At 39.0% G+C, this 115343-nt stretch carries 110 protein-coding genes and 1 pseudogene (1 of these 111 running past the window's edge); 71 read left to right on the plus strand and 40 right to left on the minus strand.

Annotated features, from left to right (window positions below; genetic code table 11):
* The first annotated feature begins 154 nt into the window (after nucleotides 1–154).
* Together F886_RS17410 and F886_RS17415 are read left to right on the plus strand one after the other, a co-directional pair.
* Nucleotides 155–787, plus strand: coding sequence for a hypothetical protein (locus F886_RS17410; RefSeq protein WP_005308880.1), 633 nt, complete (start codon nucleotides 155–157; stop codon nucleotides 785–787).
* A 27-nt stretch (nucleotides 788–814) separates the two neighbouring features.
* Complete coding sequence (locus F886_RS17415; RefSeq protein WP_005308883.1) at nucleotides 815–1126, plus strand: ankyrin repeat domain-containing protein; 312 nt, start codon at nucleotides 815–817, stop codon at nucleotides 1124–1126.
* 42 nt (nucleotides 1127–1168) lie between these two features.
* Here the strand turns inward: F886_RS17415 and F886_RS17420 are convergent, their stop codons facing one another.
* The 5 genes from F886_RS17420 to ribF form a co-directional block, all read right to left on the minus strand.
* Entirely contained in the window at nucleotides 1169–1711 is a 543-nt protein-coding gene (locus F886_RS17420) for an NADPH-dependent FMN reductase (RefSeq protein ID WP_005308885.1), read from the minus strand.
* Between the two features lie 136 nt (nucleotides 1712–1847).
* The gene (locus tag F886_RS17425; protein WP_004640310.1) at nucleotides 1848–2330 is read right to left on the minus strand and encodes an FKBP-type peptidyl-prolyl cis-trans isomerase; all 483 of its coding nucleotides are present in this window, start codon (nucleotides 2328–2330) and stop codon (nucleotides 1848–1850) included.
* Nucleotide 2331: 1 nt separating this feature from the next.
* A complete protein-coding gene (lspA, locus tag F886_RS17430) occupies nucleotides 2332–2862 on the minus strand; it encodes a signal peptidase II (protein WP_003655819.1) in 531 nt (176 codons plus the stop codon).
* On the minus strand, nucleotides 2855–5692 hold the full coding sequence (gene ileS / locus F886_RS17435; RefSeq protein ID WP_005308888.1) for an isoleucine--tRNA ligase: 2838 nt from the start codon (nucleotides 5690–5692) through the stop codon (nucleotides 2855–2857). Before ileS ends, lspA begins: the two co-directional genes overlap by 8 nt.
* Nucleotides 5693–5753: 61 nt before the next feature.
* The gene (gene ribF / locus F886_RS17440) at nucleotides 5754–6755 is read right to left on the minus strand and encodes a bifunctional riboflavin kinase/FAD synthetase (protein WP_005308893.1); all 1002 of its coding nucleotides are present in this window, start codon (nucleotides 6753–6755) and stop codon (nucleotides 5754–5756) included.
* Nucleotides 6756–6962: 207 nt separating this feature from the next.
* On the opposite strand from ribF, the gene F886_RS17445 reads away from it, so the two are divergent.
* Together F886_RS17445 and F886_RS17450 are read left to right on the plus strand one after the other, a co-directional pair.
* The gene (locus F886_RS17445) at nucleotides 6963–8096 is read left to right on the plus strand and encodes a TDT family transporter (protein WP_005308896.1); all 1134 of its coding nucleotides are present in this window, start codon (nucleotides 6963–6965) and stop codon (nucleotides 8094–8096) included.
* Nucleotides 8097–8176: 80 nt separating this feature from the next.
* On the plus strand, nucleotides 8177–8743 hold the full coding sequence (locus F886_RS17450) for a 5'-methylthioadenosine/S-adenosylhomocysteine nucleosidase family protein (RefSeq protein WP_005308899.1): 567 nt from the start codon (nucleotides 8177–8179) through the stop codon (nucleotides 8741–8743).
* A 36-nt stretch (nucleotides 8744–8779) separates the two neighbouring features.
* On the opposite strand, the gene F886_RS17455 is transcribed toward F886_RS17450, so the two are convergent.
* From F886_RS17455 to ubiG, 12 genes are all read right to left on the minus strand, one after another.
* A complete protein-coding gene (locus F886_RS17455; protein ID WP_013199284.1) occupies nucleotides 8780–9400 on the minus strand; it encodes a TetR family transcriptional regulator C-terminal domain-containing protein in 621 nt (206 codons plus the stop codon).
* Between the two features lie 259 nt (nucleotides 9401–9659).
* Nucleotides 9660–10460 (minus strand): ABC transporter ATP-binding protein, encoded by an 801-nt coding sequence (locus tag F886_RS17460; protein ID WP_005308903.1) that lies wholly within the window; start codon nucleotides 10458–10460, stop codon nucleotides 9660–9662.
* 13 nt (nucleotides 10461–10473) lie between these two features.
* The gene (ssuC, locus tag F886_RS17465) at nucleotides 10474–11271 is read right to left on the minus strand and encodes an aliphatic sulfonate ABC transporter permease SsuC (RefSeq protein WP_005308906.1); all 798 of its coding nucleotides are present in this window, start codon (nucleotides 11269–11271) and stop codon (nucleotides 10474–10476) included.
* Nucleotides 11268–12443 carry an FMNH2-dependent alkanesulfonate monooxygenase gene (gene ssuD / locus F886_RS17470; protein WP_005308909.1) on the minus strand — a complete coding sequence of 392 codons (1176 nt, stop codon included), beginning with the start codon at nucleotides 12441–12443 and terminating at the stop codon, nucleotides 11268–11270. The genes ssuC and ssuD overlap by 4 nt, the downstream gene beginning before the upstream one ends.
* Nucleotides 12444–12469: 26 nt before the next feature.
* Nucleotides 12470–13453, minus strand: a complete 984-nt coding sequence (locus F886_RS17475) for a sulfonate ABC transporter substrate-binding protein (protein ID WP_005308912.1) — start codon at nucleotides 13451–13453, stop codon at nucleotides 12470–12472.
* Between the two features lie 72 nt (nucleotides 13454–13525).
* The gene (locus tag F886_RS17480) at nucleotides 13526–14494 is read right to left on the minus strand and encodes a sulfonate ABC transporter substrate-binding protein (RefSeq protein WP_005308915.1); all 969 of its coding nucleotides are present in this window, start codon (nucleotides 14492–14494) and stop codon (nucleotides 13526–13528) included.
* A gap of 334 nt (nucleotides 14495–14828) precedes the next feature.
* Nucleotides 14829–16184: an amino-acid N-acetyltransferase gene (argA, locus tag F886_RS17485; protein ID WP_005308918.1), complete on the minus strand. Its 1356-nt coding sequence runs from the start codon at nucleotides 16182–16184 to the stop codon at nucleotides 14829–14831.
* Nucleotides 16185–16305: 121 nt separating this feature from the next.
* Nucleotides 16306–16635 carry an RcnB family protein gene (locus F886_RS17490; protein ID WP_004640333.1) on the minus strand — a complete coding sequence of 110 codons (330 nt, stop codon included), beginning with the start codon at nucleotides 16633–16635 and terminating at the stop codon, nucleotides 16306–16308.
* A gap of 240 nt (nucleotides 16636–16875) precedes the next feature.
* Nucleotides 16876–17289: an RcnB family protein gene (locus F886_RS17495; RefSeq protein WP_004795500.1), complete on the minus strand. Its 414-nt coding sequence runs from the start codon at nucleotides 17287–17289 to the stop codon at nucleotides 16876–16878.
* A gap of 216 nt (nucleotides 17290–17505) precedes the next feature.
* On the minus strand, nucleotides 17506–18252 hold the full coding sequence (locus tag F886_RS17500; protein ID WP_004795498.1) for a YciK family oxidoreductase: 747 nt from the start codon (nucleotides 18250–18252) through the stop codon (nucleotides 17506–17508).
* 68 nt (nucleotides 18253–18320) lie between these two features.
* Nucleotides 18321–19022: an HAD family hydrolase gene (locus F886_RS17505; protein WP_081402308.1), complete on the minus strand. Its 702-nt coding sequence runs from the start codon at nucleotides 19020–19022 to the stop codon at nucleotides 18321–18323.
* Nucleotides 19019–19732 (minus strand): bifunctional 2-polyprenyl-6-hydroxyphenol methylase/3-demethylubiquinol 3-O-methyltransferase UbiG, encoded by a 714-nt coding sequence (gene ubiG, locus F886_RS17510; RefSeq protein WP_003655787.1) that lies wholly within the window; start codon nucleotides 19730–19732, stop codon nucleotides 19019–19021. The genes F886_RS17505 and ubiG overlap by 4 nt, the downstream gene beginning before the upstream one ends.
* Nucleotides 19733–19912: 180 nt before the next feature.
* On the opposite strand from ubiG, the gene F886_RS17515 reads away from it, so the two are divergent.
* A complete protein-coding gene (locus F886_RS17515; RefSeq protein WP_005308926.1) occupies nucleotides 19913–20530 on the plus strand; it encodes a thiol:disulfide interchange protein DsbA/DsbL in 618 nt (205 codons plus the stop codon).
* A gap of 80 nt (nucleotides 20531–20610) precedes the next feature.
* On the opposite strand, the gene F886_RS17520 is transcribed toward F886_RS17515, so the two are convergent.
* Together F886_RS17520 and F886_RS17525 are read right to left on the minus strand one after the other, a co-directional pair.
* On the minus strand, nucleotides 20611–21258 hold the full coding sequence (locus F886_RS17520; protein WP_005308928.1) for a TetR/AcrR family transcriptional regulator: 648 nt from the start codon (nucleotides 21256–21258) through the stop codon (nucleotides 20611–20613).
* Nucleotides 21259–21395: 137 nt separating this feature from the next.
* The gene (locus F886_RS17525) at nucleotides 21396–22034 is read right to left on the minus strand and encodes a TetR family transcriptional regulator (RefSeq protein ID WP_005308931.1); all 639 of its coding nucleotides are present in this window, start codon (nucleotides 22032–22034) and stop codon (nucleotides 21396–21398) included.
* A 173-nt stretch (nucleotides 22035–22207) separates the two neighbouring features.
* On the opposite strand from F886_RS17525, the gene F886_RS17530 reads away from it, so the two are divergent.
* The 6 genes from F886_RS17530 (at nucleotide 22208) to F886_RS20090 (ending at nucleotide 28076) form a co-directional block, all read left to right on the plus strand.
* Nucleotides 22208–23233: a ferredoxin reductase gene (locus F886_RS17530; protein ID WP_005308935.1), complete on the plus strand. Its 1026-nt coding sequence runs from the start codon at nucleotides 22208–22210 to the stop codon at nucleotides 23231–23233.
* Nucleotides 23234–23266: 33 nt separating this feature from the next.
* On the plus strand, nucleotides 23267–24430 hold the full coding sequence (locus F886_RS17535) for a fatty acid desaturase family protein (RefSeq protein WP_005308938.1): 1164 nt from the start codon (nucleotides 23267–23269) through the stop codon (nucleotides 24428–24430).
* 125 nt (nucleotides 24431–24555) lie between these two features.
* Entirely contained in the window at nucleotides 24556–25272 is a 717-nt protein-coding gene (gene rph / locus F886_RS17540; protein ID WP_004795487.1) for a ribonuclease PH, read from the plus strand.
* Between the two features lie 133 nt (nucleotides 25273–25405).
* Nucleotides 25406–25540, plus strand: coding sequence for a hypothetical protein (locus tag F886_RS20665; RefSeq protein WP_255787789.1), 135 nt, complete (start codon nucleotides 25406–25408; stop codon nucleotides 25538–25540).
* A gap of 21 nt (nucleotides 25541–25561) precedes the next feature.
* A complete protein-coding gene (locus tag F886_RS17550; protein WP_005308941.1) occupies nucleotides 25562–27730 on the plus strand; it encodes a phosphocholine-specific phospholipase C in 2169 nt (722 codons plus the stop codon).
* Nucleotides 27731–27908: 178 nt separating this feature from the next.
* Complete coding sequence (locus F886_RS20090; RefSeq protein WP_005049256.1) at nucleotides 27909–28076, plus strand: ABZJ_00068 family colistin stress protein; 168 nt, start codon at nucleotides 27909–27911, stop codon at nucleotides 28074–28076.
* Here the strand turns inward: F886_RS20090 and nadC are convergent.
* Complete coding sequence (gene nadC / locus F886_RS17555) at nucleotides 28073–28918, minus strand: carboxylating nicotinate-nucleotide diphosphorylase (RefSeq protein WP_005308944.1); 846 nt, start codon at nucleotides 28916–28918, stop codon at nucleotides 28073–28075. The two genes, F886_RS20090 and nadC, sit on opposite strands and share 4 nt — an antisense overlap.
* Before the next feature lie 171 nt (nucleotides 28919–29089).
* On the opposite strand from nadC, the gene ampD reads away from it, so the two are divergent.
* Together ampD and murJ are read left to right on the plus strand one after the other, a co-directional pair.
* Nucleotides 29090–29659 carry a 1,6-anhydro-N-acetylmuramyl-L-alanine amidase AmpD gene (gene ampD, locus F886_RS17560; protein WP_005308946.1) on the plus strand — a complete coding sequence of 190 codons (570 nt, stop codon included), beginning with the start codon at nucleotides 29090–29092 and terminating at the stop codon, nucleotides 29657–29659.
* Nucleotides 29660–29731: 72 nt separating this feature from the next.
* Nucleotides 29732–31282: a murein biosynthesis integral membrane protein MurJ gene (gene murJ / locus F886_RS17565; RefSeq protein WP_171067783.1), complete on the plus strand. Its 1551-nt coding sequence runs from the start codon at nucleotides 29732–29734 to the stop codon at nucleotides 31280–31282.
* A 47-nt stretch (nucleotides 31283–31329) separates the two neighbouring features.
* Here the strand turns inward: murJ and F886_RS17570 are convergent, their stop codons facing one another.
* The 5 genes from F886_RS17570 to F886_RS17595 all read right to left on the minus strand — a co-directional run bounded on the left by F886_RS17570 (nucleotide 31330) and on the right by F886_RS17595 (nucleotide 36729).
* Nucleotides 31330–32025: a BamJ family beta-barrel-assembly machinery protein gene (locus tag F886_RS17570; protein ID WP_005308951.1), complete on the minus strand. Its 696-nt coding sequence runs from the start codon at nucleotides 32023–32025 to the stop codon at nucleotides 31330–31332.
* A 50-nt stretch (nucleotides 32026–32075) separates the two neighbouring features.
* A complete protein-coding gene (locus tag F886_RS17575) occupies nucleotides 32076–32801 on the minus strand; it encodes a BamJ family beta-barrel-assembly machinery protein (RefSeq protein WP_005308954.1) in 726 nt (241 codons plus the stop codon).
* Between the two features lie 192 nt (nucleotides 32802–32993).
* Nucleotides 32994–35177 carry a polysaccharide biosynthesis tyrosine autokinase gene (locus tag F886_RS17585; RefSeq protein ID WP_005308957.1) on the minus strand — a complete coding sequence of 728 codons (2184 nt, stop codon included), beginning with the start codon at nucleotides 35175–35177 and terminating at the stop codon, nucleotides 32994–32996.
* Between the two features lie 18 nt (nucleotides 35178–35195).
* Nucleotides 35196–35624 (minus strand): low molecular weight protein-tyrosine-phosphatase, encoded by a 429-nt coding sequence (locus F886_RS17590; protein WP_005308960.1) that lies wholly within the window; start codon nucleotides 35622–35624, stop codon nucleotides 35196–35198.
* A 4-nt stretch (nucleotides 35625–35628) separates the two neighbouring features.
* Nucleotides 35629–36729 carry a polysaccharide biosynthesis/export family protein gene (locus F886_RS17595; RefSeq protein WP_005308963.1) on the minus strand — a complete coding sequence of 367 codons (1101 nt, stop codon included), beginning with the start codon at nucleotides 36727–36729 and terminating at the stop codon, nucleotides 35629–35631.
* A gap of 351 nt (nucleotides 36730–37080) precedes the next feature.
* Here F886_RS17595 and tviB point away from each other — a divergent pair, with 351 nt between their 5' ends.
* From tviB to galE, 13 genes are all read left to right on the plus strand, one after another.
* Complete coding sequence (tviB, locus tag F886_RS17600) at nucleotides 37081–38355, plus strand: Vi polysaccharide biosynthesis UDP-N-acetylglucosamine C-6 dehydrogenase TviB (protein WP_005308966.1); 1275 nt, start codon at nucleotides 37081–37083, stop codon at nucleotides 38353–38355.
* A 4-nt stretch (nucleotides 38356–38359) separates the two neighbouring features.
* A complete protein-coding gene (locus F886_RS17605) occupies nucleotides 38360–39646 on the plus strand; it encodes an oligosaccharide flippase family protein (RefSeq protein WP_034591546.1) in 1287 nt (428 codons plus the stop codon).
* Nucleotides 39643–40608 (plus strand): glycosyltransferase family 2 protein, encoded by a 966-nt coding sequence (locus tag F886_RS17610; RefSeq protein WP_005308973.1) that lies wholly within the window; start codon nucleotides 39643–39645, stop codon nucleotides 40606–40608. Before F886_RS17605 ends, F886_RS17610 begins: the two co-directional genes overlap by 4 nt.
* A gap of 4 nt (nucleotides 40609–40612) precedes the next feature.
* Entirely contained in the window at nucleotides 40613–41686 is a 1074-nt protein-coding gene (locus F886_RS17615) for a glycosyltransferase family 4 protein (RefSeq protein ID WP_005308976.1), read from the plus strand.
* A complete protein-coding gene (locus F886_RS17620) occupies nucleotides 41687–42682 on the plus strand; it encodes an EpsG family protein (protein ID WP_005308979.1) in 996 nt (331 codons plus the stop codon). It abuts the gene before it with no gap.
* Nucleotides 42679–43767, plus strand: a complete 1089-nt coding sequence (locus tag F886_RS17625) for a glycosyltransferase (RefSeq protein ID WP_005308983.1) — start codon at nucleotides 42679–42681, stop codon at nucleotides 43765–43767. Before F886_RS17620 ends, F886_RS17625 begins: the two co-directional genes overlap by 4 nt.
* Before the next feature lie 28 nt (nucleotides 43768–43795).
* Nucleotides 43796–44824, plus strand: a complete 1029-nt coding sequence (locus F886_RS17630; protein ID WP_005308986.1) for an NAD-dependent epimerase/dehydratase family protein — start codon at nucleotides 43796–43798, stop codon at nucleotides 44822–44824.
* Between the two features lie 3 nt (nucleotides 44825–44827).
* Entirely contained in the window at nucleotides 44828–45970 is a 1143-nt protein-coding gene (locus tag F886_RS17635) for a glycosyltransferase family 4 protein (RefSeq protein WP_005308989.1), read from the plus strand.
* A 188-nt stretch (nucleotides 45971–46158) separates the two neighbouring features.
* Complete coding sequence (locus F886_RS17640; protein WP_005308993.1) at nucleotides 46159–46773, plus strand: sugar transferase; 615 nt, start codon at nucleotides 46159–46161, stop codon at nucleotides 46771–46773.
* A 23-nt stretch (nucleotides 46774–46796) separates the two neighbouring features.
* Nucleotides 46797–47672 carry a UTP--glucose-1-phosphate uridylyltransferase GalU gene (galU, locus tag F886_RS17645; RefSeq protein ID WP_005308996.1) on the plus strand — a complete coding sequence of 292 codons (876 nt, stop codon included), beginning with the start codon at nucleotides 46797–46799 and terminating at the stop codon, nucleotides 47670–47672.
* A 117-nt stretch (nucleotides 47673–47789) separates the two neighbouring features.
* Nucleotides 47790–49052 carry a nucleotide sugar dehydrogenase gene (locus tag F886_RS17650; protein ID WP_005308999.1) on the plus strand — a complete coding sequence of 421 codons (1263 nt, stop codon included), beginning with the start codon at nucleotides 47790–47792 and terminating at the stop codon, nucleotides 49050–49052.
* Nucleotides 49049–50719 (plus strand): glucose-6-phosphate isomerase, encoded by a 1671-nt coding sequence (gene pgi / locus F886_RS17655; RefSeq protein ID WP_005309002.1) that lies wholly within the window; start codon nucleotides 49049–49051, stop codon nucleotides 50717–50719. The genes F886_RS17650 and pgi overlap by 4 nt, the downstream gene beginning before the upstream one ends.
* The gene (gene galE, locus F886_RS17660) at nucleotides 50712–51728 is read left to right on the plus strand and encodes a UDP-glucose 4-epimerase GalE (protein WP_005309005.1); all 1017 of its coding nucleotides are present in this window, start codon (nucleotides 50712–50714) and stop codon (nucleotides 51726–51728) included. The genes pgi and galE overlap by 8 nt, the downstream gene beginning before the upstream one ends.
* Nucleotides 51729–51771: 43 nt before the next feature.
* Here galE and F886_RS17665 read toward each other — a convergent pair whose 3' ends face one another.
* Nucleotides 51772–53142: a phosphohexomutase domain-containing protein gene (locus F886_RS17665; protein ID WP_005309008.1), complete on the minus strand. Its 1371-nt coding sequence runs from the start codon at nucleotides 53140–53142 to the stop codon at nucleotides 51772–51774.
* Nucleotides 53143–53515: 373 nt separating this feature from the next.
* Here F886_RS17665 and lldP point away from each other — a divergent pair, with 373 nt between their 5' ends.
* The 4 genes from lldP to dld all read left to right on the plus strand — a co-directional run bounded on the left by lldP (nucleotide 53516) and on the right by dld (nucleotide 59096).
* Complete coding sequence (lldP, locus tag F886_RS17670) at nucleotides 53516–55183, plus strand: L-lactate permease (RefSeq protein WP_171067784.1); 1668 nt, start codon at nucleotides 53516–53518, stop codon at nucleotides 55181–55183.
* Between the two features lie 19 nt (nucleotides 55184–55202).
* The gene (gene lldR, locus F886_RS17675; RefSeq protein ID WP_005309013.1) at nucleotides 55203–55955 is read left to right on the plus strand and encodes a transcriptional regulator LldR; all 753 of its coding nucleotides are present in this window, start codon (nucleotides 55203–55205) and stop codon (nucleotides 55953–55955) included.
* On the plus strand, nucleotides 55952–57097 hold the full coding sequence (lldD, locus tag F886_RS17680; RefSeq protein ID WP_005309015.1) for an FMN-dependent L-lactate dehydrogenase LldD: 1146 nt from the start codon (nucleotides 55952–55954) through the stop codon (nucleotides 57095–57097). The genes lldR and lldD overlap by 4 nt, the downstream gene beginning before the upstream one ends.
* 292 nt (nucleotides 57098–57389) lie before the next feature.
* Nucleotides 57390–59096, plus strand: a complete 1707-nt coding sequence (gene dld, locus F886_RS17685; protein ID WP_005309020.1) for a D-lactate dehydrogenase — start codon at nucleotides 57390–57392, stop codon at nucleotides 59094–59096.
* A gap of 47 nt (nucleotides 59097–59143) precedes the next feature.
* Here dld and F886_RS17690 read toward each other — a convergent pair whose 3' ends face one another.
* Together F886_RS17690 and F886_RS20095 are read right to left on the minus strand one after the other, a co-directional pair.
* Nucleotides 59144–60358 (minus strand): amino acid aminotransferase, encoded by a 1215-nt coding sequence (locus F886_RS17690; protein ID WP_005309021.1) that lies wholly within the window; start codon nucleotides 60356–60358, stop codon nucleotides 59144–59146.
* 335 nt (nucleotides 60359–60693) lie between these two features.
* Nucleotides 60694–60828 carry a hypothetical protein gene (locus F886_RS20095; RefSeq protein ID WP_081402311.1) on the minus strand — a complete coding sequence of 45 codons (135 nt, stop codon included), beginning with the start codon at nucleotides 60826–60828 and terminating at the stop codon, nucleotides 60694–60696.
* A 45-nt stretch (nucleotides 60829–60873) separates the two neighbouring features.
* Here F886_RS20095 and F886_RS17695 point away from each other — a divergent pair, with 45 nt between their 5' ends.
* The 4 genes from F886_RS17695 to acnD all read left to right on the plus strand — a co-directional run bounded on the left by F886_RS17695 (nucleotide 60874) and on the right by acnD (nucleotide 66291).
* A complete protein-coding gene (locus F886_RS17695; RefSeq protein WP_001153627.1) occupies nucleotides 60874–61584 on the plus strand; it encodes a GntR family transcriptional regulator in 711 nt (236 codons plus the stop codon).
* On the plus strand, nucleotides 61577–62461 hold the full coding sequence (prpB, locus tag F886_RS17700) for a methylisocitrate lyase (protein ID WP_004706036.1): 885 nt from the start codon (nucleotides 61577–61579) through the stop codon (nucleotides 62459–62461). Before F886_RS17695 ends, prpB begins: the two co-directional genes overlap by 8 nt.
* Nucleotides 62462–62527: 66 nt before the next feature.
* Nucleotides 62528–63685, plus strand: coding sequence for a bifunctional 2-methylcitrate synthase/citrate synthase (prpC, locus tag F886_RS17705; RefSeq protein ID WP_004795430.1), 1158 nt, complete (start codon nucleotides 62528–62530; stop codon nucleotides 63683–63685).
* The gene (gene acnD, locus F886_RS17710; RefSeq protein ID WP_005309024.1) at nucleotides 63685–66291 is read left to right on the plus strand and encodes a Fe/S-dependent 2-methylisocitrate dehydratase AcnD; all 2607 of its coding nucleotides are present in this window, start codon (nucleotides 63685–63687) and stop codon (nucleotides 66289–66291) included. Before prpC ends, acnD begins: the two co-directional genes overlap by 1 nt.
* Nucleotides 66292–66347: 56 nt before the next feature.
* Here acnD and F886_RS17715 read toward each other — a convergent pair whose 3' ends face one another.
* Genes F886_RS17715 through F886_RS17725 form a run of 3 tightly spaced genes read right to left on the minus strand, consistent with a single transcriptional unit; the run spans nucleotide 66348 to nucleotide 68224 of the window.
* Complete coding sequence (locus tag F886_RS17715; RefSeq protein WP_034591552.1) at nucleotides 66348–66941, minus strand: PIN domain-containing protein; 594 nt, start codon at nucleotides 66939–66941, stop codon at nucleotides 66348–66350.
* Nucleotides 66934–67248, minus strand: coding sequence for an STAS-like domain-containing protein (locus tag F886_RS17720; RefSeq protein ID WP_005309029.1), 315 nt, complete (start codon nucleotides 67246–67248; stop codon nucleotides 66934–66936). The genes F886_RS17715 and F886_RS17720 overlap by 8 nt, the downstream gene beginning before the upstream one ends.
* Before the next feature lie 16 nt (nucleotides 67249–67264).
* Nucleotides 67265–68224, minus strand: a complete 960-nt coding sequence (locus F886_RS17725) for a hypothetical protein (protein WP_005309033.1) — start codon at nucleotides 68222–68224, stop codon at nucleotides 67265–67267.
* Nucleotides 68225–68712: 488 nt separating this feature from the next.
* Here F886_RS17725 and F886_RS20465 point away from each other — a divergent pair, with 488 nt between their 5' ends.
* From F886_RS20465 to F886_RS17735, 3 genes are all read left to right on the plus strand, one after another.
* Nucleotides 68713–68847, plus strand: a complete 135-nt coding sequence (locus tag F886_RS20465; RefSeq protein WP_004640417.1) for a zinc ribbon-containing protein — start codon at nucleotides 68713–68715, stop codon at nucleotides 68845–68847.
* A 122-nt stretch (nucleotides 68848–68969) separates the two neighbouring features.
* Entirely contained in the window at nucleotides 68970–69545 is a 576-nt protein-coding gene (locus F886_RS17730; protein WP_005309035.1) for a DUF4126 domain-containing protein, read from the plus strand.
* Nucleotides 69546–69811: 266 nt separating this feature from the next.
* Nucleotides 69812–70312, plus strand: coding sequence for an NUDIX hydrolase (locus tag F886_RS17735; protein ID WP_005309036.1), 501 nt, complete (start codon nucleotides 69812–69814; stop codon nucleotides 70310–70312).
* Nucleotides 70313–70542: 230 nt separating this feature from the next.
* On the opposite strand, the gene F886_RS17740 is transcribed toward F886_RS17735, so the two are convergent.
* Nucleotides 70543–70887 (minus strand): hypothetical protein, encoded by a 345-nt coding sequence (locus tag F886_RS17740; RefSeq protein WP_005309037.1) that lies wholly within the window; start codon nucleotides 70885–70887, stop codon nucleotides 70543–70545.
* 115 nt (nucleotides 70888–71002) lie between these two features.
* Here F886_RS17740 and F886_RS17745 point away from each other — a divergent pair, with 115 nt between their 5' ends.
* Nucleotides 71003–71422, plus strand: coding sequence for an NUDIX hydrolase (locus F886_RS17745; protein WP_005309039.1), 420 nt, complete (start codon nucleotides 71003–71005; stop codon nucleotides 71420–71422).
* Nucleotides 71423–71526: 104 nt separating this feature from the next.
* Here F886_RS17745 and F886_RS20700 read toward each other — a convergent pair.
* A pseudogene (locus F886_RS20700) lies at nucleotides 71527–71619 on the minus strand (hypothetical protein); the annotation flags it as partial.
* A gap of 737 nt (nucleotides 71620–72356) precedes the next feature.
* On the opposite strand from F886_RS20700, the gene F886_RS17750 reads away from it, so the two are divergent.
* The gene (locus F886_RS17750) at nucleotides 72357–72830 is read left to right on the plus strand and encodes a DUF4844 domain-containing protein (protein ID WP_005309040.1); all 474 of its coding nucleotides are present in this window, start codon (nucleotides 72357–72359) and stop codon (nucleotides 72828–72830) included.
* An 11-nt stretch (nucleotides 72831–72841) separates the two neighbouring features.
* On the opposite strand, the gene F886_RS17755 is transcribed toward F886_RS17750, so the two are convergent.
* Nucleotides 72842–73534, minus strand: a complete 693-nt coding sequence (locus F886_RS17755; RefSeq protein ID WP_005309041.1) for a tetratricopeptide repeat protein — start codon at nucleotides 73532–73534, stop codon at nucleotides 72842–72844.
* A 261-nt stretch (nucleotides 73535–73795) separates the two neighbouring features.
* Here F886_RS17755 and F886_RS17760 point away from each other — a divergent pair, with 261 nt between their 5' ends.
* Genes F886_RS17760 through F886_RS17790 form a run of 7 tightly spaced genes read left to right on the plus strand, consistent with a single transcriptional unit; the run spans nucleotide 73796 to nucleotide 79859 of the window.
* The gene (locus F886_RS17760; RefSeq protein ID WP_005309043.1) at nucleotides 73796–76588 is read left to right on the plus strand and encodes a type VI secretion system Vgr family protein; all 2793 of its coding nucleotides are present in this window, start codon (nucleotides 73796–73798) and stop codon (nucleotides 76586–76588) included.
* The gene (locus F886_RS17765) at nucleotides 76585–77703 is read left to right on the plus strand and encodes a hypothetical protein (protein ID WP_005309046.1); all 1119 of its coding nucleotides are present in this window, start codon (nucleotides 76585–76587) and stop codon (nucleotides 77701–77703) included. The genes F886_RS17760 and F886_RS17765 overlap by 4 nt, the downstream gene beginning before the upstream one ends.
* A gap of 14 nt (nucleotides 77704–77717) precedes the next feature.
* Nucleotides 77718–78233, plus strand: coding sequence for a hypothetical protein (locus F886_RS17770; protein ID WP_005309048.1), 516 nt, complete (start codon nucleotides 77718–77720; stop codon nucleotides 78231–78233).
* Nucleotides 78234–78285: 52 nt separating this feature from the next.
* The gene (locus tag F886_RS17775; RefSeq protein ID WP_005309050.1) at nucleotides 78286–78642 is read left to right on the plus strand and encodes a hypothetical protein; all 357 of its coding nucleotides are present in this window, start codon (nucleotides 78286–78288) and stop codon (nucleotides 78640–78642) included.
* Between the two features lie 6 nt (nucleotides 78643–78648).
* A complete protein-coding gene (locus F886_RS17780) occupies nucleotides 78649–78990 on the plus strand; it encodes a hypothetical protein (RefSeq protein ID WP_005309052.1) in 342 nt (113 codons plus the stop codon).
* Between the two features lie 5 nt (nucleotides 78991–78995).
* Complete coding sequence (locus F886_RS17785; protein WP_005309054.1) at nucleotides 78996–79352, plus strand: hypothetical protein; 357 nt, start codon at nucleotides 78996–78998, stop codon at nucleotides 79350–79352.
* A 45-nt stretch (nucleotides 79353–79397) separates the two neighbouring features.
* Nucleotides 79398–79859, plus strand: a complete 462-nt coding sequence (locus tag F886_RS17790) for a hypothetical protein (protein WP_005309056.1) — start codon at nucleotides 79398–79400, stop codon at nucleotides 79857–79859.
* Nucleotides 79860–79927: 68 nt separating this feature from the next.
* On the opposite strand, the gene F886_RS17795 is transcribed toward F886_RS17790, so the two are convergent.
* A complete protein-coding gene (locus tag F886_RS17795; protein WP_005309058.1) occupies nucleotides 79928–80629 on the minus strand; it encodes an SDR family NAD(P)-dependent oxidoreductase in 702 nt (233 codons plus the stop codon).
* A 302-nt stretch (nucleotides 80630–80931) separates the two neighbouring features.
* On the opposite strand from F886_RS17795, the gene F886_RS17800 reads away from it, so the two are divergent.
* From F886_RS17800 to F886_RS17830, 7 genes are all read left to right on the plus strand, one after another.
* Nucleotides 80932–81516 (plus strand): TetR/AcrR family transcriptional regulator, encoded by a 585-nt coding sequence (locus tag F886_RS17800; protein ID WP_005309060.1) that lies wholly within the window; start codon nucleotides 80932–80934, stop codon nucleotides 81514–81516.
* Nucleotides 81517–81713: 197 nt separating this feature from the next.
* Nucleotides 81714–82913, plus strand: coding sequence for an MFS transporter (locus F886_RS17805; protein ID WP_005309063.1), 1200 nt, complete (start codon nucleotides 81714–81716; stop codon nucleotides 82911–82913).
* A 487-nt stretch (nucleotides 82914–83400) separates the two neighbouring features.
* A complete protein-coding gene (locus F886_RS17810) occupies nucleotides 83401–83904 on the plus strand; it encodes a DUF2867 domain-containing protein (protein WP_005309065.1) in 504 nt (167 codons plus the stop codon).
* Nucleotides 83905–83984: 80 nt separating this feature from the next.
* Nucleotides 83985–84686 (plus strand): DUF1003 domain-containing protein, encoded by a 702-nt coding sequence (locus F886_RS17815; RefSeq protein WP_005309067.1) that lies wholly within the window; start codon nucleotides 83985–83987, stop codon nucleotides 84684–84686.
* 112 nt (nucleotides 84687–84798) lie between these two features.
* Entirely contained in the window at nucleotides 84799–85464 is a 666-nt protein-coding gene (locus F886_RS17820; protein ID WP_005309069.1) for an RluA family pseudouridine synthase, read from the plus strand.
* Between the two features lie 128 nt (nucleotides 85465–85592).
* Nucleotides 85593–85973 carry a ribonuclease E inhibitor RraB gene (locus tag F886_RS17825; protein ID WP_004795383.1) on the plus strand — a complete coding sequence of 127 codons (381 nt, stop codon included), beginning with the start codon at nucleotides 85593–85595 and terminating at the stop codon, nucleotides 85971–85973.
* A gap of 28 nt (nucleotides 85974–86001) precedes the next feature.
* On the plus strand, nucleotides 86002–86379 hold the full coding sequence (locus F886_RS17830) for a nuclear transport factor 2 family protein (RefSeq protein ID WP_005309071.1): 378 nt from the start codon (nucleotides 86002–86004) through the stop codon (nucleotides 86377–86379).
* Nucleotides 86380–86423: 44 nt separating this feature from the next.
* Here the strand turns inward: F886_RS17830 and F886_RS17835 are convergent, their stop codons facing one another.
* Nucleotides 86424–88514: a TonB-dependent receptor gene (locus tag F886_RS17835; protein ID WP_005309073.1), complete on the minus strand. Its 2091-nt coding sequence runs from the start codon at nucleotides 88512–88514 to the stop codon at nucleotides 86424–86426.
* 74 nt (nucleotides 88515–88588) lie between these two features.
* On the opposite strand from F886_RS17835, the gene F886_RS17840 reads away from it, so the two are divergent.
* Nucleotides 88589–89734 (plus strand): acetyltransferase domain-containing protein, encoded by a 1146-nt coding sequence (locus F886_RS17840; RefSeq protein ID WP_005309075.1) that lies wholly within the window; start codon nucleotides 88589–88591, stop codon nucleotides 89732–89734.
* A 40-nt stretch (nucleotides 89735–89774) separates the two neighbouring features.
* On the opposite strand, the gene F886_RS17845 is transcribed toward F886_RS17840, so the two are convergent.
* Nucleotides 89775–90242, minus strand: a complete 468-nt coding sequence (locus tag F886_RS17845) for an Lrp/AsnC ligand binding domain-containing protein (protein ID WP_001247568.1) — start codon at nucleotides 90240–90242, stop codon at nucleotides 89775–89777.
* Between the two features lie 136 nt (nucleotides 90243–90378).
* Here F886_RS17845 and F886_RS17850 point away from each other — a divergent pair, with 136 nt between their 5' ends.
* The 5 genes from F886_RS17850 to F886_RS17870 all read left to right on the plus strand — a co-directional run bounded on the left by F886_RS17850 (nucleotide 90379) and on the right by F886_RS17870 (nucleotide 96544).
* Nucleotides 90379–91644, plus strand: coding sequence for a D-amino acid dehydrogenase (locus tag F886_RS17850; RefSeq protein ID WP_005309077.1), 1266 nt, complete (start codon nucleotides 90379–90381; stop codon nucleotides 91642–91644).
* Between the two features lie 20 nt (nucleotides 91645–91664).
* Nucleotides 91665–92768 (plus strand): alanine racemase, encoded by a 1104-nt coding sequence (alr, locus tag F886_RS17855; protein WP_005309079.1) that lies wholly within the window; start codon nucleotides 91665–91667, stop codon nucleotides 92766–92768.
* Nucleotides 92769–92778: 10 nt separating this feature from the next.
* Nucleotides 92779–93138, plus strand: coding sequence for a RidA family protein (locus F886_RS17860; RefSeq protein WP_000071347.1), 360 nt, complete (start codon nucleotides 92779–92781; stop codon nucleotides 93136–93138).
* A gap of 161 nt (nucleotides 93139–93299) precedes the next feature.
* Nucleotides 93300–94739, plus strand: coding sequence for an amino acid permease (locus tag F886_RS17865; protein ID WP_005309081.1), 1440 nt, complete (start codon nucleotides 93300–93302; stop codon nucleotides 94737–94739).
* A 377-nt stretch (nucleotides 94740–95116) separates the two neighbouring features.
* Complete coding sequence (locus tag F886_RS17870) at nucleotides 95117–96544, plus strand: amino acid permease (RefSeq protein WP_081402316.1); 1428 nt, start codon at nucleotides 95117–95119, stop codon at nucleotides 96542–96544.
* 57 nt (nucleotides 96545–96601) lie between these two features.
* Here the strand turns inward: F886_RS17870 and F886_RS17875 are convergent, their stop codons facing one another.
* On the minus strand, nucleotides 96602–97483 hold the full coding sequence (locus F886_RS17875; protein ID WP_004640467.1) for a LysR family transcriptional regulator: 882 nt from the start codon (nucleotides 97481–97483) through the stop codon (nucleotides 96602–96604).
* A 166-nt stretch (nucleotides 97484–97649) separates the two neighbouring features.
* Here F886_RS17875 and F886_RS17880 point away from each other — a divergent pair, with 166 nt between their 5' ends.
* The 7 genes from F886_RS17880 (at nucleotide 97650) to F886_RS17910 (ending at nucleotide 106250) form a co-directional block, all read left to right on the plus strand.
* Nucleotides 97650–99167, plus strand: coding sequence for a CoA-acylating methylmalonate-semialdehyde dehydrogenase (locus tag F886_RS17880; RefSeq protein ID WP_005309086.1), 1518 nt, complete (start codon nucleotides 97650–97652; stop codon nucleotides 99165–99167).
* Nucleotides 99168–99178: 11 nt separating this feature from the next.
* Nucleotides 99179–100069, plus strand: a complete 891-nt coding sequence (mmsB, locus tag F886_RS17885; protein ID WP_005309088.1) for a 3-hydroxyisobutyrate dehydrogenase — start codon at nucleotides 99179–99181, stop codon at nucleotides 100067–100069.
* A gap of 77 nt (nucleotides 100070–100146) precedes the next feature.
* On the plus strand, nucleotides 100147–101796 hold the full coding sequence (locus F886_RS17890) for an AMP-binding protein (protein ID WP_005309090.1): 1650 nt from the start codon (nucleotides 100147–100149) through the stop codon (nucleotides 101794–101796).
* Between the two features lie 11 nt (nucleotides 101797–101807).
* The gene (locus tag F886_RS17895) at nucleotides 101808–102935 is read left to right on the plus strand and encodes an acyl-CoA dehydrogenase family protein (RefSeq protein WP_005309092.1); all 1128 of its coding nucleotides are present in this window, start codon (nucleotides 101808–101810) and stop codon (nucleotides 102933–102935) included.
* Nucleotides 102936–102956: 21 nt separating this feature from the next.
* Nucleotides 102957–103730: an enoyl-CoA hydratase gene (locus F886_RS17900; RefSeq protein ID WP_005309095.1), complete on the plus strand. Its 774-nt coding sequence runs from the start codon at nucleotides 102957–102959 to the stop codon at nucleotides 103728–103730.
* A 12-nt stretch (nucleotides 103731–103742) separates the two neighbouring features.
* Entirely contained in the window at nucleotides 103743–104768 is a 1026-nt protein-coding gene (locus F886_RS17905; protein WP_005309097.1) for an enoyl-CoA hydratase/isomerase family protein, read from the plus strand.
* 120 nt (nucleotides 104769–104888) lie between these two features.
* Nucleotides 104889–106250 (plus strand): MFS transporter, encoded by a 1362-nt coding sequence (locus tag F886_RS17910; protein ID WP_034591564.1) that lies wholly within the window; start codon nucleotides 104889–104891, stop codon nucleotides 106248–106250.
* A 130-nt stretch (nucleotides 106251–106380) separates the two neighbouring features.
* Here the strand turns inward: F886_RS17910 and abaI are convergent, their stop codons facing one another.
* Entirely contained in the window at nucleotides 106381–106947 is a 567-nt protein-coding gene (abaI, locus tag F886_RS17915; RefSeq protein ID WP_080632436.1) for an acyl-homoserine-lactone synthase AbaI, read from the minus strand.
* Nucleotides 106948–107010: 63 nt separating this feature from the next.
* Nucleotides 107011–107427 carry a DUF4902 domain-containing protein gene (locus F886_RS17920; RefSeq protein WP_005309101.1) on the minus strand — a complete coding sequence of 139 codons (417 nt, stop codon included), beginning with the start codon at nucleotides 107425–107427 and terminating at the stop codon, nucleotides 107011–107013.
* A 635-nt stretch (nucleotides 107428–108062) separates the two neighbouring features.
* Between F886_RS17920 and abaR the strand changes: the two genes are divergently transcribed.
* The 5 genes from abaR to F886_RS17945 all read left to right on the plus strand — a co-directional run.
* The gene (gene abaR / locus F886_RS17925) at nucleotides 108063–108779 is read left to right on the plus strand and encodes a LuxR family transcriptional regulator AbaR (protein WP_005309103.1); all 717 of its coding nucleotides are present in this window, start codon (nucleotides 108063–108065) and stop codon (nucleotides 108777–108779) included.
* An 854-nt stretch (nucleotides 108780–109633) separates the two neighbouring features.
* Nucleotides 109634–111523 carry a fatty acyl-AMP ligase gene (locus F886_RS17930; protein WP_005309105.1) on the plus strand — a complete coding sequence of 630 codons (1890 nt, stop codon included), beginning with the start codon at nucleotides 109634–109636 and terminating at the stop codon, nucleotides 111521–111523.
* A 50-nt stretch (nucleotides 111524–111573) separates the two neighbouring features.
* Complete coding sequence (locus tag F886_RS17935) at nucleotides 111574–113349, plus strand: acyl-CoA dehydrogenase family protein (RefSeq protein ID WP_081402317.1); 1776 nt, start codon at nucleotides 111574–111576, stop codon at nucleotides 113347–113349.
* Complete coding sequence (locus F886_RS17940; RefSeq protein ID WP_004795344.1) at nucleotides 113346–113606, plus strand: acyl carrier protein; 261 nt, start codon at nucleotides 113346–113348, stop codon at nucleotides 113604–113606. Before F886_RS17935 ends, F886_RS17940 begins: the two co-directional genes overlap by 4 nt.
* Nucleotides 113603–115343 carry the beginning of a non-ribosomal peptide synthetase gene (locus F886_RS17945; protein ID WP_005309109.1) on the plus strand. It continues 2219 nt past the right edge of the window, so the window shows 1741 of its 3960 coding nt (coding positions 1–1741); its start codon is at nucleotides 113603–113605; its stop codon lies beyond the right edge, outside the window. Before F886_RS17940 ends, F886_RS17945 begins: the two co-directional genes overlap by 4 nt.

The following is a 115343-nucleotide window of genomic DNA, read 5'->3' on the forward strand; positions in this document are numbered from 1 at the left end:
TTAGCGCTGATGGTAGTGTGGGGTTTCCCATGTGAGAGTAAGTCATCGCCAGCTCATTATTCTAACACCCCGGTCTCGAAAGAAACCGGGGTGTTTCTTTATATGCGTGATAATTAGACTTATTGTATTATTTTAATTTTATATAGATTTAAAAATGAAAGATTTACAAAAAATTTATGCAGATAAGGTGAATGAGGCATTATTTCGATTAAATAAATGTGAAGTTCTTATAAACTCTTACTTTGAAATCAGAGATGTATTAGATTTAGAATCTTCAATATTACATATGCGTAAAGCTTTAGAAATATTGGCTTTGGCTTCCATAGCGCCAAATAAAATTAAATATCAAGAATATCGTGCTCAAGCCAATAAAAATCCTGACTATACAAAAGATTATAAAGCTAGTTCAATTTTAAAAGCATTAAGTGAGATAAATTCTGATTTTTATCCAATACCTTTATTACCTGCTAAAAAATTACCAGATGGAAGTTGGCATTTTGATAGAAAAAGAGAGAATTTTTTTGATATGAATCAATTTATTAAGTTATATGATCGATTAGGTAAATATTTACATGCTGATAATCCTTGGGCAAATAATAAAGAATGGGAAAACTTTGCTTCAGTAGTGAAGAAAAGTATAAGCTCTATTCGTGAACTTCTTAAGTTGTATTTTACTGTTATACGTACACCAGAGTTTACAGGTGTATGGGTTTTAGAAACTCGTGATAATATTGTGCAATTTCTTATTGGTGAATCTAAAGGAGAATTTCTCGTTGAAGACTATTAACTCAAAAAAAATTTTAAAGAGAAAACTATGAAATTCAACTCATTCTCTCAATTACCTGAAGATAATGAAGAACTTTCTCTTCCAGAGTTGATCTATTGGGCATCTTTAGGTGATCTAGAACAAGTAAAACAATTATTAATAGATGGAGAAGATCCTAATCAGACAGACGATGAAGGCTATAGTGCTTTGCAAGCAGCTGCTGAAAATGATCATTTAGAGATAGTTAAACTCTTGGTAGGAAAAGGTGCTCAAGTCGCTTATAAAAGCGAATATACAGCGCTACAGCTTGCAGAAATGGCTGGTAATATAGACGTAGTAAATTATTTAAAAAGCTTATAAAAATAAAAGGCCCCTATTTTGTTTATAGAGGCCTTTTTAAATTTAAGATAAGTGATATTTCTGTAGTTTCTCAACAATAGATTGAAGCCCTTTTACTTCAAACTCATTAGCTTCGAATTTTTCATCTTTATTGCGTTTAAATATATCTCGTATCTCTATTACAGCATTGGGATCAATGATACTTAAACTTGAGGTGACTTGACGTATTTGGCTAATAGATCGAGAACCATTCGTTGAACCATAACCAATAAATGCAGCTGGTTTACCACTCCATTCTTTTCCTACATAGTCCAGAGCATTTTTTAGAGCTGGACTGTAACCATGGTTGTATTCTGGGCTAATAAAGATAAAAGCATCTGCTTGAGCAATTTTGTCTGCCCATTCTTGTTGTTTAGGTTGATCATAAATTCCGGTAGCGGGTGGATGAGATCCTGAAAATAGAGGTAAATCCCATTCTTTTAAATCGACTACTTCAGTTTGGAAATCGTTTAGACTCAATGTTGGAATTGTTGATTCTACCCAATTGGCAATTTTAATTGCTGTACGTCCTTCACGAACACTTCCCACGACAATATAGACCAGCATGTATTTTTCCCAAGGATTTTTATACTTATAACTTAATTCATTAAATGGGTAGCTGAGAATATAGAATTTGTAAGGATTCTTATGTTATGAAAAAAATTGGATAATAAAAAAGCCCTCATTGAGAGGGCTTTTTTATTTACATGAGTTTAATGCCTTGTTGGCCTTCAGGAGTAACCTTGAATATTTCTACTTCAAAGGTAATGTTTTTTCCAGCTAACGGGTGATTAAAATCAATTTCTGTAATGTCATCATTAACTGACTTCACTACACCGAATAAAGTTGTTTTTGCTTTATCTTCGAACTCAATCATATGACCAGGAATAGGGCGTTGTTCAAACTTAACTGTATCGAAAGTTTGAATATTTTCCGGATTCCATGGACCAAATGCATCTTCTGGTGGAAGATGTACTGTACGGCGGTCACCAGCACGTAAACCAAATAATGCTTTTTCAAAGCCAGGTAAAAGATTTCCGTCACCAATAGTCAAGGTAACAGGTTCTTCACGGTTACGTGTATTATCGATTTCTACACCATTTTCAATAGCGACAGAAAAGTGTAGATCGACTTTAGAGCCGTCTGTAATACGAATTTCTTCGTTAGGTTGGATAATTTCGGTCATATTATGCATCCGAATTTTGGTTGCGTTGCTTCTCAAGGAAGAATGTATCGATGAGTAGCAAGATGGTGCCTAAGGTAATGGCACTGTCCGCAATATTAAAAGCTGGAAAGTGATGATTTTGGTAATAAACATGAATGAAATCGACTACATAACCTAGGGTAATACGGTCAATTAAATTGCCTAAAGCTCCACCTAAAATTAAAGCGATGGCTACAGGTAGCACCACCATTTTTTTAGGCATACGAAGCAACCAAAATACAAAAAGGATTGAAACTAAGCCTGCTAAAGATGTGAAGAAATAGCGCTGCCATCCTCCTGCATCAGATAAAAAGCTAAAGGCTGCACCATAGTTATGTAATAGTGTCCAGTTTAAAAATGGAAGCACAGGCACTGGATCTGCGTAGTTCAGGTGTGTACTTGCAATCCATTTTGTCCATTGATCCAACACAATGGCAAGGACAGAAAGTCCAAGCCAAATGAGATTGTGTGGATAAAACTGGAATAAGCCTTTTTTAGCTTGTGAATTAGGCATATTTTCTCACTTCGCCACGACCAGTGACGTTCACAATACAACGACCACATAAACCAGGATGATCAGCATGTGTATTTACATCTGGAAGAACATGCCAGCAACGTGCACATTTTTCACCTTCAGCTGCAGATATTTGTACACGTAAGCCTTCCATTTCAGTTGCTTCACCTTGTTCAGCAAAAGGATGTACTACTACTTGAGAAGTAATAAGAACAAAACGGAGTTCATCAGCCAGTTGGTTTAAAACTGTTTGTAATGATTCATTTGCCCAAAGTTCAACTTTGGCTGAAAGATTACTGCCGACAAGTTTAGCGTTACGAGCTGCTTCAATCTGTTTATTTACTGCAGATTTTACGCTAATCAATGTTTGCCAATCTTCTTCAGAAAGCAAGTTTGCTTTTGATGAAACAGGCAAGTCATACCATTCTGAAGTAAATACATACTTTTCAGTTTGTTCTGGAATCAGTGGCCAAGCTTCTTGAGCGGTAAAGCTTAAGATTGGGCTCATCCAACGGATAAATGCTTGGACAATATGATAAAGCGCTGTTTGTGCAGAGCGACGTGCTTGTGAGTCAGCTTTAGTGGTGTATTGACGGTCTTTGATAATGTCTAGGTAGAAACCACCTAAGTCATTAATACAGAAGCTTGTTAACGCGCTACACACGACATGGAAGTTCATTTCTTCGTAAGCAGTGATAATGGTTTGTTGTACTTCATTCGCGCGTTGCAAGATGTATTGATCAAGAGCGATGAGGTCATCTACTGCTAAAGCATCTGTACTTGGTTTGAAACCATTTAGGTTTGCAAGCAAGAAACGTAGGGTATTACGAATACGGCGGTAGCTATCACTTACACGGTTAAAGATTTCTTTAGACGCTGCAATTTCATAGCGATAGTCGCTAGAAGCTACATATAGACGTAAACCATCAGCACCAAGCTGTTTGATGATTTCTTCAAGCGGAATGTAGTTGCCTAAAGATTTTGACAACTTACGACCGTTTTCATCCACTGTAAAACCATGTGTTAACAAGGCTTTATATGGTGCACGATTATGAATTGCCATAGACGTTAATAAAGAAGATTGGAACCAACCACGGTGTTGGTCTGAACCCTCTAAATATAAATCAGCAGGGCTTTCTAATTCTTCACGTTGCTCAAGTACAGCGTAATGTGTTGTACCAGAGTCGAACCATACATCAAGCGTATCGCGAACGGCGTTGTATTGTTCAGCATCTTCACCTATGAAGTCTTTTGCTTCACGTTTGAACCATGCTTCGATACCTTCTTGTTCGATCAGTTGAGCAACTTCTTCGATGAGTTCAGGTGTACGAGGATGTAATTCGTTCGTATCTTTATGAACGAAGAAAGGAATTGGAACACCCCAAGTACGTTGACGTGAGATACACCAGTCCGGACGACCTTCGATCATTGATTCAATACGGTTTTTACCCCAGTTCGGTACAAACTCGATATCGTTTTCAATCGCGTTAAGCGCGCCTTCACGTAAGCCTTTTTGATCCATGCTAATGAACCATTGTGGTGTAGCACGGAAAATAATAGGAGTCTTATGGCGCCAGCAGTGTGGGTAACTGTGTTTAATTGGTTGATGAGCCCATAAACGGCCTACAGCACCTAAAGCTTCAATAATCTTTGGATTGGCTTTATAGATATGTTCACCAGCATAGATTGGAGCAGTTGGTAAATAAACACCGTTACCACCGACTGGATTGTCTACTTTAAGGTTGTATTGAAGACCTACTTTATAGTCGTCTGCACCATGACCAGGCGCTGTATGTACTGCACCTGTACCGCTTGTTGCAATAACGTGTTCGCCCAAAATCACTGGAACTTGACGATCAGTAAGTAAAGGGTGTTGTAAAGTAAGGTTTTCAAGAGCTGAACCTGTAAAGTCAGCTAAAACAACTGGGTTTTCAAGCTTATAACGCTCAATTGCTGAAGCAACTAAGTCTTTAGCAAGAATGAAGTTTTGCTTACCGCGCTCAGTAGTTACTTGTACCAATTGATATTCAATTTCGGCATGCAATGCAACTGCTTGGTTAGCTGGTAATGTCCACGGCGTAGTCGTCCAGATCACAATATCAGTTGGATCTTGAACTTCTACGTTTAAACGAGCACTTAAATCTTTAAGATCTACAACGCCAAAACCAACGTCGATCGCGTCAGATTTTTTATCTTCATATTCAACTTCAGCTTCAGCAAGTGCTGAACCACAGTCCATACACCAGTTCACTGGCTTTAAGCCCGGCTGGATGTGACCATTTTTCTGGATTAAGCCTAAAGTACGAACAATATCGGCTTCTTGTTTATAGTTCATGGTGAGATAAGGATTATCCCAGTCACCTAAAATACCAAGACGTTTAAAGTCAGTACGCTGTAAATCAATTTGTTTTAGAGCATATTCACGGCAGAGATTACGGAAAGTCGCTGCGTCAACTTTTTCGCCAACTTTACCTACTTTTTCTTCAACTTTTAGCTCAATTGGCAAGCCATGACAGTCCCACCCCGGAACATAAGGTGCGTCGAAACCTGCCAAAGTACGGCTTTTTACAATCACGTCTTTGAGTACTTTATTGACTGCGTGACCTAAGTGAATTGTACCGTTCGCATATGGAGGGCCATCGTGCAAAATATATTTTTTCTTGCCAATACGCGATGCACGAATCTGCTGATAAATGTTGTCGGTATACCACTCTTCTAACCATTTCACTTCACGTACTGCCAAATTTGCTTTCATTGCAAATTGAGTATCCGGCAGGTTTAGCGTGGCTTTGTAGTCCACTGCATTCTCAGGAGTTTGCTTATCGCTCATGCAAGTTTTCATCCAGTTTAATCAGCTAGGGAGCCGACATGTTTTACAATCAAAATTCGAATTAAAAAGGAAATTGTGTCGTGTCGTTACGGTATTGTCGTAACTGCTGCACGTCATTATCAATTCCTGCCTTAAGTGCCTCAAGCGAAGGGTAGTTCAATTCACCATGAAGATAGTGAAGGAAAGTCACCCGCATAAATAAGCCATACAGATTAGCAGAAACATCAGGGAAATGTACTTCTAATCTCCACTCTGGATGTTCTTGCTGAATGGCTGGACGTGTACCGACATGTCCTGCGCCATAGAGGCTGTTATCATGATATCCGGCAATTCCTGGTTTTTCGGGTGTATCTTGACGCACTTTTTGAGTAAGTGAGGTTGTTTCACAAATGACTTCAACACCATAAATCCCATTTAAACATGGCTTATGGCGGTTGAGGCGAACATTAATCGTTGGAAAATCGAGAGTTCGGCCAATCTGGTCGCCATATTGAACTCGTCCAGTAATACTGTAAGGACGACCTAATAATTTAGCAGCTAAGGCAAGATTTCCTACCTGAAGCACTTGGCGAATACGAGTTGAACTTACGCGTTCACCTTCAAGTTCAATCGTATGTAAATTTGTGACCCCAAATCCGTAATCTTTTAAAAATTCGCTGTTGCCTTGACGGTCCTTACCGAAATGAAAGTCATCTCCTAAAACTAAAGACTGCGCGTTTAATTTATCTTTTAATAAGTCTGCAAAGGCAGACGCGCTCATACTACGGAAATGCTGATCAAATTTAGCAACTGCAATGTAATCAACCCCAAGCTCAGTTAGGTATTCAACTTTTTCTCGTAGTGAATTAATACGAGGAGGGGCATCGTAGCCTTTAAAGAATTCAAGAGGTTGTGGCTCAAAAATCATAACCAATGTTTTTAAGCCTTGTGCTGCAGCAATTTTTTTGAGTTGAGCAATCATCGCTTGGTGACCTAAATGGACACCATCAAAATTACCAATAGTTACCGCTGTTTGAGGTAACTGAAAATTGGGCGATAACGCATTAAGACGAAGCAGTTTCATGAACTTAAAATATGGCTATTTTTGCAAGGGCTATATATTGCCATAATCTCACAGATTCGTCTTGTTGTTGTGTTTTTACTCAGTTATTTTTCAACATGAATATTTGTATATCTAAAATATTGATGAATTAAATAAAAATAAATCAATTTTTCTTATTAATGGTTTGCTCTACTATATCTTTATCCACTCTTTGATTAGAGAACTAAAATGAAAAAACCCTTTTACCAATTAAATCATAGCAAAGATGTTATACGACATTTTACTCCAAATTGGTTTACAGCGACTATGGGTACTGGCGTGGTAAGTATGATTTTAATTCAGCTTCCATTTGCTCAATCATTTTTATTCACGTTAGCAACTTTGTTATGGCAATTTAATATTGTTTTATTCAGCGTTTTTTCAGTTCTTTATTTATTGCGGTGGTTTCTTTTCCCTCATGAAGCGAAGCAAATATTTAACCATCCCAATATGAGCTTGTTTTTAGGCGCTATTCCAATGGGGCTCGCTACAATACTAAATGGCTTTTTAAGCTTTGGTATAGGACTTTACGGTGAAATTGCCATACATATTGCTCAAGCTTTATGGTACATCGATGTCTTTTTAGCACTAGCAATTGCGTGGATCGTACCGTTTTGTATGTTTAGCCGTCAGAACCATCAGCTACATACCATGACTGCAATCTGGCTTTTACCTGTGGTTGCATGTGAAGTAGCAGCAAGTTCTGCGGGCATGTTAGTAGCTCATTTACCAGCAGATTTGCATAGCTTTCATTTATTAATGGCGGGCTACGTACTTTGGGGGATTTCTGTTTTACCCGCATTCGCTATTTTGACAATTTTAATGCTGCGTATGGCTTTACATCAGTTACCGGAAAAAGAAGTCGCAATTTCTAGCTGGTTGTCTTTAGGACCGATTGGTACAGGTGCTTTAGGTCTCTTGTTGTTAGGAGAGCAGGCCCAAAGAGTGGCGCCAAACGTAGGATTTGAACAATTTGCGAATGTCTTTCAAGCTTTAGGAATTGTAGGTAGTCTCGTGCTTTTAGGCTTCGGATTATGGTGGCTGGGTCTTGCAATTTTAACAACGCTTCGTCACGCAAAGACAGGTATCCCATTCAATTTGGGTTGGTGGGGCTTAACCTTTCCATTAGGCGTATTTATTCTTGCACTGTTTAATTTAGGGTATCAGGTTGAAATTGTATTTTTACAATACGTTGCTGTGGCATTGAGTCTTTTATTATTGACAATGTGGGGCGTGGTAATGAAGAAAACGCTAGCAGGCGCATATAGCGGCCAACTGTTCTTTTCTCCGTGTTTAATCGCCTTACAACAAAAAATGCAGTAATGATGAAAAGGTGCAAAAAGCTTTTGCACCTGATTTATACTTATTTTCTAATTTATTTAATTTTGATTTGAGCTTTTTGAATGAACACTGATATTGCTTTAATTATGGCACTTCCTAATGAATCTAAAGGTTTGTTTGAGCAGGCAGGTGTTGAAGTCCATTACAGTGGTATTGGTAAGATTAATGCTGCCTTTAAAGCATTTGAGGTTATTCAAAAAACTGGCTGTAAAACTTTAATTAATCTAGGTACAGCTGGAAGCTCTGCATTTAATCGACATGATTTGGTCGAGGTGAAGACTTTTGTACAACGTGATATGGATGTTTCACCGTTAGGGTTTGAAGTAGGTGTAACGCCGTTAGATGATCACTTGCCAGCTGAAATTCACCTTCAACCACATTTTGCTGATTTGCCAAAGGGGATTTGTGGTACTGGCGATTCATTTGAAACAGGCCAGCCAAAGGTAGTTTGTGATGTGGTGGATATGGAAGGGTATGCCTTAGCCAAAGTCTGCCATAAGTTAGGAGTTCGCTTGATTTCGGTGAAGTATATTACTGATGGGGCAGATAACACTGCACATGTGGATTGGGAAGAAAATTTATTATTAGGTGCCCAAAAACTTTTGGCCCTTTATCAAAATCACTTCTAAAAAAAGATCGGCAAATTTGCCGATCTTTTTTTGGTTTTAACGAGGCAATACGCCGTAGAGCATCAGGTGGACTGTATGCTCAATTGAGCGTTGGAACATGCTTCGGTTACGTAGTGTTTTTCCGGTCACCATTTCCATTTGGGTTGCAAAATCTGCATAGTTTTGCGTAAGGCCCCAAATATTTAAGATTAATAATTCCGGGTCGATATCTGGTGAAATCTTTCCCTCTTCTTGCCACGTCTGAATGACTTTGGCTTTGCGCTTAAATAGTTTTTTTAATGGTCCTTTGAGTATAGGTAAAATATGCGGAGCGCCTTGAATGATTTCTAATGCAAACAATCTAGATGCTTTCGGTTGGCTACGAGACAGTTCGATTTTTTGTATTAAATAGTGAGATAAGGCTTCGGCTGGTTCTAATTCAGCTTCTAAAGTTTGTAAGGGAGCCAACCATTTTTGTAAAACGGTTGTGAGCACTTCTACGTATAAAGACTCTTTATTTTCGTAGTAATAGAAAATATTCGACTTATGCATGTCGGCGAGTTGGGCAATTTCATCCAGACTTGCGCCAGTGAACCCATAGACTGAAAATACGTCAAGGGCGGCAGCAAGAAGCTGATTGCGCTTTTGGGTACTCTTTTTTTGTTCCATCTGCTGCATAATTAAAAAAATAATACTCCCATTGTAAGGGAAATTGTTTGATTTGTGCACAGGTGTCTTGCTTTTTTAATCAAAAAACGGCTAGTTATTTGCGTAATAGATATACTATTGTGCAAAAAATAGAGAGATTCACTAGTTTATTGTTATTCTTAAAAATATTTTTTAAATTTCGCCCTAAAAAAGAGCAATAAAACAGCAGTTTTATTGCTCGTAAATTGGGCATTTTTTGGCTGAGCATTTCTGATTACTCATCGTAATCTTAAGTTGCCAAAACTGCATCGAGTACTTGTTGTTCAAGTTGGGCAAAAGTAATGCTCTTTTTACGCGGGCGAGGAAGATTAACTTGGAAACTTTGAGCAATCTGGCCCTTATCTAATAAGATAATACGGTCAGCTAATTGCACTGCTTCACTTACATCGTGTGTGACTAAAATGGCAGTAAAACCTTGTTCTTTCCACAAGCGCTCAATCAAGCTTTGCATCTCAAGCCGAGTTAGAGCATCTAATGCACCTAAAGGCTCATCAAGCAATAAAATGCGTGGTGTATGCGATAGTGCACGTGCTAAGGCTGTACGCTGACGTTGGCCACCAGAGAGTTGTGAAGGCCATTGCCCTGATTTTTCTTTTAAACCCACTTTTTCCAGTAATTCTTCTGCTAAAGCATGTTGGGCTTTAGGTAAACCCAGTTGAACATTTTGAAGGATATTCCTCCAAGGAAGTAGGCGTGGGTCTTGGAACATTACTCGAATATCATCGTTAGTAATGCCTTCACGCAAATGTCGAGCAGATTTGAATTTGATTTCTCCAAAACTGGCTTTTTCAAGTTGAGCAATTAAACGTAGTAACGTACTTTTGCCACAGCCACTTCGACCAACAATTGCTAAAAACTCACCAGGCTGGATGTGTAGGTCAAGATCTTCAAGGACCTTTACCTCGCCATAGAATTTATAAAGTTGCTCAATCAGAATCTCTGCACCTAATACAGGTTCTTGAGATTCTGTTGGTTCTTCCGGAATGAGCTGTACTTCATTCTGATTAATATTTAAATTCAGATTTGTCATGTTCTAAGCTCCCTTATTTCTGATATCCAGAGTGCCAACGTAGTAAATAGCGTTCTAAAAGCTGGGCTAAAACATCGGCTAGTTTGCCTAGTAAGGCGTAAAGAAGAATACCGACCAGAACTACATCTGTTTGTAAAAACTCACGTGCATTCATGGTCATATAACCAATACCTGCTTGAGCTGAAATGGTTTCAGCAACAATGAGCAATACCCAAACCAAACCTAAAGCAAAGCGTAGACCTACTAAAATAGAAGGCATTGCACCTGGCAGAATAATTTCTTTGTAAAGCTGCCAGCGAGAAAGGCCGTAACTTTTACCCATTTCGATCAATTGAGGGTCAACTGACCGAATACCGTGATAGGTATTAATATAAATCGGGAAGAAAACGCCTACTGCAACCAAGAATAATTTCGCTGTTTCATCAATACCGAACCACAAGATTACGAGTGGAATAAGTGCTAATGCTGGGATGTTACGAATCATTTGCAGAGTCGTATCGAGCAGGGTAGAGGCGAAGCGTGAAGAGCCATTAAGTAAACCTAAGAGCAGACCTAAGCCACCACCAACCAAAAGACCAATCAAAGCGCGACCAGCACTTACCTTAACGTGATGCCATAATTCGCCGCTAACGAGTAGGTGCCAAAAAGCGGAGACTACAGCAGTCGGTGCAGGCAAAATTCGGTTCTCTAAAAGACCCGAACTTGAGGCAATTTGCCAAACAACCAATAGAACAATAGGGAAAATCCAAGGCAGCAAACGCTGCCCGATTTGTTTTGTTCCACGTGAAACAATACTTTCGTCTTTGCTCATGCAGGCTCCTTGACGGAACTATTTTGTTTCTTCTCGTCTGGAACATAGTTATTGGCAATGATCTCACCGAATGGACCGGTTAAATTTGGCTGAGCAAGTTTAGCGCGAGTTTCGATTGGTAATAACGGGAAGACCAACTCTGCAAAACGGATTGACTCTTCAAGATGTGGATAGCCCGAGAAAATAAAAGTATCGATACCTAAATCTGCATATTCCTGAATGCGGGCAGCAACTGTTTCTGGATCACCTACAAGTGCTGTACCAGCACCGCCACGGACTAAACCAATACCTGCCCAAAGGTTTGGAGATACTTCAAGTTTGTCCCGGTTACCGCCGTGTAGCGCAGCCATACGTTGTTGGCCTACAGAGTCCATTTGTGCAAATTTTTTCTGTGCTGCAGCAATAGTTGCATCATCAAGATATTGGATAAGCTCGTTCGCTGCTGCCCAAGCTTGTTCATTGGTTTCGCGAACAATCACATGCAAGCGAATGCCATAAGTTAATTTACGACCTTTAGCCTCAGCTTTGGCACGAACATGTTCGACTTTTTGTTTAACTGCTTCTGGTGGTTCACCCCATGTAAGGTAAGTATCGACTTGCTCAGCTGCAAGATCGACAGCGACGTCTGAAGAGCCACCGAACCAAAGTGGTGGATAAGGCTTTTGCACAGGTGGGTAAAGTAGTTTTGCATCATCTACTTGTAGGCGTTCACCGTGGAATGTAAAAGCTTCACCCGTATGTGAACGCGTCAAAATTTCACGCCAGATTTTTACATATTCATTGGCAGTTTGATAACGCGTTGAGTGATCTTCATATAAACCATCGCCGCGGAGTTCAGCCTCATCACCACCAGTCACTAGGTTGAGTAACACTCGACCATTCGACAAGCGGTCAAATGTTGCAGCCATGCGAGCTGCCAAGGCTGGTGTTGTTACCCCTGGACGTAACGCAACTAAAAATTTAAGGTGTTGAGTTGCATCAATCAGGCTAGCTGCCGTAATCCAAGGATCTTCACATGAACGACCTGTTGGAATAAGTACACCTTCATAACCCAAATTATCTACCGCTACAGCAATTTGCTTCATATAGGCATGGTCAACCTGACGAGCGCCTTTACTTGTACCTAAATAGCGACTATCACCGTGGGTAGGAATAAACCAGAAAATTTTCATGTGCATTACCTATATGTCTATTGAAATTACTTGGCAATCCAAACAGCTTGTTTGATGCTGATTGGTTTTGGAATGATGCCTTGTTGAGTAAAGATGTCTGCGAGTTGCTGCTGCTCAGCAATCACTTTGCTGTTCAGCGGAGCGGCTGATGAAGGACGAGGACGGCGTTTAATAAATAAGTCACTGGTCGCAGGCTTCAGTCCTGTGCTTTGGCCAATGGCTGTTGCCGTTTCTGCTTGATGGCTTTGAACCCATTTATCAGCTTGATTAATTTGTTTGATGAGTCCAGAAACAGCTTTCGGATGTTGTTTAACAAAATCTGGAGCTGCTAAATAAAATGTATAGTTCGGGCTTAAGCCTTTACCTGATGCAAGAACACGAGCTTGATCTTCTAGTTGTGCTGAAGCGAAGTAAGGGTCCCAAATGGCCCATGCATCAACAGCACCTTTTTGAAATGCTGCGCGAGCATCGGCAGGTGTAAGCCAAATCGGAGTAATGTCACTCCAGTTTAGGCCTGCTTTACGTATAGCTTGTACAAGTAAGTAATGTGAGCTCGAACCTTTTTGCAGCGCAATACGTTTGCCTTTAAGGTCTTTAAGTTGTTTTAGCTGCGAGCTCTTAGAAACTAAGATTGCTGATGCTAGTGGTTTAGCTGCTTCATAGGCAATGTAATATAAAGGCTTTCCAGCTGCTTGTGCGTAGACTGGAGGAGTGTCCCCAGTAACTCCGACATCAAGGGAACCGACAGCCAAAGCTTCTAAAATTTGTGGTCCAGCAGGGAATTCATTCCAAGTCACTTTGGCATTTGGAAATTCTTGTTCAAATAGTTTTTGCTGTTTGGCAATCGCAAAGTTAATTGAACTTTTTTGGAAACCAATACGAAGTTCTTTTACAGTTGGATCAATTGCCCACGCTGGTGCTGCGATTGTTAAACCTAATACAGTGACTGCACTGATGCGTTTAGCTAATTGTGCCCACTGACTCTTATTAAATAATGACTGATGTTGCATATCGATATCCTTGTTCCCCTTGAGGTTAGGCACAGCATTTATATGATTATTTAAGCTGTGCCCAAGCTGGGTTTATTTCAGTTTTAAAATGGCGTCTTGAATGGTGAGCTTGTTAGGAATGAGCTTTTGCGCATAAAAGGCATCAGCTACTTGTTGTTGTTCTTGTGCCACTTTGTCAGAGATTGGCTGAACTCCAAAACCCATACGTGAAATGGAAGTTTTGAGTACATCAAACTCAAGTGCTGTAGGTTTTTCGAGTAGCTTGGCAGCTTCATCCTGATGTGAACTCACCCATTCAGTTGTTTGGTTAAGGGTTTGCACAACTGTATTGAGAACTTTTGGATTATTTTCTGCAAATTTACGGTCAGCTAGATAGAACTGATGATTACTTACTAAATTTTCACCTGTTGCCAAAACTCGAGCTTGAATTTGATGTTCAGCTGCTGCAAAGAACGGATCCCAAATGACCCATGCATCTACTGCACCTTTTTCAAAGGCAGCACGAGCGTCTGATGGCGGTAAATAAACTGGTTGAATATCACTTAAGCTTAAGTTGTTGGCCTCTAGAACTTTTAATAATAGGTAATGAACATTCGAACCTTTATTAAGAGCAACACGTTTGCCTTTTAAATCTTTAATAGAGTGGATTGGAGAGTCTTTTTGTACCAATAATGCTTCGGCTTTCGGCGCAGCAGGTTGGTTTGCGACATAGACTAAATTTGGATTGGCAGCTTGAGCAAAAATAGGTGGTGCTTCACCTGCTTCACCGAGTGAAACACTCCCTACATTTAAGCCTTCAAGCAATTGAGGGCCAGCAGGAAACTCGACCCATTTTACTTGCACGCCTTGTTCTTTTAGTACTTTTTCTAGGTCACCACGAGCTTTTAAAATAGGAAGAATGCCATATTTTTGATAGCCAATATTTAAAGTTGTGGTGGCCTGTTCCTCTTTTTTGGCACAACCACTTAACATCATCACTCCTGCAAGGCTGGCTGCGATGACTGAATATTTTGCCCATGAAGTGGTGTTGAAAAGTGCCATGAGATTTCGTGCTCCCCGAAAGAGAAAAAGAAAAAATAATTGGATGAGCAGATACCCTAAAGGGATTTTTATTTCAGAAAAAATAAGTATTCAGTCTTTATTTATGCAAAAAAAAGCTAAAAACAATAGGCTATAAACTTATGCAAAAAAGTGATTTATTTAATAGAAATATATTTAATAAATTAGGAGTAAGTTGATGTAAATAAAATAAAAAAATATTAAAACATTAAAAATAGAGATTTAAAAAAAGTACAACCATAAATTAATAGCGTTTATGGTTGTACTTTTTTAACTAAGCTTATCTGAAATAAGAATATCTTAAAAAGAGCAAAGGCTAGGGAAGCAGTTTCTTAAAGACTAAAGAATTCCTTTGATAGTTATAGAGCGCCTGACGGGCATTAGGTAACTCATCAACGTTGACCTGATGAAAACCATGTTCCAAAAACCAGTGGGCGGTACGCGTTGTTAAAACGAATAACTGACGAATACCTTGTTCTTTGGCTTTTTCTTCAAGAAATTGCAGAATTTGGCTACCACGGTTTGATTTACGATAACTTGGATGCACTGCAACACAGGCAATTTCTGCAGAACGAGTTTCGTTAAATTCGGTTGGAATTGGATAAAGCGCAGCACACGCTAGAATCATACCGTCGCGTTCAATAACAGCGAACTGGCTGATTTCTTGCTCCAGACGTTCACGTGAACGATAAACCAAGATGCCTTCTTCTTCCAAGGGACGCAATAAATTCATTAAACCACCCACATCTTTAATATGGGCTGTACGAACTTCTTCATAATGCGCATCGGTAATCATGGTGCCTATACCATCTCGAGTAAATAACTCTTCGAGAAGTGCACCATCATAGGCATAGGAAATGAGATGAACGCGGTGTACACCTGATAAAGACGCTTTTTTTGCTTGTTGTAAATGCAGGGTTAGTGTTGGACTAATGGTTTGATATTGTTGAATATAGTAGTCTAGTTGATGTGGGCTTAATTCACGTAATATTTGTTCATCTTCATTCAGAAGACCTTGTTGCTCCCCAAGAAAAATCAGTTTATCTGCTTTTAAATAAGTTGCAGTTTTGGTCGCAACTTCTTCTGCCCGCAAGTTAAAGACTTCGCCTGTAGTGGAATAACCTGTTGGTCCCAGTAGCACAATATTATGATTATCGAGGTGTCGTTCAATTGCATCGGTGTCTATTGAACGAACTTCACCTGTAAGCTGGAAATCCATACCATCACGAATGCCATAGGGTTTAGCAGTCACAAAATTACCTGATACCACATCTATTCGAGCGCCGTACATCGGTGAGTTTGCTAAGCCCATAGAAAGCAATGCTTCAATTTCTAGGCGAATAGAGCCTACTGCACTCATGACACAGCTTAAAGATTCGCGTGTGGTAATACGGCTGTTGTCATAAAAAGGAGTTTCAATTCCTTTCTCTTTAAGATTTTGATTAATTTGCGGACGTGCGCCGTGCACAAGAATTAAGCGAATACCAAGAGAATGAAGTAACGCAATATCATGAATGATATGTTCGAAATTAGGATGACGAACTGCTTCACCACCGAACATCAATACGAATGTTTTATCGCGGTGAGCATTAATGTAGGGTGCTGAATGTCGAAACCAGTGTACATAATGCTGGGGGTTATTATGCGACTTTTCTAAAGACTTGCTTGACATACCGATCTCGAATCAACAGCAAAAAGATATAAAGATGATTCTAAACAAAAAAGATTAAAGCCGCATGTTTTAGATAAAAAAACACCCAAATCTAAGTTTGGGTGTTTAAATTTTTTTTAAATTAGTGAACTACTCTAATGATTTTATGGCTTTGTTCATTTACCAGCACGTAATTTCCGTTCACTTTGTACCATTTTTGGTAGCGACCCGGTTTCGTTAATTTTTGATGCTGACGGTAGTCAATCACATAGCGTGAGTGTTGATATTCACGGGGTACAACTTGACCTGCTCGCCAAACATTACGATGGTCGTCTTTTTTAATTACTTTAACGGTTTTTACTTCATGGTTTTGGTAGTTGCCATGATGATTATGATCGTTTGGTGCTGCCATTGCTGTTGTTGCAACTAAACCACTAAGTGAAAGAACAATCGCTGTTGTTAATTTTTTCATTGTAAACCTCGAGTGATGAATTAAATTTCAATAACTGAAGATTAGTGAACAATTACAGATAAATCGTGGAGGCTACGAAGAATAAATGTGAAAACTAACGATGAAATAAGAAGAAATTAAGAAAATACGAAATATTAGAATATAAAAATCTATTTATTTTTTAAATATATAAGTAATAAAAAAAGGATAAAACCACAAGGCTTTATCCTTTTTGCTCAGCGATAGCGAGGTTCTATCACTTTAAAAACCGCGAATACTCACAATACTATTAGAATCAGTATCGACTAAAATATAGTCATTGTTGATTTTGTACCATTGCTGATTACGGTCTGGTTTTGGCAAGTTACTATCTTTATAGTCGACTTTATAGCCATTGCCACGATAGTGCTGTGGCATAACATAACCAGGCTGCCAGCGATGCTGTTTAAGCCGTTCAAAACCACGTTCTTCGCGCATACGGCGCTCGTCACGGACACGATCTTCATCATGATCACGTCCAAATCCTGGCCCACGATCATTCCATTCACCGCGTGGTCCTCCACCTTTAGGACCTTTGGGGCCATGGCCTCGGTCAAAAGGAGGATCAGCAAAGCTCGCCATACTTGTGGTGAGTACAGCTATGGAAAGGGTTAAGATTGTGAACAACTTTTTCATGATGCATCCTCGTTTACATCTGATGTCTCTCATGTTGAATACTCTACGCGCAAAATGCAGAGAAACTGTGAAGATCATTTAATGGTTCAATTAAAATTACGGATAGATCAAGAGTTTTTATCAATAATAAAAAAGGCTTGAATATATCTTTTCAGGTATAGGCAAGCCAGATTTGATGATCGGCTGTAATTTTCTTTAGCTTTTCATCTTTAACTTTTAATCCTGTGCATCAATACTTTGACCATTGAGCGCCAAGCTATCTTCACCCATTAAATAGAGATAAGCAGGCAAGATCGACTCTGGTGTAGGTAGTGTTTTCGGATCTTCTTGTGGATAGGCTTTAGCACGCATTGCAGTACGTGTTGCACCTGGATTAATGCAGTTAAAACGGATATTAGGATAAGTATGTTCTGCTGCAAAAATTTTGCTCACCGCTTCAATTGCAATTTTTGAGACAGAATATGCGCCCCATAAAGCACGTGCTTCACGGCCTACACCTGAACTGGTAAATACAACAGAGGCATTTTCTGATTTTTGCAAAAGTGGTAATAATGCTTGAGTTAAAGCAAAAGGCGCGCGTAGGTTAACCGCCATGACATCATCCCAAGTTTCGGTTGGATAATGTGCGAGCTCTACGCGTTCACCTAAAATACCTGCATTATGCAAAATACCGTCTAGACGCCCAAACTGCTTTTCGAGCGTATCGACTAAAAAATCATAGTCACGGTCAGAAGCACTCGAAAGTTGTAATGGCAAAATTGCTGGTTGCGGTGCACCCAGACTTTCAATTTCATCATAAATAACTTCAAGTTTATTTAAGGTTCTACCATGCAGTACAACGGTTGCACCATGTAGGGCATAAGTCAGAGCGGCAGCTCGCCCAATTCCATCGCCAGCACCGGTGATTAAAATAATTCGATCTTTGAGTAGATCCGGACGAGGTTGGTATTCTGAATATTTCATTGGTAAACCTCCTTCTTTTTATATTGATAAAACAAACAACTGTTAAAAAAGCCTATAAAACTCTTATGTTAACTTATCATACGCTGATTTTCCTGTAGAGCAGGAAGCTTTTGACGTAACATATGGTGTAATTCTGTCACCGTATTTACAATCGAATCGGCCTGCCACGCAGCGAGATCATCACGATGTTCGATTGGTAAATAGCCATATGCAGCCAAAATAGTATACATATTGGCATTGCGACCAGCATCAATATCACGTGGATGGTCACCCACATAAATAATTTCATTTGCTGGGATATTTAACTGTTTAGCCGCCAAATACATTGGTTCTGGATCTGGCTTAGTTTTACTGACATCTTCAGGACACACCAAAACCGCACAGCGTTCGGTCAGATTTAACTTTTCTAAAAGAGATTCACTTAATCCGCGTGGTTTATTGGTCACAATACCCCACGGAATTTGCTGAGCTTCTAACTCTTCTAAAAGTGGATACATACCTTCAAACAGGTCTGTATCAACCACAATATTATTGCCGTAAATATCTAAAAAGTTTTGACGATGTGCCAAGAAAATTGGATTGGCCACATCCAGCTCTGGATAGACCAATTTAACCATCGCACGTGCACCTTCAGAAACCTGAGTGCGAATGAGGTCGGCATCAACAATTGGGCGTCTTTCATCACGGCACATTTGCTGAATAATACGAATGAAGTCGGCAGCCGTATCGATAAGAGTACCGTCTAAATCAAATAAAACAGCTTTCATCATGCACCTGTATTTATCGTGTGAACCATATAATTAACGTCAACATTTGGCGCTAACCAGTAATGCTTGGTCAGTGGGTTGTAGTGCAGTCCTGTCATTTCTTTTAGAGTAAGACCTGCATTACGAATGTCATGTGCCATTTCAGATGGTCGAATAAATTTATGATAATCATGTGTACCTTTTGGCAACATGCGTAGTACGTATTCTGCGCCAATAATGGCAAATAAATAAGATTTTGGGTTACGGTTAATGGTTGAGAAGAACACATGGCCACCCGGTTTAACCAAAGCCTGACAAGCTCTTACAATAGATGCTGGATCTGGAACGTGTTCCATCATTTCCATGCAAGTGACCACATCGTATTGACCGGCTTGTTCTTGTGCTAATTCTTCTACAGGAATTTGGCGATATTCAATATTTTGAACATTGTCTTGCTGAGCATGCAAACGGCCAACAGCTAGCGGTGCCTCACCCATATCAATACCAAGTACATCTGCTCCACGACGTGCCATGCTCTCTGCCAAAATACCGCCACCACAACCGACATCAAGTACTTTTTTACCAGCAAGGCCGCCTACACGTTCATCAATCCAGTTTAAACGTAGTGGATTAATTTGATGAAGTGGGCGAAATTCAGAATGTTGATCCCACCATTTGGCAGCAAGTGCTTCAAACTTTGCGATTTCTTGTAAATCAACATTCAATTGCGACATGGTGCTACCTCTAAACTTGGGTTATCTTTTTGGATATAGTTCGCCGTTAGTGTAGCGATTATTGGGAAAAAAGCGATAAACCCAATAAAAAACTTCACAGAAGCAAAACGAATTTAGCATATTTGTTTTATATTTAGAGCATAAGCTAATGCATAACAACTTAGAGGAAAAGCTGTAGCAATGAAAAAATTGGTTTTGGGTGGTTTAAGCGCAGCAATTATGGCCGTATCGGGTAGTGTAATGGCAGCAGATTTTGTTGCTGGTAAAGACTACACCGTGATTGCCAATCCAGGCAAAGTGGAAGTTCCGGGGAAAATCGAAGTTCGAGAGTTCTTTTGGTATGGATGTCCACACTGTTTTAAACTTGAACCGCATATGCAAACGTGGTTAAAACAGATTCCTAACGATGTACGTTTTGTACGTACACCAGCTGCTATGAACAAAGTATGGGAACAAGGCGCACGTACTTATTATACATCTGAGGCATTAGGTGTACGTAAACGCACGCATTTACCACTTTTCCATGCGATTCAGGTGAATGGCCAGCAAATTTTTGATCAGGCTTCTGCGGCGAAGTTCTTTACTCGTTATGGCGTGCCTGAACAGAAGTTTAATAGCACTTACAACTCATTTGCCGTGACTGCAAAAGTTGCCGAGTCAAATAAACTTGCTCAACAGTACCAATTAACAGGTGTTCCTGCGGTTGTCGTTAATGGTAAATATGTTGTACAGGGTGAAGATGGTAAAGTTACTCAAGTTCTTAATTATTTAATTGAGAAAGAACGTAAAGCAAAATAAGTTGTTTAGGCTTTACTTCAAAAATGGGCTTCATATGAAGCCCATTTTTATATTTAGTTAATTATCACGAAATATTTCAATTAATTTTGCTTATTTTCATCTTCAATTTGAAAATTTAAAACATCAAAATTAACAGTTTGAGTTGGCAGCGATAATGCCTGATTAATATATAAATTAATTAATTTTTGGCGAGAACCAATAGAGCGCTGATAATACGTAGAATTTAAAAGCAGTGATGCGCCGTAAGTCAGTGACCAGATATAAGACAAATAATCACGAATTGACATGTCGTAATTTAATGATTTTAAATAATTTTCTGTAATATCTTTAATTGCTAAAATACGCTGTTGGCGGATTTCATAAAGCTCTTCGAAAAGATGCTTCAACTTAGACTCTGTCATTGTCAGATTTTCTTCAAGTTGATGCAATAAAATGGTTTTTCCTGGCGTAAGCAAATGGTGAAGCATGTAATGAGGGGCGTATTCTTTGAAATCTGTATTATATTTTTTAGAAATTTCTAAAATTTGCTTTTCATTTTGAATAATGAGCTCAAGTAGAAGCTCATTTTTGCTTCTAAAATGCTTATAAAGTGTGCCTTTAGCAATATCTAGCTCGGCCACTAACTCATCTAGAGTAATTTCCTGATTGTTTTCTAGTAACAACTTTTCTGCCACGCTCAGAATTTTTTCTTTGCGCATCAAAAACTGTGTATGACGATCAAGATTCATAGGTATTCCCACACCAGTTTGGCCTAACTAATAATTTACTTCCTGTAAAAAGAAAAAGACTTTTCTCGAAATTTTTAGCCTTTTTCTTTCTCTCTTTACGTATTACCACATAACCTGTTTTTTGTCATTTGCCGCTTCTACCGTTCCCAGTTTGCAATCCCTCTAAACAGTAAGCGAACTTGTGTAGAAGCATTTTCAATAAAGGCAGTTTGTTGCAGCTTGAGCTGTTCACCTTGATATTGTTTTGATAGGTTGAGCCACGTCATTGCCCATGTAAATGACATGTTGGTCAAAATAGTGGATAGGACATTTAAGTCTTGAGGCTGTTGAATATGTTTAAAATTTTCGAGTTTAGTCAGATCAGTTGTTAGATCTTCAATTAGAAATTCGATTTCTCTAGCAATGGCTGCACGGACCGTTTCTGAACCGCCCCAACGCTCGGAAATCATAAATTGCCACTGCTTAGGGCTATGATTTACCGCCTGAACAAATAGCTCAATGCTGGTCTGTGTTTTGGTCGATTTATGTTGTAAATAACTTTGACCCAATTGATGTAAAACACTTTTTAAATGTAGGGCAACTTGGTCAACCAATTCCTTACCGAGTTCATCCATGTCTTGAAAATGACGATAGAACGCTGTCGGTACTAAACCAACTTCACGTGCAACTTCACGCAAACTGATACTACTGAACGAACGCCCAGACGTGCTCAGATGCAAGGCTGCATCTAGAAGTGCCTGACGACTTTGCTGTTTTCGTTCATCCCGTATCGACATTAAAAGAACCTATTTAAACCGTGAGCCAGAGTCTAACAAAAAAGAGCAAACTTTCATAAAAAAAATAGTGAACAAGTGTTGACTGAGTGAACAGTTATAAATATAGTGTACATATGTTCACTATACGAACATGTGTTCACTCAAATAAATAGCCAGATACAAAAGAGGAACGTATGAACGCAACACTTAGTTATCAGCCACATTTGGTTCGAGAAGATTTCGTTGATTTTGTTTTGCAGAAAATTAACGTGACTTGGGCTTGGAAACGCGTACTTGCAGAAGTTATCGCAGTTCAGTCTCTACATACCGATATGGTGCTTATTAAGCTTAAACCGAATCGAAATTTTAAGTTCGATCAGGTACGCGCTGGGCAAAGCATTCTATTAACGCTACTTATAGATGGAGTTTACCAACAGCGTAGTTATTCAATTATTGAAGTAACTTCTCAAGGTGAAATCTCTTTAGGTATTAAAGTACAAGGCTTGGTATCTAGTGCGGCTCAACGATTACATGTTGGAGAGTGCATTGAGATTTCACAGCCTCAAGGTGATTTTACTTTGCACCAAGGCCAACAGCCTGCAATTTTAATTGCGTCAGGTAGTGGTATTACTGCAATTTATTCACTTTTGCAGCAAGCTTTGAAACAGCAGCTTGAACAGATTCATGTCATTTATTTTAATCGTGCAGAAATTTTTCATGCTGAATTAAAAGCTTTGGCAGAAAAGCATCCAGAGCTTCACTATCATTTTTTTAATACAGCCGAGCAAAAGCAGCATTTAACTGAAGACCTATTGCAAAAGTTGGTTCCTGATTACGCACAGACCGCAACGTATGTGTGTGGACACCACGGCATGATGCAACAGGCAAATGAAATTTATGCGCAGCAAAGTGCCCAGTCGCAACTTCATCAAGAGTTTTTCATGCCTGTTCAAATCGAACAGTCTAATGAAGCACAACCCATCGTATTTCGTCGTTCGCAACAAAACTTTATTGCGACGACAACATTATTAAGCAGTGCAGAGCAAGCTGGCTTACGTCCACAGCATGGTTGCCGTATGGGTGTATGCAACCAATGTACGTGTACCAAAGTCAGTGGTGTCACCCAGAATATATTAACAGGCGAAATTGACGATCAACCAAATCGTGCAATTAAGTTATGTGTGAACCAGGCATTAAGCCCAGTCACTATTGATCTATAAAAACAAGCATAAAAGAGATTTGAGGATACCATTATGAATATGGCAGTAGAAATTAAAGCAACATCAAAATCGGCACATTTAACCCCAGAGCAAACAGAAGCTTTTGGTCGCCGTATTGAAGAAATTCGTCTTGAAGTGATGAAAGATCTCGGGGAAAAAGATTCAAAATATATTTACAAAGTACGTAATTTTGTACGCTACACCGAAATTGCATCACGTGGCATGTTGATGTTTGGTGGTTGGATTCCACCAGTATGGTTGTTAGGTACGGCTATGCTGGGCGTATCTAAAATCGTTGAAAACATGGAACTTGGTCATAATGTGATGCATGGTCAGTTTGACTGGTTAAATGACCCAACACTTAACGGTGCAACCTATGACTGGGATACGGTGTGTACAGGTGAAGACTGGAAATATACCCATAACTATAAGCATCATACCTATACCAATGTGTTTGGTATGGATCATGATATTAGCGGTTATGGTGTGATGCGCATGAGCCGTGAGCAAAAGTGGGAAACCCGTTTTTTATTCAACGTGCCAATGGGTTTTGTATTGTCAACGGGTTTTGAATGGCTACTAGCTTTGCAACGTCTAGAGATGGAAAAAGTGTTGTTTGATGGCACCAAAACTTGGAAAGAAGTATATGTAGAATCTAAAAATCTACGTAAAAAAATGGTCCGTCAGTTTGGTAAAGATTATGTGCTGTTCCCACTCATTGCAGGACCAATGTTCCTGCCAGTATTGGCTGGTAACTTTTTTGCTAACTTGATCCGTAACTACTGGGCATCGACCGTGATTTATTGTGGTCATTTCACAGAAGATTCTGAAATTATCACTGACAATATTGATAATGAAACTAAAGCAGAGTGGTACTTACGTCAGATTCGTGGTTCAGCAAACTTTACTGGCGGTAAAATCATGCATTTCTTGAGTGGTAACTTGAGTCATCAAATCGAACATCATTTGTTTCCCGATGTACCTGCCAACCGCTATCAAGAGATGGCACCTAAAGTACGTGAAGTTTGTGCAGAGTTCGGTCAACAATACAATACCGCGCCCTTTGGATCTCAAATTGTGAGTGTTTATAAACGTCTGGCTGTTCACTCTTTGCCTGATAATGTGGTTGATCGTTTGGTAGAGACTAAGCGGACCTTTGTTGAAGCGGTGAAAGGCATGTTTGGCAAAGCTGCTTAATAAAGATAGAGCATTGTTTGAGTCATCAAGCGATGCTCTTTACCAATAAGTAAAAGGGAAAGTACGTGTAATTGAGATATACTACGGTGCAATTATATTTGTGCCATTGTTTTTAAGGAATCATTATGCGTATTGACCAAAGAGCATTAGACCAGTTACGTGAAGTGAAAATTACACGTAACTATACCCGTTACGCAGAAGGTTCAGTTCTGGTTGAATTTGGTCATACTAAAGTATTGTGTACTGCAAGTATCGATAATTCGGTTCCACGGTTTTTAAAAGGAAAAGGACAGGGCTGGGTCACTGCTGAATATGGCATGTTACCGCGTTCAACACATTCACGTTGTGACCGTGAAGCAGCGCGTGGTAAACAGTCAGGCCGGACACAGGAAATCCAGCGCCTAATTGGACGTAGCTTACGTGCTATGGTCGATTTGAAAAAGCTTGGTGAAAACACAATTACCATCGACTGTGATGTGATCCAAGCTGATGGTGGTACGCGTACCGCTTCAATCACTGGCGCTGCTGTAGCGTTAGTTGATGCGATGAATGTTTTGTTATCTCAAAAGAAAATTAAGCATGATCCGCTTAAAGGGTTAGTTGCTGCAATTTCTGTAGGTATGTATCAAGACGAAGTATTGCTTGATCTTTGCTATGAAGAAGATTCGAACTGTCAAACTGACTTAAACGTAGTAATGACACAAGCAGGCGAATTTATTGAAATTCAAGGCACAGCTGAAGATAAACCATTTACTCGTGCACAAAGCAATGACATGTTAGAAATGGCTGAAAAGGGAATTGCCGAGCTCATTAAAAAGCAACAAGAAGCTTTAGGTTGGTAATTTTACGCTTTCTAAAAAACGCATCTTCGGATGCGTTTTTTTATGTCTTCATCAAATCGACATAAAAACATCACGTGCCTGTCACTTTTTCACTTTATTAGTAGTTCGCATTTAAACCGTTTGGAAAAAACCAATGCGAAAACTTTCACTTCTATTAATTACGTCTTTAGCACTCATGCTCAGTGCTTGTAACGATGATAACGACTCAGATAATTCATCGCCAACAACACCGCCAACCAGTAATTGCAAAATGCACTGTGCACCATAATAAGAACTTAGGATAGAACTAATGAATCGTCGCGAATTTCTTTTAAATTCTACAAAAACCATGTTTGGAACAGCTGCTTTAGCGAGTTTCCCATTGAGTATTCAAAAAGCGCTGGCTATTGATGCCAAAGTTGAAAGTGGAACTATTCAAGATGTTAAGCACATCGTGATTTTGACTCAGGAAAACCGCTCATTCGATAATTATTTCGGAACACTAAAAGGCGTGCGTGGTTTCGGTGACCGCTTTACTATTCCAATGACAGAAAGTCGAAAGGTTTGGGAGCAATACGATGCCAAGAAAAATAAAGTACTGCCGTACCATCTCGACAGTCTTTTAGGAAATGCTCAGCGTGTTTCAGGAACTCCTCACTCATGGTCTGATGGCCAAGCAGCTTGGGACAATGGTCGCATGAGTGATTGGGTGGCTTATAAAAAACCGCAGTCGATGGGCTACTACAAAAAACAGGAAGTCGAATATCAGTTTGCTTTAGCCAATGCTTTTACGATTTGTGATGCTTACCACTGCGCGATGCATGCGGGAACTAACCCGAACCGTAAATTTATCTGGACGGGAACCAATGGCCCGACAGGCGCAGGTGTTGCAAGTGTGGTAAATGAATTTGATGGGATTGGACCATCAACAGAAGGTTATGAATGGACGACTTATCCTGAGCGCTTACAGCAGGCTGGGGTGACATGGAAAGTTTATCAAAACATGCCGGATAACTTTACAGATAACCCGCTTGCAGGCTTTAAACAATATCGCCGTGCAAATGAACAATCGGGTCAACCTGTCAGTAACGACACGCCAACATGCCCTGCATACGATGAAAAAATCGATGCGACTCAACCACTTTATAAAGGTATTGCCAATACCATGCCAGACGGTGGTTTTTTAGGAACTTTTAAAGCTGATATTGCGCAAGGTAAATTGCCGCAAGTGAGTTGGTTAGTCGCTCCTGCAACTTACAGTGAACATCCTGGACCATCTAGTCCTGTGCAGGGGGCTTGGTATATTCAGGAAGTATTAAATGCATTAACTGAAAATCCTGAGTTGTGGAGCCAAACCGTTTTATTGGTGAATTTCGATGAAAATGATGGTTTCTTCGACCATGTTCCTTCACCAAGTGCACCGTCTAAAGACGTAAACGGTGTCGTATATGGAAAAACTACATTAAGTGATCAGCAAGTATCTTATGAGTATTTTAACCATCCAGCAGTAGCGACTTCAAAATCTCAACCCGCTACAGACGGACGGGTGTATGGGCCGGGGGTACGCGTTCCTATGTATGTGATTTCACCGTGGAGCCGTGGAGGATGGGTGAATTCACAAGTTTTTGACCATACCTCTATTTTACAATTCTTAGAAAAACGTTTTGGTGTGCAAGAGCCAAATATTAGTCCATATCGCCGTGCTGTGTGTGGTGATTTAACGACAGCTTTCGATTTCAAAACACCGAATACTTTGCCTGTCGCTGAACTAGAAGGGAAGAAAACAAAAGCTGAAGCCGATGCGATTCGTGTTGCTCAAGCCTTATTGCCACAAGTTCCTGTTCCGAGTCAGCAACAATTTCCTCATCAGGAAATGGGAATTCGACCATCGCGTGCTTTACCTTATATTTTGCACACCAGTGCCAAAGTCGATGCAGCACAAAAGACTATAAAGCTGATGTTCTCAAATACGGGCAAGCAGGCAGCTGTTTTTCATGTGTATAACCGATTAGATCTTACAGTAGCTCCTCGTCGTTATATGGTTGAGGCGGGTAAACAGCTTGATGACGTATGGACTACTATAAATGGACAGTACGATTTATGGGTACTCGGTCCAAATGGTTTCCACCGCGCGTTTAAAGGTAATCTGATCCAAGCCAATCAAACTCAAGCATTACCAGAAATTAGAGTCTGTGTGGAAGAGTGTGATGCAAATTTGTATTTAAAAGTACGTCACGATGGTAATAAGTCAGTCAAGCTCACAGTCAAAGCAAATGCTTATCTTCCAAATAAGACGTGGACTATAGAAACGAATAGTTCTGAAAAAGAACTGGTTTGGGATATGTCTGAATTTGGAGGTTGGTACGACTTCACTGTTACTTTAGCTGATGATGCTACTTTCAGCCGCCGTTTTGCAGGACGTATAGAAACTCAAGAAGACTCAATTTCTGATCCGTATATGGGTTATATAGAGTCTTAGGTTCTATAAAAGTATGTGCAAGAAAAACTCTTTCTTGCACATTTTAAAAATTATTAAAAATCATAGAGATCAACAAAAAAATGAATATGACTACGTTCTGTAACAGAATCTCCTAAGCCTCGTCATATTTATCTTTTACCTTGGAACCCTGATTTTTTTAAAGTAATGGGGAAAATTTATGCTACAAGGTTTTATTGTATTACTAGCAGTAGTTACATTTGTTTTAATGGCTGCTGACCCACGTGATAGTGGGGCACAAGCGACTCAGTCAGCATGGCAAAAAACACAAGCAGCAGACATGACCAAGTCGCAAAAAAATACGAATAACGATGTGGACTTTATTTAAGCATTAAAACGCATTGATAAATCAACAGCTCTAACGTCTTTGGTCAGTACACCCATAGAAATGTAGTCAACACCAGTAGTGGCAACTTCGCGCAAGTTTTCAATGGTGATATTGCCTGATGCTTCGAGTTTACAACGGCCTGCAACATGTTTTACAGCATCAATCATTTGCTGTTGACTGAAGTTGTCGAGCATAACAATGTCTGCACCAGCTTCAAGCGCTTGATTTAGCTCATCCCAAGTTTCAACTTCAACTTCAACAGGTTTACCCAGTGCAATTTGATGTGCTTTTGCAATTGCTTGAGCAATTCCGCCCGCTGCCATAATATGATTTTCTTTAATTAAGAATGCATCAAATAAACCAAGACGATGGTTCTGTCCGCCACCAATAGCCACAGCATATTTCTGTGCAATACGTAAGCCTGGTAAGGTTTTACGCGTATCGAGAAGTTTTGTATTTAAACCTTCAAGATGTTGAACATATTCAGCAGTTTTTGTTGCAACAGCAGATAAAGTTTGAATAAAGTTTAAAGCAGGGCGCTCTACAGTAAGTAAGCTACGTGCAGAGCCTGCAAGTTTTAAAAAGGCTTCATTTGCGGCAACACGGTCACCTTCTTGTTTTAACCAAGTTACCTGTACAGTATTGTCATAAGCTGAGATGAGTGCATTTACCCAAGGCTGGCCAGCTAAAACCATATCTTCACGGCTAATAATGGTCGCGGTTGCCTGCTCATCTTCAGGTGTGAGCATCGCGGTAATGTCACCGTCCCCAATATCTTCTTGTAATGCTTGTTGAATATTGATTTGAATTGATTGTTCAAGCAAAGACTGAGGTATGCTCATACGGTTTCCATTTTGTAGATGACCCTAAAACTTGCGATATATTAGCACCGTCGACTTTAAAAATAAGCTGTTTTATGAGATTAATCGCGATAAACAATCGCATTTACTGCTTTGAAAAGTAGATAACTGCTTTAAACTAAAATAATTGGCAAGCAATTTATTGGCATCTCAATGAAGCAAATCACACCGTATGAAGTTATAGATGGACAATTAAAAGGGGCGAGACAAATCCCTTCTCCAAATTTTAACCAGCGGCCGACTGGTACCGAAATTCAAATGATCGTCGTTCATAATATTAGCTTACCACCGTCTCAATTCGGAGGTGGATATATTGAGCAGTTTTTTCAAAATAAATTAGATTGGTCAGTGCATCCTTATTTTCAGACCATTGAAGGCATGCAAGTTTCTACACATCTGTTAATTTTACGAACAGGTGAAGTCCTACAGTTTGTTAATTTTAATGATCGGGCATGGCATGCAGGACGTTCGAGCTATTTAGCCAAAGTAGAATGCAATGAGTATTCAATTGGGATAGAGCTTGAAGGAAGTGATGATTTACCTTTTGACGAAGTACAATACGAAGTATTAACCGATGTGGTTAACGCTATTCGTCAGGCTTATCCCGAAATTAAAAACCATATAGCAGGGCATTCAGACATTGCACCCGGCCGAAAAACTGATCCGGGACCTTATTTTAAATGGCAGCACTTTAGACAACTGTTAGTTCAGAAAAAAAGTTGAGTTCATTCATCATTTCACAACGAAAAGATTTTCTAGTTTCATTACAATAGCGTCTTTCGAATATAGCTGTAGGTGAGTACGATGGCATTGTGGCGATCGACTTTTATTGTCAGTGCAATGACGATGTTGTCACGAGTGTTAGGGCTCGTGCGTGATGTTGTATTGCTCAACGTGTTTGGTGCGGGTAAAGATTTTGATACCTTCGTCGTCGCTTTTCGTATTCCCAACTTCTTTCGACGATTGTTTGCCGAAGGTGCCTTTTCCCAAGCCTTTATTCCAGTATTAACTGAATATAAAACAGGTCGAGCACACGCTGAAGTACAGATCTTGATTAGTCGAGTATTTGGTTGCTTGCTAACAGTGATGACTTTACTGACTTTTGTGGCTATGGTTTTAGCACCTGCGATCATTTATATGTACGCACCGGGTTTCCATAGCGATCCTGAAAAGTTCGATTTAGCAGTCAGCATGTTCCGCCTGACCATCCCTTATTTATTATTTATGTCACTAACTGCTTTTGCTAGCAGTATTTTAAATAGTTATGGTTCGTTTGCTTCACCAGCTTTTTCACCCGTTTTACTAAATGTCACGATGATCGCAGGTGCATGGTGGCTTACGCCGTATATGGCTGAACCCATCAAAGCCTTAGGTTGGTCAGTGGTCGTGGCAGGGATATTACAGTTAGCTATACAAATTCCTGAATTGTGGCGTAAAAACCTACTGATTCCACCTAAAGTTGATTTTAAACATGAAGGTGTAGAACGTATTTTAAAATTAATGCTTCCAGCATTGTTTGGAGTATCTGTTACCCAGATTAACCTGTTATTAAATACGATTTGGGCCTCTTTCATGCAAGATGGTTCAGTGTCTTGGCTCTATAGTGCAGAGCGTATGACTGAGTTGCCGTTAGGTTTAATTGGTGTTGCGATTGGTACAGTGATTTTACCTTCACTTTCTGCCCGTCATGCAGAACAAGATCAAGCAAAGTTCCGCGGTATGATCGACTGGGCTGCAAAAATTATTGTATTAGTTGGCTTACCAGCAAGTATTGCTTTATTTATGCTTTCTACACCGATTATTCAGGCATTATTCCAGCGTGGCGAGTTTGACCTGCGTGATACACAAATGACAGCTCTGGCACTGCAATGTATGAGTGCAGGCGTGATTGCGTTTATGCTGATTAAAGTCTTTGCACCTGGTTTTTATGCACAGCAAGATACCAAAACACCAGTACGTGTCGGTTTAATGTCGGTCGCAGCCAATGCTATTTTAAACGTTGTATTTATTGGTTTCTTTAAGCTAATTGATTGGCATGCAGAGCATATGGCACTTGCCTTGGCATCTTCAGGTTCGGCGTTGGTAAATGCGGGTCTACTCTACTTCTATTTACATAAACGTAATATTTTCCGATTTGATTCGCATTGGAAAAAATTAGGGCTTCAATATGGTTTGGCGAACCTTGCCATGATTGCAGCACTTTGGTTTGCATTAAATTGGTATAACGGCGAGCTTTCACAGTGGTTGCGTATTGCCGAAGTAGTGGGATTGTGTGTCGTCGGCGTAGTTGCTTATCTGGTCGTTTTAATCATTACTGGTTTTCGTCCTAGAGACTTAAAACACTAAAATAAAAAAGCGATCTTAAATGATCGCTTTTTTTATATCTAATGAATTTATTTTGGTAAAACTTGTAGTAATTCAATATCAAAAATTAAAGTACTATTTGGACCAATCGTGTCACCAGCACCGACTTCACCATAAGCAAGATTGGCAGGAATAAAGAAACGGGTTTTTCCGCCTTCTTTCATGGTTTGTAGACCTTCTGTCCAACCTGCAATGACTTGGCTGAGCTGAAACTCAACTGGATGATTACGAGCAATAGAACTATCAAATACGGTTCCATCTAGTAAACGACCTTCATAATTCACTTTAACGCGAGAGGTAGCTTTCGGTTTTTGTCCATTACCTTCTTTTAATACTTGGTATTGGAGACCAGATTTAGTCGTTATCACACCAGATTTTTTTGCATTGTCAGCAAGAAATGCCGCGCCTGCTTGAGCGTTTAGTTGACCTGTTTTTTGAAATTCGACGAGTTGTTTGGCTTCTAATGTTTTCTTATAGTCATTAATCGCTTTCGCCATTTCTTCATCAGTTAAGCGTGCTGTTTTACTTTGAGCGCCTTCTTGGAGACCTTGGTAAAAAATATCAAGATTCAGATCTGTTAGCGCATCCGTATTATTACGACCCATTAAATAGCCATAACTATAACTAAATTGTTCTTTTGCTGGACTTTTATTCGTTATAGGAGTTGCAGCAAAAACAGATAAACTCATTGTTGATGCTGCAATCATTAAACCAATTTTTTTCATGCCGTTTTCCAAAAAAAAAGGAGAGTAGTGTTCTACTCTCCTGAATGTTTTTATTTCACTGAAATAAGTTCTACATCAAAAATCAGTGTACTGTTTGCTGGAATGCCAGGAACTTCCTGAGGACCATAGGCAAGATTTGATGGAATGAAGAAAGTCGCTTTACCGCCTTCTTTCATTAATTGAAGTCCCTCAGTCCAGCCTGGAATAACTTGATTAAGAGGGAACTCAACTGGCTCACCGCGTTTATAAGAACTATCAAAAACCTGACCGTTAATTAAACGACCTTCATAATGTACTTTAACAACTGACTGAGCTGTTGGCTGTTTGCCAGTACCTTCTTTAGTAATGATATATTGCAAGCCAGAAGCTGTTGTTTTTACGCCAGCTTTTGATTTATTTTCTGCAAGGAATTGCACATCTGCAGATTCAGGAGTAGCACCAGCAGCTTGCTCCGGTTTATTTTGCTGTTGCATTTTTTGCTGTAATTCTTTTTCATAAGCTGTTACAGCAGCTTTTAACTCTTCTTGAGTATAAGCGCTTGGTTGCTTGCTACGAGCATCATGAATCCCTTTCACAAATGCTTTTGTATCTAGCTCAGGTGGAGTTTGCTGAGCAACTTCATATCCAAGAACATAACTGATTTTTTCAATTGGAGAGGCATTTTTATTTGCCTTGCTTCCGACTTCTGTGGTCGGATGTTGGCTTGCATAATATACTGGTACAAGTGCAGCACCGCCTAAAACTACAGCGACAGCAATGGGTAAGGCTTTACTCATAAAAGGTTCCAAAAATAATCATTTGAGTCTAAAAGGCTGCTTTTGATCTTAGCATGCTTAAGCATAGAATGTTTAAGAAAAAAAACGAGTGGTTTTTTATATATTTTAGTTAGTTTTAGTAGGGATATACTTAAAAAAATCTTAAATAAAAAAAACCGGATCATTTGATCCGGTTCTCTTATCACTTTACGATTAATCTTCTTTTTGTGCTTTATAAGCATAGGCATAGTTATAACCATAACCGTAGCCTGCGCTAGCACGTTGAATGTCATTGAGAATAAAGCCATTGACTTTAACACCCGCTTGTTCAAAGCGATTAAGTGTTAATTCAAGTTCTTTCATTTGTGATTTAGCATAACGGGCAACAATTAAGTTCACACCAGTATATTGCGAAATAATAATACCATCAGTTACTGCCAACACTGGCGGAGTATCAATAATGATATGGTCATATTGGCTTTGTAGCTGTTCAAGTAATTCTTTAAATTGGTTTGAGCTTAAAATCTCTGAAGGATTAGTTGGGCTCTTACCACGCGTAATCACATCAAGATTAGCAACTTGAGTTTTGTGCAATACTTTTTGTAGATCAGCTTGTCCACTCAATAATTCAGAAAGACCTGGCTTCACATCGACATCAAAGTATTTATGCATATAACCACGACGCATATCGGCATCAATCAGTAATACACGTTTATCTCCTTGCGCAAAAATGGTTGCAAGGTTAGTCGAAATAAATGATTTACCTACTTCTGGTGAGGGACCTGCGATCATAATGATGTTATTTTTCGCATTCGCTAATGCAAAGTGAATCGCAGTACGGATACTACGTAAGCTCTCAATTGCAATATCATCACTATTTTTAACAGCAAGAATAGGAATACTCTTCTTCTTCTTTAAAATTTTGATGCGACTTTCTTGAATTGGAGAGCGTGGAACTGTTGCATAAACTGGTAAATCCAGTTCATTTTCAATTTGTCCAGAATCTTTAATTCCTGTACGTAACATATTACGTAGTAATGCGATTGCAGTGCCAACAAAACCACCAGCAAAAATAGCTAAAATTAAAACAATTAGTTTTCTTGGTTTAATTGGCTCGACAGGCTCAATTGCCGTATCAACAATACGTACATTCCCAATTTCACCCGCTTTGGCAATACGAAGTTGTTGATAAGAGTTTAATAGGGCTGTGTAGAGTTGAGTTTTTACTTCTACTTCACGATATAATTGCAAATATTGGCGTTGTACATCTGGAAGCTGTTTTAAGGTGCTATTTAACTCACCAATTTGTTTATTAATGGCTGCGAGTTGTCCATTAATTTCACGCATCGCAGGGTGTTCAGCAGTATATTTTGCTGCCATTTCGGCTTGCTTTTGTTCAAACTCTGCTTTCTTTGTTTCTAAAGTAATACTTTGAGTTAAATATAATTCTGACTCTTTTGTCACGTCAACAGTATTATATTGTTGACGGAATTTGTTAAATTGGCGTTCTGCATCATCTAATTGTTTTTTAAGATCTGGCAATTGTTCATCTAAGAACTTCAAAGTCTGAGCAGATTCAGCCGAACGACGTTCAATATTTTGTGCGCTATAAGTTGCCAAAATAGCATTTAAAACTTTGGTGATATGCTCTTTGTCTTGCCCTTGATAATTTAAGCCTAAAATACCTGTGAGCTTACCACGCTCGGCAACGGAAAAATTAGCACTAATTGCATCTACAGCTGCGGGTATTGATTGAATCTTAATATTATATGTTTCTTTGAACTGATCTTTGGTAAAGATACCAACTTTCCAAAGTCCATGTGGTCCTGTGACTTCGTTTAATTGATTAAGAGGGATAGTTAATATCACTTCTTCGGTTTTTGGATCAGTTAAACGCACCGATTGTTTATCAAAATTAAGAAGTAAATTTTTGTCTAAATAGAATGCAGGTACTTCAAATTGGCGAATTTCAAAATTTTTTAAGTCTTCTTTGAATAGAACTAAATTTTTAGTGTATTCAGTTTTATATTCAGTATCACTTAATAGGCGATGAGTAAGCGTATTTTCAGTGCTCGAAACTTGTATATTAAGATGTAACTCTTTAATGATTGAGCCTAGAACTAAACGAGACTTTAAAATTTCTATTTCTGCTTGAGCTGGTGATTTTTGCTCAATCATATTCGACAAGTCACCTAAAAGCGCAGCAGAGGCGCCTTTACTGTCTTCAACTTGAACCAAAGCGTCAACCGAATAAGTATCGGGTGTTACACGTAAATAGAGTAGAGCACATACAAGGCTTAAAATAATGCAAAGCGCTATCAGTTTCCACTGAGCAATCAGTGAAAAAAATAATTCTTTTAAATCAATTGAATCTTCGGTGTTGGTAGTTTGGTTCATAAGCTTAAAATCTTGGCGTTAAATATAAGGTTTCCAGTCAGCAATACATTGTTGAATGAGTTGGCAGGTTTCATCAAAAACAGCTTGATCGTGTTGATAGGGATCAGGCACATTTCTGTTTTGCCAATGCCCTAAGCGATAGGTTTTACCTTTTGCAAAGGGCCAGGTTTGCTCAATATGCTTTTGCTGGTTGACACTCATGACCAAAATAAGGTCAGCTTTTTTAATATGTTCAACACTTAACTTTCTTGCAATATGAGAATGCATGTCGATACCTAGACGCTGCATGCAAAGTTGTGCTTTATTGTCTGCTTGATGCCCGATAAGTCCAGAAATACCCGCAGACTCAATATTTAACTGGGGGTATTGCTGTTTTAAGAAATATTCTGCCATAGGGCTACGGCAGATATTTCCAATACAGACCACCAAGATATTCTTAAATTGCATAATATTATTGTCCCAAACGGTCTATGTTATATAACGCATTTGAGAATGGAATAATTTGGTTAACCACACGTTGCCAACGCGTCAAGCCAGTAGCATCAACATAGACAATATCATTACTGCGCAGTTTAAATTGATTAGCTAAGCCGAAATCACCGATGCTTATTAGATTTAAATGATAAATTTCTGTTGTGTGATCATTTGGATTGGTCCGTACTACATAAATACGGCTTGCGCTTGCAGAGTTTGGATTTATCCCCAAACTTTCACCCAAAGCATCCGTTAAAGTCATACCTTGATCTCGCATAGGTAAAGCTTGGTTCTTGCCTGACTCACCCATCACATAAATTTTCTGGTTTTCACGTGTGCTTACATAAATCGTATCATTTGGTTGAACTAGTAGTTTATGTAAGGAATATCCAGCCTTTTCTAAATCGATTGTATTTAGGTTGTAAGTGTGACCATTTCGAATAAGTTGAATATAGGTATTATCCCCTTTATCAGTCACGCCACCAGCAAGACCTAGAGCCGCATATACACTCACGGGCTGATCACTTAAATAAAATTGTCCACCTTTAGTCACACTACCTTGTACTGAGAAGCGTTGGCCTTCGTAAGAAAGTACTCGTACAATCACATCGGGATTTTTTAAAAAGCGCGCTAATTGATTATGTAACTCACGGTTCACTTGAGAAAGAGTTTTACCAGCTGCTTTATAACGCCCAACTAGCGGAAATTGGATATAACCAGTTTGGTCAATTGGATAACCACTTGCTTGGATAGACTCTTGATTAGTAATATTACTAATTGGTGGTGTAATTTCAGGATAGGCCCAAAGCTGAATAGATAGAACATCTCCAGAGCTTAAGCGATATAAGGACTGTTGGTTCTTGAATAAGCTTTTATAATCGCGTTGATAATCAATTTGAGCTGGTTGTATTGCTGGTAATGTTTCTTGAGAAATTTTAACAACATTAACCGTGGTTCCAAGATCAGTTCTATAAACGCCTTCATTTGGAATATCGTAAGTTTGTAAACCCGAAGTGACTGCACAGCTGGCGGCACTCAAACTTAAGGCAAGAACAGAAAAAAACTGGCAATACTTCACACGCAACCCTTTGTGTATTTATCTTTAATTGATATTGTCCACTGCATAGTAACAAGTGTCTATTAAACGCAGGATGAACAGATTCTAGCTGAAAAGAAATGAAAAAACATCGAAAAATCGTAGAGCTTTGTATGTTTAATTTAAATGAGATATATAAAGTTAACAATAATTTTTGAAAAAGCTGTTCGGTTTACAGTCCTATTTAAGCGATGCTTAAATAGGACTGTAAACACTTTTATACAATTGAAGTGCGGAGACGAAAAAAAAACTGTTATAGTTAGGCCCGACGATATCCAGTCAACATGTATCATTATCTAAATATACAATTTGTAAGGAATAAGGCTAATTTTTATGCAACTTGCCGAGTTAAGAATAGCAATTATTGGTTTAGGGTATGTAGGCTTGCCATTGGCAGTTGAGTTTGGTAAAAAAGTGCCAGTTATGGGTTTTGATATTTATCAAAAACGTATAAGTGAATTAAAAAATGGTCAAGATCATACATTAGAGGTTTCACCAGAAGAATTAAAACAAGCAGCTCAATTACGTTATACTGCAAGCTTAGAAGATTTAAAGGATTGTAACTTTTTTATAGTAACTGTCCCAACTCCAATTGATGACTATAAGCAACCAGATTTAACACCTCTAGTTAAAGCCTCTACTAGTATTGGTAAAGTTCTGAAAAAAAATGATATTGTTGTATATGAATCTACAGTTTACCCAGGTGCTACAGAAGAGGTTTGTATTCCAGTACTCGAAGAAATTTCAGGTTTAACTTTTAATAAGGATTTTTTCGCTGGTTATAGCCCAGAACGTATTAATCCAGGTGATAAACTTCATCGTGTTACTAATATTTTAAAAATTACCTCAGGCTCGACTTCTGAAGTGGCTGATTATATTGATGAAGTTTACAATTTAATTATTGAAGCAGGAACACATAAAGCACCTAGCATAAAAGTTGCTGAAGCTGCAAAAGTCATTGAAAATACTCAACGTGATGTCAATATTGCTTTAATTAACGAATTAGCACTTATTTTTAATAAACTTGATATTGATACAGAAGAAGTACTTAAAGCTGCTGGTACAAAATGGAACTTCTTACCATTTCGTCCAGGCTTAGTAGGTGGGCATTGTATCGGAGTTGACCCATACTATTTAACTCATAAAGCGCAAGCAATTGGATATCATCCAGAAATTATTTTAGCAGGGCGCCGATTAAATGATTCAATGGGAGCTTATGTTGTTACTCAACTTGTAAAAGGAATGATAAAAAAGAAAATCCAAGTTGAGGGATCTAAAGTTCTAGTATTAGGTCTAAGCTTTAAAGAAAATTGCCCCGATATTCGCAATACGAAAGTTATCGATATTGTAAAAGAATTACAAGAATATCATATGGATGTTGATATATATGATCCTTGGATTGATAGTGAGGAAACTCAACACGAATATGGTATTACTCCGGTTAACCAGCCTACAGCAGGTCAATATGATGCTGTAATATTAGCAGTAGCTCATAATGAATTTAAAGAAATGGGTATTGAGGCAATTCGATCTTTAGGTAAAGCATCACATGTTCTTTATGATCTGAAATATGTATTTTCTAGTTCAGAAACAGATATTAGATTGTGATTGAATGAAAGAATATATTTTTAGATTCTTAAAAAATTCTAGAATACAAAATTCAATGTGGATGGTGCTAGAAAAGGGGGTCGCCTTTTTTGGCCTCATCTTTGTTGTATCTGCAGTAGCTAAATATCTGGGGCCCGAGGTTTATGGGTATTTAGCTTTAGCAGCTTCTGTTTTTTCAATTGTGAATGTGGTGGCACGTCTAGGTTTAGATCAAGTTTATTTTAAAACAGCCAGTAAAAATCAGAAAAATAATAATACGTTATTGAAAAATATGACGAACATGATTTCACTTATATATTTTCCTTTATCATTTATAGTTTTAGTTATTTTTTATTTTCGTATAGAAAGTAGTTATTTTATTTTTTTTATAGCTACCGCAATTGCTAATTATTTTTCTGCAATTGACATGAGAAGTATTCATTTTAATGCAATATTAATGTCTAGGTTAAATGTAGTAGCAAATACTATAGGCTTGTTAGTAAGTTTAGCTGTTAGATATCTAATTGTTAATTTTCAATTGCATATACAATGGTTATGTATTCCGATTATTATAGTTACATTACTACCATATCTTTTACGTTTATACATAGATCATAAAAAAAATATTTTTGAACGCACATATTCTTATAATACGAAAATTTTTAGAAAGTATAGAACTTATTTCTTGGCAGTGGGGATTCCACTTGTAATCTCAATGCTATCAGTGAGTATTTATTTGCAATCTGCCAACTTTTTCTTAGCTGCCTTAACGGGAAGCCATGCAGTAGGTATTTATGCAGTAGGTAGTATGCTGGCAGGTGCATGGTATTTTATACCTACAACTATTGTTATATCTTTTTTATCACTTGTTTATAAAACTAATAGTGAAAAAGATTATTTGGAAAAAGCAGGTCTAATTTTACGATATTTATTATTGGTTACTTTATCTATTATAGTGATTTTATATTTTTTATCTGAGTATATAATTTTATGGTTATATGGGGATGCTTTTAAAGAGTCTATTTTGGTTTTCAAAATTCTATTGTTTTCATATTTTTTCTCTGTTATTGGATTCTATTTTTATCGTTTAGTTATGAAGTTTGGTGGATATAATTTTTTAGCTAAAAAGATGACAATAACATGTGTTTTAAATATTATTTTATCTTATTTTTTAATTAAATCTTATGGTGTCATAGGTGCGGCATATGCAGCCTTAATTACAGAATTTGTCTCAAATATGATTTTTAATCTATTTTATAAAAATATACTAATGCCTAAAGTAGTGTTTAAGGCTTTAGGAGGAAAGATATGACCAAAATAATTTCTTTAATTATTCCTATTTATAAGGTCGAAGAATATATTATTGACTGCTTAAATAGTATTGTTGTGCAGCTTACTAATGATATTGAAGTGATTTTAGTTAATGATGGTACACCTGATAATTCAATGGGTTTAGCTTTGAATTTAGTGGATTCTTTACCTTTAAACAAGAAAAGTTGTTTTAAACTTATACAGCAAGAGAATCAAGGTCAAAGTGTCGCGAGAAATAATGCATTATCTATTGCTAGTGGGCAATATATTGCTTTTTTAGACTCAGATGACATACTTGAGCCAAATTACTTTAGTTTGTTAATTGAAAAGATTAGATTGTATTGTCCTGATTTTATTCAGTTTAAAAGTTCAAGATTTATAGAAAGCTCAGGATCAAGAGAATTGTTTCATGTAGGAGCAAAACTAATAGGATTAAAAGAAAATACTTTCGATGTTCAAAAACATGTATTTAATCAAAGTGCATGGTTTCCATGGCTAAATATTTATAAAAGATCATTATTCATGAGTGATGATCTTTTCCCTGTAGGTGTATATTATGAAGATGCTGCACTTATTCCAACAATTTTTCTAAAATCCAAAAATATTTTATTCTTATCTGATGTCTTATATAATTATCGATATAATCCTACAGGTAGTTTAATGAATATATCATCTGAAAATATTGATAAGCATATTAAAAGCTTTAAATATGTAATTGATGTATATAGTAAGAAAATAGAAGAGCAGGAAATTTTTAGTCCTAGTTTGGTTTCTTTAACTCAGGGTTATATTAGTTTTTTACTTAAACATAAAGGAATTAATAGTGCATTAAGAGAGTATAAAAGAATTAATTTAAAAAAGAAAAAAATTAATGTTAAATATCTAGAAAAAAGAGGGAATATTTTATTTTATAGATATGGAATAATATTTTTAGTTTTTACTAAATTAATTGGTAAGGATTAATTAAATGAAAAAAATATGTTTTTTAATTGGTAATATGAATCTTACAGGAGGAACAGAGAGAGTCACGAGTTTAATCGCTAACACCTTAGATGACCAGAAAAATTATCAAATCTATATTTTAAGCTTATTTGAAGGTGATAAGCCACAATTTCCAATAAACTCTGATATAAATTTATGTTCTTTATTTTCAGAAAAAAAATCAATGAAAACTATGTTTTTATTAGCGATATGGAAAATAAGAAAATTTCTTTTAGAGAATGAAGTTGATACGTTAATTGTTGTAGACAGTATTTCTTCTTTTTTTACAGTCCCAGCGACATTGGGGCTGAAAATAAAACATATTTGTTGGGAGCATTTTAATCTTAGTACAAATCTAGGTTCAGTGTTCAGGGATATTGGTAGAATATTAGCAGTATTATTTTGTGACCATATAGTTACTCTAACTCCTTCTGATGAAAAGATGTGGAAGGATAGGTTCAAAAGTGTATCGAGCAATAAGATTATATATATTCCTAACCCCAATTCTTTTAAAAGCAATCATTTTTATCCTTCTATTGAATCTAGAACTATATTGGCCATTGGGCGTTTGAGTCAAGAAAAGGGGTTTGATCTCTTACTTAAGGCATGGGCTTTAATAGTAAATAAAAATAACTGGAAATTAAAAATTGTTGGAAGTGGTGAGGAGCTAGAAAATTTACATCAGCTCGCTTGTAATCTTTCAATACAGAGTAGTGTTATTTTTGAACCTGCTAATGTTAATGTGCAGCAATTTTATGAGAATGCTACTTTTCTTTGTTTACCATCTCGTATTGAAGGGTTTGGTTTGGTTATAGTTGAGGCACAAACTTTTGGTTTACCAGTAATTGCATTTAATATAGAAACAGGGCCGAAGGAGCTTATTAGGAATAATACAGGATTTCTTGTAGAACCATATAATACTAAAGCTTTTGCAGAAAAAATATATGAATATATGAATATTTCCCAATATACTCTAACTTCAATGAGTGAAAAGTGTAAGGAAAATGTTAAAAGATTTGACAGTGTTAATATTGTTGAAAGTTGGAAGAGGATTATATAATTGTTTATTATATCTGGAATATATAGAATTTTATTAAGTTCTTTTTTTATATTTGTCCTTGTTTCTATTCCTTCTGATTTATTATGGGATCGGAATAACTACTTATATTATGCTGGAAATGCTGATAGTATTATTCAATCTTATAGCAGCAATATTGAGTTGTTTTTTAATGATTATATATTTTTGGAAATAAACAGATTACTGTCTTACTTTTTAACTCCTGAAGATATTGTCTCCAGTTTATTAATTTCTTTTTTGGTAATTTATTATTTTTTAATTAGTAAGTTTTCAATAAATTTTCTTACTTTTACTGTCGGTATATTTTTAAGTGTTCTTATCACTCCTTTATTACATTTAGAAGTAGTAGCAATTCGCCAAGCTTTGGCTACGATACTGGTAATATTGTCTTTAGTGTATCTGAAAGATAAGCGCATAATACTTATAGTTTTTATTTTGTCATCATTGATTCATAGTTCTTTTTACTTATTAGCATTGCTCTTTTTTATTGATGCTTTTTTATTTTATAAGTTTGATAAAAAAATAAAATTTATTTTAAATTTTTCTACTATTTTAATAATTTCTGTTAGTTATTTATTTATTGCTTCTTATTTGGGATTTCGCCAGGCTGAGCTTTATGCATCATATGATGGTAGTGTAAGTGGGGGTACCTTCTTATTAGTTTTGTTTTTATTACTATATTTATATTTCAGCTATGGTAAAGTTAATTTTAATTATCTTTATAATTTTGTTTTGCAAGGTTTTTTACTTTTTCTTGTTTTTTATATTTTTGCAAATGCTAGTGTCTCAGCTCGATTTTTAGAGTCAATATTTCCAGCATTTCTCTTACTTCTAGTTAGTAAGTTTCGACGAGTTGAAGTGGGAGTTATATTTTTCATATTTTTAGCTTATGGCTATGTTTGGCTCAATGATGGTCAATACATAATATTTGAAGTTTCTCCAATTCAAGTGAATCATGTACTAGGAAAATTATTATGAAAATAATATTTATTATTACTAGTTTGGGCATGGGGGGGGCTGAAAATGTATTATCTAATCTCTCCGATGGTTTAATAAAACATGGTTGTGAAGTTAAAATTATTTGCTTGAAAGGTAAAGTTATAGTAAAACCTAATTCTGAGAAAGTTGAAATTATAAGTTTTAATCTTAATAATTTGAAAAGTTTAAAATCTATAATTAAAGAAATTAAAAAAATTATTAAAGAATTTAAGCCTAGTATTGTACATGCTCATATGTTTCATGCAATTATACTAGCTAGATTATTAAGAATTTTTATTAAATTTCCAAAGCTTATTAGTACTGCCCATAGTAAATCTTTTGGGAATTCAACTAGAGCTTTTTTATATAGAATAACTGATAAATTTTCAGATATAAATACGAATGTTAGTTTTGAGGCAACAGAGTATTTTATTGAAAACAATATATTTAAAAGAAATAATTCTTTAACAATAACTAATGGTATTGATACTCAGAAGTATTTTCCCGATGTTGTGAAACGAAATTTATTGAGAGAGAGATTTAAATTTTCTTCTAAAGATCATGTTTTTATTGCTGTTGGCAGATTTAATGAAGCAAAAGATTATCCTAATTTACTACAAAGCTTTTCTTTATTATTAAATAATTTTCATTCAGATTCTAAACTTATTATCGTTGGAGATGGAGAACTCCGTTCTCTGGTAGAAGAGCTAATTGTAGATTATAAACTAGAAGAATATGTCACGCTTCTTGGTCTTCGAAGTGATGTAAATGATCTGCTCAATATGGCAGATACATTTGTATTATCTTCCGCATGGGAAGGTTTCGGTTTAGTAATTGCTGAAGCAATGGCAACGGAAAAAATAGTAATATCTACAGATTGTGGGGGAGTAAAAGAAGTATTAGGTGATGAACGTTTTTTGGTTCCCCCTAAAAATTCAGAACTTCTAGCAAAAAAAATGTTTGATTCTATAAATTTAGATGCTCAAGAACGTATTAATATTGGTATAGAAAATCGCAAACGCATTTTAGATAAGTATTCTTTAGATGCAATGGTTGCTAAGTGGTTAAAAATTTATACTGGTTAAGTAAACTTTGAATTAAGTGGATAATGAAATGTCAAAATATTATGAAGTCTGTAAGCAACTTAAGGATAATCCTAAAGTTTGGTTAGTAACAGGAGTGGCTGGTTTTGTTGGTTCGAATCTTTTAGAAAAATTATTACTTCTCGATCAAAAAGTTATTGGTTTGGATAATTTTTCTACAGGATTTCAAGCTAATCTTGATGAGGTTAAAGAACAGGTTTCCTCTGATCAATGGGATAATTTCACTTTTTATAAAGGTGATATCTGTAATTTAACAGATTGTGAAAAAGCTTGTATTGAAGTTGATTATGTTTTACATCAAGCGGCTTTGGGCTCTGTACCTCGATCAATTGAAAATCCAATTGCAACCAATGCTGCGAATATTGATGGGTTTTTAAATATGTTGGTAGCAGCCAAAGAAGCTGGCGTTCAAAATTTCGTATATGCGGCGAGTAGTTCTACTTATGGTGATCATGTAGCTTTACCCAAAAAAGAGGATGTTATTGGAAATCCTCTTTCTCCTTATGCGGTTACTAAATATGTAAATGAACTGTATGCTAATGTATTTCAAAGAGTATATGGTTTTAATAGTATTGGTTTAAGATATTTTAATATTTTTGGGAAGCGACAAGCCCCTACAGGAGCATATGCCGCGGTTATTCCAAAGTGGACTAGCTCTATGATTAAAAATGAAGGCTTATTTATCAATGGAGATGGTTTAACGAGTCGAGATTTTAATTTTATTGATAATGCTGTTCAAGCTAATATTTTAGCTGCTACTACAAATAATATTGATGCAATAAATCAAATATATAATGTTGCAGTGGGGGGGCGTACAGATTTAAATACATTATTTGAAATGTTAAAGAAAACATTAAAAGAGAATGGGGTAAATTATAGTAAAGATCCAATCTATAGAGATTTTCGAGCAGGAGATGTAAAACATTCTCAAGCAGATATTTCTAAAATTAAAACTTTATTAGGCTATGAACCGGAGTTTAATATTGCTTCAGGAGTGGAGAAAGCAATGCCTTGGTATATTGAAAATTTAAAAGGCTAAACTATGAAATTCGTTTTAATTTCTAATAATTTAACCTCAGTTAAAAATTTTCGTACTGATTTATTAGCTGATATTGTTAATAGAGGCTATGAGGTCCATATCTTTGCGCCCGATTTAAGATCTTTTTTGAATGAAAAAAAGTTTCTTGAAGAGAAAAATTTTATATTGCATGAAATTGCTTTGCAAAGAACAGGTACCAACCCTATTGCAGATCTAAAAACTATTCATAGTATTTATAAATTACTTAAGAAAATTAAGCCAGAGGTTGTATTAGGATATACAATTAAGCCTGTAATATATGGAACATTGGCAGCTTACTTAGCTCATATACCTAAAAGATACACTTTAATTAGTGGCTTGGGGTTTGCATTCCAAGCTCATGAAGATTCTGAAAAATTAGGGTCTATTAAAAAGATTATTAATTTTTTATATAAATCTGCTTTAAAAAAGGCAACAACAGTCTTTTTTCAAAATTTTGATGATAAATTATTATTATCAAAAATTGGTATTTTAAATGAATTTACACCGAGTGTAATTGTAAATGGTTCAGGAGTGAATATAGAGCATTTTTATGAAGCACCTTTAAATTTAGATGAAATTACTAATAATTATATACCGAATTTTTTGATGGTTGCTCGACTTTTGAAAGATAAGGGAGTCAAAGAGTATATTGAGGCAGCGAGAAAAATAAAGGCTCTATATCCAAATGCAATTTTCAACCTGGTGGGAAGTATTGATGAAAATCCAGCTGCAATCACTCAATCAGAGTTAGACGAATGGGTTGAAGAGGGAATTATACAATACTGGGGACAAATGGCAGATGTTAGGCCAGCGATAGAAAAAAGCAACATCTTTGTCTTACCTTCTTATCGAGAAGGTATTCCTCGTGCAGTATTAGAGGCTATGTCGATGGCGCGTCCTATTATTACAACCAATGCCCCTGGTTGTAAAGAGACGGTAATTGAAGGACGTAATGGATTCTTAGTAGAAGTTAAGTCGATAAATGATTTAGTTGATGCAATGGCAAAATTTATAGCTGACCCTAATTTAGTCGAAATAATGGGCAAAGAGTCTAGGCAAATTATTTTAGAAAAATATGATGTGCGAAAAGTTAATCAGCATATGATTGAAGAGATGAGTTTATGATCTTTTAAAGTCTATAAAAACCTCAGTAATGAGCAAATATTATATATTAATAACATAAAAGTCGTTACAAGTTAATATGTTATTTATTGTACATTCTTTGCTTAGTCACTTATCAGCCAGTATACTCACTGAAGAAATTTATATACATTTCTGCATACACAATCTGCATATTCGAGTGAATTTGAAAAATGAAGCGTATAACAGATATTGTCATAGCTATGATAGCTTTAGTCCTTCTATTACCTATTTTTTTAATTGTTGGATATAAGGTAAGGCAGAATTTAGGTTCGCCAATTTTCTTTTTACAAAAAAGACCAGGTAAAGACGGTAAAATTTTTAAGATGATCAAATTTAGATCAATGAAAGATGCTGTGGATAAAAATGGAATAGTTTTACCTGATGAAGAAAGAATAACACCCTTTGGGCAAAAATTACGTTCTACAACTCTAGATGAAATGCCTCAATTAATTAATGTTTTAAAGGGCGATATGAGTATTGTTGGGCCACGTCCTCAGCTTGCTGATTTTATGAAGCATTATACTCCAAGACAAATGCGACGTCATGAAGTAAGGCCTGGTATGACAGGTTTGGCTCAAGTCAATGGTCGCAATAATTTAAGCTGGGAAGAGAAATTTGAGTTGGATGTAAAATATGTTGAGAACCATAATATTTGGTTAGATTTTAAAATAATGGTAAAAACCATTCTAGTCATGTTGAAAAAAGAAGGAATTAATGCTCCTGATCAATTGGTGGGTGCTAGTCGCTTCTCTGGTGCTCAGAAAAAAGATGAAATACAGTATTAATCGTTAGTTATAAAGTTATTCAGATGATCAAAAAAGCAGTTCTACCAGTAGCCGGTCTAGGCACACGTTTTTTACCAGCAAGTAAGTCAATTCCAAAGGAAATGGTGACTGTTGTTGACCGTCCAGCCATTGAATATGTAGTGCGTGAGGCAGTAGAAGCAGGAATTGAACAAATTATTTTAGTAACTCACTGTTCAAAAGCATCGATTGAAAATTATTTTGATCGAAACTTTGAATTAGAAACAACATTAGAGCAAAAAAAGAAATTTGATTTACTTGCAGAAATTACCCAAATTGTTCCACCCCATGTGAGCGTTGTAAGTGTAAGACAACCTCAGCCTTTAGGTTTAGGACATGCGGTTTTATGTGCAAAGAGTATTGTTGGTCAAGATGATTTTGCCGTGTTATTACCGGATGTGTTGGTGAAAGATGACTCTGGGCGAAATGATTTAACCCGTATGATAGCACGTTATGATGCAATTCAAGCCGCACAGATTATGGTAGAAGCCGTACCTGATAATCTTGTTGATCAATATGGGATTGTAGATGTAGCGCATAGCCCTAATGAGGGTGAAAGTATTGCTATGCAAGGTATTGTTGAAAAGCCTGCTGTTGGCTCTGCGCCTTCTAATCTTTCTGTGGTTGGACGCTATATATTACCTGCAAAAATTATGCAGCTTTTAGAAAATACTCCGAAAGGCGCGGGCAATGAAATTCAGTTAACTGATGCAATTGCGATGTTACAAGAAACAGATACTGTGGAAGCCTATCGTATGCAAGGCCAAACTTTTGACTGCGGTAGTAAGCTTGGCTATTTAAAAGCTGTATTACATTATGGAATTGAACATCCTAAATTAGGACCAGAATTTAAACAGCTAATTCAAGATCTTAAGTTGTAGTATTGTGTAGTTCTACTTAAGCATTTGTAAAAACTGCTGAATATAATAAACAGTCAATATATTCTCTTCCCTTAATGGGAAGAGAAATCTATAGAATATTAAAAAATCAGGTGTGCAATGAAAATCGCAGTGTTTGGAACCACCTTACACGCTGGTGTAATGGCAGCATTACTAGCTGAATATGGCAATCAGATTTATTGGTGCACAAGTGTCACCTGCGAAGAAAATATTTCTGTACTTTCTTATCAAGATCAAGAAGTTAATAATTATTTGAATAAACAAAGAAAATCGGGCTTTCTACAAGAAAGTCCTTTTTCTACTATTCCACTTGATGTTGAAGTTTATTTATTCTGTTTTAGTCCTACACAAATTCAGCTTGCTTTAAATACAGTTGAGAAGCTAAGCCAACGTCCTATCGTTCACCCTAGATTAATGGTAAATGGTTCTACGTTTGGCTTACATGGAACTGATCAGTTAAAACAATATTTACCAAAAGACGAGTGGGTCTATTTTCCGGATGTAATTCAAGAAGGGAATGCTATTAATAGTGTATTGCATGTAAAACATGTCATTGTTGGTGTTGAGTCCAATCATGCGCGTGATACCATGCAAGAGTTATTACGCCCATTTTTCCGCTTTAGTTATCAATACTTATTTATGCCGATCTTGGACGCTGAATTTACCAAGCTTAGTATTTCTGGCATGTTGGCGACCCGCATTAGTTATATGAATGACTTAGCTATGGTGGCAGAGAAACTCGGTATTGATATTGCTAATGTAAAACATGGTATTGCGGCTGATACACGTATTGGAGCGGCTTATTTATCAGCTGGAGTCGGTTTTGGCGGTGAAAATTTTTCGCATGATATTTTAACGCTTTCAAGTACTGTTTCTGAAACTGGGGTGAAAAGTCGTCTTTTAGAGCAGGTTTGGGCGATTAACGAACAACAAAAAGAAATTTTATTTCGTAAGCTATGGAATTATTATCATTGTAATTTGAATGGTAAAACTGTGGCTATTTGGGGTGCATCTTTCAAAGAAAATACCTCAAGCATACATAACTCGCCAATTCATATTTTATTAGCTGCCTTATGGGCGCAAGGTGTAACGGTACGTTTGCATGATCCTCAAGCATTAGATGAAATTGCTGTTACATACGGTGATCGTGAAAATTTAGTCCTTTGCACGGATCAATATGAAGCTGCTCAAGGCGCACATGCCTTATGCTTGGTTACCGCCTGGAAACAGTACTGGAGCCCAGATTTTAAGCAGTTACAACAGATGATGCAGCATCCTTTAATTTTGGATGGGCGTAATATTTATGACCCGGCATATGTAAAGGCTAAGGGCTTTGCTTATGAAGGAGTAGGTCGTCTATGAGTAAATCTATCGAGAAATTTCCTAAGGAATTAGTTTCGCCTTTATTAAAATTGCAATCTTTAGGTGAGAAAAATTCCAAATTACAGATAAAAGAATTGTTCGCTTCAGAACCAGATCGCTTTCAACAATATTCTATAAAATTTGATCCATTAGTTTTTGATTATAGTAAGCATCGTGTTACTAAAAACATTTTGGAACAATTGACTGCTCTAGCAAAAACTAAACAATTAAATCAATGGATTGAACATCTTTTTTCACAAGACAAAGTAAACTGTACAGAGCAACGTGCAGCAATGCATTGGGCACTGCGCTTGCCAGCTGACTATTCAAAGTTTCCAGAATTAACGGCACAAGTCCATAGTCAGTTGCAACGTATGTATGCCTTAGTGGAAAAAATCCACGCTGGCCAATATCGTGGTGCAACAGGTGAAGTAATTCAAGATGTCGTGAATATTGGAGTAGGAGGGTCTGATTTAGGACCACAAATGGTAACCCATGCATTGTCAGATTTTAAAGTGAAAACGGCGAAGCCCTTAAATATTCATTTTGTATCGACAATCGATGGTAGTCAGTTATCAGAATTACTCCATCAACTTCGTCCAGAAACAACACTATTTATTATTTCTTCAAAATCTTTTGGAACGATTGATACCTTATCAAATGCTCAAACGGTACGTCAGTGGCTTGAAAAAACCTTGGGAACACATGCTCGAGTTTTAAAAAGTCATTTTGTCGGTGTATCAACAAAAGCAGATAAAATGACCGAATGGGGGATTGCTCCAGAAAATCAGTTATTGCTTTGGGATTGGGTAGGTGGTCGTTATTCATTATGGTCATGTATTGGATTGCCTATTGCTCTAACGATTGGTGTTGAAGGGTTCCAACAACTTTTGGCTGGCGCTCATATAATAGATGAACATTTTCAAAATACGAATTATGAGCAAAATATTCCTGTGTTAATGGGATTATTGGGAGTTTGGAATAATAATTTTCTTAATATCCAAACTCATGCCGTATTACCTTATGATGGCCGATTGAAGTATTTCGCAGCTTATTTGCAACAGCTTGAAATGGAATCTAATGGAAAATCGGTGCAACGTGATGGTCAAAAAGTCGAATTAGATACTTGCCCAATCGTGTGGGGTGAAGTAGGACCAAATGCTCAACATGCTTTCTATCAGTTGTTACATCAAGGGACTCAAGCAGTAAGTTGTGATTTTATTGCCCCTATACAACGTTATAACGCAGATCATTTTACCTATGTTGAAAATGCAGAAGCTCTCGTTGAACAACATCATCTTGCACTTTCAAACTGTTTAGCGCAATCAAGATTATTGGCCTTTGGTAATGAAGCTCTAGACCCAGCTGAATTAGAGAATTTACCAATTTATAAGCAATATGAAGGTAACCAACCGAGTTCAACCTTATTATTGAAAGAGTTGAATCCATATAGTTTGGGAATGTTGATTGCTTTATATGAGCATAAAGTTTTTGTGCAGTCTGTAATTTGGAATATTAACCCGTTTGATCAATGGGGTGTTGAAAAAGGTAAACAGATTGCTGATCAGTTACTTCCGATTTTAAATGGTATTCAAAGTGATTTTTCAACACTTGATGCCTCGACTCGGGGGTTAATTAAAATATTGTTAGGAAAGGTAGATGGCTAAAATTCTAGTCACTGGAGGGGCCGGTTATATAGGTTCCCATACTTGTATCGAGTTATTAGATGCAGGATATGAAGTCATTGTTTTTGATAATCTTTCGAATAGCTCAGAAGAATCTTTAAATAGAATTCAAGATATCACTCAAAAAAGTTTAATTTTTGTGCAGGGTGATATCCGTAATGCGGATGAACTTGATCGTGTTTTCGAAAATCATTCAATTGATGCTGTTATTCACTTCGCAGGTTTAAAAGCGGTAGGTGAAAGCCAAGAAAAACCGCTTATTTATTTTGATAATAATATTGCGGGTAGCATTCAACTGGTTAAATCGATGGCAAAAGCTAAGGTTTATACACTGGTGTTTAGCTCTTCCGCTGCTGTATACGATGAAGACAATATATCGCCTTTAAATGAAAAAATGCCAACAGGTATGCCGAGTAACAACTATGGCTATACTAAGTTGATTGTTGAGCAATTATTGCAAAAGTTGTCGGCGTCTAATCCAGAGTGGTCAATCGCATTACTTCGTTATTTTAATCCTGTAGGTGCACATAAGAGTGGCCGTATTGGTGAAGATCCACAAGGTATTCCAAATAATTTAATGCCTTATGTGACTCAAGTTGCTGTTGGCCGCCGTGAGAAATTATCTATTTATGGTAATGACTATGACACGGTAGATGGTACTGGTATACGTGACTATATTCATGTGGTTGACTTAGCGAATGCACATTTGTGTGCTTTAAATAACCGTTTACAGACGAAAGGTTGCCGAGCATGGAATATCGGTACAGGCAATGGTTCATCTGTTTTGCAAGTTAAAAATACCTTTGAACAAGTTAATGGCATACCTGTAGCTTTTGAGTTTGTAGCACGTCGAGCTGGTGATGTTGCAACTTCTTTTGCAGACAATAGCCGTGCAGTTGCTGAGTTGGGTTGGCAACCGCAATATGGCTTAGAAGATATGCTCAAAGATAGTTGGAACTGGCAGAAGCAAAATCCTAATGGATATAATTAAATACTAATAAAAAAGGAGCTCATAGCTCCTTTTTTATTATGAATTAGTTCTGAATCAACCCAGTCAATTCATCTACATAATGCTGCATTGGCTGAGCTTGACGATCTGCACGGCTTTCAATATTGAGGCGTAGTAAAGGCTCTGTGTTTGAAGCACGGACATTAAAGCGCCATGCACCAAAGTCTAGACTTACACCATCAGTACGGTCAATTTGTGGATTTTGATCAGCATAGAAATCGAAAATCTTTTGAATAGTGATTTGTGTATCGGCTACTTTAAAGTTGATTTCACCACTGCATGGGAACTTAGTAATCATGTTTTCAACGAGTGTTGAAAGTGTTTGTCCTGTTTCAGAGAGTAGGGCAACAGTGAGTAACCAAGGAATCATGCCGCTATCGCAGTAAGCAAAGTCACGGAAATAGTGATGGGCACTCATTTCACCGCCATATACAGCATTGTGTTCACGCATAACGTCTTTAATGAATGCATGTCCAGATTTTGACTGTACAGCAACACCTTTGTATTCATCTACGATATCAAATGTGTTCCACACTAAACGTGGGTCATGCACAATTTTTTCACCCGACTGTTTAATCAAGAAAGCTTGAGCTAATAGACCAACAATATAGTAGCCTTCAATGAACTGACCTTTTTCATCAAACAAGAAACAGCGATCAAAGTCACCATCCCATGCAATTCCCATATCCGCTTTATGCTCAAGTACAGCATTTCGAGTACTGTCACGGTTTTCAATTAGAATTGGGTTAGGAATCCCATTTGGGAAAGTACCATCTGCCTCGTGGTGAATTTTAATAAATTCAACTGGTACGTTAAGCGCTTTAAATTTTTCTTCGATTGCATTAATCACGTGACCAGCTGCACCATTACCCGCGTTTACCACTAACTTAAGTGGGCGGATTTTTGCAGGTTCAATGTAGGTGATTAAGTGATCAATGAACTCAGGCAAAATGTTATAACTTTGAGTTGTACCTTTTTGGCTAACTTCTTCAAAGTTCTTGGTTTCGGCTAAAGCCTGAATTTCTTTTAAACCAGTATCGGCACTAATTGGACGAGCATTTTCTCGAACTAATTTCATGCCGTTATAGTCCATTGGGTTATGGCTCGCAGTAACTTCGATACCACCTTGTACATCTAAATGGAAAGCGGCGAAGTAAACTTCTTCAGTACCCGTCATGCCCAAATCAAGAACATTAACACCCGCATCATTTAAACCACGGATGGTCGCTTGTTTTAAATCTTCACTGCTTAGACGAATATCACAACCTACAACTACAGTCTTGGGTTTATAGATTTGTCCGTAAGCGCGGCCAATTTTATAAGCGATTTCTTCATTCAATTCGGTGCCGAGTTTGCCTCGGATATCATAAGCTTTAAAACACGTTAAAGTAGTCATTATTCAATTCAATACATGTGGTTTGAGTTGTGTGCACATTATACATAGATCATGAAACAGGTATGTTTATAGTTTTTATATTCAAATTTTTCACTTCATTTCGGTAGTTCATATCTAAATTTATAAGAAAGATTTTTACGACTTTAGTCTAATAAATAAATTTATAAATTAGAAATAGCTTGATTTTATTCAACCATATTGGTCATACCAATTATGGTGTTAATTTAATGATTGATCTTACCAATATCTGTGTTTATGATGCGATCTGTGGTTTAAGGAACAACATTTGCACTTAATTTTTAATTGGTAATACCAATTGTGTTAAATGTTTAAGAATTTAAGGTACAAAAATTCGCCCTGGCATTTCAAGGAGATGACAATGCTCAATATGTGGCAACAACTTTATGACCCTTTAAATAATATTTGGCTGTCCAGCGCGGTTGCATTAATCCCGATTATTTTCTTCTTTTTGGCGTTGGCTGTTTTTCGTTTAAAAGGCAGTATCGCGGGTACGGGCACAGTCATTATTGCATTATTGATTGCTCTCTTTTTCTATCAAATGCCGGGTCAAATGGCCTTTGCATCAATCATTTATGGTTTCTTCTACGGTCTATGGCCAATTTCATGGATCATTATTGGGGCAGTTTTTCTATACAAGATTTCGGTAAAAACAGGCCAGTTTGAAGTTATCCGCTCAAGCATTTTGTCAATTACCGAAGACCAACGTCTGCAAATGTTACTCGTTGGTTTTGCATTTGGTACTTTCCTTGAAGGGGCTGCGGGTTTTGGTGCTCCTGTGGCAATTACCGCTGCACTCCTTGTAGGTTTAGGCTTTAAGCCACTTTACGCTGCTGGTTTATGCTTGATTGTAAATACAGCGCCAGTTGCTTTTGGTGCGATGGGTATTCCAATTATTGTGGCGGGGCAGGTGTCAGGTGTAGACACCATGGAAATTAGCCAGATGGTGGGTCGTCAGTTGCCATTTTTAACGCTGATCGTACTGTTCTGGATCATGGCTATTATGGATGGCTGGCGTGGTGTTAAAGAAACTTGGCCTGCTGTATTAGTGGGTGGTGGCGCTTTTGCGATTGCCCAATATCTTACATCTAACTTTATTGGCCCTGAATTACCAGACATTACTGCTGCAATTGCTTCATTGGTCAGCCTGACTGTGTTGTTCCGTTTCTGGAAACCAAAACATATTTTCCGCTTTGAACCTGAAGCTGGCCAAACTCTAATTCAGCAACCTACAACGGTTCAACGTTACAGTATTGGGAAAATTGCTAAGGCGTGGTCTCCATTTGCAATCTTAACGGTGATGGTAACCATCTGGAGTGTTAAGCCATTTAAAGCATTATTTGCAAAAGATGGTGCTCTTGAGCACTGGATTTTTAAACTTGAAGTGCCGTACTTGCATAAATTGGTCGAAAAAATGCCACCTATTGTGGCAGAAATGAAGCCATACGAAGCGATTTATAAGTTTGACTGGTTCTCTGCAACAGGTACTGCAATTTTTATTGCTGCAATCATCACTGCTATTTTCTTGAAAATGAAAGCAAGTGAGGCAGTAACGACTTTTGGTGAAACAATCAATGAGTTAAAAACACCGATTTACTCGATTGGTATGGTGTTGGCATTTGCTTTTATTGCGAACTATTCAGGTTTATCTGCAACTTTAGCTTTGGCTCTATCGCATACAGGTCATGCGTTTACTTTCTTCTCGCCATTTTTGGGCTGGCTGGGTGTGTTCCTTACGGGCTCAGATACATCTTCAAATGCTTTGTTCTCGGCATTACAGGCAACCACAGCGCAGCAAATTGGTATTCCAGAAGTATTGCTTGTGGCTGCCAATACCAGTGGTGGTGTGACAGGTAAGATGATTTCTCCACAGTCAATTGCGATTGCGTGTGCAGCAGTAGGCTTAGTTGGAAAAGAATCTGACTTGTTCCGTTTCACGGTAAAACATAGCATCATATTCACTGTCTTTGTTGGCATCATTATTACGGTTCAGGCTTATCTGGTTCCGTGGATGATTCCATAACTCCAGTGAAGGAAACGCGATGAGAATCTCCGATCAAGTGGTCATGAAATTGCAGGCATTAATTGAAGAGCGGCACATGAAAAAAGGTGACCGTTTGCCTGCTGAGCGCCAGCTTGCAACTAGCTTAGGGGTTTCTCGTCCGTCTTTGCGTGAAGCAATTCAGCAGCTTAATAGTCAAGGTGTACTCAGTAGCCGCCGTGGCGATGGGACTTATATTCAGCAGTTACCTGAACAGTGGCCACAGCAACTGATTGTGAACCCAATTAGTAACTTGATTGAAGAAGATCCGCTTTACCGTTTTGATGTGCAAGAGGCGCGGTTATTACTTGAAGGTGGCACGGCATGGTATGCCGCATTGCGCTCAACGCCTGAAGATCGCGCCAAAATCCGTCATTATTTTAATGAAATTAGTCGCCATCAAAATGCAGGTGACTCAGCACAGGCTGCTGTGGCAGATGCTGAATTCCACTTAGCAATTGCTGAAGCATCTCACAATGTGGTGCTGATTCAAATGATGCGTAGCTTGTTTGATTTGCTGCAATACAACGTCTTGTTAGGGCGTAAAAAAGTTTATAACGATCCCGTCAATGGTGACTTGCTGAGCGAGCAGCATTTTCAGGTGATGGATGCTATTGATCGTAAAGATCCCGAGGCCGCACGCCAAGCTGTCTGCGGTCATATTGAATTTGTGATTAATCATGTGCGTTCTCTGGATGAAGACGAAGCTCGCCAGAAACGTGCAAATCGTTTAAATAGAGTTGATTCAAAATGATTATTTCTTCTGGCAATGATTATCGTGCTGCGGCACAACGTCGCTTACCCCCATTTTTATTTCATTACATTGATGGTGGAGCGTATTCGGAATATACCTTAAAGCGTAACGTACAAGATTTGTCAGAAATTGCATTGCGTCAACGTGTGCTCAATGACATGTCAGCGTTAAGTTTAGAGACAAAACTATTTAATGAAACATTGTCGATGCCAGTTGCTTTGGCGCCTGTCGGTTTAACGGGTATGTATGCACGCCGAGGTGAAGTGCAGGCCGCGATGGCAGCCGATAAAAAAGGTATTCCATTTACGCTTTCAACGGTTTCTGTTTGTCCGATTGAAGAAGTTGCACCTGCAATTAACCGTCCGATGTGGTTCCAGCTTTATGTATTACGTGACCGTGGTTTTATGCGTAATGCTTTGGAACGTGCAAAAGCGGCGGGTTGTTCAACACTGGTGTTTACCGTAGATATGCCTGTGCCAGGGGCGCGTTACCGTGATGCCCATTCGGGTATGAGTGGGCCAAATGCTGCAATGCGTCGTTATATGCAGTCGATGTTCCATCCACATTGGTCGTGGAATGTCGGCTTAATGGGTCGTCCGCATGACTTGGGTAATATCTCTAAATATTTAGGTAAACCGACTGGGCTTGAAGACTATATTGGCTGGTTAGGCTCGAACTTTGACCCATCAATTTCATGGAAAGACCTTGAGTGGATACGTGAGTTCTGGGATGGTCCAATGGTAATTAAAGGTATTTTAGACCCTGAAGATGCCAAAGATGCTGTGCGTTTTGGTGCAAATGGTATTGTGGTGTCGAATCACGGTGGTCGTCAGTTAGATGGTGTGATGTCTTCTGCTCGTGCCTTACCTGCAATTGCTGATGCGGTAAAAGGTGATTTGGCAATTTTGGCTGACTCAGGCATTCGTAATGGTTTAGATGTAGTGCGTATGTTGGCACTTGGTGCCGATACGGTTTTACTTGGCCGTGCGTTTGTTTATGCCTTGGCAGCAGCAGGTGGGCAAGGGGTGTCGAACTTGCTTGATTTGATTGATAAGGAAATGCGAGTTGCGATGACGCTCACGGGTGCTAAGTCGATTTCGGATATTAATGCGGATTGTTTAGTACAGGCGATGAAGCTCTAATATTTTCGTATTAACTTTGATGATATTGGCACGACGGAGTCGTATCGGAAAAAGTTCAATGGAAGTAGCTAATTGACTTTACTTTTTTAAAAAAGTAACCAAAAACCTTTGTTTCGATGATGGTACGTCCTTGCTACCGCATCGAAACGGCGGCATCCCTGCCGCCAACCGCGATAGTAAATATAGGGCTGATTCGAATTAGAGAATGAGCTAATTAAATTATAAATTACAAACGGTAAGATGCCGTCGTGTTGGTCTAATTTGATAAATGGATGACCAAAAGGAAACCATCATGCAAACATTTTCTCCTCAAGCAGTGATCGAACGCTTACAAAATATTGTGGGGCGTTCTTATGTTTTGACCGATGACCAAAGCACGCGTCAGTACCGCCAAGGTCGTCGTTTTGGTGAGGGGAAAGTGCTGGCTGTGGTGGTGCCGGGCACATTGCTAGAACAATGGCAGGTGCTCCAAGCTGCAATTGACGCAGACTGTATTGTCATTATGCAGGCGGCCAATACGGGATTGACCGGTGGTTCAACCCCATATGGTGATGATTATGACCGCCCAGTGTTGGTCATGAGTACGCGCCGTTTAAAAGGCATACAAGTCATTCATGACGGTAAGCAAGTGATTTGTTTACCCGGCGCGACCTTAGACAATTTAGAACAAATTTTAAAAGGCTACGACCGTGAACCACATTCAGTAATTGGTTCATCGTGTATTGGAGCATCGGTACTTGGCGGGGTGTGTAATAACTCGGGCGGTGCATTGGTGCGCCGTGGTCCTGCGTATACTGAACTGGCGTTATATGCTCAGGTGAATGTTGCTGGACAGTTAGAACTGGTGAACCACTTAGGGGTGAATTTAGGTTCGACTCCTGAAGAAATTTTGACTCGTTTAGAGAAACAGCAATACCAACCCTTAGATATTTTAGATGATAGTGAAAAACAGGCATCTGACCATCGTTATGCCCACGATGTGACTCAAGTTGATGAAGATACACCTGCTCGTTTTAATGCAGACCCGTCACGTTTGTTTGAGGCATCGGGTTCGGCAGGTAAAGTCTGTGTGTTTGCGGTACGTCTTGATACTTATGAAAAAGTAGAAAGTAATGTTTTTTATATTGGTACGAATGATGCCGATGATTTAACAGCGATTCGTCGTTATTTACTGACCTCATTGCCAAGTTTGCCAATTGCAGGTGAATATATTCACCGAGATGCTTATTTGATTGGTGAAAAGTACGGAAAAGACACCTTCCTATTTATTGAGAAATTTGGTACAGCCAATGTTCCAAAAGCCTTCGCCATGAAAGATAAAGTCGATGGCTTTTTGGAAAGATTTAAAATTAAAGGCTTAACGGATCATATTTTACAGGCGATTACGTTCTTTTTAGCGAGTCATTTGCCTAAGCGTATGACCGAATATCGAGATCGTTATGAGCACCATTTAGTGCTACGTGTCGAAAATAATTCAAAAGCTCAAACCGAGCAATTTTTAAAAGAATATTTTGCAGTGCATCAGTCAGGTAGCTATTTCGTATGTAGTGAAGAGGAAGGACGAAAAGCGTTCTTACACCGTTTTGCGATTGCAGGGGCGGCAATTCGTTATCGTGATACACACCGTAGTGAAGTTGAAGATATTGTCGCGCTTGATATTGCGTTACGTCGTAATGACCGCGAATGGGTAGAGCAACTCCCAGCCGAGATGGAAAATAAAATTCTCCATAAACTCTATTATGGGCATTTCTTTTGTCATGTATTTCATCAGGACTATATTCTTAAAAAGGGCCATGACCCTTTAGAAATGGAATATCAAATGTGGAAGTTGTTAGACTCGCGCCGTGCTGAATATCCAGCAGAGCATAATGTTGGGCATCTTTACATTGCCAAACCTGCATTGGCCAATTTCTATCAAAAACTCGACCCAACCAATAGCTTTAATGTGGGGATTGGACATACCTCAAAACTGAAATATTGGGGCAAAGCTAAATCTTAATATCGAGACATAAAAAAGGCGCCGAAGCGCCTTTTTTAGTAGGTGTCTTATGCTGCTTCTACTGATTTAGCAAGCACTTCTGCAACTGCTTTAGCAACAGTGTAAACATTGTTCATGTTTAAACCAGCAACACAAATACGGCCACTACGTACTAAGTAAATTGCATATTCTTCACGCAAGATATCCACTTGTTCAGCAGTTAAACCTGTGTAGCTGAACATACCTTTTTGGTTTACAAGGTAGCTAAAGTCACGGTCTGGTAACGCTTTAGTAAGTTCATCTTTCAAGATGCTACGCATTTTAATAATACGCTCACGCATCTCTTTCACTTCACCTTGCCATTGTTGGTTAAGTTCAGCGTCATTTAACACTTCATCAACTAACCAAGCGCCTGTTGTAGGAGGGCTAGAGTAAATACGGCGTACAGTCGCTTTTAACTGACCGAATGTGCACTGAGCAGCTTCTGCATCGTCACAAACGAAAGTTAAGCCGCCAACGCGCTCGCCATATAAAGAGAAGATTTTAGAGAACGAGTTGCTCACAATGAAGTTTAGACCCGCTTGGTCTAAAGCACGGATTGCATACGCATCTTCTTCCATACCGTCACCAAAACCTTGGTAAGCGATATCTAGGAATGGAATAAGGTTACGGTCTTTTAATACTGCAATTACTTGATCCCATTGCGCTGGGTTTAAGTCAGCACCCGTTGGGTTGTGGCAGCATGGGTGCAATAACACAATGCTTTGCTCAGGCAAAGTTTTAAGTGTAGAAAGCATACCGTCAAAATCTACACCACGTGTTTCGTTATCGAAATATGGGTAGAAATGAGTCTTGATGCCAGCGCCATTGAAAATCGCAACGTGGTTATCCCAAGTTGGTTGGCTTACCCAAACGTCTGAATTTGGGAAATAAGTTTTTAAGAAGTCAGCACCAACTTTCAATGCACCTGAACCACCAAGCGTTTGGATGGTTACAGCACGACCAGCTTTAACTGCTGGGCTGTTTGCACCAAATAAAAGTGCTTGAATTGCTTCACGGTAAGGTTTGAAGCCTTCCATTGGCAAATAAAGCTTGGTTTTACCGTTTTTAGGCTCGATACGCTTTTGCGCTTCAATAATGGTCTCTAACTGAGGAACAATACTGTCTTCGTTATAATAAAGACCAATACTCAAGTTTACTTTTCCAGAACGAGTATCAGCGTTGAACTGTTCCATTAAAGAGAGAATTGGATCGCCTGCGTATGGGGGGATATGTTGAAACATCAAAAAAGTCCTTTCATTCAACAATATGCATAGTGCTCGGTTTTTTCTGTCTCGAAAAATACGCCACAACTATGTCGATGTTCAATAATGTATCAATAAAGCTACCGTGAAGCACCTGATAATTTCACTAATATCGATATTTTCTGGATGAAAATGATAAAAAGATTTAAAAGAAATTACGGTAAATAGATACTAATTTATAACTCATGCTTTCATTCAAGCAGATTGTCTACAATCTTGCTGTAATACATTGGTTGTAGACTAAAGTTTGAAACAAAAGATTAGCGGTCGAAAAGCAGCTAAAAAAGTGCCATAAATCTATAGGTAAAATAATATTAAACAACTGTTTTATAAATACTAATTGGCAAGTGGTTTAATGGTTTAAATATAAGATGAGATAACAGGTCTAACGATAAAAATTGACCTGATGCGTTCTGTAAAGTGTCAACAATCACCTTGATTTTTTTCATTCATACCGCTATAAAACTCATAATTGATTAAAAATTGTCGACAATATGCAAGATTTGACCTTCGCACCAGAGCCACTACAAAGTCAGGGAAGAACACTGACCGAGAATGTATTTAAACAAATACAGACGGCGATTGTTTTGGGTCAAATCCCGGCAGGTAGCAAAATTTCTGAACCTGAACTGGCGCGTACTTATGGCATTAGCCGTGGGCCTTTGCGTGAAGCAATTCATCGCCTTGAAGGGCAACGTTTGGTTGAGCGAACTGCTCATGTGGGTGCACGTGTGGTTTCGCTCTCACTGCAACAGTTTAAAGAGCTTTACCAAATTCGTGCGTCTTTAGAGGGTTTGGCTTGCAAACTTGCTGCACAGCATATTGATAAAAAGCAAATCTTGGCGCTACGTGATGTCTTACGTATGCATGCCGAAGATGAAAACTTTAAAGCAGGTAAAGGATATTATTTGCAAGAAGGGCAGGACGATTTTCACTACTGCATTATCAAAAGTAGTGGCAATAAAACCCTAGAAAAAATGCTATGTGATGAGCTTTATCACCTCATCCGCATGTACCGAATTCAATTTTCAAACACACCCGATCGACCGAGCAAAGCTTGGGACGAACACATCCGTATTTTAGATGCAATTGCAGAAGGCGATGGTGAACTTGCCGAACTGCTCATGCATCGACATATCAATGCTTCTTACAAAATTATTGAGCAAACACTGCTACAAGCACAAGGAGAACATAACAATGGCTAAACAATCCGCAGGTCAGCTATTTCGCGATGCAGTAGCCCAAGAAAAGCCATTACAAGTGGTTGGAACCATCAACGCCAATCATGCACTTTTGGCAAAACGTGCAGGTTATAAAGCGATTTACTTATCAGGTGGTGGTGTAGCCGCTGGTTCTTTAGGCTTACCTGATTTGGGAATTAGTAACCTTGATGATGTGTTGACAGACGTACGCCGTATTACTGATGTATGTGATCTGCCATTATTGGTCGATGCCGACACAGGTTTTGGTGCTTCAGCATTTAACATTGCTCGTACGACAAAAGCACTGATTAAGTTTGGTGCTGCGGCAATGCACATTGAAGACCAAGTGGGCGCAAAACGTTGTGGTCACCGTCCGAACAAAGCCATTGTGACTCAAGAAGAAATGGTTGACCGTATTAAAGCTGCGGTTGATGCGCGTGGTGATGACAGCTTCGTGATTATGGCACGTACCGATGCATTGGCAGTAGATGGCTTACAAGCTGCAATTGACCGTGCGGGTGCCTACATCGAAGCGGGCGCAGACATGTTGTTCCCTGAAGCAATTACCGAGCTTGATATGTACAAGCAATTTGCTCAGAAGACTGGCGCACCAATTTTGGCAAACATTACCGAGTTCGGTTCTACACCACTGTTTACTACTGAAGAGTTAGCATCTGCCGATGTAAGCCTTGCGCTTTATCCGCTTTCTGCTTTCCGTGCCATGAACAAAGCAGCCGAAACTGTGTATGAAACCTTGCGTAAAGAAGGCACGCAAAAGAACGTGGTTGATATTATGCAAACGCGTAAAGAGTTATATGAACGTATTAACTACTATGCGTTTGAAGACTACTTAGACAACGCATTTGCTAAAAAGAAATAAGAAGTAAAACACGGTACATATGCCGTGTTTCCCAAATAATTTAAATAGATAGGAAAGGACGATCTTATGAGCTCAAATGAAACAACAACAGGCTTCAAACCAAAAAAATCAGTTGCACTTAGCGGACAAGTTGCAGGAAACACAGCACTGTGTACCGTAGGACGTAGCGGTAACGACTTGCACTATCGTGGCTATGACATTCTTGACCTTGCAGCAGGTAGCCAGTTTGAAGAAGTTGCTCACTTGCTTGTACATGGCAAACTACCAAACAAAGCTGAACTCAAAGCATATAAAGCAAAATTAAAAGCACTTCGTGGCTTACCAGCAGCACTTAAAACTGCACTTGAACAACTTCCTCCATCTGCACACCCGATGGATGTCATGCGTACAGGTGTTTCAGTGCTAGGTTGTTTAACACCAGAACACGAAGACCACAACGAAGCTGGCGCAAAAGACATTGCTGATAAATTAATGGCAAGCCTAGGTTCAATGTTGCTTTATTGGTACCACTTCAGCAACAACGGTCGTCGTATTGAAGTTGAAACAGATGACGACTCAATTGCAGCGCATTTCTTACATTTACTTCATGGCGAAAAACCATCTGAAGAATGGATTCAAGCAATGCATACATCTCTGATTTTGTATGCTGAGCACGAGTTCAACGCATCAACATTTACGTCACGTGTGGTTGCAGGTACAGGCTCTGACATGTACTCGGCAATTACTGGCGGTATTGGTGCGCTTCGTGGACCTAAACACGGTGGTGCAAACGAAGTTGCATTCGTCATTCAACAACGTTACGACAACGCAGACGAAGCAGAAGCTGACATCCGTAAACGTGTTGAAAATAAAGAAGTCGTGATCGGTTTTGGTCACCCTGTCTATACAGTTTCTGACCCACGTAACGAAGTGATCAAGAAAGTGGCGCACGACTTAGCAGAAGCGCAAGAAAACACAAAAATGTACCTCATTGCTGAACGTTTAGAAGCAGTGATGAAAGAAGTGAAAAACATGTTCCCGAACCTCGACTGGTTCAGTGCGGTGAGTTATCACTTAATGGGCGTTCCAACTGCAATGTTCACACCATTGTTCGTGATTGCACGTACAGCAGGCTGGTCAGCACACGTGATTGAACAACGTCAAGACGGCAAGATCATTCGTCCAAGCGCGAACTACACAGGCCCTGAAAATCTCGAATTTAAACCATTGGCGGAGCGTGGTTAATGAACACAAAATACCGTAAACCGCTGGCAGGTACCCAGCTTGAATATTACGACGTGCGTCAAGCCGTTGAAGATATTCAGCCAGGCGCATATGAAAAACTGCCTTACACCTCAAAAGTACTCGCAGAGCAATTGGTACGCCGTGCCGATGCCGAGAACTTAACAGCTTATTTAACACAGTTGATTGAACGCCGTCAGGACTTAGACTTTCCTTGGTATCCTGCGCGCGTGGTGTGTCATGACATCTTGGGTCAAACAGCTTTGGTTGACCTTGCAGGTTTACGTGATGCGATTGCCGACAAAGGCGGTGACCCATCTAAAGTCAACCCAGTTGTGCCAACACAGCTCATTGTCGACCACTCTTTAGCAGTGGAATACGGTGGTGCTGACCCAGACGCTTTTGCAAAAAACCGTGCTGTTGAAGACCGCCGTAACGAAGACCGTTTCCACTTTATTGAGTGGACCAAAACTGCATTTAAAAATGTCGATGTGATCCCTGCGGGGAACGGCATTATGCACCAGATTAACCTAGAGAAAATGTCTCCGGTCATTCAGGCGCGTGATGGCGTAGCATTCCCAGACACATGCGTAGGTACAGACTCGCACACACCACATACAGACGCTTTGGGCGTAATTTCTGTGGGTGTTGGTGGCTTAGAAGCTGAAAACGTAATGTTAGGCCGTGCATCTTGGATGCGTCTACCAGACATTATTGGTGTTGAGTTTGTAGGTCAGCGGCAGGCAGGTATTACTGCAACAGATATCGTACTTGCTCTAACAGAGTTCTTGCGTAAAGAGCGTGTAGTGGGTGCTTACCTTGAGTTCTTTGGTGAAGGTGCTGACAGCATGTCTGTAGGCGACCGCGCAACCATTTCGAACATGACACCAGAATATGGCGCTACGGCTGCGATGTTCTACATCGACCAAAACACAATCGACTACTTACGCCTCACTGGCCGTGAAGATGCTCAAGTGGCATTGGTTGAACAGTACGCAAAAGAAATCGGCCTTTGGGCATCTGACATGACCAAAGCAGAGTACCCACGCGTACTTCGTTTTGATCTATCAAAAGTAACCCGTAACATTGCTGGTCCATCAAACCCACATGCACGCGTTTCAACTGCGGACTTAAAAGAAAAAGGCATTGCAGGCGTTGTTGAAAACCGTTCTGACGGCTTAATGCCAGATGGCGCAATCATTATTGCTGCAATTACTTCATGTACTAACACTTCTAACCCACGTAACACCGTGGCGGCAGGTTTGTTGGCGCGTAAAGCAAATGAACTTGGTTTAGTTCGTAAACCTTGGGTGAAATCATCATTTGCACCGGGTTCAAAAGCGGCTGCACTTTACCTTGAAGAAGCAGGTGTTCTAAAAGACTTAGAGCAACTTGGTTTTGGTATTGTGGCTTATGCTTGTACAACGTGTAACGGTATGTCGGGTGTGTTAGATCCAGTCATTCAACAAGAAATTATTGACCGTGACTTGTACGCAACAGCAGTACTGTCTGGTAACCGTAACTTCGATGGCCGTATCCATCCATATGCAAAACAAGCGTTCTTGGCATCTCCACCGCTTGTTGTGGCCTATGCAATTGCGGGTACGATTCGTTTTGATATCGAAAAAGATGCTTTAGGTCATGACAAAGAAGGTAACCCGATTTACCTGAAAGACATCTGGCCATCTGATGCTGAAATTGATGCGTTAGTTAAAGAAGCTGTGAAGCCTGAACAGTTCCGTAAAGTCTACATTCCAATGTTTGACTTAGGCGTAACCGTAGAGGCCGAAAGTCCGCTTTATGACTGGCGTCCGCAAAGTACTTATATCCGCCGTCCACCATATTGGGAAGGGGCGTTGGCTGCACCACGTACTTTGGCGAACATGCGTCCGCTTGCGATTTTAGGTGACAACATCACGACCGACCATTTGTCGCCTTCAAACGCGATTTTGATGGACTCGGCTGCGGGTGAATACCTTCACAAAATGGGCGTACCAGAAGAAGACTTCAACTCATATGCAACGCACCGTGGTGACCATTTGACTGCACAACGTGCAACATTTGCCAACCCGAAACTTTATAACGAAATGGTGGTTCGTTCAGACGGTACCATTAAGCAAGGTTCGAAAGCGCGTGTAGAGCCAGAAGGCGAAGTGATGCGTATGTGGGAAGCGATTGAAACCTACATGAACCGTAAGCAACCGTTAATCATTATTGCGGGTGCTGACTACGGTCAGGGTTCAAGCCGTGACTGGGCTGCAAAAGGTGTACGCCTTGCAGGTGTTGAAGCGATTGTGGCAGAAGGTTTTGAACGTATTCACCGTACCAACTTGGTGGGTATGGGCGTGTTACCACTTGAGTTTAAACCGGGTGTAAACCGCAAAACTTTAAAACTAGATGGTACAGAGCTTTATAGCGTGATTGGTAATATTGCGCCGCGTTCGACTTTAACTTTAGTGATTGAACGTGCTACAGCGGATGGTAAAGAAGAGATTCTTGAAGTACCTGTGACTTGCCGTTTAGATACAGAAGAAGAAGTTTCTGTATATGAAGCGGGCGGTGTATTACAGCGTTTTGCGCAAGACTTTTTAGAAGGCCAAGTGGCTTAAAATTTAGTTCGTGCTACTAGTATCAAAATATTAGTAGCACTCTACAAAAACTAAAATTATTTTACTAAAACTTTTCTATTTGCTGTGAAAAATTGATCTATTTCGGCAGAAGCCATATCTATATCATCTGAAACAAGCATCGTTATATTATGTGCCTTCATAAAGTGAATAAAAAGAGCATCATAAGAATCGAGAACCGATGTAGATAAAAAGTTATGTGTAGCGTTGATAGTATCATTATCAATTTCTAATTTTAAACATTGTGACATTGAACTTATAGCTTTCCACGCTGTATCAATTTCTTTAACTACATTTTCGCGTTCTTTTGGAAGGTTTCTAAAATCTTTTTTTGTTATTTTTGCTATTCCAGAATTTTTACTTAAATATTCCTCATATTCAGCAGTTTCAATAATATTGGCTAATTCAGTGTAAGTAAGTGGGCAGTGAAAAATTTTTGCTCCCTCATCCTGTATCTTTTCTACAAAAGTGGGGTAGTTTCTAAGCTGATAAGGAGCGGGTCTTCTTGTACTGTAGAATTGTTTTGAACCGCAATAAGTAAGCCAATACCATACATTTGTATCTAAAAAATATTTATCTTCTTGATCTGGGGTAGTACGAGATATATCAAAAATTTCAGCTATTTTACTCACTCTTATTTTCTCTTTCTGAATAGAAGCTAAGGGCATTCGATATAACTAGATTAAGAAGTTCTTTGCCTGTTTCATTCAAATTTATTGGTCGTATGTAAGTCAATAACTGATCAAGAGTTATATCCTTAAGCAGATGCCCAATAGCAGCATTAAAAAATGGAGATGCAAATAAAGAAACATCTTGAAAATCTAAAAGAGTATTTTCATTATTTTGAATGTTTTGAATCAAAATTTGATAAACCTTATCTCCTTTTTGCATGGAAATAGCATTTCTACCAGTTAGGTCGTACACTTTTATCGTATTCATTCTTAATCCTAATAATTTACTGATAAAAAGAGTTTTTTTGTGGCTGTTCAGAAGAAAAACAATAATTGTTTCCATCACAATTTATTGTAATACTTACAAAGGTGCCAGGAAAATGCTCTGTAAGATGCGAAACTTTATATTCACCATGTTGGTCCGTACATACTTTAACTCTATTGCTGTAAATTCGTAATTCACCTTTGTTTACTGTAACAAATTGTCTTAACAACTCAAATCCTAACCCTCTCGCTAGATTGTAATTTGAACTATCAGTATTTGTTGAATTACCCTGTTTCAGTGCCCAGCTCATTGCTTCTATATCATCTTTAATATTCGTACACTTCATTACATTATGAACAATACCAGGACCAAAATCTAAGACACTTATATGAAGTTTTTTATTTTTTTTGTCGTATTCGCCGCAACTATAAATTTTTAATCGGGGATTAGATTGTTTAGATACTCCATGGCCATAAGCATTCATAAATATTTCAAGAATTCTACTAATAATTGCTTGTTTTAATTTTTCACTTAACTTTAATTTATCATCAGATAGCCATTCACTCTCTAAGTGTTCAGCTAAAGCCCCATCGTCTAGGGTTATATCATGTTCCCTATAACCAATATATTCTCCTTTGGGGTAGGGCTGCTCTTTTGTGTTGGTTGGAGAGAAGTAACTTAAAAAATTGTTTCCAATTAAGTTGTTTGATACAACGGATGACATGCTATCAACTAAAAATTTACAACCAATATAAGGAATTTTCTTATGAAGTAGCTCAGCACTTGTTAATTTTTGATAAGCAATATATCTACTTAAACCTCCAAGTAAAACTATTCCATTATGTGAAAGCTTTGAACAGTGTTTAAAAGTAAATAAAAAATAGTCTACAGGATCCTCAGTAACCTCGTGAAATATTTTTAAAATACAATCGAATCCGGCTTCATCACTTTTAATTGTTGGTATTTCAATAAGAGCCATACTTAAAACTCTAGATAAATTACTATAAATACTATTCAATTTTATTTCTAAGTCAAATACTTAAGTTAAATTTATATTTAATGATGTTCCTAAATTTGTGCAGATGTCAGATCTTATTTAATTAAATTGATTCCAGTTAAAATGAATTATTTTAATATAAAAATTATCATATAAAAAAAGCCCAACATCCTGTTGGGCTTTTTCGTATTTGGTTGCTAGATATGACTCCTGTCGTATCTCACGATCCTGATGCATGAACCTATTATTGTTGTTTTGTGTTCCGGAACTTCCTGTTCCTGTATGAACTCATCATAGGAAAAAAGAAAGGTGTCGCCAATCCGCAAAATCCCTAAAAGTTTGTAAGATAAATCGTACAAATAACATTTTTTGCATTTATGCCATCATCATCGGGCGAAATGGACAATTGACATTCACTTTAAGTGGGTTATATTCCTGTTTAATATCTATACGATTATAGGAATGCAATCATGGTAACAGCTGGCGAAAAACCCGGAACAGGCTTCTATTTCTGCGCTCAATGTGGCCAGAGAGTGTTTTTAGAAATTAATACAGATCGTTTACCACCATGCACTAAATGCTATTGCACTGAGTTTAAACGTTAAGAATAAAATAATATTTGCGTTCGCATTTAACAAAAAGCCCTGTCACCCGATGGGGCTTTTTGTTAGTTTAAAATAAGACTTACATAACAAGACCCGCGATGGGCATGAAAAAGGAAACCGTTATGGAAACTATATTAGGTTTATGTATTGGCGTGGGGCTGAGCGCTGCCTGCGGTTTTCGGGTGTTTGTGCCATTGTTGGTCATGAGCATTGCAACAATGATGGGATGGTTTGAGCCATCGAAGGGTTTTGAATGGTTAGCTCTGCCATCGGTTTGCTTGGCTTTAGCTGTGGCAACAGTCTGTGAAGTTGCCGCTTATTATATTCCTTGGGTCGATAATGCCTTAGACACAGTCGCGACTCCTGCGGCCATGATCGCAGGTACGTTAACGACCATGGCCGTGAGTAGTGGTGAAATGTCACAGTTCGCAGGTTGGGCGGCAGCGATTATTGTGGGCGGTGGTACGGCAGGTGTGGTGCAAATGAGTACAGTCGCTGCACGTGGTGTTTCAACTGCAACCACAGGCGGTTTAGGAAATTTTGTTGTTGCTACAGGGGAGTGGATTGGGGCAATCTTACTTTCGGTTTCAGCTTTGTTAGTTCCTGCGCTTGTTGCGATTGTGGTGGTTATTGCTGTTATTTTGGCAATACGTTGGATACGTCATAAAAAGCAAGAACAGGCACATAGTCCGCTATAGGTTAGCTTTAATATCATTTTTAAATGACCATAAAAAAAGCCCAACATCCTGTTGGGCTTTTTCGTATTTGGGTACTAGATATGACTCCTGTCGTATCTCACGCTCCTGGTGCTTGAACCTATTATTGTTGTTTTATGTTCTGGAACATCCTGTTCCTGTATGAGTTCATATTAGGAAAAAAGAGGGGTGTCGCCAATCCGCAAAATCCTTAAAAGCTTGTAGGAAAAAACGTACATAGCGAAATGATTTAACTTTTCAAAGTGAATATGAATAATAGCTATCTTGTTGCTTCAAGAAAAAATCAAATGCGTATTAGAAAATCTTCAAGACTATTAGTTATTAATGAAAATCATCAAATTCTATTATTTCAATTCACTCATACAAATGACGCCTTAGCTGGACAATCCCATTGGGCAACCGTAGGCGGAGGACTAGAAGAAGGGGAAACCTTCGAGCAAGCAGCTTGCCGAGAACTTTATGAAGAGTTAGGTGTGGTTAGGCAAAATGTAGGTACTCATGTTGCAAAACGCAATTTTGAAATGATGTTACCGAGTGCGGAAATGGTGATTTCTGATGAAAGGCTTTTTATTGTCTTTATTAAAAATGAAGAAGTGAATACAGCAAACTGGACTGAACAAGAAAAGCTTGTGATTAGTAAAAGCCGTTGGTGGACGCTTGATGAACTAAGACAAACGGACGAGATTGTTTATCCAAACAACATTCCTAAAATTCTTGCAGAGAGTCTACCTGAGATTTTTAACCCCTAAAATCTCCTAATATTCAGACATAAAAAAAGCCCGACATCCTGTCGAGCTTTTTCGTATTTGGTTGCTAGATATGACTCCTGTCGTATCTCACGCTCCTGGTGCTTGAACCTATTATTGTTGTTTTGTGTTCCGGAACATCCTGTTCCTGTATGAACTCATCATAGGAAAAAAGCGGTAAGTCGCCAATCCGCAAAATCCCTAAAAGTTTGTAGGTTAAAACGTACAAGCCATTATTCATTTTGAGGTAAAGGCCAAAGAATATCTTTGTTTTTCTTAAATTCTTTATACCAATATTGGCTTATAAGCTCTTTGTCATCTCTATCAAAATGATAAACAAATATATCTAAAGCTTCGCTTAATTCGAGGTCATACCGAAATTTGGCAGTAGCTAAATGAGCCTGTATCTCATATAACTGATTAAATATAAGTAGAGAATCCTCATAAGTTAATAATTGAATTCTTTGAATAAGTTCTTTTATTCGAAGTTCATACGCATCTAATATTCTTGCAAGATCAATAGTTACATCTCTATAGGTAATGAGTCTTTGCTCAAATTCATCCCATGTATAGTTCATTCTAATAAATGTTCAAAAATTTAATGTAAGCACAGAATAGCTTGATTGATTATAAAGTTGATGAGATTTTACTAAGTTTTATAATATCCACTTAAATTTAAAGAAGAAAATGATTATGACTTTAATAGAAAAAGTGGTTCCTGTGGTATTTAGGAAAATTAATAATAACTTGGAGATTTTAGTATTTAGACATCCGTTAGCAGGAGTTCAAATCGTTAAAGGCACTGTGGAGCATCAAGAACAGTTAGAACATGCCGCTTTACGTGAGCTTTATGAAGAATCTGGAATAAAGAGTGCTCAAATTCATTCATACCTAGGTAAACATATTCCTTCAGAGGCAGGGCCTGATTGGCATGTTTTTGTGTGTAGTACACATGAGGCTTTAAAAGATAAATGGTCACATTTTTGTGAAGATGATAATGGATTAACTTTCGAGTTTTTCTGGCACTCTTTTTTGAGTCCTCCAACAGAAGAATGGCATCCTCTTTTTAAAGAATTATTTGAATTTATTAAATCTAAATATAAGCTCAATTAACCAAACAACTTTAGGCCTCTGTGCCACAACAGACTTTAATCTTTTGCGCTGATTTAAAGTAATAAACCATTGCAGCACAGAGATAAAGGGGCTAAGCCAAACGCTTAACCCAGACTACTTTTGTCACACCGCTGCATGACGCTGAAAAAAGTAGGGGCAAAGTCCCGTGGGAGAACAGGACTTTGCAAACTGAAAAACCGTAGCTGCTTAGAACCAAATTTAAAGCCAAAATAGATTTATAAATTGTCATATTATTCTCATAATGATTTATATCTATGAGTAGAATAAAAATATAATTGGTTTTAAGGTTTAAAATAATTTTTAGATAATAATTAATCCTCCCATAAATATAGGAAAATATGATAATTGAAATTTTAAAATAAAAATAATTTATAAATTTAAAAAATAGACAATAGAAAACCTAAATTTTAAATAAATAAAATGATTAAGCAGGAGAGGGAATAAGTTTGAAAAGTGTCATGGTCAACTCCTTAAAAAATGGAGTCCTACCACCAGATCACCGTCAATTGATTATGGTGGTAGAACGAAAGAGGGTTGACAGACTGGAAACAAAGGAACCAGCACACACAAAGGTGTCCCCCTTCCGCCCTACCATAGAGAAAAAGGGGGCGAACGAGTTCCCGACACACAAAATAAGAATTTTGCATATCGTCTTTGTTATTCGCGGTCTGTCATAACCGACTGGCAAATGTAGGCCAGCAACGAGATAATAATCGGTGATTTTAATTACGTCAATTTAATATTTAAAATATTTTTGATTTAATAATAAAACTAAATGTATTTTTAAAATAATAGAATTAATGTTTATATTTAATTAGAAAAAATAAAGAATAAGATAAAATTTCATAGATGTGGAAAATCATAATTAAATTAGTTTATATTGGATGTGGAAAGATATAAAAGTAATAAAATTATGAAAAAGCTTTTGGTTGTAGTCATGGCCGTCTTAAGTTCACAAGTTGGTTGTGCCCAGAAAACTGACAATAAAACAGAAATGCGTATTCAAAATTCAAACTCTATTGTTATTCAACAATTAGAAAAGTTTAAAGCTCAAGATCATTTTGCTGGAGATGGACAACTATATACAGGGGTTCAAAATCCTGCATTACGTATGAGCTTGAACCAGAAAGTGGCTGATGCTGCACAAGCTTTTATTGCACTCTATCAACAAAAGAATGAACCAACTAAGGCAGAACTTTTACATGTTCTTGCTCATGGAATTAGCCAAATCGATCCTGACAAGCTTGATACAGAAGATCGAGAACAAGTGGCAACTACATTTGAAAGCTTTCTAGATATTGTAGGCCTAGAAAGTTCGGAAGGTATTTTAAATAAATGGCTATATGGTGAAGAAATTAGTGAGTTATTAGAGCTAGATAAACATTAAGTTTTAATACCTTATTCTAAACTTTTAAGCATTTCTTTCGCATCCGAATCACCTGCATCGGCAGCTTGCTGAAACCATTTCTTTGCCAGTTGTAGGTTTTTCGGCGTGCCTTCACCATTTAAATACATCTGGGCCAAGTTGTACTGGGCATCGCTTTCATTATGCTCAGCCGCTTTGGTGTACCACTTAAGTGCCTGATTATTGCTTTGTGAGACGCCGTGACCTTTTTTATATAGCTGAGCTAAATTATATTCTGCGGGTGGGTAGCCTTGCTCGGCAGCACGATTAAACCACTCAAACGCCTGCACATAATTTTGCGCAGTTCCTTCACCTCTGTCGTATAACACCCCTAAGTTATATTGCGCTTTCGCATGGTCCTTGGCCGCAGCCTTAGTAAAATAATCAAAAGCGCGCTTGGCATCTTTTTCGACGCCCGTGCCTGTGTAATACATCATCCCTAAACTATATTTTGCCCCCATACTTCCATTTTGAGCAGCCGCAGTTAACCATTTAAACGCTTGCTCATAGTTTTTAACAACGCCTTGTTCGCCGCTTAAAAGCATCATCCCCAAATGATATTGAGCAACGGATTGCCCTTGCTCTGCACGATATTGAATATCAGCCACACTCGGTTCAGCAAATGCTGAAGAATGAAAAAAGAAAATCACCGTAAATATATAAAAAACAGACTTTTTTATTTTCATATCTCATCTTGAATTTTATTAATTTGAGTAGTTATTTTCTTTGATATCTATTTGAATATGAAAGAAAAATATTAAATGCATTTGGCTGATTTATAGCACTTTAAAATGATCTGATTTTACGATTTAAATACCTATTTAATAAGAAATTAACCTAAAACCGCATATTTAGACTAGTTACATTTTGAAAATGAGTATAGATAGACAGATTAGTCTTTTTTTAATTAAAATGCGGCCTAAATATAAGTTTGATTGATAATAAAAATGCAGATGAGTGTGTCGAGTATATTGGAGCGTTTAGGCCTTGTTTCACAAAATCGCGCTGTTCATATCCAATTCTCAAATCAGTCTTTAAATCAGCAAGTTTTCTTGCAGCGCATCGAGGGCGAACATACCCTTAACCAAGGTAGCGTTGCTGAGTTGCTGTGCCTATCGACAAACGCGCATATTGCATTAAAACAATTTATTGGCTGTCAGGTTGCCATAGATCAGGTGACAGATACAGGTCAGTTCTTTAGAACTACGGGCATTATTACCGAAGCAAGCCAAGGGCAAAGCGACGGCTCACTCACCATTTATAACTTAACCTTAAAAGACTCAACTGCACTCTGGCATAAACGTCGTAATAGCCGCGTGTTTATGAATAAAAGCGTGAGGGATATTAGCGAAATTCTGTTTAAAGAATGGCAGGGCAAAAGCCCGTTATTTGCCTCAAGCTTAACACTCGACGCAGCAGGCTTAACCAAAGACTACGATGTGCGTCCATTTGTGATGCAGTCCAATGAAAGTGACTATGACTTTTTAACTCGTCTGTGGCGTAGCGAAGGCATCAACTGGCTGGTCGATGAATCGCAACTTTTGGTCGCTGACCCGAATGCTTCTATTCAGCCACAAGTGCTACGTTTAATTGACGATAACCAAAACTATCAAGCCCTTGAACGACGTAGCCTCCGCTACCAACGCAGCAGTGCGACAGAACAGTTCGACACCATTACCCAAGTCAAAGCTGAGCGTCGCTTACAACCAACCTCGGTTCATGTGCAACGCTGGCAAGCCGATGCCCTACAACAAGAAGAAGGTAGTGGCAGCGTACAAGGTAAGCAGCAGCACAGCGAACACTATGACAATGCCAGCCTAAACCTTGAAGATGCGTGGCATGTCAGCCCCGCTTGGATGCAGGACTTAAAAGGCGAAGATCAAGCCACAGCGTCAGGCAATAGCCAGATTGAACAGCTTAACCAGCACATCAATGCTTATCATCATCTGAGTTCTAAACAGTTTACCGTTTCAGGTAACGTCCGTGATGCACAAGTGGGTTACTGGTTTGAACTGAATGATCACCCAGAACTCGACCAGCATGGCAGTGCTGATAAAGAGTTCTTAATCTTAAGCAAGCACTACTACAACCAGAATAATTTACCGAAAGAATTACAACAGCAACTTGAGCGACTATTACCAAAAGACAAGCTCAACGCAGCCGAACTCGACAACCAAAACCCTGAGCAGCGCCACTTTGCTGAACTGAACGTTGTTCGACGCAACATTAAAGCTGTCCCTGAATATAGCCCGTTAGAACACCGACCAGCTGCTTACCCGCAGCGCGCTAGAGTGGTGGGATTAGAGGGCGAAAGCATTCATGTTGACCAGTGGGGACGCATTAAAGTCCGTTTCTTGTTTACCCGAACTGACGACCATAGCCATGACGGTGGAGCTGGAAGTAACGACAATGACACTGACTCCGCTTGGGTGGATGTACTGACTCCATGGGCAGGCGCAGGTTATGGCGCACGCTTCTTGCCTCGAGTAGGTGAGATTGTTGTCATCGATTTCTTTGACGGCAACATTGACCGCCCGTTTGTGGTGGGGCGTATTCACGAAGCTGAGCGCCACCCAACGCAGTTCGATCAGAAAGGTCAGCTACCCGACACTAAAAAACTCAGTGGTATTCGCTCCGAAGAAGTCGATGGCAAAGGCTTTAACCAACTCCGTTTTGATGATACGACAGGTCAAATCAGTGCTCAGCTACAAAGTAGCCATGCGGCAAGCCAGCTCAACTTGGGTAACTTAAGCCATCCAAAAGACAAGGCAGAGAGTGACGGGCGTGGTGAAGGTTTTGAACTTAGAACAGACCAATGGGGCGCAGTTCGAGCTGGCAGTGGTTTACTCATTAGTACCCATAAACAAGACCAAGCTCAAGGCGTACACCTTGATGCAAATGAGGCCAAGAAACAAATCGACGGTGGCCTCAATAATGCCAAAGCACTCAGTGAAGTAGCCAAAAACCAGCAAACTGACCCTTTAGAAAATTTAGAAAACTTAAAATCCTTTATTGAAAAACTTGAGCAGCAAGACAACGCAAAAGCCAAAACCTTTAAAGAGGCGATTATGTTGTTGGCGAGCCCAAATAGCATCGCGCTGAGCAGTAACGAAGACATTCACTTAAGCGCAGATGGCCAGATAAACCAAACTGCTGGAGACAGCATTAATCTGTCTACACAAAAGAACTTGATTGCACAAGCCCAAAATAAAATTAGCCTTTTTGCAGCGCAAGAAGGCGCAAGACTCTATGCAGGTAAAGGCAAAGTTGAGATACAAGCACAAGGTGACGGAGCAGATTTAATTGCTCGTAAAGCTGTTCAGATTATTTCAGCAGAAGACAAAATTGAGGCGACAGCAGCCAAAGAAATTGTGCTCACCGCAGGCGGCTCTCAAGTCAAAATTACTGGTTCAGGCATTTTTATGACTACAAGCGGCAAATTTGAGGTGAAGGCTGGGCAGCATAAATTTAGTGGTAGTCAAACAGTAACAACCGATCTTCCTAATCTTCCATCATCACCTAATGGAAAGTATATATTGGAATTCGATGTCCGTCATAAACTTGATAATGTGGCATTAGAAAGCTTACCAACATATAGCCTTATAGACTCTAAAGGTAATATTAGAACTGGTAGTGTCCCAAAAGACGGAATTGTGCGTGTTGCTTCGTCAGATAAAGAAGAAAAATTTACCCTCATGGTTCATAAGTATGATGTAGAAGCTATGGAGGAAAAGGAGTGACTTATACTGCTCGTTTAAAGGTATTTTGCGATAATAAAGAAGTTCTGAACAAGCTAAATTATACTTTTACAAATACAACAACAAAACAGAACTATGGAGGCAAGCTTGATACGAATGGATGTACGAGAGTTTATCCATGCAACAAGTTGGATCTAATTTTTGTTGAACTCATTTTAAATAATTCTAAGCTCGCGAGAATTCGTGTTCCTGCATTAGAAAATGGAGAGTTTAATAAATCCACTTTTCAATTAAAAACAACCAGTGGCTCAACAAAACAGGCTGATACTAATAAAGTACCTGTTAAAGTAAAAAATGAACTGGAAATAGCATTAGATAGTTTAAATGGAACTGCTGTTTATTTTGGAAATAATTTCTTAGCTCATGATTCTCATCTACGTGAAATTTATATCCGTGAAGTGAAAAAGATGAGTGACCGCTACCTTCAGTTAGTCAAAGAAGGAAAGATGACAGTAAAAGAGGCGACCTCAGAGGCAACGAGTTTAAGAAATGAAATATTAGAAGGTATTCGAAAACGTAATTCACCAGTGGGACGAGCTATTGCAGAAAAAGAAAAACTGCTCACAAAAACAATGGATGAATTCATGGAATACTATGCATTACAAGAGAAAAATCCCAAATTGTTTGATGAGCTTAAGAGTAAGGGGCGTAGTGCGATAGATAGTTATGTTAAGGCCTCTGCAAAACAAGGAAACCCTATTTTTAAATCGCTTAATGATTCACAAAAGAACCGAGTGTTTTACAGCATATTAAAAGGTTCAGGGAAAACGAATGCTGGATTTAATTCTAAAATTTCATTTATGAAATGGGGGGGGAGAGCAATTGTAGTTTTCTCTGTTGCTTATGCAGGTTATGAAATCTATAACGCGGAAAATAAAGAAAAAGAAATTTACAGACAAGGTGCCTCTATTGGTGCTGGTATTGCAGGAGGCGCGGCAGGTGGAGCAATAGCAGGAGGAATTTGTGGTCCAGGATCACCTATCTGTTCTGGTATTGGTATCCTCATTGGCGGTGCAATTGGGGGGATTGCTGCATATCAACTGGTAGATGCATTCGATAAAGAATTAGAAGCATTTACTGCTTGGACTGTATTTTAAGAAGAGGTAAAACAATGCTATTTAATTTTTTTAAACAAGAAAGTAATCATAAAGGAGAAAAGTCTTCTCCATATTTAACGAAAGAACTATCTTGGGATGAAGAAAAAATAATAGCAGTTCGATTTAATGGTACACAACGGACTATATATTATAAAAATATTATACGAATAGAAATTATTATTACTGATCTTTATTTACCCGTACCTAAATGGGTTATACAAGATGATAATTTAGAAGATCATACGACAATAGATTTTTATAATGACCTAAAGCCAAATATTAATGATTTAGTTATAGACATGTTTAATAAAAATATAAAAGATTATGATAATCAGAGGGTTCACGAAAAAATTATAGAGGCAATGGGGGCAAGTAGTGGCTTATTTCATTTATGGAGCAGAGAAGATCTTGAGCAGGTACTAAATAAGATATGGGATAATAATAAAGATAAAATAGAAGCTGATATTAATAAAGCTATCAAAGATGCGGAAGAGCAGAGAAAAAACAAGCAATGGTGGAAAATTTTTTAAAAGATTTAGGATGGGTTGGCTATAATTATGCCCGAAATCTAGAGAAATAAAGATGAACTTTAAAAACTTAATAATATTGTTTTTAATGACAAGTTTTTTAGGGTGTAGTAGAGATTACAAGATTGAACCACATGAGCTTCCTGTAGGGTACGTTGGAAAGCCATATAGTCAATTTATTAAAATTACAGGAGGTAAAGTATCTGAACAACATTTTGAATTAACTTCTAATATTCCTGAAAATCAGGGTTTCCAAATTACTCCAGTAGATGATATAGATGGATACAATCATATAAAAATAGAAGGTATTCCTAAATATAAAGGAAAATACAAAATTATAATTAATACATATTTTTATGGGCGAGGCGATGATAAGCTAACTAAAACCTATGAATTTGTAGTTAAAGAATAAAAAGACATGTTTCGATATATTCTATTGGCAATGACTCTTAATGGTTGTAGCAACTATGATGCACAACCAAAGGAACTCGCTGTAGCTTATGTTAATAAATCATATTCCCAGAATATAAAAATTACTGGCGGAAAAGTAGTGGATAAGTACTTTGAAATAGAGACTAATATGCCTGATGATTTAGGATTGAAAATTCAACCGAACAATGATACTAGCGGTTTTAATGACTTCTCAATTAAAGGTATTCCCAAATATAAAGGTGAATATACAATAAATATTTCAACAGGTTTTTATGGCGGTGGTAGTGATGAACTGAATAAAAAATATAAATTAATTATTGTAGAATAAAATGGATGTATAAATATTTTTTAATAATTTTATTGATTTTATTTTCAGGTTGTAATCATGAATATACAATTGAGCCTGATAGTCTTCCCGTAGCCTATGTAGGAAAAGCATATAATCAGCAATTGAACATATCAGGTGGTAGAGTGATACCATATTCTTTTGAAGTTGAAACTAATTTCCCTAGTGATATGAATATCTCTATTGAGCCAATAGATCAAAATGAAGCAGATGCTTATAATAATTTAAAAATTTCTGGAGTTCCAAAGTATAAGGGAACTTTTACGATTCATATATATGCGGGTTTTTATGCTAGTGGGGATGGGAAGTTAGATAAGACCTATGAATTCATAGTAAATGAATAAGATATTTAATCATATGATTTTATTTGGTTTAAATAAGAAATAAGTATGAAAAAGAATTTATTAATTACCGTACTAATTTTACTTTTCATCATACAGTCCTTAATAAACTATTTCTTCTGGAAAAGTACAAAAACACCCGAAATTCATGTTCTAGAAAAACCTTTGCGGATAGCATCAAATTTCGATAACTATGCACCATATACAATTCTTCCAGCAGGGACAGTTTTATATGATGATAGTGATTCTTTAAACAGAAGAGTTATGGTTTATTTCAACTTGCAAGGTGTTGATTTTAAGTTTGAAGAACAAGATCCAGAAATATCTAAACAACCAAATGAAGTACGCTCTATTAGAAGTACAGAGCTAAGCGATATTTTAAAAACTATTCCTTTAACTAAGAAGGATATTTATTTAATTATTAAATATGATGACAGTATAAATGACTCTGTACGTTCTATTTTATTTAAAAAATATAAAATTGATCCATCAGAGTATGAAAATAATTAAAAAATTATAAATTTTAAAAAAGTAGAAGGAGCGTAATAAATTATGCTCCTTCTCTCATAAGACATTATTTAAGCAGCTTGAATGGCTTCACCACAAAAGGAAACAGTTTCTTGTTTATGTTGATGTAAATACCAGAACTGCTCCGCAACCGTTTCTGGATGCACCGTGTAGGTTTTATCTTTCGCTTCTGGAGTTCCATCTACAAAACCATTTACAATCACTTGGCTCACGTAAACATTTGAGTCAGCGAGACTATGAGCAAGCAAGTTGGTGGCTTTGTATTGAGCGGCAGCGGTAGTTGCTAATGATGAATATTCTTTAGCAACTAAATCGATGCCCACTGCATCGAAAGCAAAAATTCCGTTTGTCGATAAAATGCTACCATGATTCTTCTCTAAATCATCTAAGCAAGCTTGCACTGTCGCAATATAGCTCGAAACACGAATATGAAAGCTTTTAGTAAGCTCTAGCGGAGGGGTTTCTAATATGCTGCCTTCAATATCATGGAAAGCATTCCAATGAATATTTTTAATCTCTCCGAAGTGGTGTTTAATACGTTTTACGAGATTTGGTATATCTTCCAGAACTGCTAAATCACATGTAAAAGCATGAGCTTCTATACCTTGTGTTTTAAGTTCTAGAATGGCCTTCTCGAGTTTTTCAGCATTACGTGCCACTAAACCGATTTTATAGCCTTCTTTACCAAATTTATGTGCTACGGCTTTGGAAATACCTGTTCCATAACCAAAAATTATAATATTGTTGTTCATTATAAAGTTCCAAAAAACCAATTATTTGGTTAGAAATAGTTTATAATATGTTTTTATAATGTATTCAAGCGAAAAAATTAAATCTAAAAATAATGCAGAGATAACAAGACAAAAATATGAAAAAGACTAATTAAGTCAGTTGGTTTTAAATGGTCTGGATAATATAGCTTTTATTAAAAATTTCACCTTCATGAAAAACCTAGAGTAGTGATTTTCGAATTGAAGAAATAATTTTTTAATTTGACTTCTCTATCTTCCTGTCATAAATTAATTGGAATGATCGTTCCTAATAACTGTGTTTTATGCGAACCAAAGAATTTGAAACTGATGAAATTGCTGATGCTGCAATGCAGGTTTTTTGGCGTCGTGGTTATGCTGCAACTTCAGTGCAAGACTTGGTTGACGGTACGGGACTATCTAGAAGTAGCCTTTACAGTACCTTTCAAAACAAACAAGGGCTTTATCAAAAAGCGTTACAGCGCTATGAACTTTTAACTACACTAAATAATGTGAAGTTGTTGTCTGGTTCAGGTTCTCCGAAAGTACTTATTCGACAGTTACTTCTTAATATTGTTGAAGATGAGCTAAGTGATCCAGAACATAAAGGGTGTCTTGTCGCAAATGCGTGTTTAGAGCTGGCTGGCCATGACGAAGATGTCGCTCAATTTGTTGTAAGTAACCTCCAGAAACTACAACATGCTTTAGAGAGTTTGTTAATTAAAGCTCAACAGTCGGGAGAAATTTCTTCTACCCAAAACCCGCGTGCGTTAGCGAATTTTTTTGTAAATACTATCCAAGGGTTACGTGTTCTGGGAAAAGGCAGCCCGCTTGAACAAAGAAAGCAATGTTTAATGGATGTGGTCGAGGTTGCTTTAAACGTTTTATAAAACTCATTTAAACCTTAACTATTGTTGAACTGAATAGTTAAGGTTTTTATTTAACTTAAACTGGAACGATCATTCCGTAATAATGATTTTAGTTCACATGGAAAACAAATGTCTTCTCATCCTAACCTGATAAAACAAGCTTATAGCGATGCAGAGCAGAGTAAGTACCTTGCAAGCGAATTTGAGAGTAAACTTTTATGAATACTAAGAGTAATGAAACATCTCATCAGTTAAACGAAGAGTTTTCTGCTCAATTACCGATTTGGAAATTGTTGGCTTTTACAGTTGCAGGCTTTCTGACTATCATGACAGAAACCATGCCAGCAGGACTTTTGCCCCAAATCAGTCAAGGCTTACATATTTCAGAAGCTTATGCAGGGCAGCTTATTGCAGTATATGCCTTAGGTTCGGTTTTGGCGGCAATACCGCTTATTAGCCTCACCCGTAGTTGGAATCGGAGGCCCTTATTACTCAGTGCGATCGCAGGGTTACTTTTATTTAATGCGATTACTGCCTTATCAAATGACTATATTCTGACTTTGATTGCTCGTTTTATTGCAGGGATGGCAGCGGGTGTTATATGGGGGCTTTTAGCGGGTTATGTAAGACGCATGGTGTCAGCATCGTATCAAGGACGAGCTTTAGCAATTGCTGGGGTTGGGCAGCCCATTGCCTTGTCAATTGGTGTGCCTTTGGGTGCATGGTTGGGAACGCTGTTTGAGTGGCGTGGCGTGTTTTGGATCATGTCTTTACTGGCATTAATTTTATTTGTCTGGATTCGTTTTAGTATTCCTGATTTTGCAGGGCAGTCAGCACAGAAAAAGTTGCCCATTTTAAAAGTCCTTTTAATGCCGGGCATTAGAGCTATTTTAGCAGTCGTCTTCCTTTGGATATTGGCTCATAGCATTCTTTATACTTATATTTCACCATTTTTGGTCTCGACAGGGCAGCCATACAACGTTGAGACTATCCTGTTTATATTCGGCATTTCTTCAATTGTAGGCATTCTCATTACAGGGATGTTCATTGACCGTTCATTAAGAAAAATAACGCTTTTAAGCTTATTTATCTTTGCAATTGCGACCGCACTCTTGGGTGTTTATAGTTCTTCAAGTTTTGTCGTACTGGCGGGTGTAGTGTTATGGGGAGTAACTTTTGGTGGTGCTCCAACACTATTACAAACAGCATTGGCAAATAGTGCGGGTCACGAAGCAGATGTGGCGCAGTCTATGTTGGTCACGGTATTTAACCTTGCTATAGCTTTTGGTGGAATAGTTGGTGGTGGATTGCTTGAAAGTTTTGGGGCAGCCTATTTTCCATGGTTTATGCTGGTTTTTGCCCTTATCGCGTTATCTACTGTTTACCATGCCCGTAAACATAGTTTTATTTCTTCATAAAAGATTTTTGCCCTTCATGGTTAAAAAGTGAAGGGTGATTTACTTTTCATAGTCTGATGTACTGTCACTCAAAATAATTAATGACTTGGTAAAATAAACCGTAAAAAACAAATAAAGTGGAATTTAAATTTAACTAATTATTGTGAAATGGAAATATATTCTTTTTAATTTAAATTTTTGCGTAAAAATTCCCAAAAATATTTAAAATTAGCTGTTCTTAGAAAAACAATCCCACAGGGTGCTGGCTAAACTATATCTCAAGGGTGTGATAGGGATCGAAAAGAGTAGCATGCACCAAAACGTATAACGTTAGTGTGTACTCACCCAAAAGGTCTCGATTCGGCTTAGGACGCTATAGATCAAAAGTTTATAGGCATAAGGTTCTAACTTACAAAGTTATAATTGTTGAAGTAAACCATATACGGTTTCCCTTGACACCCTAAAAAATTCTCTATAATAAAAATGATACTTTACAAGAATATAATTCATGAATAAGCCTTATCTTTCTGCCTTGCCGCATGACAGCCAAATCTCATCTCAATTGAACAATTCTTACTTCCACGACTCGTGGAGTATTGTGCTGGGTCAGCCCGACCTGAATGTATTTGGGCAGCTCATTAAATTGTTCCAGCATACTCCGCAGTGGGTAGAGTGGAGCATGAATCTACGCAATAAAATTACTTCCAAGATTGGCCTTAAAGATTTAGGAAGTTTTAAGCAGATTGATTCGAATAAAAAAGAAAATGAATATGTTGCAGGTGACCGAATTGGAATTTTTACCTTGCTACAACGTACCGAAAATGAGTTAGTCATTGGAGATGATGATAAGCATTTGAATGTGACTTTATCTATTTATAAAAATGAAGATACCCAAGTGCTTACAGTGACCACAGTGGTACATATTAAAAATCTGCTTGGACGATTGTACATGGTACCTGTAATTCCTGCTCATCGAAAAATAGTGCCAGCGACTTTACAGATATTAGGTTAGAGTACTATTTTTATTTACGATGTGTTAGGCCGAAATCGTTTATATACTAATCTTATTATCATAATAATGGGCTGAATAATATGGACAATAAAAATCAGTATCGCCAATGCGCCGTATGCGGAAAGAGTTTTCCCTTGAAAGATCTGGTCTCTGGTGAAGTCATTCGAGATGTCATTGGTGAAGAAATCTTGAAAGATTACCCAGAGTGGTCTTTTTCAACTTTTATTTGTCGTGCTGATTTGGCGGACTACCGCATTAAATATGTGCAGTCCCTATTACGTTCAGAAAAGGGGGAGCTAACCACTTTGGAGAATGAAGTAATTGGTAGTATGCAACGGCATGAACTCATTACTCGTAATACAGAGACAGAGTTCGATCAGAATTGGACTTTGGGTGAAAAGTTAGCAGATAAAATAGCTTCATTTGGTGGAAGTTGGGTCTTTTTAACTTGTTTTGGGCTGTTTTTAGTGGCTTGGATCCTTTTTAATACCGTAGTGATGGTGGTGCATCCTGTTGATCCTTATCCATTTATTTTGCTTAACCTGATTTTATCATGTTTGGCTGCAATTCAGGCACCTGTCATTATGATGAGTCAGAACCGTCAAGAAGCCAAAGATCGCTTACGTTCGCAACATGACTATCAAATTAATTTAAAAGCTGAGCTTGAGATTCGTCATTTACATGAAAAAATGGACCATCTTTTATCGCATCAATGGGAAAGACTTGCACATATTCAAGAAATTCAGCTCGATCTTTTATCTGAAATGAATAAAAAACGGTAAAAACTAAATCTGAGTTTCACGTGGAACATGATGATAGCTTATAGATTGTTTTGCGGTAGGTCTGAAATTTCTTTATGATTTGCCGCCATGCTCCATTGCTGTTTCTACGACCATGCCTTTAAACGACAATTTTGTTTACGCTCCGCCACAAGATCCGCTTTCAATTTTATTTGAAGATGACGATTTAATTGTGGTTGATAAACCTGCGGGATTGTTGTCTGTGATGGGTCGCCTACCTGAGCATCATGACAGTGCTTATTTACGGGTGTTAGAAAAGTTCCCTTTGGCTAAAGTCACGCATCGTTTAGATATGGCGACGTCGGGCCTACTTATGTTTGCCAAGCACCGTGATGCAGAGGTTGCGGTAAGTAAAATGTTTCAGGCCAGAACAGTCAAAAAACATTATATTGCGTTGGTGCAAGGCCAAGTCGAACAAGAGGGTAGTGTTGAAGTTCCTCTCATTACTGACTGGGAAAATCGCCCAAGACAAATTGTACATTTTGAATTAGGCAAACATGCCAAAACCTTGTTTCAACCGCTCGTTTATGACGAAAAAGTAGATCAAACGCGAGTGTTACTTGAACCAGTCACAGGGCGTTCGCACCAGTTACGTGTGCACATGATGCATATTGGACACCCGATTATGGGTGACAAGTTATACCATCCTGAACCGAAACGTTTTCATTTAAGCCGTATGGCTTTACATGCTGCGTATCTGGCTTTTCAGCATCCATTGAAAGGCACAGATGTGGTCATTCAATCCCAAGTGCCTTTTTAAAATTTACATACAATTAAAAATTCAATTTGATGCAATTGGGAACGGAATATATACCCAAACTGCAATAAAAGTCGGGTATTCTTGATGTCGAATAATATTAATACTGCGACAACAACAAGGATCACTTTATGACTCGTGACTACGAACAATTTCCAGATGACGATAACGGCAATGTACTTTGGCAAATGGCTGAAGATGGGGATGATTTAACCGAGCTGCATGAAATTGAATTTTCAATTGCTTTTCAAGATCAAAAAAATGCAGAGCAATGTGCGCTGTATTTGCTTTACCAAGAGCAAAAAGTTTCACTCTTTCAAGATGACTCTGTTGAGCCAAACGAGTGGGTGATTACCATCTTCGTTAACATGGAACCTGAGTATTCAGATATTGTTGATTTGGAACAATGGTTTGCCAGCATCGCTGAAAAATTTCAAGGCGAATATGATGGATGGGGTTGTATGGCCTATGTCTTCGAGGAAGGCGACGACGAAGATGACCTGTTGCAGTAAGGTCTAAAATAAAGAGTAGGAGATAATCATGAACCTATCTCAAAAACAAATTGCAGTACGGTTTTTAGAGCTTGCTGCAGCTGGTGAAGTTGACGAAGCTTATAGCAATTACACCGCACCGAACTTCAAGCATCACAATCCTTATTATGCGAGTGATGCAACTTCGTTGAGGGAAGGGATGCGTGAAAGCGCGGCTGAAACTCCAAATAAAGTCTTTGACGTTCAACATGTCATTGAAGAGGGCGATTTGGTGGCCGTGCATTCTAAACTTGAAATGCAAATGAATGGGTTAACCACCTTGGCCGTGGTTCATATTTGTCGTTTTGAAAATGGAAAAATTGCTGAGTTTTGGGATATTGGCCAAGTACAGCCCGACCCACTCGTCAATGAAAATGGTATGTTCTAAATAGAAAAGCCCGAAATAATTCGGGCTTTTTGTTTATGTATGAATTAAAACTTCCACTGTGCCGAAATTGAAGCGTTGAGTGGTTCACCCGGTTGAACCCATAAATCGCTATAGCTTGAGACATAGTAGGTTTTATCAAATAGGTTGTTTACGTTCAGCTGATAGCGTAAGCGGTCTGATGGGGCATAGTAGCCATTTAAATTGACCAGTGTATAACTTGGTAAATTAAAGCCATTATCCAGATTATGTCCGCTACGCTCACCCACATAGGTAAGATTGGCACCTACACCTGCTTTTGTTGAGCCTTCTTGTAGAAACTCATAGTTAGTACTTACAGCACCTTGGTGTTTTGGAACATTGCTTAGACGTGCACCTTTTGCCAAGTCTTGGTCTTTTTCAATTTGAGCATCGGTATAGCTATAGTTGGCATTGACGAACCAGCGGTCAGTGATTTGACTATTTAAGTCGAACTCAATTCCTTTACTACTCACTTCGCCTGCTGCGGTTTGAAAGTCTTTGTTGATTGGATCTGTCGTCAGTACATTTTGCTTTTTCATTTTAAACAAAGCGAGACTCAGCACACTTTGGTCATTCACTTTATATTTGGTACCGACCTCGTAGCTTTCGCCTTTTTCAGGGGCAAAAGTCTGACCATTTCGGTTCATACCACTATTCATGGCAAACGAGCGGCCATAGTTTGTATAAAACGCCCATTGGTCAGAGGCTTTAAAATTTACTCCGAAACGTGGACTATTCTGGTGAAGTGTCTGGTTGTCCTCGGTCTGTTTTATATGATTTTTAAAGTTCTGTTCGACCTGATCAAAACGGTTACCAAATAGCACACTCCATTGATCATTGAAAAAGATCTGGTCTTGTAAATTAAGCGCAAAGTAACGCTGCTGTTCTTTGGTGTTAGTAAGCGGAGCTAAGTTCGGTAAATATTTGCCGTATTCAGGTTGGTAAATATCAATTGTGTTTGTTGAGCTTGTGCTGTGATTGCGACGAAGCTGGTTTTGTTTATAGTCGAGTTGACCAAGTTCGGTTGAAAGTAAAATTTCATGGCGAGCCCAAGAGGTATCAACCTTGCCAAGTAACTCTGTCTGAGCCAGAACATCTTCACTTGTATAATCACGATAGCGACGTTGACGCTCTAAAGTACGTCCATCGGCTTGCATACGGCGAGGTTCGGTTGCAAAGCCGATCATTTTGGCGTCTTTATAACTGACAGCACTATTTAGCTTCCAGTCAGGATTAAACTCGTGACTCAGACGTAATTGGTAAAAGTAATCTTTTATTTTTAAATCGCCGTCGTCAGGTTCACCTGTAAATGTTTTCGGGTCCATCACAAACTCATGATTGACTGTGCTTACACCACGGTCAAAGGTTCCTTTGTGCTCAGTAAATTCACTATCAAAGTCGAGTTGTGTCTGGTCTGAAATTTTCCATGTGAGCTGTGGTGAAAAGAACCAGCGTTCACTGCTGACATGATCACGGAAGCTTTGATTATCTTCATGAGCCACTGCTACACGATAAGCCAGTTCATCGTTAATAGGCGCGGTATGCTCTAGACTAATTCGATATTGTTCTTGAGTATTGGCACGTAGGTTAACTTCACTTTCGCTTTCCCACTGTGGTTTTTTACTGTTGAGGTTCAGCAAACCACCTGTTTCGCCGCGGCCATATAAAGCTGCCATCGGCCCTTTTAAAAACTCTAAAGATTCAATATTCACGACATCTTTTGGCGTACTAATCCCTCGGTTGACACTCAAGCCGTTACGGATCATAGAGGCACCTAAATTGGGATCGGTACTAAAACCACGGAAAGAGTAATTATCCCAAAAGCCACCACCAAAACTGTTTTGATGAAAAACCCCGCTCACCAAGCTTAATGCGTCATCAATCCGTTGAACGTCTTGTTGTTCCATCATTTGTTTTGAAACATAAGCACGGTTAAAAGGTACGTCTAAAACATCGTGAGAAAATTTAGTCGCCGAGCTATTTTGACTTACACCTTCTTGGGTGCTTTCAGCCTGAATACGTATAGTTTCAAGTACCGTTGATGTTTCTTCTGCCCAAGTGAATGTCGATATAAATGATAGACCCAACGAAGACAACAATCCTAATTTGTGTTGCATAAATAATCAGCCATGAAAGACAAAAGAAGTTTAATGTAATAATATAACGTTACATTATTTTGTTGATTACCGCTATGTCTTTAGAAAAGAATATTGAACGTTTACAGTCGATTGATGCATTGCGTGGTTTGGTGATCATCATTATGTTGCTCGACCATGTAAGAGAAACTTTCTATTTACATAAACAGGTTATCGATCCAATGGACGTAACAGTAACAGAACCGGCTTTATTTGGCAGTCGATTATTGGCCCATATTTGCGCTCCGGTTTTTGTACTTTTAACCGGTATTTCTGCATTTTTATTTCAGTCAAAAAAACAAAATTTACAGCAAACACGTGCTTTTCTATTAAAACGCGGCTTATTTTTGATTGTATTAGAGCTTACGCTTGTGAATTTTGCATGGACAGCGACTTTTCCACCCGAAGTCATTTATTTACAGGTGATTTGGGCGATCGGTATTAGCATGGTGGTGCTAGCTTGTTGTGTAAGTTTGCCTTTGCCAATTCTTGCTGGTGTAGCGTTGGTCATTATTTTTGGGCACAACTTATTAGATTCTGTGCACTTCTCACAAGGCATCCTACAGAATATATGGTTCGTTTTACATGAACGTGGCTGGATTGAATTTGCGGGTATCAAGCTTCGTACAAGTTACCCTGTTTTACCTTGGATTGGGGTGATTTTATTAGGCTACGTTTTAGGTCAGTTCTTTAGTTCAAAATATACAGCAAAGCAAAGAGGCCGCGCTTTACTCAGCCTTGGTTTAGCAAGTATTGGGTTATTTGTTTTACTACGTTTTATTAATGTTTATGGTGATCAGCCATGGCAGTATTTTGAGTCATTACAACTGAGTTTGATGAGCTTTTTTAACCTCACCAAGTATCCACCGTCTTTGTTATTTATTTTGCTGAATGTTGGAATTGGTTTGCTTGTCCTCGTTGCTTTTGAACGTATGCAGCAATATTCATTTTTAAAACCATTGGTGGTATTTGGCTCGGTACCTATGTTCCTTTATTTATTGCATTTGTATGTGCTGAAACTAATGTATGTGTTTGCACTAAATATGTGGGGAGCCAACTATGGAAATTACTTGTCGGTCAACCATGTATGGATGCTGTGGCTAATTACAATTGTACTGTCTTTTGCACTTTATCCAGCGGTTAAATGGTTCTCGAAGTTCAAACATCAAAATAAACATATTTCGATTTTAAAATATTTCTAATTTCTAAAATGTGAGTAAAGCGAGTTCAATAATGCTTGCTTTACTTGCTTACATCTAAATATAGAGTTTCTTTCACTTCTTCCATGACCACATAACTGTGTGACGATGCCGATGCGGGGAGTTTCTTTAATAAATCACCTAATAAGCGGCGGTATGCGCTCATTTCTTTTAAACGCGCTTTTACAAGGTAGTCAAATTCACCTGAAATAAGGTGACATTCGAGCACTTCAGGAATCTCAACGAGGTCTCTGGCCACTTGGTCAAATACATCGCCTGATTTGGCAGATAACTTAATTTCTAAAAAGACGAGAAGGTTACGGTCTACGTAAGCTGGGTTTAGACGGGCGTAATAACCCATGATAATGCCATCGCGTTCGAGACGTTTTACACGCTCTGAACAGGGGGTGGTAGAGAGGTTGACTCTCGATGCCAATTCACTAATCGCAATTCGTCCTTCGCGCTGCAAAATGTCCAGAATCATGCGATCTATACGATCTAAGGGGCGCATAGATATTTCCTCTTTTTTTAAAATTCTCGCGAGAAAAACATAAATTTACCTAGATTATACCCTGAAAAACAGTGAAATAAACTATTGAAGCAGAAATATACTAGTTAAATAAACTGGTGTGCGTGAGGGAATGGAAATGCGCGTAATTGTATTAGGTAGCGGCGTTATCGGAGTGGCAAGTGCCTATTATCTAGCTCAACAAGGAGCTGAGGTCACTGTTCTTGACCGTCAGTCAGGTCCTGCTGAAGAAACAAGCTTTGGTAATGCAGGTCAAATTTCGCCAGGGTATTCGACCCCTTGGGCAGCACCAGGAATCCCTTTTAAAGCTGTGAAGTGGATGTTCCAACATCACGCACCGCTTGCGATTAATTTAGATGGCAGCATGTGGCAGTTACAGTGGATGGCGCAAATGCTAAAAAACTGTAATCCACAAAGTTATGCTGTGAACAAAGAACGTATGATGCGTGTGGCTGAATACAGCCGTGATTGCTTACGTGAACTTAGAAAAGATACAGGCATTAATTACGAAAACCGTGCTAAAGGTACGTTGCAGTTATTCCGTAAAGAAGCTCAAATGGAAGCGGTTCAACGCGACATTAGCGTGCTACAAGAGTGCGGCGTAAGCTACGAATTATTAAATGGCAACGAACTTGGTCGTGTAGAACCAGCTTTGGCAAATGCGCAAGATAAACTCGTTGGTGGTTTACACTTACCAAATGACGAAACAGGTGACTGTTATTTATTTACCAATGCTTTAGCTCAAATTGCTAAAGAGTTGGGTGTTAACTTCCAGTTCAACCAGAACGTAGAAAAATTGATTGTTGAAGGCGATGAAATTAAGGGCGTTCAGGTCAATGGTACGGTCTTAACCGCAGACCGTTATGTTTTAGCGTTTGGTAGCTATTCACGTGATTTCTTGAAACCACTCGATCTACAGTTGCCTGTATATCCTGTGAAAGGTTATTCGTTGACGATTCCAATTGTTGACCCAGCTTTTGCTCCGCAATCTACAGTGCTTGATGAAACCTACAAAATTGCGATTACTCGTTTTGACCAACGTATTCGCGTAGGCGGTATGGCAGAGCTAAGCGGTTTCAATTTAGGCCTGAACGAAGACCGCCGTGCAACCTTGCAAATGGTGACTCAGGACTTGTTCCCGGGTGGCGATATGGCACAGGCATCTTTCTGGACGGGTCTACGTCCAATGACACCAGACAGCACTCCAATTATTGGAGCGACTCGCTTTAAAAATCTGTTCTTGAATACAGGTCACGGTACTTTAGGTTGGACCATGGCATGTGGTTCTGGAAAATTAATCAGCGACATCGTATTGAATCATAAGACTGAAATCAGTACAGATGGTCTTTCAATTCAGCGTTATTCACACGCACATGCTGCTTAACGGACGTTAGGAAAGTAATCATGCCTCGTCCTATTACCGCAGTGATCCACCGTCAAGCCTTACAAAATAACTTGGCGGTGGTACGCAAGGCTATGCCAAACAGTAAGGTCTTTGCCGTTGTAAAAGCCAATGCTTATGGACACGGAATTGAACGTGTTTATGAAGCGTTTAAAGCGGCAGATGGCTTTGCTTTACTTGATCTTGATGAAGCAAAACGAATTCGTGCTTTAGGTTGGACAGGTCCAATTTTATTGCTCGAAGGAGTTTTTTCTCCTCAAGATTTATTTGATTGTGTGCAGTATCAACTCAGTTTCACCATTCATAGTGAAGCGCAAATTGAGTGGGTAGAAAAGCATCCTTATCCAGCTCAATTTGATGTTTGCCTAAAAATGAACAGTGGTATGAACCGTCTTGGTTTTAAACCACAGCACTATGTTCAGGCATGGGAACGTTTAAATAACTTGGCAAATGTGTCCAAGATTACGCACATGATGCATTTTTCAGATGCAGATGGCGATCGTTTCGGCCAGCAAGGTATCGATTATCAAATCACTGCATTTGAAGAAATTATTAAAGATTTACCGGGTGAAAGGTCGGTAAGTAATAGCGCAGCAATTCTGCGTTATCAAGACCAGCTCAAATCAGATTATGCACGTAGCGGCATCATGCTCTATGGCAGCTCACCAGACTACCCGACGCATAGTATTGCGAATTGGGGCTTACAACCGACCATGAGCTTACGCAGCGAAATTATTTCCGTTCAGCATTTAGAACCGAATGAAAGCGTAGGTTATGGCTCAAACTTTGTCGCAGAGCAACCCATAACGATTGGGATTGTTGCTTGTGGCTATGCCGATGGTTATCAGCGTATTTCACCAACAGGTACGCCTGTTTTAGTGGACTCTGTCCTCACTCGTACAATTGGCCGCGTCAGCATGGATATGTTGGCAGTCGATTTAACAGGGATTGAAAGTGCCAAAGTCGGCAGTGAAGTCGTGCTTTGGGGCCAATCAAGTACAGGCGTCGTTTTACCTATTGATGATGTCGCAGTTTCATCCGGTACGGTGGGCTATGAACTGATGTGTGCTGTCACCGCCCGTGTTCAATTTATTAATCAGGTATAAGGAAATCCGAATGTCTAATTCAGATATACAAAAGATTAACACTAACGAAGTCATGAGCGCCGTGACTGTTTTTAACAAAGTGGTTTATCTGTCAGGTCAGGTACCTAAAAATACCGAACAAGACGTGGCAGGCCAAACTCGTGAAATTCTTGCAACAATTGATGAACTTTTGGCATTAGCCAATACCGACAAATCTCGCTTGCTTTCTGCACAGCTCTATTTGAAAAATCTTTCTGACTTTTCAACCGTAAATGCAATTTGGGTTGACTGGTTAAAAGGGTGTGTTGCTCCATCGCGTGCCACAATTCAGGCCGATTTGGTCAATCCAGATTGGTTAATTGAAATTGCCGTGACGGCAGCACAAAAGTAATTCGTTTTTACTCCGAAAATGATGATGTATCTAACAGAAGGAAGATAGATACGGTTTATCCAGTCATTTTTGGTGAACAGATTCAGTGACCTATGGCATACGGTTCGATTTTCGCCATAGGTTGCTGATCTTAACAAAGGAATTCAAAAAGGAATTTTAATATGACAACGGCTCGTCATTCAGATACGGAAAACTCTCCTGATCATCTGCAACGAAAACTGTCTAACCGTCATTTACAACTGATTGCAATTGGCGGTGCAATTGGAACCGGCCTATTTATGGGTTCGGGCAAAACCATCTCCCTCGCAGGTCCTTCAATTCTTTTAATCTATATGATTATTGGAGGAATGTTCTTTTTCTTAATGCGTGCAATGGGCGAGTTGCTTCTTGCAAATCTGCATTACAAATCTTTTGTTGATATGGCTCATGACTTAATTGGTCCTTGGGCCGGTTATTATTTGGGCTGGACCTATTGGTTAGGCTGGGTACTGGTGGGTATTGCGGACCTTTCAGCAGTCATTAACTATTTGAGTTTCTGGTTGCCCGATGGCACGAGCTTTTCACCAACGCAACAAGCCATGATTAGTGCAGGTTGTGTGCTGTTTGTCATGGGTCTTAACCTACTGACTGTACGCCTATTTGGTGAAATTGAATTTTGGTTTGCACTCATTAAGATTTTAGCCATTATTGGCCTGATCGGAGTGGGTGGCTATATGATTTTCAGTCATTTCCAAGCTCCGCAAGGCGCTGTTGCAAGCATTAGTAATGTTTGGTCGCATGGCGGTTTATTCCCGAAAGGTACAGAAGGCTTCTTGGCAGGATTCCAGATTGCCGTGTTTGCTTTTGTCGGGGTTGAACTGGTTGGTACAACGGCTGCTGAAACCAAAGATCCAGAGAAGAACTTACCGAAAGCAATTAACGCGATTCCTGTACGTATTATTTTGTTCTATGTACTAGCACTCTTTATTGTGATGTCAGTAACGCCTTGGGACCATATTCGTGCAGACAAAAGTCCGTTTGTTGAGTTGTTCTTAAATGCCGGTATTCCTGTTTCAGCTATTATCATGAACTTGGTGGTACTGTCTTCGGTGATGTCTTCAATGAACAGCGGTGTGTTTTCAACCAGTCGTATGCTGTTCGGTTTATCAAAAGACGGTCAGGCTCCGGGTGCATTTGGTCGTTTATCAAAACGTGCCGTACCTTCAAATGGTTTGATTTTCTCATGTATTTTCATTATGGGCGGGGCAGTACTTCAGTACTTTGTTCCAAACACCATGGAAGCATTTACTTTGGCAAGTTCACTCTGTGTGATTCTATTCATTAGTGTCTGGAGTCTTATCATGGTGTGCTATTTACGCTATCGTAAATTACGTCCTGAATTACATGAAAAATCTACTTTTAAAATGCCCGGTGGCATTTGGATGAGCTATATCGTTTTGGCATTTATGCTTTTCACTTTAGTCATCTTGGCACTTGAGCCAGATACATTGAAAGCGCTCTATGTCAGTCCAGTATGGTTAGTTATCTTAGGTGTTACCTATCATGTGCTCTATAAACCACGCATGAAAAAACTAGGACGCGAACTCGTCAACGATCATTAAGTTTTATTAAAAGCCAATCAAACATGATTGGCTTTTTTTATTTTCTTTCGATTTTTTATCGGAATAATGTTGTTTATTTTTAACTCAATAGAGCAGTTTAGAGGGGGGCGTAAAAGCGACATCTAGCATTATCACATGCTACACTCCGGCTAATCTGGAGAATCCAGATATGTTAATTAAAATTGCCGTGAAGGCAGTACATAAATAATGTGACTTAAAAAAACAGGACAAACGATTTATCAATTAAGGAAAAAATATACTTGAACATCTTGTCCTGAGGTATAGACTCAGCAACCCACGATATACGGTTCGTTTTTCTCCCTATAGGTTGCTGATTTTAAGTTAAGCAAAATATAAAAAGGACTTCTAATATGACAATGGTTCATCATCCAGATGAGGCAAGCTCCCCTGATCATTTACAACGGAAATTAAATAATCGCCACTTACAAATGATTGCAATTGGCGGTGCAATTGGAACCGGCTTATTTATGGGCTCGGGCAAAACCATCTCCCTCGCTGGTCCTTCAATTCTCGTGATTTACATGTTAATTGGTGGGATGTTTTTTTTCCTTATGCGTGCATTGGGTGAACTACTACTTGCCAACTTACATTACAAGTCATTTGTCGATATGGCATATGATTTGATTGGCCCATGGGCTGGTTACTATATAGGCTGGACTTACTGGTTAGGCTGGGTACTGGTCGGTATTGCAGATTTATCTGCGGTCATTAACTATTTAAGTTTCTGGCTGCCCGAAGGTGCCAGTTTCTCACCAACACAACAAGCCATGATTAGTGCAGGCTGTGTACTATTCATTTTAGGGCTTAACCTTCTTACGGTGAAGTTGTTTGGTGAAGTTGAATTCTGGTTCGCACTCATTAAGATTTTGGCCATTATTGGTCTGATTGGAGTCGGTGGTTACATGATCCTCACTCATTTTCAAGCTCCGCATGGTGAGGTTGTGAGTGTAAGTAATGTGTGGTCGCATGGCGGTATATTTCCAAAAGGCGTAAGCGGATTTTTGGCAGGTTTCCAGATTGCCGTGTTTGCCTTTATTGGCGTCGAATTGATTGGTACAACTGCCGCTGAAACGAAAGATCCAGAGAAAAATCTACCGAAGGCAATTAACGCGATTCCTGTACGTATTATTTTATTCTATGTGTTGGCACTCTTTGTGGTGATGTCAGTAACACCTTGGGACCATATTCGTGCAGATAAAAGTCCATTTGTTGAGTTGTTCTTAAATGCGGGTATTCCTGTTTCAGCCATCATCATGAATTTAGTAGTACTGTCTTCAGTGATGTCTTCAATGAACAGCGGTGTGTTTTCAACCAGTCGTATGCTGTTCGGTTTATCGAAAGATGGTCAGGCGCCAAGTGCATTGGGGCGTTTATCAAAACGTGCCGTACCTTCAAATGGTTTAATCTTCTCATGTATTTTCATTATGGGCGGGGCAGTGCTTCAGTACTTTGTTCCAAACACCATGGAAGCATTTACTTTGGCAAGTTCACTCTGTGTGATTCTATTTATTAGTGTATGGCTTCTGATCATGGCGTGCTATTTACGTTACCGTAAGTTGAGTCCAGAGTTACATGCTAAATCGACTTTTAAAATGCCGGGCGGGGTGTTGATGGCGTATGTTGTCATTGCATTTTTCTTGTTTACTTTAGTGATTTTGGCACTAGAGCCAGATACATTAAAAGCGGTATATGTTAGTCCATTATGGTTAGTTGTTTTAGGCGTTAGCTATCATGTGTTTTATAAACCACGCATGAAGAAACTAGGCCAAGAAAGTTTTGATTAATTATTACTAATTTCAAAAAAGCCAATCATCCGTGATTGGCTTTTTTATTTACACTCTCTAATCAACCAACAAATGCTGATATTTATCGGCTTGTTTACGCAAATAGTCCCAGACGAGTTTAATGCGTGGTTCATGTTGTAAATCAACAAAAGTCAGCATCCAGAAGGTATGAGTAAAGCGAACTTGCTGCTCTAAAACGACGTCTAGTTCTGGTTTATCATCTGCTAAAAACTTGGGCAAAATCGCAAGTCCTGCACCAGCACTCACTGCAATTTGTTGGGCCAAAATGCTGCTGCTACGGAAGTTCGCGTTAAGCTTTAAGGGTAACCGTTCTAAACAGTACAGTTCAGGGCTATACACCAGATCATCAATATAGTTCACAAAGCGGTGTTGGGTTAAATCTTCTAAACCACGAATGGGTGGGTTTTGCGCCAGATAGTTTTGGCTGCCATAAATTTTTAAGCAGTAGTCTGATAACCGCGTAATGATGTAGGGTCCAGACGTTGGGCGATCAATCGACACCACAATGTCTGCTTCACGGTGTGAGAGTTTAATCATTTTCGGCACTGGAATCAGGTCGATGGTGAGTAGTGGATATTGAATAGAGAACTCAGCCAGTAAACGGGCTAAAAACGCAGTACCAAAGCCTTCAGGTGTGCCAATACGCACACGACCTTGCAACGGTTGATGTGGTTTTTCAATTTGTAAGAAAGCTTGTTCCATTTGCTCAACTCGAGGAACAAGTGCCATACCTTCGAGTGTCAACTCATAACCAGTCGCTTCACGCTTAAACAGTGTTGTACCCAAAGCAAGTTCTAGTGCTTGAATCCGTCTAGCCACTGTACTGTGCTCGACACCAATGATCCGCGCAGCGTTGGTCAATGTTTTAGTCCGAGCTAAAACCAGAAAAAAATGTAGATGATCCCAATCCACTTTCATTTTTGTTGTCATCCTTGTGCATATTTGCACAACAATCGTGCATGAATTTCCGTTGGTGGTCAAAGTTTTCTTTGCTAGTCTCAATTGAAACTGGAATAAAGAAAATACGATCAAAAAGTATTTTCTAATAATTGAACACAATAAAAATATGGCCTACGGAGAGGTTATGAACACAATCCAAAAAATCGAATTGGAAACCGCTAAATTACTCATTAACGGAAATTTTATCGAATCTGAAACACAGGAATGGCAAGACATTGTTAACCCTGCAACTCAGGAAGTAATTGGTCGTGTACCATTTGCAACGGTTAAAGAAGTTGACGCTGCTATTCAAGCTGCACAAGATGCTTTTGCTTCTTGGCGTCAGACCCCAATTCAGGCACGTATGCGCATCATGCTTAAGTTACAAGACTTGATCCGTGCCAACATGAAGGAAATTGCACAAGTACTAACGGCTGAACAAGGCAAAACTTTGGCCGATGCTGAAGGCGATATTCAACGTGGTTTAGAAGTGGTTGAACATGCATGTTCGATCGGTACTTTGCAAATGGGTGAATATGTTGAAGGTGTTGCGCGTGGTGTAGACACTTACACATTGCAGCAACCTTTGGGTGTCTGTGCGGGTATTACGCCGTTTAACTTCCCTGCCATGATTCCACTTTGGATGTTCCCAATGGCAATCGTGTGTGGCAATACATTTGTCTTAAAACCATCAGAACAAGATCCGTTATCAACCATGATGCTGGTTGAGCTTGCGATTCAAGCCGGTGTTCCAGCAGGTGTGCTCAACGTTGTGCATGGCGGTAAAGAAGTGGTTGACCGTCTGTGTACACACAAAGATATTAAAGCGATTTCATTTGTAGGTTCAACTGCTGTTGGAACGCATGTTTATAACCTTGCTGGACAACATGGCAAACGCGTGCAGTCGATGATGGGCGCAAAAAACCATGTGGCTGTTATGCCTGATGCCAATAAAGAGCAAACCTTAAATGCCTTGGTCGGTGCAGCATTTGGTGCAGCAGGGCAACGCTGTATGGCATTGTCGGTTGCAGTCATGGTGGGTGAAAGTAAACAGTGGATTCAAGAATTAGTTGAAAAAGCGAAGACTTTAAAAGTAAACGCAGGCCATGAGCCAAATACTGATATTGGTCCAGTCATTTCAAAACGTGCTAAAGCGCGTGTGCTTGATTTAATTAATAGCGGTGTTGAGCAAGGGGCGGAGTTGCTACTTGATGGCCGTGATGTTCAAGTCCAAGGCTATGAATCGGGCAACTTTGTCGGTGCAACGATTTTTAGCGGCGTAAATACCGACATGCGTATTTATAAAGAAGAAGTCTTTGGCCCTGTACTTTCCATTATTTGTGTAGACACCCTTGAGGAAGCGATTGCTCTAATCAATGCCAACCCATTTGGTAATGGTGTAGGTCTATTCACACAAAGTGGCGCGATTGCACGTACTTTCCAAAACTTAATTGATGTTGGTCAAGTTGGTATCAACATTCCAATTCCTGTGCCAGTGCCTTTCTTTAGTTTTACCGGTTCAAGAGGTTCAAAACTTGGTGATTTGGGGCCATACGGCAAACAAGCTGTACAGTTCTATACCCAAACTAAAACCATTACCAGTCGTTGGTTTGAAGATAGCCATGAAGTTGGCGGTGTAAATACAACCATTAGTTTACGTTAAGGGGATCACGGATGAATATCGCCTTTATCGGTCTAGGGAATATGGGCGGCAGAATGGCCCATAACCTACTTAAAGCCGGACTCAAAGTTTACGGATATGACCTCAGTGAAGTTGCTATTCAGCACTTCGCCGAGGCAGGTGGTGTAGTATGCGACAGCCCGCAGGCAGCAGCGAAACAAGCTGATGTGGTCATTAGCATGTTACCTGCGGCCAAGCATGTTAAAGAAGTTTACTTGGGTGAAAATGGTGTTTTAGAAGTGCTAAAAGCAGGTAGCTTATGCATTGATAGCAGTACCATTGACCCTCAAACTATTAAAGACATTGCCGCTGTTGCACATAGCAAAAATATTAAAATCTGTGATGCACCAGTTTCAGGTGGAACCATTGGTGCCCAAGCAGGAACCTTAACCTTCATGGTGGGTGCCGATGATCAAACCTTTAACGAAGTGAAACCTGTACTTAGCCACATGGGCAAAAATATTGTTCATTGTGGTGATGTCGGTGCAGGTCAAATTGCCAAAATCTGCAACAACCTGATTTTAGGTATTTCAATGGCTGCTGTTGCTGAAGGTATGGCACTCGGTGTGAAGTTGGGCATCGACCCACAAGCATTGGCAGGTGTCATTAATACCTCAAGTGGCCGTTGCTGGAGTTCAGATGTCTGTAACCCATGGCCGCATATTAATGAAAATGCGCCAGCATCTCGCGGCTATCAAGACGGTTTTGCGACTCAGTTAATGCTAAAAGATTTAGGACTTGCTGTAGAGGCCGCGGGCCAAGTCAAACAGCCAGTTGTATTAGGTGGCATGGTACAGCAGCTTTATCAGCAAATGTGCATGCGTGGTAATGCTAATCTCGATTTTTCAAGCATTATTCAGCAATACCTGCCACAAGAGGCATAACGGTAAAGCCAAAGGATGGCTTTAAACACATTAAACCCTGTCGTGAATAACAACAAATCCGGACTGAGGGAAAAGATATGATGGATTATCAAAATGCTGCACAGGCTTTCGATTTGGAAAGTACTGCAAAACACATGTTATCAGGTTCACTTGATGCCTTAAATGCTTGTTATGAATGCTGTGATCGACATGCAGATGGGGACAAAATTGCGCTGTATTGGCAAGGAAAAGACGGACGAAAAGAGCAATATACCTTCCGTGAACTAAAAGAGTGGTCAAGTCAGTTTGCCAACTTTTTAAAATCACAAGGTGTAAAAGCAGGTGACCGTATTTCAGGTCTATTACCAAGAACACCTGAATTGATCGTGACGATTTTTGCAGCTTGGCGAATTGGTGCAGTCTATCAACCACTCTTTACTGCATTTGGCCCAAAAGCGATTGAGCACCGTATTCAGCTTGCACAAAGTAAGCTGGTGGTGACCGATGTAGGTAACCGTAGCAAGCTTGATGAAATTGAAAATTGCCCTGCAATTGTGACTGTCGCCGACGCACAAGGTACTCCGCTTAAAGTAGGCGATTTTAACTTTTGGAATGAAGTGAAGCAGCAGTCCGATCAATGTGATCTAGTCATGCGTAGCATTCAAGATCCTTTCTTACTCATGTTTACTTCAGGCACTACAGGTCCTGCTAAACCTTTGGAAGTGCCATTAAAAGCACTGATTGCCTTTGGTCGATATATGCAAGATGCTATTGGTTTAACCGAAGAAGATTCATTCTGGAATATTGCCGATCCGGGTTGGGCGTATGGTCTGTACTATGCGATTACAGGGCCGTTATTCTTGGGCCACTCTACTTTGTTCTATGAAGGTGGCTTTAGCACAGATAGCCTATGTCAAATTGTGAAAGATTATAAAATTAACAACTTGGCAGGGGCTCCGACTGCCTACCGCATGATGATGGCGGCTGATCCAGCACAAATGGCACCGTTAAAAGGGCAGTTCCGTGTGGTGAGCAGTGCAGGTGAACCGCTTAACCCAGAAGTGATTCGCTGGTTTAAACAAGTGCTGGATGCTCCGATTTATGATCATTATGGGCAAACTGAAGTAGGCATGGTGGTGTGTAATCATCATGGTTTAAAACATGAAATTCATGCCGGTTCAGCAGGTTTTCCAAGTCCGGGCTACCGTGTTGCGATTGTAAATGAACAAGGTGAAGAGCTTCCAGCGGACACCCCAGGAATTTTAGCAGTCGACATTAGCCAGTCTCCAATGATGTGGTTTGGTGGCTATAAAGAAAGCCGTAAATCGCCATTTGTTGGTCATTACTACTTAACGGGCGACACTGCCGAGTTGCATGCCGATGGCAGCATGAGCTTTGTTGGTCGTAGTGATGATGTAATCACCACATCGGGTTATCGGATTGGGCCATTCGATGTTGAAAGTGCTTTGCTTGAACATGATGCAGTGGTTGAGGCCGCAGTGATTGGTGTACCTGACCCAGACCGTACCGAAGTAGTTAAGGCATTTGTAATTTTAGCTACGGATGCTCAACCTTCGGATGCACTTGCTGAACAACTCAGCCAATTTGTTAAAAGACGACTTTCTGCACATGCGTACCCACGTTTAGTTGAATTTGTGAGTGAATTACCTAAAACTCCAAGTGGTAAAATTCAGCGCTTTTTATTGCGTAATCAAGAAATTGCTAAACAACAAGCTAAAGCAGGGTAAAGGAAATAATAATGCAATTTACCGAAGAACAATTACTCATTCGTGATATGGCGAAAAGTTTCGCCCAAGAACAAATTAAGCCTCATGCCAGCGATTGGGATCGAGACGGGACATTCCCGAAAGACACATTGACTCAAATGGGGCAACTCGGTTTTATGGGGATGCTTGTTTCAGAGCAATGGGGCGGTTCAGACACGGGTAACTTAGCCTATGTGCTAGCCCTCGAAGAAGTTGCGGCAGCAGATGGCGCAACTTCGACCATTATGAGTGTACATAACTCAGTTGGTTGTGTGCCTATTTTAAAATTTGGTACAGACGAGCAAAAAGAGCGTTTTTTAAAACCTTTGGCGCAAGGTGAAATGATCGGCGCTTTTGCTTTAACCGAACCACATACGGGCTCAGATGCGGCAGCTCTTAAAACCCGAGCGGTGAAAGATGGGGACGATTACATTTTAAATGGTGCCAAGCAGTTTATTACCTCTGGTAATAATGCAGGCGTCATTATTGTGTTTGCAGTGACTGATCTGAGCGCGGGTAAAAAGGGTATTAGTGCATTTTTAGTCCCACGTGAAACTCCGGGTTATGAAGTGATTCGTGTTGAAGAAAAGCTAGGTCTGCATGCTTCAGATACGTGTCAGATTGCACTAACCGATGTGCGCATTCATAAAAGCCTCATGCTTGGCAAAGAAGGTGAGGGTTTGAAAATCGCCCTTGCCAATTTAGAAGGTGGACGTATTGGTATTGCTGCACAAGCAGTCGGTCTAGCACGTGCGGCGCTCGAAGAAGCGACTCGCTATGCCAAAGAGCGTATTACTTTTGGAAAACCAATTTTTGAGCATCAAACCATCGCTTTTCGCCTTGCCAGCATGGCAACTGAAATTGAAGCAGCGAGACAACTGGTTCACTACGCTGCGCGTTTAAAAGAAGCAGGTCAACCGTGTCTCAACGAAGCTTCAATGGCCAAGTTATTTGCTTCAGAAATGACTGAGCGTGTGTGCTCAAGTGCGCTACAAGTCTTTGGTGGCTATGGCTATCTCAGAGATTTCCCAATTGAACGCATTTATCGTGATGCGCGTATTTGTCAAATTTACGAAGGCACAAGCGATATCCAACGTTTAGTGATTGCACGTAGTCTATAAAATCAGAACAAGGAATAAATAATGCAGTGGCAAAGTATTTTATTAGAAAAGCGTAATGGGGTTGGACTGATTACATTAAATCGCCCTCAAGCGCTCAATGCTTTAAACAGCGAATTAATTAGTGAAATTAATCAGGCATTAGATCAGCTCGAAAAAGACCGCGAAATTGGTTGCATCGTATTGGCTGGTTCTGAAAAAGCTTTTGCTGCAGGTGCAGACATTAAAGAAATGGCTGATTTAGCATTTCCAGATATTTATTTTGATGACTTTTTTCATCTTGCAGACCGTATTGCACAGCGCCGTAAACCTCTAATTGCAGCGGTGAGTGGCTATGCATTAGGTGGTGGCTGTGAATTGGCGCTGATGTGTGACTTTATTTATTGTGCTGACAACGCCAAGTTTGGCTTACCTGAAGTCACCTTAGGGGTAATTCCGGGTATTGGTGGCACACAACGCTTAACCCATGCCATTGGTAAAGCCAAAGCAATGGAAATGTGTTTTACCGCTCGTCAAATGGGCGCTGTAGAAGCAGAGCAAAGTGGTTTAGTCGCACGTGTGTTTAGCAAAGAAGAATTACTTGAACAAACCTTGCAAGCAGCTGAAAAAATTGCGGCACGCTCTTTAACTGCAAATATGATGCTTAAAGAAACCATTAACCGAGCTTTTGAAGTAAACCTTACTGAAGGCTTGCGTTTTGAAAGACGTATGTTCCATTCAATATTTGCAACATTTGACCAAAAAGAAGGAATGCAGGCATTCGTTGAAAAACGAAAGCCAAATTTTAAAAATCAATAAGAGATCAATAAAATGAATACAGAAAATCACTTAATGATTGAGCGACAAGGTAAGCTTGGCGTGATTACCTTAGACCGTGTGACTCATCTCAATGCATTGTCGCTAGATATGATCAAAAGTATTGGTGCCCAATTGGAACTGTGGCGAAATGATGCTGCTATTCAGGCCGTTTTAATCAAATCAAATAGCCCAAAGGCCTTCTGCGCAGGCGGTGATATTCGCTATCTCTATGACAGTTATAAAAATGGCACGGCCGACTACAAAGGCTACTTTAGTGCCGAATATAAAATGCTGAATGTACTGCGGGAATATGCAAAGCCAGTCATTGTTATGCTTGATGGCTATGTATTAGGTGGCGGTTTTGGCTTGGCTCAGGCTTGTCACATTGTGGTGAGCAGCGAAAAGTCCAGATTTGCTATGCCTGAAACAGCGATTGGTTTCTTCCCAGACGTTGGTGCAACACACTTCCTGTCTCGCCTTGATGATATTGGTGTTTATATGGCCATTACGGGTGAGCAGATCAGCAGTAGCGATGCGCTTTACCTCGATTTAATTGACTACCATGTGCCAAGTGTGCAGTTACAAGCGTTGCAAGATGCTCTCGTTGAAGCGCCAAGTTTAAGCAAAGAGGGAATTGAACGCATCATTACCCGATTTATTACTCGTCCTGCTGAAAGTGAGCTCAAACAGTTGGCAGAAGGTATTCGTAAACACTTCGGATATCAGCATTTAGATGAAATCGAGCAAAGTCTTGAAAATGAACAAGATGAAAGCTTAAAAGCTTGGGCAAGTAAGATGCTTAGTATTTTGCAGCAGCGCTCATTTATAGCCAAACAAACCAGTTTGAAACTGCAACATTTAGGCCGTGGGCTTTCTTTACCGCAGTGTATGCAGCTTGAGCGTGATTTACAGGATATCTGGTTTGAGCATGGTGACTTTATTGAAGGTGTCCGCGCTCTCATTGTCGATAAAGACAAACAACCACAGTGGCAAGAACGTAATTCGAAATTTGAGCCAATTTTAGAAAAATTGAGCTAAACCGCATTACAAAAACATAAAAAGCTTAAGGAGATAAAGCGAGACCTGAAAATGCTTATGGTCAGGGCTGGTCATAAGCATAAAAAAGATAAAACAAAAAAATCTAAAAAGGATATTACGATGCAAACAGTACATGGAAACGGTTCAAATACTAAAAAGTCGTCACATCGATTAGCAGGCATCTCTAGCATGGTCGGCACCACCATTGAGTGGTATGACTTTTTTATTTACGGTGCGGCGGCGGCACTGATTTTTAATAAATTATTTTTCCCAAATCTGGATGCCCTTACGGGTGTGCTTGCTGCATTTGCCACCTATGCCGTTGGGTTTATTGGGCGACCACTAGGGGGCTTAGTCTTTGGTCATTTTGGTGACAAAATTGGCCGTAAATCGATGTTGCTACTGACTCTGATGCTCATGGGGATCCCAACCGTACTGATTGGCTTATTACCGGCTTACGAATCAATTGGTTACTGGGCTGCAATTTGTTTGGTTGTCTTACGATTCATTCAAGGGATGGCAATGGGCGGTGAATGGGGCGGTGCTGTGCTTATGGCCGTTGAACATGCACCCGAAGGTGGTAAAGGGTTTTGGGGAAGTTTACCTCAAGCCAGTACGGGTGGCGGTTTAATGCTAGCCTCAATTGCACTAGGACTAGTGTCGTTATTACCTGAACAAGCACTGTTTAGTTGGGGGTGGCGTTTACCATTTCTTGCTAGCATTATTTTGCTGGCAGTAGGTTGGTACATTCGAGTGAAAGTGCCTGAATCACCAGATTTTGAAAAAGTAAAACAGCAGTCCGAAGAAGTCAAAGTTCCTGCTTTACAAGTTTTTAAAAATCATCCAAAGCAACTCATCACCATTATTTTGGCGCGTGCTGCCGAGAATGCATGGTTTTATATTGCTTCAACTTTTACCTTGGCTTATACCACTGCACAACTTGGGATCGCACGCCAAGACATTTTGTTTGCTACCATTTGTGGTGCAATAGTCATCCTATTTATGACACCGTTATGTGGACATTTGTCAGATAAAGTGGGTCAACGCAATATGTTCATGTTTGGTTTATGCATATTGGCACTTTACTGCTATCCATTTTTCACCATGCTCAATACAAAAGACCCAGTATTAGTCTGGACAGCAATTGTTTTAGCAATTGGCGTGGTCTTTCCAATTATGTACGCACCACAAGCTCAACTTTTTGCCCGTCAATTTCCGGCAGAAATTCGATATAGTGGAATCTCAATTTCCGTACAGTTGGCTGGGGTACTTGGTGGTGGTTTAGCACCGTTAATTGCGACCAAACTTTTAAGTATCGGGCAGGGTAATCCTTATTTAATTATGATTTATATTGGATCTATGGCTATCGTTGCGATCATATCGACTTCATTTATGCCACGTGATTGGCAGACTAAAACTGATGAGGCTTACCATAAGAAATCAGAATTAAATTTGAAAACCAAAATTACTGAGCAGTCTTAATATTCAGTTTAAATCTTCAAATAAAGAAAAGCCCTAATCTTTTGACTAGGGCTTTTGAAATTTAGCGAATGAAACGAGATTCGGGCTTAAGACCTTCATCTTTGGTATGTCACCAATATTCTTTAACCAACTACACTTCAATCAAGCATGCAAACATGGCATATCCATCGATAACCATTGGCGGTCCTGCACGATGGGCGCGAAAACCCGCGGCACGTAATAACCGCTCTACCCCAAGAGGAGAGGTCGTAATGAGTTGTTTTGCACCTTGTTTTCTTGCAAAGTTGATTGCTTCTTGCAGAATTGCAATAGAGACTGGAGATGACACTGCTTGATTAGCAGAGGTCGGCGGATTCGAGAAATCTACGGCTGAAAATCTTGATAATTCCCAAATTTCTGGTGAGCAAGGAATAGGCATTCCATTCATTAATTGAGGAAATATCTCACCCAGTAAATAGGGCTGAGTCGTGGGTAGTAGTCTGGCACAGCCAATAATATTGGATTCTCTATCTTGAGCGACGACGTAAGCTGTATCGATTTTATCAAATTGATCTAGTTCTTCATTATTTGGACAGTTCAACTCCCAACCCAAATGTTCAACAAATACCTTGTAGCGGTAACTTTTAAATTTGGTATATAGGACTTCTGAAAAATTGTTTTGGAATCCAGCAATAACATTCATTACAAGTGCTTCCACTTATTTTTCAGGCGACTTTACTCGACAGCTGAAAAGGTGGTAACTGTAAGAATTTACAGGTTTCTAAGAGAAATTTGGACTTAATTTAGTCTTTGTTTGCGTTGTATTGATTTGAGCATAAATGAACTGTTCCCAAAACAAAGAATCTATTTTTTTTTCGATTAATGTTTCAGTAACATCAAATCCAATATCTGTACCAGATAAATCAACAATCATGATATTGCTTCGAGGTAGCCCAATTCGTTTTAAGCTAGCAATTCCATTGTTCTCAATAAATTCCCAGTCCCATCCGGTACTTAAAGCTGGGCTCCGTAATGTTGCCCATTCAGTAAACCCACAATATAGAATTCGAGAGTCTTCAATTTGTGTAGTTTCAACAATAGATATGAGGTGTTGCAGGGGGTAATTCATAAGCTGGATTTCATTCATCCGAATAAAACCATCTGTTGAGATTGAAAAATCAGGGGGGATTGTGACCATGCTACCTATTCAAGTGACTTGAATTACAGTTCTATAGATAAATAACATAAATTATTGCCAACAAAATACTGTTAAGTTTTACAGGTTAGCCATAATCTGGTGGTACACAACGTTAAGCTGTTCTTTAGAAAGTACTTCGGGCAGGGAGTTTTACTTACGCAGAAATTGACCCATCTATAGCTTCAATATGAGAGTTGCTTGTTTCAAGATTATCAACAGTTTAAGTTTTTTATATGTATTGTAGATAATATCTATCCTATTGTTAAAATAATATGTTAGAAATCATTATCATTATTATTCGTTTCATTAAATAATAAATAAAAATTTATACTTATAGTATCGCTAGTAGACGTTATTCTTTAGTTAAATTAATAGAAATATACAAATAAGAAGAAATAATAGGCTCCTTTTAAAAATAAAAAATACTCATTTTTGGAATAAAATGCATCCTGTAAATTTGAGGCTTTCAAGCATAATTCGTATATGCAATATAACAACCTTAAAAAGCTTTCTGAAACTAGTTTATCCGGAAAATTTACCACCCTCTCAGGCTCAAAAATGTTGTTAATTGGATTATGAATTCACTATATGCAACTAAATAAAAATGATTTATGCATGAGGTTTAATGAGAGTAAATGGAAAATTGGCAAGAAGATCTACTATCAGCATCTCTGATGGTAAAAAATGAATATCAGCTATTTGAAGTAGTCAAATCTACAGCTTCAAAGCTTGGATTTGATTATTGTGCTTATGGTATGCAGTCGCCATTATCTATTGCTGAACCAAAAACAATTATGTTGAATAATTATCCCGAAGCATGGCAGAAGCGTTATGTTAAACAGCAATATGTGAGGGTAGATCCAACCGTACAGCACTGTATGCTATCACTTCAACCTCTTGTCTGGTCGAGCCAATCTGCAAATACACAATCTCAAAAAGATTTTTGGGAGGAGGCGCGTTCTTATGGTTTAAACGTCGGTTGGGCACAGTCAAGCCGTGACTTTATTGGTACAAGGGGAATGCTAACACTAGCAAGATCCACTGACCAATTATCAGAAAAAGAGCAGAAAGCTCAATATACCAATATGTTTTGGTTATCTCAGACAGTACATTCCAGTATTGCTAAAATTGTGAATGAAACAGAATTTGCTCAGTTTAATCTTTATTTAACGAATCGGGAAAAAGAGGTTCTACGTTGGACTGCGGAAGGGAAAACGTCAGCAGAGATTGCTCAGATTCTCGGCGTAGCTGAAAGAACAGTAAATTTTCATCTCTGTAATTCAATGCAGAAGTTAAATGTGAATAATAAAATTTCAGCAGCGATTAGAGCTGTAATGTTAGGGATTTTATAAATTTAGATATATAGAAATATAATAATTAATTGTAGTAAAATAAATTATTATTAGATGTTTATTTAAGATAGAATTCTTTAATTTAAGATAATTTTAATTAAAGTCTAATTTATATAGGTAATCTTATTTATAAAATTTTTTTAAAATTAATTTTATGGAGTGGTTTAATAATATTTTCACTTAGTAATAAAATAAAAATAAATGAAATTTATAATTAAAAATATTTTATTAATATTATTATTTTAAAATTTAGTGTTCGCGTTTTATCGGTTCTCAGAAGATAAAATTTATTAATTTATAGGGTTATATATCAGTCAAGATGCTATACATAGCTTCACGCTATTCAAGTATAAATTAAAGCAGATTTCTTTAGTAGCTTTATTCTTATAAATAAAGGCTGTGAGGGGGGCTTACCTGAATCATTTATTGCTCTTAAGAAAAGCAAATAAACAGTACATTAGATTGTGAATACAAGACTTCCAATCAAGAGACTCACAAAGTAAGAATACGAACAGGCCATATAATTGGCATGCTAAAAACCTTGCGAAACTCTATTAAATATTAACGAAATAAGGGCAAAATTGAGTTAGAGGTTTAATTTAATTGCCCGCCCTCACAATATTGAACTGAATAAAAATAATTTATGAAAGATATCCAATTTCTTAATTCTTAATAAAAACAGGCCAACCTGTAAAACCTTACAGGTGTAATAACAAACACTCACACATAAAATATAATGTGAATTTATATTTTAAACAAAAAGTATATTCATTTTTTATTAAAAGCCCCAGCTAGAAGTGTCATTTCTGAATTAGCGAGTTTAAAGGGTGAATTATAATTAATCGGAGTAAGTTATGGCTGTAATGGGTACGGATAATATCATTGCAACTTTGGAATCCCACGCAAATTCAAATGGAGCTAGGGTTGCTTTCGAGTATTTAGGGCGCCAATCCGGTGGGATTCAATCTTTGACGTATGCAGAGCTGAACGAGCAAGTTCAACGTCAGGCCCAAATCTTAATGAATCTTGTAGATAGCGGTGATCGTGCCGTGTTGCTGTTTGAGCCTGGATTGGACTTTATCGTATCGTTCTTTGCCTGTTTAAAAGCTAAAATTATCGCAGTACCTGTCAGCTTGCCTTTTAACCGCAACGGTTTTTCTAATATTTTGAATATTATGAATGACTGTGAGCCAAAGATAGTACTCACAACCAAAAAGATTCTTGAGCTATCGGGTCTGATCACATTAAAAGCCCAAAACGAAAGTTTAATATTGCATGCTGTTGATGCCCAATTGCAGCGTGACTTAGTGGAAAAGGATTTTCCACATATTGCTGAAGACGATATCTGCTTCCTTCAATACACTTCAGGGTCAACTGGTTGGCCTAAAGGGGTAATCGTCACTCATAAAAACATCATGGCAAATGAAGTCATGATTGCTGAAGCTTTTGGCACACAAGCCGATGATATCGGTCTTACATGGCTACCTGTTTATCATGACATGGGATTGATCGGATCAGTTTTGCAGACTGTGTATGTAGGTCTGACCTGCTATGTAATGTCACCGCTGGATTTTATTCGTAAACCACTTAAGTGGCTGCAATTTATTAGCGAAAAAGGTGTCACGATTAGTGGCGGACCAAACTTTGCCTATGAATTGTGTCTGCATCGCATTTCGGATGAGGACGCAGCAGCGCTTGATCTGAGCCGTGTGCGTGTGATGTTTAACGGTGCCGAGCCAATCAAAGCTCATGTTATGCAAAGCTTCATGGAGAAGTTCAATACTCAGTCGAAATTGGGAATGGATACTTTCTTGCCGTGCTATGGCTTGGCAGAAGTTACGCTCTTAGTCAGTGGTGTGACAGGTCCTCTTAATGCTATTTCAATTGATCGTGAAAAGTTGAATGCCAATTTGGTGCAGACCAGTCAAGATCAGACAGCCGTGCAAATAGTAAGCTGTGGCAAGATTTCCGCACACATTGATTGTCGTATTGTTAATCCACATACCCGCAAAGAGGTAGGGGCTGATGAAGTCGGTGAAATCTGGCTAGCAGGTGAGAGTGTCACTGCGGGTTACTGGCAGAAGCCTGAGGTCAATCAGGAAACCTTTGCTGCAACCATCCTCGATAAGGCAGATAAGCCTAGTCAAGTGCACTACTTGAGAACTGGTGATATGGGCTTTGTTAAAAACGGAGACCTGTATGTGACTGGTCGCCTTAAGGATGTGATCATCATCCGTGGCAAAAACTATTACCCACAAGATATTGAGTGTTCTGTTGAAACAGCACATCCTGCTGTCCGTAAAGGCTGTGTGGCAGCAGTGAATTTCAGTAATTCTGATGGTGTCACGGTTGTGCTTGAGATCAAAAAGAAGTCGATAGACAAGACACTTAATTTTGAAACCATTAGAACTCAGGTTAAAGAACAAGTCGCGGCTGATATCGGTTTGCCTGTAGAAGGTGTTTATTTGCTGCATCAAGGTCGGATCAACAAGACCACTAGCGGAAAAATTAGAAGAAGAAAAATTAAAGAGCAGATCGAGCGCGGTCAACTGATCTGTTTAACCCATCCAAACCGTAGAACGGTGATGGCTCGAAACTATGTCAAAAATGGCTTAGAAATCATCCGTGATCGTGAGCAGCGGGGGCAACTGATTCGTTATAGCTCCAACCTACTCAACTCAATGATCAAGGAACGAGAAGTGCGCGCGCTCATTTTTAATCGATTGAAAAGTGCTTTGTTTTAATCCTTACCCTTTAATCATTTGAGCAAAAACTCATGTCACTTACATCTAATTTGCGGCAGTTTCAATCTGCTGCTCGTCTGGAGCAAATTTTAGGCTCCGTACATGATACCAATAATGATTTTTCTTGGTCCGCTGCTATTGAGCGTGATGAGAAGGAACAATACCCTCAGCGTGCTGTTGATTTTCTGAATGCCGTAGGCATGAACCGTTTTTATGTACCTTCAGAGCTTGGAGGTCGTATGGAAATTGGTGAAGAGTTGCTATATCTGCATCGTGTGCTGGCACGACGTGATCTAACCATCAATTCGACCTATAGCACGAATGCTTGGTCTGTGATCGTATGGATCGGCGGTAATGCGAACCAATGCCAAAACATTGCTAGTCGAATTTTGAGTGGTGCTGCACCAGCGCTGGCTTATAGTGAGAAAGCGCACGGAGCTGACCTGCTATCTAGTGAAGTAACTGCACAAGCTACTGAAAGCAAGTACGTTTTGAATGGCGAAAAATGGTCAATCAATCGCGCTACTCTAGGTGACTCTTTAAGTCTGATTGCTAAAACGTCAGATGACCGTGGCCCACGTAGTCTGAGTGCATTCTGGCTTGATAAGCGTCATATGGTTTCTAAGGGAACTTATAGCCTGAACCGCCTGCCAACAGTGGGTATGCGTGGGTTAGATATCAGTGGTATTGGCTTTAACAATGCTGAAATTCACAAAGATGCTCTGATCGGTGAAGAAGGTCAAGGCTTAGAGCTTGGGCTCAAGACGCTACAGGTGACGCGTGCATATTGCAGCAGCTTCTCTTTGGGTGCGGGCGATACGATGCTGCGCATCGCGACTGAGTTTGCTATTGAGCGTGAGTTATATAACAAAAAAGTAATAAGCATTCCGCTGGTGCGTGAGCAACTGGCTACAGCCTATGCCTATCTATTGGCGGCTGAGGTGTTGTCACTCGTTGGTGCGCGTGGGTTACATGTTTGTATCAATCAGTTCAGCACATGGTCACCGATCATTAAGGTACTGGTGCCTGAGTATGTAGAGTCACTCGCTAAAATCACTTCCTCAGTACTTGGATCGCGTTTTTTCTTAAGAAATGCATATGCGGATGGAATGTATCAGAAAGCTTTCAGAGACCATCTGATTGTTAGTGTGTTTGACGGCAGTAGCACCGTCTGTCTAGACAGCCTGAGTTTTCAGCTCAAATCTGCCAATAAAGGCCGTAGCAAAAAAGTAAACCATCTCGACCAAGCCGAAGCTAAAGCACGCTATCACCAGTTATATGACTTACAGGTGAAGACGGATGCTATTGATTTTCGTGAGCTTGAGATTTTCAACCGCGATGGTGACTTGGTGATGGAGTCACTGGGAACGATCATCGAGATGCTCAACGATGCGGACGTTACAGAGGGAATGACTGCTGAGACGCTGTCCACGCTACGTGAGCGCGCTGATAAGCTTCTTATCGAGCAGCGCACGCTAGATCAAAAAATTCAGGATTATTTCTCAAATTCAGAAGCGGCTAAAGAGTTTGAAACATTACGTTTCAGCTTGGCCCGCGATTACGCCGAGTTATTTGCTCGCATTGCTGTGCTGGGTTTTTGGATCTTTAACCGTCATGGTTTAAGACCTGCTTTGCAGGATGGTGCATGGCTGATCATTTTCCTAAATGCTGCTGAAGGGCAGGCATCCCCTCCAATGACATCACTACGTGAAAGCACATTGGCAGATCTGCTAGACCGAATTTCAACCAACCATATGTTATCTGTCATCGATTTTGCACTGGCACCACGTGATGCCAAACCGGTTAAAGAGGAAATTACCCCATGAATAAAGATAAAGCTTACTGGAGCGCAATTATTCGTACGCTAGTAGCCAAAGAAATGCGCGTAGAGCCTGAGACGATTAATCCAGATCAAAAATTTACCAGTTACGGTCTTGATTCGATCGTTGCTTTGTCTGTGTCTGGGGATTTAGAAGATCTGACAAAACTAGAGCTTGAACCGACACTACTATGGGATTACCCGACAATTAATGCGTTGGCTGAATATCTTGTTTCTGAGTTGCAACAGGGAGTTGCTTCGTGAATAACCTTGTACGACTAGAACCAGAAGTTCTGTCACGTCATGCGATTTCTGCAGAACAGCTCGGCATCTGGTATATCCAGCGCCTTGAGTCGACCTGCAGTGCCTACAATATGGTGGTGGCCTTTGATGTGAAGGTCAACCAACCATTAGGCAATAAGCCGATGGAGATTCTAGAAGCGGTAATGCATGATTATCCGCTGCTACGTGTAAGTATGCCTGCCAATGATCAGGGTATTGAGCAACTTATCTGGGATCGACTCTATCCTAATATCGTCTTCTCTGATGCTCGCCATGTCGATTCATCTGATTTGACACAATTGGTCGAGCAGGATACTAAACAGCCGTTTGATCTGACTCAGCCACCGCTGTGGCGTATTCATTGTTATGAACGTGGTGAAAATTACTATGTGATTGCAGTCGTGATTCATCATGCCCTCATGGATTTCTGGTCGATTGGTCTCTTACTGCGTGATGTCGGCAAACGTTTTGGACTAGTTACAGAGTCAGACGTAGTGAACGGAATCGAGTTCGCACAGTATGCCGATAAGCAGCAGAGTACTGCGATTGATGATGCTGATGAAAGTCTACTTTTCTGGAAAAAAGCGTTACAACATGCACCACACGTGCATAGTATTCCGCTTGATTATCCTCGTCCGGCTGTGCAGCAACACAAAGGTAGCTCACTGGTGTTCCGTGTGCCTGAGGCAGTGTCGTCTGGTCTTGTGAACTTAGCGAAAGATTATGAGATCACGCTGTTTGGACTCGTACTATCTGGCTTTTATATCCTGCTACACAAACTATCGAATGAAAATGATCTCGTTATTGCCACACCAGTAGCTGGTCGACTTGAACGCTCGTTGCGCAATGCACTGGGGCAGTTTGTCAATACGATTGCTATTCATATGGACATTGATGCTGACCAGACTTTACGTCAATTTACACAGCAGGTGCAGGAACAACTAAGACAGAGCCTCAAGCATCAAAAAGTTGCCTTTTCCAGAGTAGTTGAAGCTGTTTCACCAAAGCGTGATGGCAGTATTAATCCATTAGCTCAGGTGGGAATGTTCTGGGAACGTCTAGGTGGCATGGATGAGTTTAAAGAACTACTCCTGCCAATCCAGACCCCAGCGACTTTGGTCGGCCAAGACCTGACCTTAGGAAGTTTTCCAGTTCGCCAGCAAGAAGGTCAATTAGATCTGACGCTGGAAATGGGCGGTGAATATCAAGGCGAACTGGTTGGTGTATTGAAATATAACTCCGAGCTATTTTCTGCACAGTCTGCCGAGAATATGGTGCAACTGCTGCAATCTGTACTATCAGAGATGGTGGCCCATCCTGAACGTAAGATCGTTGAGTTAGATATTGCGCCTGATTATGTGGATGGCATCCAGTTCAACACCCTACGTGGAAAGGCGACTGATTATCCTCAGCATGATCTACTGGCAATGATTCTAAAGCAGATTGATGAGCGTGGTGACAATCATGCTTTGACCTCGAAGGATCATGCGGTTAGCTATCGTGAGTTAGGTCAACATATCGCTGGTATTGCTGAATATTTGCGTGCGCATGGCGTTACCCGTGGCGATCGTGTAGGTCTGATGTTAGATCGTACAGCTTTATTGCCAGCAGCAATCCTCGGGATCTGGGCGGCAGGAGCAGCTTATGTACCGCTAGATCCTAATTTCCCAAGTGAACGTTTGCACAACATCATCGAAGATGCTGAACCTAAAGTTATCT

This window comes from Acinetobacter sp. NIPH 542, assembly GCF_000369825.1.
In the GTDB taxonomy this organism is placed as follows: domain Bacteria; phylum Pseudomonadota; class Gammaproteobacteria; order Pseudomonadales; family Moraxellaceae; genus Acinetobacter; species Acinetobacter oleivorans.

Excerpts from the sequence above, each read along its gene's own strand:
- F886_RS17735 (WP_005309036.1), top strand. The coding sequence starts at position 69,812 with ATGAATAATAGCTATCTTGTTGCTTCAAGAAAAAATCAAATGCGTATT.
- prpC (WP_004795430.1), top strand. The coding sequence starts at position 62,528 with ATGAGCTCAAATGAAACAACAACAGGCTTCAAACCAAAAAAATCAGTT.
- F886_RS17730 (WP_005309035.1), top strand. The coding sequence starts at position 68,970 with ATGGAAACTATATTAGGTTTATGTATTGGCGTGGGGCTGAGCGCTGCC.
- F886_RS17820 (WP_005309069.1), top strand. The coding sequence starts at position 84,799 with ATGCCTTTAAACGACAATTTTGTTTACGCTCCGCCACAAGATCCGCTT.
- F886_RS17550 (WP_005308941.1), top strand. The coding sequence starts at position 25,562 with ATGAATCGTCGCGAATTTCTTTTAAATTCTACAAAAACCATGTTTGGA.
- F886_RS17830 (WP_005309071.1), top strand. The coding sequence starts at position 86,002 with ATGAACCTATCTCAAAAACAAATTGCAGTACGGTTTTTAGAGCTTGCT.
- F886_RS17650 (WP_005308999.1), top strand. The coding sequence starts at position 47,790 with ATGAAAATCGCAGTGTTTGGAACCACCTTACACGCTGGTGTAATGGCA.
- F886_RS17725 (WP_005309033.1), bottom strand. The coding sequence starts at position 68,224 with ATGGCTCTTATTGAAATACCAACAATTAAAAGTGATGAAGCCGGATTC.
- F886_RS17490 (WP_004640333.1), bottom strand. The coding sequence starts at position 16,635 with ATGAAAAAATTAACAACAGCGATTGTTCTTTCACTTAGTGGTTTAGTT.
- lldR (WP_005309013.1), top strand. The coding sequence starts at position 55,203 with ATGAGAATCTCCGATCAAGTGGTCATGAAATTGCAGGCATTAATTGAA.
- mmsB (WP_005309088.1), top strand. The coding sequence starts at position 99,179 with ATGAATATCGCCTTTATCGGTCTAGGGAATATGGGCGGCAGAATGGCC.
- ileS (WP_005308888.1), bottom strand. The coding sequence starts at position 5,692 with ATGAGCGATAAGCAAACTCCTGAGAATGCAGTGGACTACAAAGCCACG.
- F886_RS17895 (WP_005309092.1), top strand. The coding sequence starts at position 101,808 with ATGCAATTTACCGAAGAACAATTACTCATTCGTGATATGGCGAAAAGT.
- F886_RS17775 (WP_005309050.1), top strand. The coding sequence starts at position 78,286 with ATGAACTTTAAAAACTTAATAATATTGTTTTTAATGACAAGTTTTTTA.
- abaR (WP_005309103.1), top strand. The coding sequence starts at position 108,063 with ATGGAAAATTGGCAAGAAGATCTACTATCAGCATCTCTGATGGTAAAA.
- F886_RS17575 (WP_005308954.1), bottom strand. The coding sequence starts at position 32,801 with ATGAGTAAAGCCTTACCCATTGCTGTCGCTGTAGTTTTAGGCGGTGCT.
- nadC (WP_005308944.1), bottom strand. The coding sequence starts at position 28,918 with ATGAGCATACCTCAGTCTTTGCTTGAACAATCAATTCAAATCAATATT.
- ubiG (WP_003655787.1), bottom strand. The coding sequence starts at position 19,732 with ATGTCGCAATTGAATGTTGATTTACAAGAAATCGCAAAGTTTGAAGCA.
- F886_RS17420 (WP_005308885.1), bottom strand. The coding sequence starts at position 1,711 with ATGCTGGTCTATATTGTCGTGGGAAGTGTTCGTGAAGGACGTACAGCA.
- F886_RS17770 (WP_005309048.1), top strand. The coding sequence starts at position 77,718 with ATGCTATTTAATTTTTTTAAACAAGAAAGTAATCATAAAGGAGAAAAG.
- F886_RS17505 (WP_081402308.1), bottom strand. The coding sequence starts at position 19,022 with ATGATGAAAGCTGTTTTATTTGATTTAGACGGTACTCTTATCGATACG.
- tviB (WP_005308966.1), top strand. The coding sequence starts at position 37,081 with ATGCAACTTGCCGAGTTAAGAATAGCAATTATTGGTTTAGGGTATGTA.
- F886_RS17745 (WP_005309039.1), top strand. The coding sequence starts at position 71,003 with ATGACTTTAATAGAAAAAGTGGTTCCTGTGGTATTTAGGAAAATTAAT.
- F886_RS17910 (WP_034591564.1), top strand. The coding sequence starts at position 104,889 with ATGCAAACAGTACATGGAAACGGTTCAAATACTAAAAAGTCGTCACAT.
- F886_RS17495 (WP_004795500.1), bottom strand. The coding sequence starts at position 17,289 with ATGAAAAAGTTGTTCACAATCTTAACCCTTTCCATAGCTGTACTCACC.
- F886_RS17835 (WP_005309073.1), bottom strand. The coding sequence starts at position 88,514 with ATGCAACACAAATTAGGATTGTTGTCTTCGTTGGGTCTATCATTTATA.
- F886_RS20465 (WP_004640417.1), top strand. The coding sequence starts at position 68,713 with ATGGTAACAGCTGGCGAAAAACCCGGAACAGGCTTCTATTTCTGCGCT.
- F886_RS17825 (WP_004795383.1), top strand. The coding sequence starts at position 85,593 with ATGACTCGTGACTACGAACAATTTCCAGATGACGATAACGGCAATGTA.
- argA (WP_005308918.1), bottom strand. The coding sequence starts at position 16,184 with ATGTCAAGCAAGTCTTTAGAAAAGTCGCATAATAACCCCCAGCATTAT.
- F886_RS17635 (WP_005308989.1), top strand. The coding sequence starts at position 44,828 with ATGAAATTCGTTTTAATTTCTAATAATTTAACCTCAGTTAAAAATTTT.
- F886_RS17535 (WP_005308938.1), top strand. The coding sequence starts at position 23,267 with ATGAATATGGCAGTAGAAATTAAAGCAACATCAAAATCGGCACATTTA.
- F886_RS17875 (WP_004640467.1), bottom strand. The coding sequence starts at position 97,483 with ATGAAAGTGGATTGGGATCATCTACATTTTTTTCTGGTTTTAGCTCGG.
- galU (WP_005308996.1), top strand. The coding sequence starts at position 46,797 with ATGATCAAAAAAGCAGTTCTACCAGTAGCCGGTCTAGGCACACGTTTT.
- F886_RS17760 (WP_005309043.1), top strand. The coding sequence starts at position 73,796 with ATGCAGATGAGTGTGTCGAGTATATTGGAGCGTTTAGGCCTTGTTTCA.
- F886_RS17410 (WP_005308880.1), top strand. The coding sequence starts at position 155 with ATGAAAGATTTACAAAAAATTTATGCAGATAAGGTGAATGAGGCATTA.
- F886_RS17890 (WP_005309090.1), top strand. The coding sequence starts at position 100,147 with ATGATGGATTATCAAAATGCTGCACAGGCTTTCGATTTGGAAAGTACT.
- F886_RS17590 (WP_005308960.1), bottom strand. The coding sequence starts at position 35,624 with ATGCAATTTAAGAATATCTTGGTGGTCTGTATTGGAAATATCTGCCGT.
- F886_RS17530 (WP_005308935.1), top strand. The coding sequence starts at position 22,208 with ATGAACGCAACACTTAGTTATCAGCCACATTTGGTTCGAGAAGATTTC.
- lldP (WP_171067784.1), top strand. The coding sequence starts at position 53,516 with ATGACAATGCTCAATATGTGGCAACAACTTTATGACCCTTTAAATAAT.
- F886_RS20095 (WP_081402311.1), bottom strand. The coding sequence starts at position 60,828 with ATGAAAAAAATCAAGGTGATTGTTGACACTTTACAGAACGCATCAGGT.
- F886_RS17800 (WP_005309060.1), top strand. The coding sequence starts at position 80,932 with ATGCGAACCAAAGAATTTGAAACTGATGAAATTGCTGATGCTGCAATG.
- F886_RS17665 (WP_005309008.1), bottom strand. The coding sequence starts at position 53,142 with ATGACTACTTTAACGTGTTTTAAAGCTTATGATATCCGAGGCAAACTC.
- F886_RS17720 (WP_005309029.1), bottom strand. The coding sequence starts at position 67,248 with ATGAATACGATAAAAGTGTACGACCTAACTGGTAGAAATGCTATTTCC.
- F886_RS17425 (WP_004640310.1), bottom strand. The coding sequence starts at position 2,330 with ATGACCGAAATTATCCAACCTAACGAAGAAATTCGTATTACAGACGGC.
- F886_RS17460 (WP_005308903.1), bottom strand. The coding sequence starts at position 10,460 with ATGACAAATCTGAATTTAAATATTAATCAGAATGAAGTACAGCTCATT.
- F886_RS17920 (WP_005309101.1), bottom strand. The coding sequence starts at position 107,427 with ATGGTCACAATCCCCCCTGATTTTTCAATCTCAACAGATGGTTTTATT.
- F886_RS17750 (WP_005309040.1), top strand. The coding sequence starts at position 72,357 with ATGAAAAAGCTTTTGGTTGTAGTCATGGCCGTCTTAAGTTCACAAGTT.
- F886_RS17810 (WP_005309065.1), top strand. The coding sequence starts at position 83,401 with ATGAATAAGCCTTATCTTTCTGCCTTGCCGCATGACAGCCAAATCTCA.
- F886_RS17610 (WP_005308973.1), top strand. The coding sequence starts at position 39,643 with ATGACCAAAATAATTTCTTTAATTATTCCTATTTATAAGGTCGAAGAA.
- F886_RS17415 (WP_005308883.1), top strand. The coding sequence starts at position 815 with ATGAAATTCAACTCATTCTCTCAATTACCTGAAGATAATGAAGAACTT.
- F886_RS17780 (WP_005309052.1), top strand. The coding sequence starts at position 78,649 with ATGTTTCGATATATTCTATTGGCAATGACTCTTAATGGTTGTAGCAAC.
- F886_RS17850 (WP_005309077.1), top strand. The coding sequence starts at position 90,379 with ATGCGCGTAATTGTATTAGGTAGCGGCGTTATCGGAGTGGCAAGTGCC.
- F886_RS17640 (WP_005308993.1), top strand. The coding sequence starts at position 46,159 with ATGAAGCGTATAACAGATATTGTCATAGCTATGATAGCTTTAGTCCTT.
- ssuC (WP_005308906.1), bottom strand. The coding sequence starts at position 11,271 with ATGAGCAAAGACGAAAGTATTGTTTCACGTGGAACAAAACAAATCGGG.
- F886_RS17905 (WP_005309097.1), top strand. The coding sequence starts at position 103,743 with ATGAATACAGAAAATCACTTAATGATTGAGCGACAAGGTAAGCTTGGC.
- F886_RS17865 (WP_005309081.1), top strand. The coding sequence starts at position 93,300 with ATGACAACGGCTCGTCATTCAGATACGGAAAACTCTCCTGATCATCTG.
- F886_RS17860 (WP_000071347.1), top strand. The coding sequence starts at position 92,779 with ATGTCTAATTCAGATATACAAAAGATTAACACTAACGAAGTCATGAGC.
- F886_RS17445 (WP_005308896.1), top strand. The coding sequence starts at position 6,963 with ATGAAAAAACCCTTTTACCAATTAAATCATAGCAAAGATGTTATACGA.
- F886_RS20665 (WP_255787789.1), top strand. The coding sequence starts at position 25,406 with ATGCGAAAACTTTCACTTCTATTAATTACGTCTTTAGCACTCATGCTC.
- galE (WP_005309005.1), top strand. The coding sequence starts at position 50,712 with ATGGCTAAAATTCTAGTCACTGGAGGGGCCGGTTATATAGGTTCCCAT.
- F886_RS17795 (WP_005309058.1), bottom strand. The coding sequence starts at position 80,629 with ATGAACAACAATATTATAATTTTTGGTTATGGAACAGGTATTTCCAAA.
- lldD (WP_005309015.1), top strand. The coding sequence starts at position 55,952 with ATGATTATTTCTTCTGGCAATGATTATCGTGCTGCGGCACAACGTCGC.
- F886_RS17515 (WP_005308926.1), top strand. The coding sequence starts at position 19,913 with ATGAAAAAATTGGTTTTGGGTGGTTTAAGCGCAGCAATTATGGCCGTA.
- ssuD (WP_005308909.1), bottom strand. The coding sequence starts at position 12,443 with ATGAAAATTTTCTGGTTTATTCCTACCCACGGTGATAGTCGCTATTTA.
- F886_RS17525 (WP_005308931.1), bottom strand. The coding sequence starts at position 22,034 with ATGTCGATACGGGATGAACGAAAACAGCAAAGTCGTCAGGCACTTCTA.
- F886_RS17695 (WP_001153627.1), top strand. The coding sequence starts at position 60,874 with ATGCAAGATTTGACCTTCGCACCAGAGCCACTACAAAGTCAGGGAAGA.
- F886_RS17455 (WP_013199284.1), bottom strand. The coding sequence starts at position 9,400 with ATGCAGCAGATGGAACAAAAAAAGAGTACCCAAAAGCGCAATCAGCTT.
- rph (WP_004795487.1), top strand. The coding sequence starts at position 24,556 with ATGCGTATTGACCAAAGAGCATTAGACCAGTTACGTGAAGTGAAAATT.
- F886_RS17585 (WP_005308957.1), bottom strand. The coding sequence starts at position 35,177 with ATGAACCAAACTACCAACACCGAAGATTCAATTGATTTAAAAGAATTA.
- F886_RS17815 (WP_005309067.1), top strand. The coding sequence starts at position 83,985 with ATGGACAATAAAAATCAGTATCGCCAATGCGCCGTATGCGGAAAGAGT.
- alr (WP_005309079.1), top strand. The coding sequence starts at position 91,665 with ATGCCTCGTCCTATTACCGCAGTGATCCACCGTCAAGCCTTACAAAAT.
- prpB (WP_004706036.1), top strand. The coding sequence starts at position 61,577 with ATGGCTAAACAATCCGCAGGTCAGCTATTTCGCGATGCAGTAGCCCAA.
- F886_RS17900 (WP_005309095.1), top strand. The coding sequence starts at position 102,957 with ATGCAGTGGCAAAGTATTTTATTAGAAAAGCGTAATGGGGTTGGACTG.
- dld (WP_005309020.1), top strand. The coding sequence starts at position 57,390 with ATGCAAACATTTTCTCCTCAAGCAGTGATCGAACGCTTACAAAATATT.
- F886_RS17625 (WP_005308983.1), top strand. The coding sequence starts at position 42,679 with ATGAAAATAATATTTATTATTACTAGTTTGGGCATGGGGGGGGCTGAA.
- F886_RS17570 (WP_005308951.1), bottom strand. The coding sequence starts at position 32,025 with ATGAAAAAAATTGGTTTAATGATTGCAGCATCAACAATGAGTTTATCT.
- F886_RS17880 (WP_005309086.1), top strand. The coding sequence starts at position 97,650 with ATGAACACAATCCAAAAAATCGAATTGGAAACCGCTAAATTACTCATT.
- F886_RS17480 (WP_005308915.1), bottom strand. The coding sequence starts at position 14,494 with ATGGCACTTTTCAACACCACTTCATGGGCAAAATATTCAGTCATCGCA.
- ampD (WP_005308946.1), top strand. The coding sequence starts at position 29,090 with ATGAAGCAAATCACACCGTATGAAGTTATAGATGGACAATTAAAAGGG.
- F886_RS17520 (WP_005308928.1), bottom strand. The coding sequence starts at position 21,258 with ATGAATCTTGATCGTCATACACAGTTTTTGATGCGCAAAGAAAAAATT.
- F886_RS17845 (WP_001247568.1), bottom strand. The coding sequence starts at position 90,242 with ATGCGCCCCTTAGATCGTATAGATCGCATGATTCTGGACATTTTGCAG.
- F886_RS17450 (WP_005308899.1), top strand. The coding sequence starts at position 8,177 with ATGAACACTGATATTGCTTTAATTATGGCACTTCCTAATGAATCTAAA.
- F886_RS17690 (WP_005309021.1), bottom strand. The coding sequence starts at position 60,358 with ATGTTTCAACATATCCCCCCATACGCAGGCGATCCAATTCTCTCTTTA.
- F886_RS17755 (WP_005309041.1), bottom strand. The coding sequence starts at position 73,534 with ATGAAAATAAAAAAGTCTGTTTTTTATATATTTACGGTGATTTTCTTT.
- F886_RS17785 (WP_005309054.1), top strand. The coding sequence starts at position 78,996 with ATGTATAAATATTTTTTAATAATTTTATTGATTTTATTTTCAGGTTGT.
- F886_RS17615 (WP_005308976.1), top strand. The coding sequence starts at position 40,613 with ATGAAAAAAATATGTTTTTTAATTGGTAATATGAATCTTACAGGAGGA.
- ribF (WP_005308893.1), bottom strand. The coding sequence starts at position 6,755 with ATGAAACTGCTTCGTCTTAATGCGTTATCGCCCAATTTTCAGTTACCT.
- acnD (WP_005309024.1), top strand. The coding sequence starts at position 63,685 with ATGAACACAAAATACCGTAAACCGCTGGCAGGTACCCAGCTTGAATAT.
- lspA (WP_003655819.1), bottom strand. The coding sequence starts at position 2,862 with ATGCCTAATTCACAAGCTAAAAAAGGCTTATTCCAGTTTTATCCACAC.
- F886_RS17930 (WP_005309105.1), top strand. The coding sequence starts at position 109,634 with ATGGCTGTAATGGGTACGGATAATATCATTGCAACTTTGGAATCCCAC.
- F886_RS17790 (WP_005309056.1), top strand. The coding sequence starts at position 79,398 with ATGAAAAAGAATTTATTAATTACCGTACTAATTTTACTTTTCATCATA.
- F886_RS17630 (WP_005308986.1), top strand. The coding sequence starts at position 43,796 with ATGTCAAAATATTATGAAGTCTGTAAGCAACTTAAGGATAATCCTAAA.
- F886_RS17475 (WP_005308912.1), bottom strand. The coding sequence starts at position 13,453 with ATGCAACATCAGTCATTATTTAATAAGAGTCAGTGGGCACAATTAGCT.
- F886_RS17805 (WP_005309063.1), top strand. The coding sequence starts at position 81,714 with ATGAATACTAAGAGTAATGAAACATCTCATCAGTTAAACGAAGAGTTT.
- F886_RS17870 (WP_081402316.1), top strand. The coding sequence starts at position 95,117 with ATGGTTCATCATCCAGATGAGGCAAGCTCCCCTGATCATTTACAACGG.
- pgi (WP_005309002.1), top strand. The coding sequence starts at position 49,049 with ATGAGTAAATCTATCGAGAAATTTCCTAAGGAATTAGTTTCGCCTTTA.
- F886_RS20090 (WP_005049256.1), top strand. The coding sequence starts at position 27,909 with ATGCTACAAGGTTTTATTGTATTACTAGCAGTAGTTACATTTGTTTTA.
- F886_RS17605 (WP_034591546.1), top strand. The coding sequence starts at position 38,360 with ATGAAAGAATATATTTTTAGATTCTTAAAAAATTCTAGAATACAAAAT.
- F886_RS17940 (WP_004795344.1), top strand. The coding sequence starts at position 113,346 with ATGAATAAAGATAAAGCTTACTGGAGCGCAATTATTCGTACGCTAGTA.
- F886_RS17840 (WP_005309075.1), top strand. The coding sequence starts at position 88,589 with ATGTCTTTAGAAAAGAATATTGAACGTTTACAGTCGATTGATGCATTG.
- F886_RS17740 (WP_005309037.1), bottom strand. The coding sequence starts at position 70,887 with ATGAACTATACATGGGATGAATTTGAGCAAAGACTCATTACCTATAGA.
- F886_RS17500 (WP_004795498.1), bottom strand. The coding sequence starts at position 18,252 with ATGAAATATTCAGAATACCAACCTCGTCCGGATCTACTCAAAGATCGA.